Source organism: Actinomycetospora sp. TBRC 11914 (genome assembly GCF_012933465.1).
In the GTDB taxonomy this organism is placed as follows: Bacteria; Actinomycetota; Actinomycetes; order Mycobacteriales; family Pseudonocardiaceae; genus Actinomycetospora.
Window position 1 is genome coordinate 1 of record NZ_JABBND010000022.1, and the last position, 113,757, is coordinate 113,757.

Genomic DNA, 113,757 nt, shown 5'->3' on the forward strand with positions numbered 1-113,757 from the left:
AGCCCGTGGACCTGCCTGGCGTACCCCTGGCCACCGGAGCCCGCGACCACCGAGCGACCCGTCGGGTCGGGACCGGCGTGGGTGTCGGTGCGAGCGGGCAGACTGTCCGACGTGGAGCTCCTCGACGACTACACCGGACACGTCGACCCGGAGGGTCCCGCCGCGCGGCGGGACCTCGACGCCGTGACGATCACCAAGGTCTCGGTCGGGCCGATGGACAACAACGCGTACGTGCTGGTCGACAAGGCCACCGGCCGCACGCTGCTCATCGACGCCGCGAACGAGGCCGACCGCCTGCTGGACACCGTGGACACGGTGGGCTCGCGCGACCAGCTCAAGGACCTCGTCACCACCCACCAGCACTGGGACCACGTCCAGGCGCTGGACGAGGTCACGAAGGCGGTCTCCCCCACCACCTACGCCCACCCGCTCGACGGGCCCGAGCTCCCGGTGGCGCCCGACCGCACGGTCGGCGACGACGACCAGGTCCGCTTCGGGGACTCGTTCGTCGAGGTCATCCACCTCGACGGGCACACCCCGGGCTCGATCGCGCTGTACTACAAGGACCCGCGGGGCACGGGCCACATCTTCACCGGTGACAGCCTCTTCCCGGGCGGCCACGGCAAGACGGCCACCCGCGAGCACCACGACGCGCTGATGGACGACCTGGAGCGCAAGGTGTTCGGCCGCTTCGACGACGACACCTGGGTCTACCCGGGCCACGGCGACGACACCACGCTCGGCACCGAGCGCCCGAGCCTGCCGGAGTGGCGCGAGCGCGGCTGGTAGGACCCGGGAGCCCGCTCAGGTGCCCGGCATCTCCGCCCCGGGCGCCGGCACGGTCCGGCTCATCAGCGAGCGCGCGACCTCGAGCACCAGGTCGCGCTCGTGCACCACGGTGTACTCCATCTCGCCGGTGCCGCAGGGCCGAGCCACGAGCGCGGCCGCGACGTGCGGCCCCACGACGGCCACGTCCCACTCGCCGCGCAGCGGGTCGGCCTCGCCGAGGGTCGCCCCGCGCACGCCGGGCGGCAGCGCCGTGGTGGCGCCGAGCAGCGTCACGAGGGCCGAGTGCTCGGCGACCGCGGCGAAGCGCCGTGCGCGCTCCCCGCAGGGCGCACCGTCGGGACCCACCGTGGCCAGCAGTACCGTCGGGCCCTCGGCGCTCTGGGCCCGCTGCTCGAGCACGTCGGCCGCGACCCGCACCTCGTCCACGGGCCCGCGGCGCAGCGGACGGGCCCGGGCCACGGCGGCCAGCGGGCTCACGCGGGTCGGGCCCTCGGGCGCCCGGGCCCGCGGGGCGCCGGGCCCGGCGGGCGGCGGCGTCCCGGCGGCGGGCTCGAGCGCGGCCGGGCGGCCGAAGCGGTAGCCCTGGCCGAGCGTCGCCCCGAGGGCCCGGGCGGTGCGCTCGTGCTCGGCGGTCTCGATGCCCTCGGCGAGCACGACCGCGTCGTTCCGCTCGGCGTAGGCGCCCACCGCCGCCGCGACGCGGGCGGCGTCCTCGTCGAGGGGCCCCTGGACCAGGCGCTGGTCGAGCTTGACCACCTCGGGCCGCAGGAACGGCATGAGCGCGAGGGAGTCCGGGTGGCTCCCGACGTCGTCGAGCGCCACCGCGATGCCGACGTGGCGCAGGCGGGTCGCGAACCACTGCAGCCGGGCCGGGTCGCCGGTCAGGGCGCGCTCGGTGAACTCCAGGACGATCCGGCCGCCGCGCTCCAGGAACGTCACCGCCGCGGGAGGGGGCGGCCCGAGGGGGATGCCGTCCGGCTCGATGTTGAGGAAGAGGGCCGACGGTCCGGCGGCTCCGGCCTCCAGCGCCGTCGCGAGCGCGAGCTGGCGGCAGTGCTCGTCGAGCTCGGCGAGCCGGCCCTGGCCGCGGGCGTGACGGAACAACCTCTCCGGGCAGCGCCACGCGCCCGCCGGGCCCCGCGTGAGGCCCTCGTGGGCGACGACGGCACCCGACGTGAGGTCGACGATCGGCTGGAACACCGTCTGCAACCGAGACAGGTCGGGCTCGGTGTCGACCACGCGCAGCGCGTCGGCCACGTACCACCTCGATCCGCTCCGGGGCGCTCCCGCGGCGCCCCGCCGCACAACCTTCAGCACACGGAGCGTACCTGGGTGGACCGAACGAGCTAGGCGTCGGGCACCGACGCCACCCCCACGGACGACACCAGTGGCACCCCCACCTGCTCAGCGTCGTCGTGCGGGTCGGGGTGGTCGGCGTCGACGGGCACGGTCCGCGCGAGCAGCGAGCGCGCGACGTCCAGGACCAGCGCGCGGTCGTGGGTGAGCACGTAGTCGAAGGAGCGGTCGAGGTCGGAGGAGGCGCTCGGTGTGGCGGGGTCGAGGTCGCGGGAGACGAGGGCCGCGGCGAAGTGCGGGCCGACGACCGCCACGATCCACTCCTGGCGCACCGGGTCGTCGGGGGCGAGGTCGGCCCCGCGCACGCCGGGCTCGGGCTCGGCGGCCATCCCCGCCCCGAGGACACCGACGTAGGCGGCGCTGCGGGCGAGCTCGCGGTAGCGCGCGCGGGTGGCGCGGGTGAAGTGTGGAGCACGCTCGAAGGCCGCGACGACGACGGCGAGCTCCCCCATCTCGGCGGCCTGCCGTTCGAGGAAGCGGCTCATCGACAGCAGCAGCGGCGACGTCGCGCGGCGCGGGGTGCGGGCCCGGGCCACCGTCGCGAAGGGACTGGCCCGCGGGACCGGCGGGACGGGCCGCTGCCAGGCCGGCGCGCGCCGGGGCGACGGGAGACCGGGCAGGATCTCGGCGGCGCGCCCCCCGGCGCCGAACCACCAGCCCTGGCCGAGCGTCGCGCCCAGGCTGCGCGCGGTCGCGAAGTGGTCGGGGTTCTCGACGCCCTCGGCCAGGACCAGGGCGCCACTCTGCTCGGCGTAGGCCGCGACCGCCGACATGATCTCGGCGACCTCGGGTCCCGGCCGCGCCTGCACGAGGCGCAGGTCGAGCTTGACCACCTCGGGCCGCAGGAACGGCATGAGGGCGAGCGAGGCCGGGTGCGCCCCGACGTCGTCGAGGGCGATGTGGAAGCCGTGGGCGCGGACCTGGTCGGCGAAGGCGAACAGCCGGGCGGGGTCGGCCGTGAGGTCACGCTCGGTGAACTCGGCCACGACGTGCACGCCGCGCTCGGCGAGGTCCCCCGAGGCCGTGAACGGCACGAGACGGGTGGCGACGGTCAGCGGTTCGACGTTGACGAACAGGGCCAGCGGCCCGGCGAGGCCCGCGTCGTAGGCGTCCTGGACGGCGCGGCCCCGGCACAGCGAGTCGAGCTCCGCGAGCCGCCCGGCCGCCCGGGCCGCCGCGAAGAGCGCGTCCGGCCGCTCGAGCGGCCCGCCCAGCGGACCCCGGGCGAGCGCCTCGAGGCCGACCACGTCGCCCGTGTCGAGGTCGACGATCGGCTGGTAGACCGGGTCGACGGCGCGTTCGCGCAACAGCGCGTCGAGGCGGTCGCGCGCGATCTCGTCGGACACGGACGCTCCTTCCGACGGCGCGTCACCGGCAAAGGTACCCGACTCCCCCGCAAGGAGGGCATCGGCGCCGGATCGGACCCGCGACGCATACCGTGCGTGAGCGCCGATACCGGTGCTGCGTCCCCGGGAGAAGGGGCAGACTGGCCGCGATGGACTCCACCCGCGTCGACCGCTGGCTGTGGGCGGTGCGCCTGTCGAAGACCCGCGCGGACGCCGCGACCGCGTGCCGCGGCGGTCACGTGCGGGTCAACGACAAGCCCGCGAAACCGTCGACGGCGGTGCGTCCCGGCGACACCGTGCGCACGCGCCTCTACGACATCCCCCGGGTCGTCGAGGTCGGGCGCGTCATCGAGAAGCGCGTGGGCGCCCCCGAGGCCGTGACCTGCTACGTCGACCACACCCCTCCCCCGCCGCCGAAGGAGACCGTCGCCCCGGTGGCGACGCGCGAGCGCGGCGCCGGCCGCCCGACCAAGCGCGACCGGCGCCGGATGGAGGCCTTCGAGCGGGCCTCCCTCGTCCACGCCGTGGACCACGAGCTCGAGGACTGACGCGCTACTGGCCGTTCCGCGTCACCGAGAAGTTCGTCGTGGCCAGCCCGGTCCCGCCGATCCACGGCTCGAACCCGGCCTGCACGCTCGTCATGTACCAGCCCGGCTTCGCCACCCCCCGCTTCGTCGCGTCGGTGACGAAGGTCGGGATCGACAGGTTGGTGACGCTGTTCGTGGCCTGCTTGCGGACGTAGGAGATCGTCGTGACGTCGGCCTTGCCCTGCCACACCTCGTAGGGCACGCCGTCGAGCGTGGTCTCGCCGACCTTCTTGCCGATCGGGTTGACGCGGTCGGTGTGCTTGAGCCAGATCATCAGCTCGAGGCCGGTGGGGCGGCCGGTCTTGCGCGCGGTCGGGTCGAGCCAGATGTCGTAGGAGACGTTGTAGTCGCCCTTGGCCGGCGTCGTGGTCGCCCAGGTCGTCCGCAGGTCGCCGAGGTCGGAGATGGGCCGCGGGAACGGGGTGCCCTTGGTGCAGTTGCCGTAATTGCAGCCGAAGACGATCGAGGGGTACGACGCGGGCCCGCTGGACTTGTTGTGGTTGGCCTCCACGCGGAAGCCGGTGTCGAACGCGATGACGCACTGCGACGTGCTCGCGCCCCAGAGGTCGTTCTGCACCTCGTAGCGCCCGTTCGCCACCGGGGTCGACCCGAACTTGTCGCAGACCTTCTTCTCGTTCGGCTCCCGCGGGGTGGAGTGGGTGCTCGTCGTCGTGGCCACCGCCGCCGGTACGGGGGCGCCCGTGGCCCCCTGCGGCACGACAGTGGTGATCACGACGAGCGCGACGAGGCCGAGCCCGCCGACGAGGGCCCGCAGTGCCTCGGACCGCCGGCGCGGGACCACGTCACAGCGCCGGTGACGCCCGACCCGTCGTCGAGCACGCAGCCGTCCTGCGCCATCGTTCGTCGTCGACCACCGACCGTTCATCCCGCGCGTCCTCCCCGTTGGACCGTTCAGCGCGCCGGAACGTACGTTCGGCGCAGCTCGCCACGCCAGGTGAGGTCAGCCGTTCGAGCACACGGGGACGCGGATGCCACCCACACGGGTGGCGCGTCGGGGAGCTACACGCCGTTGCGCGTCGCGTTGAAGGCGTCGGTCGACAGGCCGCTGCCGCCGACCCAGGGCTCGAAGCCGGCCTGCAGGTTGGTGAGGTACCACTGCGGCTGCACGACGCCCTGCCGCGTGGCGTCGCGCACGAAGTCGGTGATCGGCAGGTCGAGGACCTGGCGCACCGACTGCTGGCGCACGTAGGAGATCACCGGGACGCCGTTGTTCTGGCCCTCGTAGACGTCCCAGGCGGTCCCGGCGAGGTTCGTCGTCCCGGCCTTCTGCCCGATGGGGTCGATCCCGCCGACCCGCGCCATCCAGATCATCAGCTCGGCGCCGGTGTTGTCGCCGTCGCGGCGGGGTGTCGGGTCGAGCCAGATGTCGTAGGAGGCGTTGTAGCGGCCGCTGTCGGGGCTGGAGATCGACCAGCTCGAGCGCACGTCACCGAGGTCGGAGAGCGGCCGCGGGAACGGGGTGCCCCTGGTGCAGGTGCCGTGGTTGCAGCCCCAGACGATCGACGGGTACGCGGCGGGCCCGTCGTTCTTGTCGTGGTTCGCCTGCACGCTGAAGCCGGTGTCGAACGCCGTCGTGCACTGCGGGGTGGAGGCGCCCCAGGCGTCGTTCTGGACCTCGAATCGCCCGCCGGCGACGGGGACGGACCCGAATTTCGCGCACACCTGCGGGCCGACCCGGCTGCCGATCGGCGAGAGCGGCGCGAGCAGCTGGGGCACGAGCGGCACCGCGGCGGGCGCCGACGCCGGCGCCGGCGCGGCCTGCGGCAGCGGCGCCGACCCGGCCACGTTCTGCTCGGTGGCCGCGTGGTTCACCGTGATCGGTGGGACGCCGGGTTCCTGGACGCCGCAGGCGGTGCCCAGCAGGGCCAGCACGGCGACGACGGCGGCGAGGAGGACGCGCGGTGCACGCGTGGGTTCGCCCACGCGGGTGAGGCTAGAGGATGCGCCGAACGCTGTAGTGGTCGGCCTCGACCCCGTGTCGCCGCAGGTCGGCGGGCACGTCCTCGCCGAGGACGACGGCCCGGGCGAGCGCGGCGGCGGCCGGCGCGGTCTCGATCCCCGACCCGCCCTGGCCCGCGAACACCGCCAGACCCGGCAGGCGCTCCCCGACCGCGAGGACGCGACTCGGCGCGAACGTCCGCTGGCCGGCCCAGCTGGTGACCACCGAGCGCAGGCCGAGCGTGGTCACCGCGTTGACCCGCTCGAGGGCGAGCGCGACGTCGAGCTCGTCTGGCCGCGCGTCGCCGGGCTCCTGGGGCGTCTCCTCCGACGGCGACACGAGCAGGTGCTGCCCCTCGGGCTTGGCGTACCAGTGGTCGGCGGCGGACACGGCGAAGGGGTCGTCGGGGTGCACCGGGGCACCGTCCGGGATCCGGACGATCGCGATCGTGCGCCGGTAGGCGGTGAGCCCGAGCGGGGTCGCTCCGGCGAGGGCGAGGACCCGGTCGGTCCAGGCACCGGCGGCGAGCACGACACGGTCGGTGTCGACCGACTCGCCGTCGTCGGTGGTGACCCGCCACCCGGGGCCGCGCGGCGCCAGCCCGACGACGCGCGCGCCGGACCGGATCTCGCCGCCCAGCGCCCGGAACCGCTGCCGGTAGTGCTGGTGCAGCCCGATCGGGTCGGCGTCGCAGGCGTCCTCGACGACCGCGGCGGCCCGCACCGCGTCCGGGCGCAGCGCGGGCCAGCGCCGCACGGCCTCGTCGGGGTCCACCGCGACGACCGGGGCGAGCGGGAGGATCTCGTCGCGCAGGACCCGCTCCTCCTCGGCGGTGCTCGCCACGTGCAGGACCGGGCGCGGGCGCAGGAACCCGTGCCCGGCCTCGTCGGCGAGCGCGTCGAACCGCTCCCACGACGCCGCCGTGAGCGCCCGCGTCGGGGCCGGGCCGTGGCCGGGGATGTAGCTCGCCGCCGACCGGCCGGTGGTGTGGCGCGCGAGCTCCCGCTCGGCCTCGATCAGGACCGGCCGCTCGACGCCGGCCGCGGCCAGCTCGGCCGCGACCGACATCCCCGCGATGCCGCCCCCGACGACGACCACGCCCCGGCCGCTCACGACGTCCGCAGGTCCAGGCCCAGGTCCAGCGCCGGCGCGGAGTGGGTCAGGCCCCCGACGGCGACGAAGTCCACGCCGGTCGCCCCGTAGGCGGCGGCGGTGTCCAGGGTGAGCCCGCCGGAGGCCTCGAGCCCGGTGGACGGAGCCACGGCGTCCCGCCGCCGGACCGCCTCGGCGCACTCGGCCACCGGGAAGTTGTCCAGCAGCACGAGCTCCAGGTCGAGGGCCAGCGCCTCGTCGAGCTGGTCGAGCGAGTCCACCTCGAGCTCGCACGACAGCTCCGGGGCCGCCGCGCGGGCGGCCCGCACCGCGGCCGTCACCGACCCGGCGGCGGCGACGTGGTTGTCCTTGATCAGCAGGGCGTCGCCCAGCGACATCCGGTGGTTCACCCCGCCGCCGCAGCGCACCGCGTACTTCTGCAGCGCCCGCAGGCCGGGGACGGTCTTGCGGGTGTCCCGGATGCGGGTCGGGGTGCCGGCGACGGCGTCGACCCACGCGGACGTCGCGGTCGCCACCCCGGAGAGCTGGCAGAGCAGGTTGAGCGCGGTCCGCTCGGCGGTGAGCAGGGTCGCCAGCGGGGCCCGGACGGCGAGCGCGACGTCGCCCGGGCGCAGTCGGTCGCCGTCGGCGCGGGCGTCGAGGACCTCGAGGTCGTCGCCGCACACCCGCTCGAGCACCCGGACCGCCACCCCGACCCCGGCGAGGGTGCCGGCGGGGCGGGTCCGGAACTCGCCGACCGCGACCGACCCGGCCGGGACACAGGCCGCCGTCGTGCGGTCCGGTCCGTCGCGGAGGTCCTCGTCGAGGGCTCGCGCGACGACCGCGTCGATCTCCGCGGGGTCGAGCCCCACCGGCAGCGCGACGGTGTTCACGCTGGTCATGCGGCACCTCCGAGCACGTGGTCCATGGGGGTCGGGGTCGGTCGCCCGTCGACGAGCGCGACGGCGGTCGACGTGCCCTGCCAGCGGTCGTCCCGGTGCGGGTGATCGCGGCGCACGTGGCACCCGCGGGACTCGGTGCGCGACCCGGCGGCGGCGAGCAGCGCTCCCGCCGCGAGGGTGAGCGCGGCGTCCTCGACCGCGGCCCGGTCGGTGAGCGGGCGCTCGACGGTCACCGACTCCAGCGAGTCGGAGACCGCGGCCAGGCCGGCGGCGTCCCGCCCGATGGCGGCGCCCCGGCTCATGGCCGCCTGGAGCACGGCGCGGTCGGCGGCCTCCGCGACGAGGCGCGTGGGGGCGTCCGGCCGGATGACGGGGCGGGGCCCGGCGAGCGCGGCGGCCACGTCGGCCCCGGCCCGGCGGCCCACCACGAGGCCCTCGAGCAGGCTGTTCGAGGCGAGCCGGTTGGCCCCGTGCAGCCCGGTGCGCGCCACCTCGCCGGCCGCCCACAGCCCGGGCACCCCGGTGCGGCCGCGGGTGTCGGTGACGACGCCGCCGCACGCGTAGTGCGCCGCGGGCCGGACGGGGATCGGGTCGCGGGCGACGTCGACCCCGATCGCGGCGCAGGAGGCGGTCACCGTCGGGAAGCGGCGCCGCACGTCGGCGACGCCGGTGGCGTCGAGCCACACGTGGTCGGCCCCGGTCGAGGCGAGCACGCCGGTGATCGCGCCGGCGACGACGTCGCGGGGGGCGAGGTCGCCGCGCGGGTCGACGCCGGCCATGACCGGCCGGCCGGCGAGATCGAGGAGGCGGGCGCCCTCCCCGCGGAGCGCCTCGGTGACCAGGGGGGCGCGCCCCCGCAGTCCGGGGACGCGCAGCGCCGTCGGGTGGAACTGCACGAACTCGACGTCGGCGAGCGCGGCGCCGGCGCGCAGCGCGAGCGCCCAGCCGTCGGCGGTGGCCACCGCGGGGTTGGTCGTCGTCTCGTACAGCCCGCCGACCCCGCCGGTGGCGAGCACGACGGCGGGTGCGACGACGACGCCCGCCCGGCCCGCGTCGTCCACGACGTCGAGCCCGCTGACCGGGCCGGTCGTCGGGCCGTACTGGCGGCGGACCGCGACCGCGGTGTGGCCGGCGAGCACCGCCACCTCGCCGGGCAGGGCGGCGAGCAGGGCGCGCTCGACCTCGGCGCCGGTCGCGTCGCCGCCCGCGTGGATGACGCGGGTGGTGCCGTGCCCGCCCTCGCGGGTGCGGGCGAGGCGGGGTCCAGGGGCGTCGGGACCCGGGAGGAGATCGGAACCCGGGAGGGAGTCGAACACAGCGCCGCGGGACCGCAGCGCGGCGACCGCGTCGGGCCCGCCGCCGAGGATCTCCCGCGTGGCGTCCTCGTCGACCAGCCCGCCGCCCGCACCCAGCGTGTCGGCGACGTGGGCCGCGACGCTGTCGCCGGCGACGTCACCGAGGACCACGGCGATGCCGCCCTGCGCCCAGCGCGTGGAGCCCTCGTCGGGGGCGTCCTTGGTCACGACGACGACCCGCAGCCCCCGCCGCGACGCCTCGGTCGCGGCCGAGAGCCCGGCGACCCCGGAGCCGACGACGACGAGGTCGGCCGCGGCGGCCCACGCCGACGCCCCGGCTCCCCGGTCGGTGTGCTCCCCCGACCGCTGCGCGTCCGTCGGAGTCACTCCCCACCCCCGGGCCGCCCGATCTCGATCATCCGCTCGACCGAGGCGCGGGCCCTGGCCGCGGTGGCGGCGTCCACGTGCACCTCGTCGCGACCCTCGCGCAGCGCGCGGGTCAGCGCCCCGGGGGTGATCGTCTTCATGTAGCCGCAGGCGGCGCGGTCGTTGACCGCGCGGAAGTCGACCGCCGGGTTGGCCCGGCGCAGCTGGTGGAGCATGCCCACCTCGGTGGCCACGAGGACCGACCGCTTGGTCGTGTTCTTGGCGGCGTCGAGCATGCCGCCGGTCGAGAGGATGTGGACCTGCTCGGCGGGCACCGCGCCCGCCCCGGCCAGGTAGAGCGCGCTGGTCGCGCAGCCGCACTCGGGGTGGACGAACAGGTCGGCCTCGGGGTCGGCCTGCGCGCGGGCGGTGAGCTCGGCGCCGTTGATCCCGGCGTGCACGTGGCACTCCCCCGCCCACACGTGCAGGTTCTCCCGCCCCGTCTCGCGCCGGACGTGGGCGCCGAGGAACTGGTCGGGCAGGAAGAGCACCTCCCGGTCCGCCGGGATGCTCGCCACCACCTCGACGGCGTTCGACGACGTGCAGCACACGTCGGTCTCGGCCTTCACGGCCGCCGTCGTGTTCACGTAGCTGACGACGACCGCCCCCGGGTGCTCGGCCTTCCACGCGCGGAGCTCATCGGCGGTGATCGAGTCGGCCAGGGAACAGCCGGCGCGGGCGTCCGGGATCAGGACCGTCTTGCCCGGCGCGAGGATCTTCGCGGTCTCGGCCATGAAGTGGACGCCGCAGAAGACGATCGTGCTCGCGTCGCTGGCGGCGGCCACGCGGGAGAGCGCGAGGGAGTCGCCGGTGTGGTCGGCGACGTCCTGGATCTCGGGGCGCTGGTAGTTGTGCGCGAGCACCACGGCGTCGCGCTCCCGCGCGAGGCGACGGACCTCGGCGGCCCACTGCTCGACGACCTCGTCCGGGGCCTCGCCCAGCGACCGCGGCTCGACGAGGTCGGTCGGGGGCTGGTGCGCGTCGACGGTGACGGTCATGCGGTGTCCTCCCCGGGGACGCCCCGCCCGTGGTGTGGACGCGGGTCCCGGTGCAGTCGTGCGAGGTTTTCGCCTTCTGGTCGAAAACGTGGGCGACAGTACGCCGCGACCACGGGCGGTGCCACCCTCCTTCTCGCCGGGTATGACCGAGGACACGCCCGGCCGCGCGGGCGCCGGCGCGTGGACACGCAGCGCTACCGTGGCCGTCGTGGGAGGTGGCAGGTGGAGGCCGAGGGCCTGATCGCGCACGACGTGCTGGCGGTCGTCCTGCGCATCGACGGGCGGGACACGCAGCGGAGCGGAGCTGGACCCATCGATACCGTGCCCTCGGTCCTGCTCTGGCAGCGGGCGCGCGAGCCGCACCTCGGGCGGTGGGCGCTGCCGGGCGGCCGGCTCGGCGCCACCGAGGACGTCGAGGCGTCTGTGCGGCGCCATCTCGCCGAGAAGGTCGACCTCGCCGAGGTCGCCCACGTCGAGCAGCTGTCGGTGTTCTCGGACCCGCACCGCGGGCCGGCGCCCCGCCGGGTCGCCACCGCGTTCCTCGGGCTGGTGCCCACCGACGCCGACCCGGCGATCCCCGGCGACACCGCGTGGCACCCGGTCGACGCGCTCCCCCGGACCGCGTTCGACCACGGCGAGATCACCCGCGTCGGCCTCGACCGGCTCCGGGCCAAGCTCTCCTACACCAACATCGGCTTCGCGCTCGCGCCCGACGTCTTCTCGATCTCCGAGCTGCGCCGCCTCTACGCGGCGGCCCTCGGGCACCACGTCTCGGCGACCAACCTGCAGCGGGTGCTCACCCGCCGCGGCGTCCTCGTCCCCACCGGCAGCACGGCCGCGCCCGGTCCCGCGGGCGGCCGGCCGGCGGCGCTGTTCCGGTTCTCGGAGCACGCCCTCCGCGTGACCGACCCCTTCGCCGCGCTGCGGCCGCCGTCGGGGGCCGGGGCGGTCTGACGCGGGGCACACCGTTCTCGTCCATCCGGCGATCGAGAGCCGCAGACCGTAGCGTGTGTCGCCGTGGACAGGGGCGAGCGAAGCGACGGGGGGCGTGTCGAGACGCTGCCCCTCTTCCCGCTGGGCACGGTGCTGATGCCCGGGGCGCCGCTCCCGCTGCACATCTTCGAGCCCCGCTACCGGCAGCTGACCATCGACCTCGTCACGGGCGCCGTGTCCGGCAAGCAGTTCGGGGTGGTCGCGGTCCGCGAGGGCTGGGGTCCCGACGACGGGCCGGAGGGGCTGCACGAGGTCGGCTGCACGGCCGAGCTGCGCGAGGTCCGGCGGCTGCCGGACGGTCGCTTCGACGTCCTCACCGTCGGGGACCGCCGGTTCCGGCTGCTCGACGTCGACGACACGACGGCCCCCTACCTCGTCGCCAACGTCGAGTGGGTGCCCGACATCGAGGGCGACGACCCCGCCGAGCTCGAGCCCCTCGAGCGCGCCGCCCGCGCCGCGCACCGCCGCTACTGCACGACGGCGCGCACCTACCGGCGCCGCGCGGACGCCGAGGCCGGCGGGGCCACCGACCTCGAGGCCGACGCGGAGGTCGCGGCCGTCGAGGAGCCCGAGGAGGAGGCGCCGCCGGCCGGCGGGGAGCACGAGCCCGCCGCGGCGGCCGTCCTGGCCCACCTGCTCGCGGCCGACTGCCTGCTGCCCCTGGGCGACCGTCAGGAGATCCTCGAGCAGACCTGCCCGAAGAAGCGCCTGGAGCTCGTCTCGCACGCGATGGCCCGCGAGGCCGAGCTGCTCGGGCGGCTGCACGCGGTGTGGGCGCCGACGGCGAAGTTCGCGGTGCCCTCCAGCGACAACTAGGGCTCGCGCCCCAGATCGTCGGCGCCGACCGTGATCGCGCACAGCAGGTAGGCGAGCACCGCGCCGATCCCGGCGCCCAGCACCGTCCACCAGGAGCCGATCTCGGCGGGCAGCGTCACCAGCGTGGCCGGGATCGGGGGGCCGCCGGTGCCGCTCGCGCTGACCTCGGCGCGGTCGAGCAGGACGCCGATCGCCTGCCGGTCGGTCAGCGGGCCGGCGAGCCAGGTCCCGACGCGCGCCGCCACCCAGGCGGCGGCCGTCGACGCCACCGCGACGCCGACCAGCACCACCGGCCCGCGCCGGGTCCGGATCCGCCACGCCAGGGCCCCGACGACGACGCCGTACGCGGTCACGAGCAGGAAGAAGACGGCGGTCGCGTCGAAGACGTGGTCGGACTCGGCCGCGAGCTGGGCGCTCGCACCGGTCGCCGTCGTCACCGTGGCCTGGCCCGGGGCGACGAGCGCCCACAGCAGGCCGAGCAGCAGGCCGCCGACGAGCACCGCGACCACGATCCGCAGCGCCGGACGCAGGTCGCCGACGAGCTCGCGGCGGGTCAGCACCCCGTCGGGGGTCTCGGCCACGAACTCGTCGGCGGGGAACTGCTCGGCGCCCACGGTCACCGCTGGGTCCTCACGGCTGGGTCCCTCACCGCTGGGCCCGGCTCGCGCTGGTCGTCTCGCCGTGGCGGCTGCACCGTGCGGTCCAGCCCATAGGGTCGACCTGCACGACCATCCGGCGGGCGCACTCCGGGCAGTAGCGCGGCGGGTCGATCAGGGACAGCCGCGCCCGGCACCGGTCGTGGTCGCCGGTGGCGGCCTCGCCGCCGCAGAAGGAGCAGTACGTGCTCACGGTCGCCGTCACAGGATCGTCGTCAGAGGGTGTCGTTGAGGGCCTTGATCGGCATCTTGAGCGAGTCCAGCATCTCCAGGTCCTGCTCGGCCGGCCGCCCCAGGTTCGTCAGGTAGTTCCCGACGATGATCGCGTTGACCCCGCCCAGCATCCCCTGCTCCGCGCCGAGGTCGCCGAGCGTCAGCTCCCGACCGCCCGCGAAGCGCAGCACCGTCCTCGGCATCGCCAGCCGGAACGCCGCGATCGTCATCAGCGCGTCCGGTCCCTGCGGCACGTCGAGGTGCGCGAACGGGGTTCCGGGGTTGGGGATCAGGAAGTTCATCGGCACCTCGTCGGGCTCGAGCTCGGCGAGCTGCACCGCGAACTCGGCGCGCTGCTCGAGGGTCTCCCCCATCCCGACGATGCCCCCGCAGCAGACCTCCATGCCCGCGGCCCGCACCATCTGCAGCGTCTCCCAGCGCTCCTCCCAGGTGTGGGTCGTGACCACCTCCGGGAAGTGGCTGCGCGCGGTCTCCAGGTTGTGGTTGTAGCGGTGCACGCCCATCGCGGCGAGCTCGTCGACCTGGGCCTGGGTCAACATCCCCAGCGAGCAGGCCACGTTGATGTCGACCTCGGCGCGGATCGCCGCGACCCCGGCCCGGATCTGCTCCATGAGCTTCTCGTCGGGGCCGCGGACGGCGGCGACGATGCAGAACTCGGTCGCGCCGGTCTTCGCCGTCTGCTTCGCCGCCTCGACCAGGCGGTCCTTGTCGAGCCACGCCGCGCGCACCGGGGAGTCGAACAGGCCCGACTGGCTGCAGAAGTGGCAGTCCTCCGGGCACCCGCCGGTCTTGAGGCTCACGATGCCCTCGACCTCGACGTCCGGACCGCACCAGCGCATCCGCACCTCGTGGGCCAGCGCCAGCGCCTCGGTCAGGCGCTCGCCGGGCAACCGCAGCACCTCGAGCACCTGCGCCTCGGACAGCCCCTCGCCGCGCTCCAGGACCTGCTCCCGGGCGACCGCGAGGATGTCCCCGCCGGTGCCCTGCCCGGTCTGCCTGGCGGTGCCGGTGCTCGCCGTCACGCGTCGCTCCTTGAACGTCGGGGACTGATCGCGCGCGAGTCTGCCCCACGGTTGTCGGTCACGGGAGGGGCGGGACCCACTGGCCGCCCAGGACGGGATGCAGGCCACACCTCGACGCCGTGAGGAACCGTTCGGGGTCGGCGCCGCCCAGCCCGGCCGGCAGGACGCCGAGCAGGGGTGCGCCGGTCACCGTCGGGAGATCGGCGAGGTTGGTGCGCTCGGCGAGGTCGGGGGCGTCGGGGTAGGCGCCGACGACGGTGCCGGCGCAGGTGAGGCCGCGCCGGGCCAGGGCCTCGGCCGTCAGGGCGGCGGTGTTCAGCACGCCGAGCCCGGCGCTGGCGACGACGAGGACCGGGGCACCGAGCGCGGCGGCGACGTCGGCGAGGGTCTCCCCGTCGTCGTTGATCCGGACGAGCAGCCCGCCGGCGCCCTCGACGAGGAGGAGGTCGGCCCCGTCGCGCGCGATGTCGGCGACCGCGTCGGTGACGGCGGCGACGCGGAGGGGCGGCAGCCCGCTGCGGCGGGCCGCGGTCGCGGGGGCCAGGGGCTCGGGGTAGCGGGCGAGCTCGCGGGTGACGACCGAGGGGCCGACGAGGCGGGTGACGTCGGCGAGGTCGCCGGGGGCGCCGGGCTCGATCCCGGTCTGGGCCGGCTTGAGGACGACGACGCGGTCCCCCGCCGCCGCGGCCACCGCGGCCAGGGCCGCCGTCACCACCGTCTTCCCGACCCCGGTCCCGGTGCCCGTGACGATCATGGTCCGCACGGGCCCGGAGCCTAGTGACCTCGTGGCGCGCGGTCGGCGGCCCGGACCGACGCGCCCCGCACACACTCCGCCCGGGGCAGCGGACGAATCCACGGACACCTGCGCGTCACGCACACATCCCGGGGTCCGGCCCACGGGGCTCGGTGTGCGGCGCGCGCAGGTCCCCCAGAACCGGTCACGCCGATCGTCGGAGTGTGTGCGGCGCGCGCAGGTCCCCGACGTCGGAGAGCGGGCCAGGGTGCCTGCCTCCCCGGACACCACCGGCGACCCGGGATGGGTCAGAGCCAATGGCGGACGCGCACCGCGCTCGGGTCCGGGGCCGGGCGCTCGGCGGCCTCGACGTCGGGTCGCGCGGTGCCGTCGACGTCGTGGACCGCGCCGCAGCACGGGCAGCGCAGGTAGTCCGCACCCTCGGTCAGCGGTCGGCGACAGCGTCCGCAGTGCCAGAGCCGGAAGGCCGACCGGCTGTCCGTCACGGTCACGCCGTCCTCCGTTCGGGATCGATTCCGTGAAGTCGCAACCAGTCTGCCACCGCCGGGATCACCGGCTGAGCACGGTCCCCCGCACCCCGGGGAGCACCTCGGCCAGGACGCGGTCGACCAGCGCGAGGTCGGCGGTGGAGAGGTCCGCGCGAGCCGTCAGCCGCAGCCGCGACGTCCCCTCGGGGACCGACGGCGGCCGGAAGCACCCGGCCCGCAGGCCCGCCGTCGCGCAGGCGTCCCGCGCTGCGGTCGCGAGTTCAGGCTCCCCGAGCACGACGGGCACCATCGCGGCCGTCGGCGCGGCGACCCCCGCCCACGGCGCGGCCGACCGGGCCGACGACGCCACCGCGACCGCGGCCGCGTGCAGCGCCGCCACGCGCTCGGGCTCCTCGCGCAGCACGTGCAGCGCCGCCAGCGCCGCACCGGCCGCGGCGGGCGCCAGCCCGGTGTCGAAGATGAACGAGCGCGCGGCGTCGACGAGGTGGGCGACCACGTCCGCGTCGCCCAGCACCACCCCGCCCTGCGAGCCCAGCGACTTCGACAGGGTCGCGGTGACGACGACACCCCGCTCCCCCGCCAGCCCGACCTCGGCCACGAGACCGGCGCCGGGCGCCGACGCCGGCCCCCGCACCCCGAGCCCGTGGGCGTCGTCGACCAGCAGCACCGCCCCGCGCGCCCGGCACACCGCGGCGAGCTCGCGCAGCGGCGCCAGGCCCCCGTCCACGGAGTCGACGCCGTCGGTCACCACCAGCCGCCGGGTCTCCGGGGCGGCCGCGAGCACCGCGTCGACGTCCGCCGGCACCGAGCACCGCGACACCACGACGCGGGCCCGGGAGAGCCGGGCCGCGTCCACCAGCGAGGCGTGCGCCGCGACGTCGGAGACGACGAGCGCGCCCCGTCCCGACAGCGCCGTGACCGCGCCGAGGTTGGCCGTGTAGCCGGAGGAGAACACCAGCCCCGCCTCGGCCCCGCCGAACGCCGCCAGCGCCTCCTCGAGCTCGGCGTGCAGGCGCGTCGACCCGGTGACCAGCCGCGATCCCGTCGACCCGGCGCCCCAGGTCCGGGTCGCCGCCACGGCCCCCTCGACGACGCGGGGGTCGCGGGCCAGGCCGAGGTAGTCGTTGGAGGCGAGGTCGACGAGCGGCTCGACGACCTCGCGCGGCGACAGCGTCCGGCGCAGGCCCGCCGCCCGGCGGGCCCGCGCCGTCTCGTCCAGCCACGCCAGCGGGTCGGTCACGCCGACACCCTAGGCAGGGCTCCTCCCAGCCGCTCCGTCGACGCGGGGACGAACCGGTCACCCTCGAGCACCGACATGCGCGCGGTCGGGATGTCGAAGAAGAGCCCGACGAGCCGCACCCGCCCCTCGGCGAGGGCCGCCGCGACGTCCGGGTGCCGGGCCAGCCGGTCGAGCTGGACGGCCACGTTGACCATGGCCAGCCCGTCGACCTCGTCCAGACCCTCCCGGCGCGCCTGCTCACCCACGGGATGGCCGGCCCGGAAGCGCGCCAGGCTCTCCGAGGCACCGCCGAGCCACCGCCCGAGGGCGCCCCCTGCCCCGTCGCCCGGGAACCCCGTTCCCGACGGCCCCGCTCCGCGCAGCACCGCCTGGACGGCGCCGCACCCGGAGTGGCCGCACACCACGAGGGTCGGCACGTGCAGCGCCTCGAGGGCGTACTCGACGGTCGCCCCCACCGAGTCGTCGCCCGTGCCGCCCAGGGGCGCGAGGTTGCCGACGTTGCGGACGGTGAACAGGTCGCCCGGTCCGGACGAGGTGATGACGTTCGGGACGACGCGGGAGTCGCTGCACGTCAGGAACCACGCGTGCGGCGCCTGACCGTCGGCCAGGTCGGAGAGGTACGGCGCGACGAGGCCCGCGGCGCGGCGGTGGTACTCGCGGAGCCCGGCGAGGATCGGGTCCGGGGTGCCGCACCCGTCGTCGCACGGGTCGGTCACCGCGTGGCCGTGGCCGCGGCCGTCGTCGTCGTCGTGGGAGGCCTGCCAGGTCGACCACGGCGCGAGGAAGCGCGGCACCGGCCCCGGACGCCGGGAGCCGGGGCCGCCCGCCGTGGCGTCCCGCCGCGCGACGAGGCCCATCGTCCCGACCTCGTCGACGCGCACCGAGCCGCCCGCGACCCAGCGGCGTGCCACCCACTCCGAGAGGTGGTCGTAGGCCGCGTGGTCGAGGTAGTCGGTGACGAGGTCGACGACGACGTCGGCGTCCGCGGGGACCTGCGCGAGCCGGCGCGCGAGCCGCGGGACCGACGGGAAGCACAGCGCGCCCTCGACGACGACGTGCCACGGCCCGCCGTCGACCGGCTCCGCCACCTCGATCGACGCCCACACCACGCGCCGCAGCACCAGCAGCAGGGCGAGCCCGAGCCCGAGCAGCACGCCGGTGAGCAGGTCGACAAGCACGACGCCGAGGATCGTCACCACGTAGACCGGCAGCTCGCCGTGGCGGTGCAGCTCGCGCATGTGCCCGACGTTCACCAGCTTCGCGCCGATGTGCACGAGCAGACCCGCGAGCACCGCCATCGGGATCTGCTCGACGAGGCCGAGCAGCGCCACCGAGAAGACGACGATCCACAGGCCGTGCAGCACCGCCGAGACCCGCGAGCGCGCGCCGGCGGCGGCGTTGGTCGAGCTCCGGACGATGACCCCGGTGATCGGCAGCCCGCCGAGCAGCCCGGAGACGGTGTTGCCCGCGCCCTGGCCGAGGAGCTCGCGATCGAGGTCGGAGGTGGTGCCGGGACGGAGCTTGTCGACGGCGACGGCCGAGAGCAGCGACTCGATCGAGGCGATGACCGCGACGGTGAGCACGCCGACGACCACCCCGCCGAGGTCGGAGTCGGGCAGCACCGGCAGCGCGATCGCGTCGAGGACCGACCCGCCGACCTCCACCCGCTCCACCGGCAGCGCCAGCACCCCGGCCGCCACGGTGAGCAGCGTGACCGCGAGCAGCGGCGCGGGGACGCTGCGGACCCAGGCGGGCACCGAGTGCGGCAGCCGCGGCCAGGCGAGCAGGATCGCGACGACGGCGAGGCCGAGCGCGGCCGCCGGACCGTGCACCGCGAGCAGCTGGCCGGGCAGGGCGAGCACGTTGGCGATCGCGTCGTCCTGCTGCTCGCCGCCGAGGACGACGTGCAACTGCCCGAGCACGATCGTCACGCCGATCCCGGCCAGCATCCCGTGCACGACGGCGGGCGAGATCGCCAGCGCGGCCCGTCCGGCCCGGGAGAGCCCGAAGAGGATCTGCAGGACGCCGGCGGCGACGGTGATCGCGCACGTCACGCCCCAGCCGAAGCGGGTGACGAGGTCGGCGACGATCACCGTGAGCCCGGCCGCCGGCCCGCTGACCTGCAGCGGCGATCCACCGAGGGCCCCGGCGACGAGGCCGCCGACCGCGGCCGCGATGAGCCCGGCGGTGAGCGGGGCGTTCGAGGCGACGGCGATGCCGAGCGAGAGCGGCACCGCGACGAGGAAGACGACGAGCGAGGCGGGCAGGTCGTAGCGGAGGTTCGCGCGGAGCGCTGAGGGGCGGAAGTCGGGCAGCCGGAAGTCGGGCAGGCGGAAGTCGGGCAGGCGGAGATCGGGCAGGCGGGGAGCGCTCATGGGCGTGGGGAGTCCTCGGGGTGGACGGCGGCGGAGACCTGGCCGGGAGCCAGGAACAGGACGAATCGGACTGCCGCGAGTGTGCCGGATCTCGATCGTGCACAACCCTGTTCACCTGCCGTTGACGTGACTCCCGGTACCGGATTCCGCGGCCGGGCACGGCGGGGCCCGCGACGGGTGAGCCGGCGCCCGCCCGGTGATCACGCTGGGCCGAACGCCGCGCCCCGGGTGTGGTGACCCGACCCGCACTCCTGGGGCGATCGGGTGATTCGTCCGGTTCGGGCGGCGTCAGCCCGCCGCGGCCGCCGCGACGACGCCGCCGGCGATGCGGACCACGTCGTCGGGAGTGCTGACGAACGGCGGCATCGTGTAGACGAGGTCCCGGAACGGGCGCAGCCACACCCCTTCGGCCTCGGCGGCGGCCTGGGCGGCGGGGACGTCGACGTCGTGGTCGAGCTGGACGACGCCGATCGCGCCGAGCACCCGGACGTCGCGCACCCCGGGGAGGTCCCGGGCGGGAGCGAGGCCGTCGCGCAGGAGACCGCCGATCCCGGCCACCTCGGCGCGCCAGTCCCGGCGCAGCAGCTCGTCGACGCTGGCGAGGGCGACCCGGGCCGCGAGGGGGTTGCCCATGAACGTCGGGCCGTGCATCAGCCCGCCGCCGCCGCGCTCGTCGCTGACCGCCGCCGCCACCGCGGGGGTGCACAGGGCCGCGGCCAGCGTGAGGTAGCCGCCGGTGAGCGCCTTCCCGACGCACAGCACGTCGGGCGCGATCCCCGCGTGGTCGGCGGCGAAGAGCTCACCGGTGCGCCCGAAGCCGGTGGCGATCTCGTCGAGCACGAGCACGAGGTCGTGGCGGTCGGCGATCTCCCGCAGGGCGCGCAGGTGACGGGGATCGTGGAAGCGCATGCCCCCGGCGCCCTGGACGACGGGCTCGACGATGATCCCGGCGAGCTCGTCGGCGTGGTCGGCCGCGACCGCGGCGAGGTGCTCGTCGTACGCGGCGGTGTACTCGGCCGGCGGGACGTCGGCGAACACCTGCTCGGGCAGGAAGCCCCGCCACAGGGCGTGCATCCCGCCGTCGGGGTCGCACACGCTCATCGCCGCGAACGTGTCCCCGTGGTAGCCGCCGCGCCAGGTCATCATCCGGGTCCGGCCCGGCCGGCCGTGGGCGCGCTGGTACTGCAGGCACATCTTCACTGCGACCTCGACCGAGACCGACCCGGAGTCGGCGAGGAAGACGTGGCGCAGCGGCTCGGGGGTGATCTCGACGAGTCGCGTCGCGAGGGCGACCGCCGGGTGGTGGGTGAGGCCGCCGAACATCACGTGGGCCATCTCGTCGGTCGCGGTCCGCAGCGCCGCGTCGAGCGCGGGGTGGCGGTAGCCGTGCACCGCGGCCCACCACGAGCTCATGCCGTCGACGAGCTCGCGGCCGTCGTCGAGGGTCAGCCGCACCCCCGACGCCGAGGCCACCACCAGCGGGTCGGTGCGGCCGGGCATCGGGCCGTAGGGGTGCCAGACGTGCTCGCGGTCCCGGACGCGCAGGTCGGCGGGTCGGGGCGGACCGGGACGTGTCGACACGCCTACGATCGTCGGCCATGGCGGCGGGGGGCGTGACCAACGGGTCGGGCTCGGCACCGACCGGATCGGCGGAGGACGCCTTCTCCCGCCGCCGCGAGGTCGCGGCGACGAGCGCCCGGTCGCTGCTGCTGACCGTGCTCGGCGAGTTCGTCCTGCCCGCGGGCGAACCGGTGTGGACGCAGAACCTGCTCGACGCGCTCGGCGCGGTCGGGGTCGAGGAGAAGTCGGCGCGCCAGGCGCTCGCGCGGACCGCGGCCGACGACGTCGTCGTCTCCGAGCGGGCCGGACGACGGGTGCGGTGGTCCCTGACGCCCTCCGGGCGCCGGCTGCTCTCCGAGGGCGCGGAGCGGATCTACGCCCACGGGACGCCGCGCCCGCCCTGGGACGGCCGCTGGCTGGTGCTCGTCGTCAGCGTCCCCGAGGCCCAGCGCGCCCTGCGCCACCAGCTGCGCACCCAGCTCGCGTGGGCCGGCCTCGGCTCCCCCGCCCCCGGGGTGTGGGTGTGCCCGGACGCGGCGCGGGTCGACGAGGCCCACCGGGCGCTGGCGGACGTCGGGCTCGACGAGGCGGCGCTCGTCGTCGTCGGCGGCACCCACGGCGGCCTGTCCGACGCCGAGCTGGTCGCGCAGGCCTGGGACCTGCGCGACCTCGAGGCCCGCTACGCCGAGTTCGTCGACCGTTTCGCGGCCCTCGAGCCGGACCCCGCCGACCCGGCCGCCGTCCTCGGGGCGCAGGTCCGGCTGGTCGACGCCTGGCGGCGCTTCCCGTTCCTCGACCCGCAGCTCCCGGCCGAGCTGCTGCCCCCGGGCTGGGCCGGGGCGCGGGCGGCCGAGGTCTTCCACCGGCGCCACGAGCAGTGGTCGGCCGCGGCGGGGCGCGCCTTCGGGTCCTGAGGCGGGCGTCCCGACTTGCCTTCGAGCGCGCTCGAAGCGACACGATGGCCGGTGACGTACCCGTCACCCGCGAGGAGACCTCATGGAGCTCGGCTTCCACGTCCCGATCTTCGACATCGACGGCGGCCCGGCCGCCATCGCGCCCGAGCTCGCCCGGGTGGGCACCGCCGTCGAGGCGTCCGGGGCGAGCTGGCTCTCGTTCATGGACCACTTCTTCCAGATCCAGCCCACCGGCCTGCCCGCCGAGTCGCACATGCTCGAGGGCTACACGACCCTGGGCTACCTGGCCGCCCACACCTCCACCGTCGACCTCGGGCTGCTCGTCACCGGCGTGACCTACCGGCACCCCGGCCTGCTCGCCAAGATCGTGAGCACCCTCGACGTGCTCTCCGGCGGCCGCGCCGTGCTCGGCATCGGCGCCGCGTGGTACGAGCGCGAGCACCTCGGCCTCGGCGTGCCGTTCCCCCCGCTGAAGGAGCGCTTCGAGCGGCTCGAGGAGGCGCTGCAGATCGCCGGCCAGATGTGGGACCCGGAGAACGACGGGCCCTACGAGGGCAAGCACTACCAGCTGGCGGAGACGCTGAACTCGCCGCAGCCACTGCACCGCCCGCGCGTGCTCATCGGCGGCGGCGGGGAGCGCAAGACGCTGCGGCTCGTCGCGCAGTACGGCGACGCCTGCAACCTCTTCGCCACCTCCCCCGACGACGTGGCCCACAAGATCGACGTGCTGCGCCGGCACTGCGACGACGTCGGGCGCGACATCGCCGACATCCGCGTGACGATCACGGCCAACAACCCGCGCCCGAACCCCGACGCGACGGACGAGTTCGTCCGCGCCATGGCCGACTACGCGAGGCACGGCGTTGCTCAGGTGATGGTCACCCCGACCACCGGCTCGCCCGCCGCGTGGATCGACGGGCTCGCGAAGGCGGTGCCGCAGCTCGCCGAGCTGGGCTAACCCCGGGGCAGCCAGACCTCCCAGGCGATGCCGTCCGGGTCGGCGAACGACACGAACTCGGCGTAGCCCGCGTCGCGGACCGGCGAGTGCTCGACCCCCTGCGCCTCGAGGTGCGCGATCCACTCCTCGAGCGCGGGGTGGTCGGCCACGGTCACCGCGAGGTGGTCGAGGCCGGTGCGCTGCGGGTCGAACCGGTCGTTCGAGCGCTCGTACGGCTCGTGGATGCCCAGGACCAGGCCGGAGGCGGGGTGGCGCAGCAGCTGCCGCGGGTGCCGGGCCTCGGGCGGGCCCTCGCGGCGCTCGGTCGCCCGCTCGAACCCCAGGACCCGCTCGTAGAACTCCACGCTGACCGCCATGTCGCGCACCACGAGCGCGACATGGGCGGTCTGCGTGAAGGTGGGTGGGGCCACTACTGCATCTCACCCATCACTGCATCCACCATCACTGCATCCACCATCACTGCATCCACACGGTCTTCGCGTTGACGAACGAGTGGGTGCCGAAGCTGGCGAGCTCGCGGCCGTAGCCGGAGTTCTTGGCCCCGCCGAAGGGGACCTCGGGCGTCGAGGCGGTGATCTTGTTGATGTAGATCATGCCGCTCTCGACCTCGTTCGCGAACCGCTCCGCCTCGCCCGCGTCCTGGGTCCAGGCGCTCCCGCCCAGGCCGAAGCTGGAGTCGTTGGCGATGGCGATGGCCTCGTCGATGTCCTTCGCCCGGAAGAACAGCGCCACCGGGCCGAACAGCTCCTCGTAGTACGCCGGGGCGCTCTTCGGGATGTCGGCGAGCACCGACGGCGGGTAGAAGTTGCCCTTGCCGCCCAGCGGCTTGCCGCCGGTGAGGAGCTTCGCGCCCGCGGCCACCGAGTCCTGGACCTGCTTGTCGAGCTCCTCGAGGCCCTGCGGTCCCGACATCGGCCCGAGGTCGGTGTCCTCGGCCATCGGGTCGCCGACCTTCAGCGCCTCCATCTTCTCGACCAGGAGGCGCTGGAACTCGTCGGCGACCTGCTCGTGGACGATGATCCGCTTCGCGTTGATGCACGACTGCCCGTTGTTCAGCGTGCGGGATGCGACGGCCGCATCGGCCGTGGCGTCCAGGTCGGCCGAGGGCATGACGATGAACGGGTCGCTGCCGCCGAGCTCGAGGACGCTGGTCTTGACGTTCTTCCCGGCGAGCCCGCCGACCTCACGCCCGGCCGGCTCGCTGCCGGTCAGCGTGACCGCACGCACGCGGTCGTCGTCGACCATGGACTCGATCATCGAGGAGCCGATGAGCAGCGTCTGGAACACGCCCTCGGGGAAGCCGGCGCGCACGAGCACGTCCTCGATCGCCAGCGCGACCTGCGGGACGTTCGAGGCGTGCTTGAGCAGCCCGGTGTTGCCGGCCATGAGCGCCGGGCACAGGAAGCGGAAGACCTGCCAGTAGGGGAAGTTCCACGGCATGATCGCGAGGACCGGCCCCAGCGGCTGCCAGCGGGTGAAGACCTTCGCGTTCTCCGGGGCGTCCGCCGGGTCCCACGGGGTGTCGGCGAGGTGCTCGGGCGCGTGGTCGGCGTACCAGCGGCAGCCGAGGGCGCACTTCGCGACCTCCGCCTTCGCGGCGGCGAAGGTCTTCCCCATCTCGAGGGTCGCGAGCTCGGCCAGCCGGTCGGTCTCGGCGTCGAGGATGTCGGCGGCGGCGCGCATCCAGCCGGAGCGCTGCTCGAACGTCGTGTCGCGGTAGCTCTGGAACGTGTCCCAGGAGCGCTGGATCCTGTCCTCGAGCTCCTGCTGCGTGAGGGAATCGAACTCCCGGACCGTCTCCCCGGTGGCGGGGTTCGTCGTCGCGATGGCCATGGCACCGGTCTACCCCTTCGGCGCGCTCCTGCACACGGCTTCAGAGCCGCGGGAAGACCCGCGCCGCGTTGCCGCCGAGCACGGCGTCGGTGAGCTCCTCGGAGAGGCCGAGGTCGCGGATCGCGGCGATGTTGCGGGCGGGGGTGGCCGACGGCGAGTCGGTGCCGAAGATCGCCCGCCGCGCGATCCGGTCGAGCCCGAAGCTCGCGTAGTACGTGGGCAGCCGCTTCGGGGGCAGCCCGGCGAGGTCGAGCCAGACGTTCTCGCGGGTCAGCGCCAGCGAGGCGGCGGCGTCGTAGCTCCAGCCGCGGCCGCCGTGGGCGAGGACGACGGTGAGGTCGGGGAAGTCGCGCAGCACGTCGTCGATGAGCACGGGGTCGCCGTGGCGCGACGTGGCCCCGGGGAAGAACGACGGCCCGGTGTGCACGATCAGCGGGACGCCGCGCTCCACGCAGCGGGCGTAGGCCGGGTAGAGCTCCCGGTCGTTGGGCGCGATCCCGGCGTGCACCGGGTGGACCTTGAGCGCGACCGCGCCGAGGTCGAGCTGGCGGTCGAGCTCCCGGGCCACCGGGTGGTGCACGTGCGGGTTGACGTTGGCGACGATCCGGAACCGCTGCGGGTCGTGCTCGACGATCGGCAGCACGTCCTCGACGGTCTGCCACCCGGTGGCCTTGGGGCTGTACTCGCAGAACATCAGGACCCGGTCGACGCCCTCCTCGGCGAAGTACCGGCTGACCGCCGCCGGGATCGGGGCGCCCTCGTCGTCGTAGAGCGCCGCCCAGCTCGCGGCGTCCCCGGCGGGCCCGATCCACGTCTCCCACGGCACCTTCAGACGGGCCAGGTGGGCGACGTGGACGTGGGCGTCGACGATCATCAGCAGGTGGCCTCCGGCCTCGTGAGCACTAATCGTCGTTATAGCAACACTTGGTGCTCACGGGCGCGGAGCGCACCTAGTCGAACAGGTCGGGGTCCGTGCGCACGATCTCGTCCCACAGCGGCTGGAAGGAGAACCAGCCGGCGTAGGCGTTGCCGGTCTGCTCCGCGGTGAACTTGGCGTTGGCGTGGTCGATCTGCGTCGGCGTCCCGGCGGCCTCCGCGAGCAGCTGCGCCTGGCAGTTGCGCTCGGTGTTGATGAACCACCACGCCGCCTCGGCCACCGTGTCGCCCACGGAGAAGATGCCGTGGTTCTGGTGGAAGACCATCTTGCGGCCGGTCAGCCCCGTGGCCAGCGCCCGCCCGACCTCGGGGTCGAGCACCACGGCACCGCGACCCTCGGTGACGACACCGTGGTTCTCGTAGAGCGCGCAGGCGTCCTGGGTGATGGGGTCGAGCGGGCGGGCGAGCGACGACCACGCCTTGCCGTAGACCGAGTGGGCGTGGGCGGCGGCGACCACGTCGGGGTGCGCGTGGTGCACCGCGGAGTGGATGACGAAGCCGGCCTGGTTGACCGGCCTGTTCCCGTGCACGACGTTGCCGTCGTGGTCGACCGCGATGAGGTCGGAGACCCGGATGTGCCGGAAGCTCATCCCGAACGGGTTGACCCAGAACATGTGCGGGTCCTCGGGGTCGCGCACCGTGATGTGGCCGGCGATGCCCTCCCCGAACCCGAACTTCCCGAAGATCCGGAACGCGCCGGCGAGCTGCTGCTTGCGGTGCAGGCGTTCCTCGGCGCTCGTCGCGAAGGTCGGCGGCTGCGGCATGACGATGCCCTCCTGGGAGGGACGGTAGCCGGACATCGCCTCGGACCGGGACTCCTGCGTGGGTGCGACCATGTCCTCGACGGTGCGCCGCACCACACGAGCAGGTCAAGGGGTCGGCACCGTCGCGGGCCCCGGAGGATGATCGAGGCCATGCCCGCACCCGGCGTCCCGCTCGAGAAGCTCGGCTTCCTCACCATCGGCACGTTCGACGGGGACGACCCGCGGCCCGGCCACGAGCACCTGCTCGCGGAGATCGAGCTGGCCGAAGGGCTCGGGTTCGACAGCGTGTGGCTGCGCCACCGCCACCTCCAGTACGGCGTCTCGTCGCCGGTGACGCTGCTCGCGGCGGCCTCGCAGCGCACCTCGCGGATCGAGTTCGGAACCGCCGTGACCCCGCTGGGCTGGGAGAACCCGCTGCGCTACGCCGAGGACCTCGGCACCCTCGACGTCCTGTCCGGCGGGCGGATGAACCCCGGCATCAGCGTCGGCCCGCCGATGCGGTGGGACGACGTCAAGGACGCGCTCTACCCCGACACCGCCGACGTCGAGGACTTCTCCTACGAGCGCGTCGCCCGGCTGCACCGCCTGCTGCGCGGCGAGCCCGCCAGCACGTTCTCGGGCAGGGCGGGGATCGAGGAGTTCTCCGACCACGTCCAGCCGCACTCCCCCGGGCTCGCCGACCGCCTCTGGTACGGCGCGGCGAGCGAGGACTCGGCCCGCCGGGCCGGCGAGCACGGGCTCAACCTCCTGACGTCGAGCGTGGTGCGGGTCGCGCCGGACGAGGACCCGGACTTCGCCGCCATCCAGGCCCGCTCGATCCGCGCGTTCCGCGGCGCGCACCCGGCCGGGGAGGCCGCGCGGGTCTCGCAGGGCCTGGTCGTCATCCCCACCGACACCGCGACCGCCGAGCAGCGCGCGAAGTACGAGGCCTACGTCGAGGCCCGGAACCCGCGGACCGCCGAGCCGCAGGGCCCGGGCCGGCTGCTGTTCGCCCGGGACGTCCTGGGGACCTCCGACGAGATCGCCGAGGCGCTGTACGCGCACGCCGGGTTCCGGGAGTCCCGCGAGTGCGTGTTCGCGCTGCCGTTCTCGTTCGCCCACGACGACTACGTCCAGATCCTCACCGACATGGCGACGAAGCTGGGTCCGGCGCTGGGATGGCGCGGGGCGAGCGGAGCGACGGGAGACGGAACCGCGCCGGCGGGGGCATGATCGGCGCATGCCACCTCCCGGTGTGCCCCTGGAACGGCAGGGGTTCCTGACCCTCGGCACCTACGACGGGGCCGACCCCGCACCCGGCCACGAGTACCTGCTCCGCGAGATCGTGCTGGGCGAGGAGCTCGGGTTCGACTCGGTGTGGCTGCGCCACCGCCACTTCCAGTCGGGCATCTCCTCGCCGGTGACGATGCTGGCGGCAGCCTCGCAGCGCACCTCCCGGATCGAGTTCGGCACCGCGGTGACCCCGCTGGGCTGGGAGAACCCGCTCCGGTACGCCGAGGACCTCGGCACCCTCGACATCCTCTCCGGCGGCCGCATGAACCCGGGGATCTCGGTCGGGCCGCCGATCCACTGGGAGGACGTCAAGGGCGGGCTCTACCCGGACACGGCCGACGTCGAGGACCTCTCCTACGCGCGGGTGGAGCGCCTCCTGCGCATCCTGCGCGGGGAGCCGGCGAGCACCTTCTCCGGCGTCGACGGCATCGAGAGCTTCTCCGACTGGGTCCAGCCGCACTCCCCCGGGCTCGCCGACCGTGTCTGGTACGGCGGCGGCAGCCGTCGCTCGGTGCGCTGGGCCGGCGAGCAGGGCCTCGCGATGCTCACCAGCAACGTCATCCAGTCCGAGGGCCACGACCTCGGCGACGACGCCGCCCCGGTCTTCCAGGAGATCCAGCGCGAGCAGATCGCGCTGTTCCGGTCGGTGCACCCGCTGGGCGACGCGGCCCGGGTGTCGCAGGGCCTCGTCGTGATCCCCACCGACTCCGCCACCGCCGACCAGAAGGCGCGCTACGCGGCCTACGTCGAGCACCGCACCCCGCGGACGGCCGTCGCCCACGGGCCGCGGCAGATGCTCTACGCCCGCGACCTCCTGGGGACCTCCGACCAGATCGCGGAGGCCCTGTACGCGAACGCGGCGTTCCGCGAGGTGCGCGAGGTGGTGTGGGCACTCCCGTTCACCTTCGAGCACGACGACTACGTGCAGATCCTCACCGACATGGCGACGAAGCTCGGGCCGGCGCTCGGGTGGAGTCCGCGGACGGCTCCGGTCGAGGCCGCCCGATGACCGTCCACGTGGCGCGCGACGGCGTCGTCACCACCGTCACCCTCGACCGCCCGGAGCGCCGCAACGCCGTCGACGGGCCGACCGCGCAGGCCCTCGCCGACGCCTTCCGCGCCTTCGACGCCGACGACGAGGCCGCGGTGGCGGTCCTGCACGGGGCCGGCGGGGTCTTCTGCGCGGGTGCCGACCTCACCGCGCTCGCCACGGAGCGCCGCAACCGCACCGAGCCCGACGGCGACGGCCCGATGGGCCCGACGCGGATGCGGCTGTCCAAGCCGGTGATCGCCGCGGTCGCCGGGCACGCGGTGGCCGGCGGGCTGGAGCTCGCGTGCTGGTGCGACCTGCGGGTGGCCGACGAGACCGCCGTGTTCGGCGTGTTCTGCCGCCGGTGGGGCGTGCCGCTGATCGACGGCGGGACGGTGCGGCTGCCGGCGCTGATCGGGCGGAGCCGCGCCATGGACCTCGTCCTCACCGGACGCCCGGTCGACGCGGCCGAGGCGCTCGGGATGGGTCTGGCCAACCGGGTGGTGCCGGCCGGGGAGGCGCTCGCCGCCGCGCAGGCCCTGGCCCGCGAGCTGGCGGCGTTCCCCCAGGTCTGCCTGCGGTCCGACCGGGCCTCGGTGCTCGACGCCGAGGGGCTCGACGAGCCCGCGGCCCTCGCCGCGGAGTTCGCGCACGGCCGGGCGGCGCTGGCCGCCGAGGCGCAGGCCGGCGCCGCCCGGTTCGCCGCCGGGGCGGGCCGGGGTGGTCGCTTCGAGGGGGCCTAACCCAGGCAGCGCGGGCCGAGGAGGGCCTTGAGGTCGCCCATCAGCGCACCCGAGTTGGTGACCTTGAGCCCGTCGTCGAGACGCAGCACGTGGCTCGCGCCGTTCGCCGCGAGCAGCGTCAGGTGCACCTCGCTCGGGCCCGGGTGGGCCACCAGGACCTCCTTGAACTTCCCGACCCGCTCCGGCGTGCACCGGGCGCTCTCGATCTGCACCCGGACCGGCGGGGCGGCCCCGGCCCCCGTCGTGAGGTCGGGGACGGCGAGGTCCTCGACGAAGAGGCTCACGCGGTCGTCCCGCTTGTTGACCTTGCCCTTGAGCAGCACGATCGCGTCCTCGGACACGTCGATCGACACCGCGGCGTAGGTGCGCGGGAAGAACAGCACCTCGATGCCGGCCGCGAGGTCCTCGATCTGCGCGGACGCCCAGGGCTCGCCCTTCTTGTTCACCCGGCGGGTGACGCTGGCGAGGATGCCGCCGACGGTGACCGTGGCGCCCTCGGCGACGTCGCCCTCGAGGATCTTCGTGATCGGGGTGTCGGCGCGGCTGGCGAGGACGTGCTCGATGCCGTTGAGCGGGTGACCGGAGACGTAGAGGCCGAGCATCTCCCGCTCGAGGGCGAGCCGGTGCTTGGGCTCCCACTCGCCCTCGGGCACCTTCACGTCGAACATGCCGGTGGTGTCGGCGGTGTCGGCGTCCGCCGCGTCGTCGTCGAAGGAACCGAAGAGGTCGAACTGGCCGTCGGCCTCGGCGCGCTTGGTGGTCATCACCGAGTCGATGGCCTCGGCGTGGACGAGCGCGAGCCCCTTGCGGGGGTGGCCCAGCGAGTCGAACGCGCCGGCCTTGATCAGCGACTCGACGACCTTCTTGTTGCAGACCTGCTGCTCGACCTTGCGCAGGAAGTCCGAGAAGTCGGTGTAGTTCCCCTTCTCGCGCCGGGTCGCCACGATCGAGTCGACGACGTTGGTGCCGACGTTGCGGATCGCGGAGAGCCCGAAGCGGATGTCGTCGCCGACCGGCGCGAAGTCACGCACCGAGTCGTTGACGTCGGGCGGCAGGACCGTGATGCCCATCTTGCGGCACTCGGCGAGGTAGATCGCCGCCTTGTCCTTGTCGTCGCGGACGCTGGTGAGCACGGCGGCCATGTACTCGGCGGGGTAGTTCGCCTTGAGGTAGGCCGTCCAGTAGGAGACGACGCCGTAGGCCGCGGAGTGCGCGCGGTTGAACGCGTAGTCCGAGAACGGGAGCAGGATGTCCCAGAGCGTCTTGATCGCGTCGTTGGAGTAGCCGTTGTCGCGCATGCCCTGCGCGAAGCCCGCGTACTCCTTGTCGAGGATCTCCTTCTTCTTCTTGCCCATGGCGCGGCGCAGCAGGTCGGCCTTGCCCAGCGAGTAGCCCGCGAGCGTCTGGGCGATCGCCATGACCTGTTCCTGGTAGACGATCAGGCCGTAGGTCTCGCCGAGGACGTCCTTGAGGGGCTCGGCCAGCTCCGGGTGGATGGCCTTGACCTCTTGGCGCTTGTTCTTGCGGTCCGCGTAGTCGTTGTGGGCGTTGGCGCCCATCGGGCCGGGCCGGTACAGCGCGCCGACGGCGGAGATGTCGTCGAACTCGGTGGGCGCCATGCGCCGCAGCAGGTCGCGCATCGGGCCGCCGTCGAGCTGGAAGACGCCCAGGGTGTCACCGCGGGAGAGCAGCTCGTAGGTGGCCTTGTCGTCGAGCCCGAGGTTGTCGAGGTCGAGCGGCTCCTTGCCGTTGAGCGTGATGTTGTTCAGCGCGTCGTCGATGATCGTGAGGTTGCGCAGGCCGAGGAAGTCCATCTTCAGCAGCCCGAGGGTCTCGCACACCCCCATGTCGAACTGCGTGATGATCGCGCCGTCGGCCTCGCGGCGCTGGATCGGGATCACGTCGATGAGGTTCTCCCTCGACATGATCACGCCGGCCGCGTGCACGCCCCACTGCCGCTTCAGGCCCTCGAGGTCCTTCGCGGTGTCGACGATCTCCTTGACCTGCGGGTCCGACTCGTAGAGGGCCCGCATCTCGGCGGCCTCGGAGTAGCGCTTGTGGCTGGGGTCGAACACGCCCGAGAGCGGGATGTCCTTGCCCATGACCGCGGGCGGCATCGACTTGGTGATGCGGTCGGCCACCGCGTAGCCGGGCTGCCCGTAGAGCACCCGCGCCGAGTCCTTGATCGCGGCCTTCGCCTTGATCGTGGAGTAGGTGATGATCTGGGCGATCTTCTCCTCGCCGTACTTCTCGGTGACGTAGCGGATCATCTCGCCGCGCCGGCGCTCGTCGAAGTCCATGTCGATGTCGGGCATGGAGACGCGCTCGGGGTTGAGGAACCGCTCGAAGATCAGCTTGTGGTGGATCGGGTCGAGCTCGGTGATGCCGAGGACGTAGGCGACGAGGCTGCCGGCCGCCGACCCGCGCCCCGGCCCCACCCGCAGGTTGACCTCGCGGGCGTGGTTGATGAGGTCGGCCGTCACCAGGAAGTAGCCCGGGTAGCCCATCTGCATGATGACCGAGACCTCGTACTCGGCCTGCTTGCGGTAGTTGTCCGGGATGCCGTTCGGGAACCGCCAGTGCAGCCCCCGCTCGACCTCCTTGACCAGCCAGCTGCCCTCGGTCTCGCCCTCGGGCACCGGCGCCACCGGCTGCAGGTCGCGGCCCTCGGTGAAGGAGACGTCGACCCGCTCGGCGATCGCGAGGGTGTTGTCGCACGCCTCGGGGAAGATCGGGTCCCACTGGTCGCGCATCTCGCGCGGGCTCTTGAGGTAGAAGTCCTGCGCGTCGAACCGGAAGCGGTTCGGGTCGTTCATCGTCTTGCCGGTCTGGACGCAGAGCAGCACCTCGTGCGGCTTGGCGTCCTTCGCGTAGGTGTAGTGCAGGTCGTTCGTGGCGAGACCCGGCAGGTCGAGCTTCTTCTTGAGGTCGTAGAGGTCGTCCCGGACCCGGCGCTCGATCTCGATGCCGTGGTCCATCAGCTCGCAGAAGAAGTTGTCCTTGCCGAAGATGTCGCGGTAGTCGCTCGCGGCCTGCATCGCGCCGTCGCGGTCGCCCTGCTGGAGCAGGCGGGCCACCTCGCCGGAGGGGCAGCCGGTGGTCGCGATGATCCCCTTGCCGTAGGTCTCGAGGAGCTCGCGGTCCATGCGGGGCTTGTAGTAGTACCCCTCGAGGCTCGCGAGGCTGGAGAGCCGGAAGAGGTTGTGCATCCCCTCCGTGTTCTCCGCCAGCAGCGTCATGTGGGTGTACATGAGGTCGGGGTTGTCGCTGCCGTTGACGTTCTGGCCGATGGAGGCCCGCTTGCGCTCGTGGCGCGAGCCCGGCGCGAGGTAGCCCTCCATGCCGATGATCGGCTTCACCCCGTGCGCCTTGGACTTCTTCCAGAACTCGTAGGCGCCGTAGGTGTTGCCGTGGTCGGTCATGGCCAGGGCCGGCATGCCCATGCGCGCGGACTCGGCGAACAGGTCGTCCAGGCGCGCGGCACCGTCGAGCATGGAGAACTCGGTGTGGGTGTGGAGGTGGACGAACGAGTCGTCGGACACGCCAGGGACCTCCCCGCAGGACGGCATCGGGACGCGGGCCACGCTACCTCTCGGGTCCGACAGCCTCGCCGCGCGCCGGGGCGGTGATCCGTCGGTGCTGCTCACCGCGCCGGGACGGCGTGTCGGTACCTCAACCGTGCTCGAGGCCGTCGCACCGGCCGCACGGACAGCACACCGAGCCGTCGCTCGATCCACCCCACCGTGTCCTCCCACCGTCGTCGGTGGGCGGAGGGTGACAGGGGGGTCCGAGGGTCCCGGCCGGGCTACAGGACGCCGGCGCCCTGCAGCGCGGCCCGCACGACCTCGCGCTCGGCGTCGTCGACCTCGACCAGCGGCAGGCGCAGCCCCCCCACGGGACGGCCGACGAGCGCGAGCGCCGCCTTGACCGGGATGGGGTTGGTGGTGACGCCCATCGCGTCGAACACCGGCTTGAGCGAGGCCTCGATCTCGGCCCGGTTCTCCGGCTCGTCGACCATCCGGCGCATCTGCGGACCCACGACGTGGCTCGCGACGAGGATCCCGCCGCACCCGCCCATGTCGAGGACGGCGGCGAAGAGGTCGTCGTTGCCGGCGTAGATCCCGAGACCGTCGACCGGGGCGAGGTTCGCGTTGTTGGCCTGCTTGACGTAGTCGACCCGCTCGATCTGCGCGAGCTCGGCCAGCTGGTCGTTGGGCAGGTCCAGCGACACCCGCGAAGGGATGTTGTAGAGCACGATCGGCTTGTCGGTGGCCCGGCTGATCTCGGTGTAGTGCGCGTGGACCCCGCGGCGGTTCGGCCGGTTGTAGTACGGGGTCACCGAGAGGATCGCGTCCGCGCCCGCCGCGGTGGCGCGCTCGGTCATCTCGACGGCGTGGCGGGTGTCGTTCGAGCCGGTGGAGGCGACGATCGTGGTGCCGGCCGGACGCTCCGCGCAGGCCAGCTCGACGAGGCGCAGGTGCTCCTCGGTGGACAGGGTCGGCGACTCCCCCGTCGTCCCGCACACGACGATCCCGTCGGACCCGTGGGTGCACAGGTACCCCATGAGGTCGACGAAGGCCTTCTCGTCGACGGCCCCGCGGTCGTCGAAGGGGGTGACGATGGCGGTGAGGACGGTTCCGAGCGACACCCGGACAGGTTGCCCTGTCGGGGCCCGGTGCGTCGAGACCACCCCCGGCCACGAGGCGCGCGTCGTCGGCCAGGGACCGGCCACGAGCGAACGGCGCCGTCCCCGCACCGGGTGCCAGGAATGCGCCATTGCCTGCCGGGCCGGGGGCGCCCCGCCACGAGCGAGCGGCGCCGTCCCCGCACCGGGTGCCAGGAATGCGCCATTGCCTGCCGGGCCGGGGGCGCCCCGCCACGAGCGAGCGGCGCCGTCCTCGCACCGGATGCCAGCAATGCGCCATTGCTTGCCGGCCGGCAGGGGCGCCGCCTCAGCGGGCCTCGGCGTCGGGGCCGTCGACGTTCACGGTGGGCGGGCCGTCGCCGGCGCGCGCGATCACGGCGGTGGACCGGTCCGCGCCCGGGTTGGACTCGCGGTGGACCGTTCGGGCCGGCACGTGGATGAACTCGCCCCGGCCCGCGTCGGCCACCTCCGCCCCGCCGGCGCCGAACTCCAGCCGCATCGTGCCCTCGACGACGTACAGGCTGGTCTCGTGGTCGCCGTGGTGGTGCCAGCCCGACGTCGCGCCGGGCTCGGTGTGCACCAGGCCCGCCCACAGGGACGGCGCCTCGAAGGCGACCTGCCGGTGCATGCCCGGGGTGGGGTCGCCGTCGACCAGGTCGTCCTCCCGGACGACGCGCACGGGTTCGCTCATGCGGACAAGTGTGCGTGCGTTCCCGTGTCATGGCACGGGAACGCACGCACGAGTCGTCAGACCAACCCGAGCTTCTGGACGGCCTCGCGCTCCTCGCCGAGCTCGGCGACGGAGGCGTCGATGCGCTCGCGGGAGAAGTCGCTGATCTCCAGGCCCTGGACGATCTCGAACTTCCCGTTCGCCGCGGTCACCGGGAACGACGACACGAGGCCCTCCGGCACGCCGTAGGAGCCGTCGGAGACGATCGCGGCGGAGGTCCAGTCGCCCTCGCGGGTGCCGTTGACCCAGGTGTAGACGTGGTCGATCGCCGCCGCGGCCGCCGACGCCGCCGACGACGCCCCGCGCACCTCGATGATCTCGGCGCCGCGCTTGGCGACCCGCGGGATGAACTCGTCGGTGAGCCAGGTCCGGTCGATCTGGTCGGCGACCGGCTTGCCGTCGATGAGCACGTTCGAGACGTCGGGGTACTGCGAGGCGGAGTGGTTGCCCCAGATGGTCAGCCGCGAGATCTGGCCGATGCCGACGCCGAACTTGTTGGCCAGCTGGGCCAGCCCGCGGTTGTGGTCGAGGCGCGTCATGGCGGTGAAGCGGTCCTTCGGGACGTCCGAGTTCGACGCCGCGATGAGCGCGTTCGTGTTCGCCGGGTTGCCGACGACGAGGACCTTCACGTCGTCGGCCGCACCGTTGAGCGCCTCGCCCTGGGGCTTGAAGATGCCGCCGTTGGCCTCGAGCAGGTCGGCGCGCTCCATGCCCTTGGTGCGGGGCCGGGCGCCGACCAGCAGGCCGACGTTGGCGCCGTCGAAGGCCTTGGTGGCGTCGTCGAACACGTCGACGCCGTCGAGGAGCTCGAACGCGCCGTCCTCGAGCTCGAGCGCGGTGCCCTCGGCGGCCTTGACGGCCTGCGGGATCTCGAGCAGGCGCAGCCGGACCGGGGTGCCCTCCCCCAGCAGCTGCCCGGACGCGATGCGGAACAGCAGCGCGTAGCCGATCTGTCCGGCGGCTCCGGTGACGACGACGTTGACGGGCGAGGCCATTGCTTCTCCAAGCTGCGAGCTGATCGATCTCCGGTCTGGTCTTCCCCGGGGGTGTGCAGCCTCCCACGGGCCGCCGGGGACGACGCGGCGAGGCGCGTCACGCCCCCGGGCGGTGGGTGATCAGTCGCCGACGACGAGCACGCTGCGCCGCTGCCCGATGTACCGGAACATCAGCGCGAGCGAGACCATGATCCGGTTCCGGTTGCCCAGGAGCGCCAGGATGTGGACGAACATCCACGTCAGCCAGGCCAGGGTGCCGGTCAGCTTCGGCCCGTGCGCGATCTCGGCGACCGCGGAGCGGCGGCCGATCGTCGCCATCGTGCCCTTGTCGAAGTACTTGAACGGCGTGGTCGGCCGGCCCTCGAGCAGCGCCAGGAGGTTCTTCGCAGCGTGCGCGCCGGTCTGGATCGCCGGCTGGGCGAGCTGCGGCAGCGGGTCGCCGTCGATGACCCCGATGTCGCCGGCGACGAAGACGTCCGGGTGCTCGGGCACCCGCAGGTCGTGGCCGGTGACGATGCGCCCGCCGCGGCCCTGCGTGAGCCCCCACTTCTTGACGACGTCGTGCGCCGCGACCCCGGTGGCCCAGATCGTCATCTGGGCGGGCAGCTCCGAGCCGTCCTTGAGGACCACCCGGTCCTCCTTGACCTCCGCCACGGCGGTGCCCAGGCGCAGCTCGACGCCGCGGGCCCGCAGCTGCTCGGCCGCGTAGGCGCGCAGCTTGGGGTCGAAGGGGGCGAGGACCTTGTCGGTCATCTCGAGCAGGATGACCTTGACGTGGTCGGGGTCGAGCTCCGGGTAGCGGCTCGGGAGCATGGCGTTGCGCAGCTCGGCCAGGGTGCCCGCCATCTCGACGCCGGTGGCGCCGGCCCCGACGACGACCACCGAGGCACCGTCGGTCTCGCCGGTGGCGGAGATGTGGTCGAGGTAGCCCATCATGCGGTCGCGCACCGAGAGGGCCTCGGCGCGGGTGTAGATGGGGTAGGCGTGCTCCTTGGCCCCGGGGACACCGAAGTAGTTCGTGGTGACGCCGTTGGCCAGGACCAGGTAGTCGTAGGTCATCGCCGGGCCGACGTCGAAGGTCAGCTCCTTCGCCTCGGGGTCGATCTCGGTGACCACGCCCTTGCGGAAGTTCGCCCAGGTCCGGCCCTTGTCCGACACCGAGGCCACGAAGGAGCGCGCGCCGTAGGTGATGTCGCCGGGGTTCAGCGCCCCCGTCGCGACCTGGTAGAGCAGCGGCTGGAACGTCGAGTAGCTGTGGCGGTCGACCAGGGTGACCCGGACGGGCGCCTTGCGCAGCGACCGCACCGCGGACAGACCCGCGAACCCCGCTCCCACGACGACGACGTGGGGACGGGTTTCCGTCTCCGCCCCCGCGGTTCCCGCGGCACTCATCCGCCTGCTCCTCCCGTGGATGCGCCGACCCGTACGCCCGGTCCGGCCTGGACGGAATCGATCGAGTACGGCCCTGCGTGATTGCCTTGTGCTTACCCTCGATGGTCCTCCGCCACGCGCTCCCGTGGGGTGTCCGGACGGTGCCGTCCATGTCACGTCGTGTGACTCGTCACCGACCGCGGCACGGTGTGGATCACCCGGGTACGCGCCCGTCGTCGGGGACCGGACCGACCACGGGCCCGTCCGGGCGCCCCGGGCCCTGCTCGGGTAGCAGCGGCGAGACGGCCAGCCGGGTCCGGCTCGTGCCGGGCGGCGCGACCTGCACCGCCCGCACCCCCGGCGCGGCCCGGAGCGCGGGGACGGCGGCGGGCGGGACCTGCACCACCGCCGCGACCAGGCACGCGCAGCCGGGCCGGCCGAGCGCGGCCGCCTCCGCCCGGGCGACGGCCACCCGGCGGGCGTCCGCGGGCGAGGACGCGCCGTCCGTGCGCGCGGCGTCCGCGGCGGCCTCCCCTCCGGCCGTCGTGAGGGTGGCGGCCAGCGCGGCCGCCGGAGGTGCCGGCGGGGCCTGGACCTGGCGCAGCGCGGTCTGGACCCGCGGGAACGGCACGCGCACCACGGCCTGTAGCAGGGTCGTGCGCCCCAGCGCCGCGGCCGCGGCGTCGGCGGTCGACGAGGCGTCGAACTGCACCAGGGCCAGACGTGGCGACGGGTCGCCCGGCGCCGGGATCCCGAGCGTGCCCGCGAGGTAGGCGTCGACGTCCTGGCCGGCCGTGGGCCCGAGCCGCACCGCGTCGGTGGACCCGGCGTCGGGCGCGGGCGGGGAGAGCTGGCGGCCCGCGGCCCAGGCGGTGAGGAGCACGACGACGAGCAGCACTGCCACCGCGATCGCGTAGCGCGGCCAGCGGGGCGGCTCCCGGTCCTCCTCCGGGTCGGGCGTGCTCAGGCCGCCGCCCGCAGGACGTCGAGGGCGTGCGCCAGGTCGGGTGGGGGCTCGCTGGTGAACTCCACCCAGCGGCCGTCGGCGGGGTGGTGCAGCCCGAGCTTGTGGGCGTGCAGCCACTGGCGGGTCAGGCCGAGCCGCTTCGAGAGCGTGGGGTCGGCGCCGTAGCCGGTGTCGCCGACGCACGGGTGGCGCAGGGCGGAGAAGTGCACCCGGATCTGGTGGGTGCGCCCCGTCTCGAGCTCCACCTCGAGCAGCGAGGCTGCCGGGAACGCCTCGAGCGTGCGGTAGTGGGTGACCGAGGGCTTGCCGTCGGTCATGACCGCGAAGCGCCACTCGTGGCGGGGGTGCCGGTCGATGGGGGCGTCGATCGTGCCCTCGCTGGGGTCCGGGTGGCCCTGCACGACGGCGAGGTAGGTCTTGGACACGGTGCGCTCGCGGAAGGCCTCCTTGAGCACCGAGTAGGCCCGCTCGGACTTGGCGACGACCATGACGCCCGTGGTCCCGGCGTCGAGCCGGTGGACGATGCCCTGCCGCTCGGCGGCGCCGCTGGTGGCGATCGAGACGCCGAGCGCGGCGAGCCCGGCCACGACGGTCGGCCCGCTCCAGCCGGGGCTGGGGTGCACGGCGACGCCCACCGGCTTGTCGACCACGACGATCTCGTCGTCCTCGTACAGCACGACGAGGCCCTCGACGGCCTCGGCGGTGACGATGTGCTCCGACGGCTCGCGCTCGGGCTCGGGGAGGTCGACCTCGAGCCAGCTGCCGGCGACGAGCCGGTCGGACTTGCCCGCCGGTGTCCCGTCGAGCCGGACGGCACCGTCCTCGGCGAGCGTGGCGACGACGGTGCGCGACAGCCCGAGCATGCGGGAGAGGCCGGCGTCGAGACGCATCCCGTCGAGGCCGTCGGGGACGGGCAGGGTCCGCAGGCTCACCGGGCGTCACCGGCCTGCGGGGTCTCGCCGGCGCGCGGCGAGAGCCGGCCGTCGATCTCGACGCCCCACAGCGCGAGGACCACCAGCAGCGCGCCGCCGCAGCAGATCGCCGAGTCGGCCGCGTTGAACACCGGCCACCAGCCGACGGAGACGAAGTCGACGACGTGGCCCTCCAGCGGGCCCGGCCCGCGGAAGAAGCGGTCGGCGAGGTTGCCCAGGGCGCCGCCGAGCACCAGGCCGAGCGCGATCGCCCAGCCCGGCGAGCGCAGCCGCCGCGCGAACCGCGCGATCCCGACGACGACGGCGAGCGCGACCAGGGTGAGCACCCAGGTCATGCCGGTGGCCAGCGAGAACGCGGCGCCGGAGTTGCGGATCAGGTAGAGCGACACGGTGTCGCCGATCAGCGGGATGCGCTGGCCGTCGGTCATCGTCGCGACGACCACCGCCTTCGTCGCGATGTCGAGCGCCAGCACCACGACCGCGGTGACGACGAGCAGCGCGAGGCGCCGCCGGGGCTGCGGGGCGGGCGGGGGCTGCGGGTCGGGCCCGGACGGGTCGGCGGGGGCGGCCGGCTCGCCCTCCGGGGTCAGGCTCTGCACCCCTCCATCCTCCTCCGCACGACCGGTGCCGCGCCGTGAGGGGATGTCCGGGTCAGGGCGCCCCCTCCGCGAGCCCGGCGTAGGTGTCCCGCAGCTCCCGCTTCAGGATCTTGCCGCTGGGGTTCTTCGGCAGCTCGTCGACGAGGACGACGTACTTGGGCGTCTTGAACCCGGCCAGCCGCTCCCGGGCGTGGGCGACGAGCTCGTCCGGTCCGGCCGACGCCCCGTCGCGCAGCACCACCGCCGCCGCGACCGCCTCGATCCACTCGGGGTGCTTCACCCCGAACACGGCGACCTCGCTGACCGCCGGGTGCGAGTACAGCGCGTCCTCGACCTCCCGCCCGGCCACGTTCTCGCCGCCGGTGATGATGATGTCCTTCGTGCGGTCGACGATCGTGAGGTAGCCCTCGGCGTCCATGACCCCGAGGTCGCCGCTGTGGAACCACCCGTGGCGGAAGACCTCCGCGGTCGCCTCCGGCTTGCCCCAGTAGCCGCGCATCGCGTGCGGCGTGCGGTGCACGATCTCGCCGACCTGCCCCACCGGGACCGGGCGGTCGTCGTCGTCGTGCAGGCGGGTCTCGACGTTCAGGCTCGCGCGCCCCGCGGTGCCGGCCTTCGCGATCTGCTCGGAGGGGAACAGGACGGTGGCGTTCGGGGCCAGCTCGGTCTGGCCGTAGTAGTTGAAGAGGCGGACGCCGGGCAGGCGGGTGCCCAGTTCCTCGAGGACCGCGACCGGCATGATCGCCGCGCCGTAGTAGCCCTTGCGCAACGACGACAGGTCGTACCGGTCGAAGTCCGGGGAGCGCAGCAGCCGGATCCAGACGGTCGGCGGGCAGAACATCTTGGTGATCCGCTCGGCCTCGACGGTGCGCAGGATCGTCTCCGGGTCGGCGGAGTCGACGACGACGCTGGTCGCCCCGAGGTAGACGTCGGGCGTGAGGAAGTCGTGCAGGGCCGCGCAGTGGTAGAGCGGCAGCGCGTGCAGCTCGACGTCGTCGCGGTGGTACTCGCCGTCGACGATGTCGCTGACGTACTGGGCGATGAGGTTGCGGCTGGTCATGATCGCGCCCTTGGGGGCGGACGTGGTGCCGCTGGTGTAGAGCAGCTGCACCGGGTCGTCGTCGTCGATCGCGACGTCCGGCTCGCGGGCGTCGTCGTGGGCGAGCAGCTGGTCGAACGAGGTCCAGCCCGGGCTGCGGCCGACGACCACCCCCAGCCCGACGGCCACCTCGGCGGCCCCGAACGTCTCGACCAGCGCGTCCTCGACGATCGCCGCGGTCGCGCCGCTGTCGCGCAGCACGTAGCGGACCTCGGCGGCGACGAAGTTGAAGTTCACCGGGACCGAGATCGCCCCGAGCCGTGCGAGGGCGAAGTAGGCGACGACGAACGCGTAGGAGTTGTGGGAGAACATCGCGACCCGTTGGCGGCGCACCACCCCGCGTGCCGCGAGGGCGTTCGCCACGCGGTTGGTGTCGGCGTCGAGCTCGGCGAAGGTCCGGCGGGTGTCCCGGTGGACCACGGCGGTCCGGTCGGGGTACCTGATCGCCGTCCGGGCCAGCAGCGCGCCGATGCTCTGCCGCCGGGCGCGCGCGACGTCGGCCGTCAGGGGCGGGAGGTACCGATCGAGGTCGTCGTCCATGCGCTGCTCCTCACCGGGGTCGGCCGGATCATCCTCGGGCCCGGTGACCGCGGCGGGCAACGGTCGTGCCTCAGGTGCCCGGGGGCTCGCGCGGCCGCACCGGGGGCGTCCCGCCCTCGTCGCCCCGCCAGCGGGCGAGGCGGCCGGAGCGGTCGACGGCGCGCAGCCGCCGTTCCGCGGCGTCGCGGGCGGTCCCGGTCGCGACGACGAGGAGCTGGTCGCCCTCCTGGATGCGGGTCTCGCCCTGCGGGGTGAAGCTCGCGCCGTCCCGGACGACGAGCGACAGCGTGGTGCCGCCGGGCAGGCGCAGCTCGCGCACGTAGACCCCGTGCATCTTCGAGCCCTGCGGCACCGTCATCTGCAGCAGGTCCGCCCGGACCGACTCCAGGGGCGCGGCGTCGACCTCGATCTCGCGGACCGGCGGGGCGGCGAGGCCGAGCGCCCGGGCGACGACGGGCAGCGTCGTGCCCTGCACCAGGGTGAGCACGACGACGAGCACGAACACCGCGTCGACGAGCTCGCGCGCGCCCTGCAGGCCGGTGGTGAGCGGGACGAGGGCGAGCACGATCGGGACCGCCCCGCGCAGCCCCGCCCAGGACAGGAACGCCTGCTCCCGCCACGGCACGCGGAACCAGCTCGCGGCGGCGACCACCGACAGCGGGCGCGCCACCACGAGCAGCACCGCGGCGGCGATGACGGCCGGGACGACGGCGGCGAGCAGGCGGTCCGGGGAGACGTAGAGCCCGAGCAGCACGAACAGCCCGATCTGCGCGAGCCAGCCCAGTCCCTCGGCGAAGGACCGGGTGCTCTCGCGGTGCGGGAGGGTCGCGTTGCCCAGGACGAGGGCGGCGACGTAGCAGGCGAGCAGGCCCGAGGCGTGCAGCCACTGGACGAGGGCATAGGCCCCGACGCACACCGCGAGCGTGGCCAGCGGGTACAGCCCGGTCGCCGGGAGGGCGGCGCGGGAGAGACCGGCGGCGCCGAGCCGGCCGAGGACCGCGCCCAGGACGGCCCCGACGACCAGCTCGTACACGACGAGCAGCGGGTCGGCCCACGTGAAGTCCGCGGTGGAGGCGAGCAGGACGACCGCGATGAAGACCGGGGCGTCGTTGAGACCCGACTCGAGCTCGAGCGCCCCGACGAGGCGCCCGCGCAGGCCCAGGCCGCGCAGCACGCTGAACACCGCGGCCGCGTCGGTGGAGGAGAGCACCGCGCCCCACAGGAAGCCGACCCGCAGGTCCAGCCCGAGCAGCCAGTGCAGGGCGAGGCCGGTGGTGACGATGCTGACGACGACCGAGACCGTGGAGAGCGCGACGCCCAGACCGAGCGCGGGCCGGACGGTCGACCAGCGGGTGGACAGGCCGCCGTCGGCGAGGATGAGCACGAGGGCGGCGAGCCCCAGCATCTGGGTGAGCTCGGCGTCGTCGAAGTGGATCCCCAGCCCGGCCTCGCCGAGGAGGACCCCGATGCCGAGGTAGAGCAGCAGCGACGGCAGCCCGACGCGGGTGGACAGCCGGACCGCGACCACCGAGAGCAGCACGACCCCGGATCCGATCCCCAGCAGCACCGGCAACCGGTCCACGCGCTCGCGACCCTCCTGTCCCCGCCACCGGAGGAGACGATCCTACCGGCGGGCGGTGGCCCGTCCCGGGTGGTGACGCCCGGTCAGGGGCGCCAGGTGACGGTGACCCGCTCGCGGGGCGAGCCGGCCAGGCCCGGATCGGCCGCCAGGGCGTCGGCGACCTCCGGCACCCGCTCGGGCGGCAGGCAGAGCCGGCGCGCGACGCGGACGGCCCGCGCCTGCGGGTCCTCGAGCGGGCGGGGTCCGGCGGTCCAGCGCTCGACCTGCGCCCCGACGCCGAGCTCGGTGAGGACGGCGAGCGCGTCGTCGGCCGTCGGTGGTGCCGGCCGCTCGAGGCCGTGGAAGCGCCGCCACAGCGGGTCGAGCCAGGCCTGCGGGTGCTCGGCGTGCAGCTCCAGCACCACCCCGGTGGTGGCGGCGGCCGTGAGCCCGGCGGCGAAGCCCGCCAGGTCGGTGGTGTCGTACCCGACGTGGTGGCAGAGCACGAGCGGGGCGTCCCCGGTGTCCCCGGCCGCCTCCGGCCAGGTGCCGAGCACCGCCTGGTAGGGCACGCCGCGGTCGAGGCAGGCCGCCGCGAAGGCGGCCAGCATGTCCGACGCCGGGTCCACCCCGACGACGTGGTCGACCTCCCCCGCCAGCGCCAGCGACGCGGCGCCCGCCCCGCAGCCCACGTCGAGCGCCCGGCGGTCGGCGGGGGTCTCGGCGAGGAAGGCCAGCGCGGCGGTGCGTGACGGCGTGTCCGGCGGCTCGGTCGCCGCGCGGAACCGCTCGGGGTCCTGGCGGTACGGGCTCGCCGGGGCGTGGGCGAGGATCTCCTCCGGCACCCGGCGCGCGTCCATCATGGCCGTCCAGCGCGCGGCGGCCGTGTCCGTCCCGGTCGTCTCCACCCCGATCGTCTCCATGGCCGCCATCTGATCACGCCCGGCGGGCGCGGGTCAGCGTCGGCTGTCGGCGTGCTGCTCGGCGAGTGACCGGACCGGCTGGCACCACGAGCACCCGGCGAAGCCGAGCTCCAGGGCCTCCGACACCGGCAGCGGGATCACCTCGCGCCCGAACAGGTAGCCGCAGCGGCCCAGGTGGAAGTGCGGCTCCTCGTCGATGACGAGCACCTCGTCCACGCGGGTGACGACGGCGTCGAGGGTCGCCTGGTCCGGGTTCTCGTCCTCGGGCTGCGGCGCCCGGGGCGGGGGTCCGCCCCGCGGCGGGCCCCCGTTGCCGACGGGGCCCCCGTTGCCGCCGGCCTGCTGAGGTCCGGCCTGCTGAGGTCCGGCCTGCTGGGGCCCGGCCTGGGTGGCGGGCTGCTCCGGGTGGCCGGTGCCGTCGGAGGTGTGGGGCGTCTCGGGCGGTCCGGACGGGGGCGTGCCCTGGCCGGAGTCGGACGGGGAGCTCCCCGTCCGGCCGTCGGCGCCGGCGTCGCCGCGCAGGCGGTCGAGGCTCTCGGCGGGCATCCGCGAGGTGGCGTCGTCCTCGTCGTCGTGGTCGCGGCGGCCCGCCGCCGCACCGGCGGCCGCGGCCGCGCCCGCGGCGAGACCCGCACCGGCTGCCGTTCCCCGCCCGTCGTGCTCCTGGGGCGGGCGGCCCGGCGGCTGCGCACCCGGGCCCTGGCTCGTGGGCCCGGCCTGGGTGGGCCCGGCCTGGGTGGGCCCGGCCTGCGTCGGGCCTGCCTGGGTGGGCCCGGCCTGCGTCGGGCCGGCCTGGGTGAGGCCGGCCTGCGTGGTCGCGCCCGTCTGCTGCGTCGGGCCACCGGGCGGCGGGCCCTGCTGACCCTGCGGCCCCTGCGGCTGTCCGCCCTGGCGCGGACCGCCCGGAGGCGGGCCGTAGGGCCGCCCGGGCGGGGCGAACGGACCGGCCGCGGGAGTGTTCGGGAGCGGGACCAGCCCGAGGAAGCGTGAGCCCTCCGGCGCGTTCGGCACGCGCGACGGGTCGTTCCCGATCCGGCCCGACGTCGTCGCGCGCAAGCCCGGCGGGATTCCGCGCGGGCGCATCGGGGGTGGCCCCATCGGGGGCCGGCCGGGCCCCTGCTGACCGGGCCCCTGCTGGCCGGGCCCCTGACCGGGACCGCCCGGACCGCCGAAGCCGCCGGCGCCCGCCGGGGCGCCGTTGCTCGACGGGCCGCCGTCCACCGGACCACCGGCGGACCCACCGGTGCCCGCCGGAGCGCCGTTGGCGGCCGGGCCGCCGTTCCCTGCCGGACCACCACCCGGCGCGCCTCCCGACGCGCCGGGGCCACCGGGCCCCGTGCCGCCGCCGGCGAAGGCCCGCGGGGCGCCCGGCTCGGGAGCACCGCTGCCCGGACCGACACCGCCCGGGCCGGGACCGGCCTGGACCGGCTGGGGCTGCGACGCCCCGGGGGCGTGCTGCCAGCTGTCCTCCCCCGCCGCGGGCGTGCCCGCCGGAGCCGCCGCGGCGGCCCGGCGGCGGCGCACGAAGTCCGCGGCCAGCAGGACCGCCGCGACCGCACTCGCGACCACGGAACCCCAGGCCCACGCCGCCGTCGTCGTGACGACGGCGACGACGAGCAGCCCGAAGGCGATGACGACGCAGAGCAGGACGAGCAGAAGCACGGTCGACCCCTCACGTACCGCGCCGGGTCACCGGACGGAAGCCTTCCCCTGCCCCGACCGGATCGCCCGACTCAGCTGCCGGCTTCGGCCCGGGAGCCGTAACCGCTGGTCGCGTATCCCCCGGAGCCGTTGCGGCTGCCGTCGGCCGGCGCGGCCGACCCACGGCCCTCCAGGTCCCGCAGCTGCGACTCCAGGTAGGTCTTGAGTCGCGTGCGGTACTCGCGCTCGAAGGTGCGCAGCTCGTCGATCTTCTTCTCGAGGCCGGTCTTCTGCTGCTCGATGAGGGTGATCGTCTCGTTGTGCTTGCGCTGCGCGTCCCGCTCGAGGGTCGACGCCTTGTCCCGCGCCTGCCGCTCGAGCGTCTCCGCGCGGGTCCGCGCGTCGTTCAGCATCGTCTCGGCCCGGCTGCGGGCCTCGTTGACCATGCTGTCGGCCTTCGTGCGGGCCTCCGAGAGGAGCTGCTCGGACTTCGTCCGCGCGTCGGACAGCATGCCGTCCGCCTCGGACTTCGCCTCGGCGGTGAGCCGGTCCGCCATCTCCTGTGCGAGTCCGAGGACCTTGGCGGCCTGGACGTGGTGGTCGCCGTTGCCGCCCATCGCCGCGGCGTCCCCGCCGTAGGGCGGCGGGACGATCCCCGAGGCCTGTTGGGTCTGCGGCGGCTGCTGCGGCACCGGCATGGGCTGCTGCACCGTGCGCGGGGCGTCCTCGACGGGACGCTGCTGCTGGTGCGGGGCGACCATCGTGGTCTGGGCGGCCGACGGCGGCGGGGCCTGTGAGGCCGAGGACTGGGCCTGGGCGGCCTTCGTCCGGGCGTCGTCGAGGTCGGAGTGCGCGCTCGACAGCTGCTGCTCGAGCTGCTCGACCTGCTCGCGCAGGTCGTTGTTCTCCTCGATCAGACGCCCCAGCTCGGCCTCCACGAGGTCGAGGAAGGCATCGACCTCGTCCTCGTTGTAGCCCCTTTTGCCGATCGGCGGCTTGCTGAACGCGACGTTGTGGACGTCGGCAGGGGTCAGCGGCATCGGATCTCCTCAAGCACTCCTCGGCTGCGGAACCCCAGGTACCTCGGGCTCTTCGAGCTCCGCGACACGCAGAGTATGACCTCTGCGAGCAGGTGAACCATAGTGGACGGGTCCAGTGGTGCGCTGCTCACGACGCCCGATCGGTGACTCAGCGCCACGAAGGACCGGTCGACCACCCACACGCGTACCTCGCGACACGCCGGAGAGCGATCGGCCGGACGGGGAGGAACCACTCACCGCCGCCCACGGGCGGTGACACCCGTACTTCTCCTTCTCCACGCCGCGTCCGCAGCTCGACCGGACGCTCACCGCGGCTGTTCGACCACCCACCGCAATCAGCCCCGAAGGTCTTGTCGGCTCTCAGATTCGGCTCAGGGAGCAGTGGAGAAGGACTTCTCGGCGAGCTTGCGGCGGTCGGACGCGGAGACCTCGACGTTGGGCGGTGAGAGAAGGAACACGCGGTTGGTGACCTTCTCGATCGACCCCCGCAGCGCGAAGGCGAGACCGGCCGCGAAGTCGACGAGCCGCTTCGCCGCGGCGTCGTCCATCTCGGTGAGGTTCATGATCACCGGAATGCCGTCCCGGTAGCGCTCGCCGATCACCCGCGCCTCGTTGTAGCTGGTGGGCTGCAGCGTCGTGATCTCCGGGACGGCGGGGGTGTCGGGCACCGCTGCCACGTCCGCGGCGGGGCGCCGCGCCGGCTCCTCGAGGGCGAGGGCCGCCGCGCCCGACGCGCCGAGCGCCCCGGACAGCGAGGACCCCGAGGAGCCGGACCCGACCGACGTCAGCGTCCCCGAGCGGCTGCGCGAGGTGTGGTTGGGACCGGTGTTGTGCTCCCACGCGCGGCCCCTCGAGCGGACGGACACGTCGGCCTCCTCGTCGCGGTCGCCGGACCCGGTCCGGTCGTGGTCCGCCCCGGAACGGACCTCGGGCTCGGGGTCGCGGGGCTTGGGGGTGTGCGGGGTGCGGGCGGGCTCGCGGCGCTCGTGGGGGTCGAGCTCGAAGCGCCCGGAGTCGGCGCGGTCCGACCGGTCCGACCGGTCCGACCGGTCCGCGTCGTGGCGGTCGGCGTCGAACCGGTCGTACCGGGAGGACGCGTAGCGGTCCTCGTGGTCGTCGTCCCGGTCCGAGCGGTCGGAGCGGTCGGCCCCGTACCGGTCCGACCCGTAGCGACCCACGCCGTAGCGGTCGGACCCGTACCGGTCCGAGCCGTGGCGCGCGTCGTCGTAGCGGGACGCGGAGTGCGCGTCGCCGCCGTAGGTGTCGTAGCGGTCGAGGCGCGACCGGCGGGCGTAGCGGTCGTCGCGGCGGTCCTCGTCGTACCGGTCGGCGTCGGGGTAGTCGCCGTACCCGTCGTAGGAGTCCAGCTCGTCCGCGGGCACCATGCCGAAGTAGGCCTTCACGCGGTGCAGTGCGGTCATGGCAGCCCTCTCCCCTTCACGTCGACCGTCCGTGCGATGTCCACGGCACCCCGACGTACCGGGGAATTGCATCCGTGTCATTCACTCACACGGAACGCTAGCTACCGGGCGCCGAGGAGAGCCGTACCGACACGCACACACGTGGAACCGTGCTCGATCGCGGCCTCGAGATCCCCCGACATGCCTGCTGAGAGCGTCGTGGCACCGGGGTGCGCTGCGACGACCCGCCCCGCGAGCTCGGCAAACGTGGCGAAGGCCTCCGCGGGATCGGCGTGCTGCGGGGCCACGGTCATCACGCCGTCGAGTGAGAGGTGCTCGCTCTGTGCGACACGGTCCGCGAGGGCCGGGACATCGGCGATCGAGGCGCCGCCGCGGCCGGGGGCGTCGTCGAGACTCACCTGGACCAGGACCGCGAGCGGCCCGGAGCGCTCCCCCGCGTCGCGGGCGTTCCCCGCCGCGCGGTCGAGGGCGTCGACGAGGCGCTCCGAGTCCACCGAGTCCACCGCGTGGGCCCAGCGCGCGAGGTGGCGGGCCTTGTTGCGCTGCAGCCGGCCGACGATCCGCCAGCGCACCGCGGCCCCGGGACGCAGCCGGGCGAGCTCGTCGGCCTTCGCCGCGCCCTCCTGCTCCTTGTTCTCCCCGAACTCGGCGAGCCCGAGGTCGACGAGGTGGGCGACGTCGGAGGCGGGCCAGGTCTTGGTGACCGCGAGCAGCGACACCTCGGCGGGATCGCGCCCGGCCGCGCGGGCGGCCGCGTCGATGCGGGCGCGGACCTCCTCGAGCGAGCGGGACAGGGCGGCCCGGCGATCCTCGGGGTCCCGGGGCACGTCGGCCGCGCTCACCGCCGCCCGGCCGTGTCGTACTCCCACCACGTGACCCCGGCGAAGCGTCCGGTCGGCCGGGTGCGGCGGTGGCTGAAGAGCTGGTCGTCCTCGAGGGTGCACCGGGCGTCGGCGTCGATCTTGGGGACGCCCAGGCCCTCGAGCTGGACGACGAGTCCGGCGTGCAGGTCGAGCGACGGCGTCCCGACGCGGGTGGTGCCCGCGCTGCCGGGCAGCACGGCGTCGACCTCGTCGCGCATCTGGGCGGGGACCTCGTAGCACCGGCCACAGACGCTCGGGCCGAGCAGCACCTCGATCCGGTCGCGCTCGGCGCCGAGCCCCTCCATGACGCCGAGCGTGCGCGGCAGGACCCCGGCGGCCGCCCCGGTCCGCCCGGCGTGGGCGGCGGCGACCACCCCGGCCTCGGGGTCGGCGAGCAGCACCGGGACGCAGTCCGCGACGACGACGGCGAGCGCCTGGCGCGGCCGGTCGGTCACCAGGGCGTCGGCCGTGGGGACCTCCTGCTGGGGGCCCTCGACGACGGCGACGTCGGTCCCGTGCACCTGGTTCATCCACGCCACCCGGGACGGGTCGAGCCCGATCCCGCGCGCGAGGCGGTCGCGGTTGGCGGCGACAGCCGCGGGCTCGTCGCCCACGTGGTCACCCAGGTTGAACGAGTCGTACGGGGGCCGCGACCGGCCGCCCGCACGAGTGGTCAGCACACGACGGACCCGCACGCCACCATCATCCAGGCCCGCTCAGCGCATGAAGGAGGGGACGTCGACGTCGTCCTCGTCGCCCCGGGTCCTGGCGGCCGGGGCCGTCGTCGTGCCCTCGGACCCGGCGTCGGGGGCCGAGGTGTCCGACGGACCCTCCGACGCGGGCGCCGACGCGGCCGCCTCCTCCCGCGAGACGGCGGGCGTGGTCGGCATCGTCGGGGCGGCGGCCACCGCCGGCGGGATCGCCGGCTCCGGCGCCCGCGGGGGCTGGCGGACCTGGCCCGCCTGCGCCGAGGCGGTGGCCGAGGACGGCCGGCCCGGACCGCCGGGGCCCGCGGAGCCCCCGCCGAGCATCTCGCCCGGGAGCTTCTTGTGCGTGGGCGAGCCCGAGTCGAAGCCCGCCGCGATGACGGTGACACGGACCTCGTCGCCGAGGGAGTCGTCGATGACCGTCCCGAAGATGATGTTCGCGTCGGGGTGGGCGGCCTCCTGGACCAGCGAGGCGGCCTCGTTGATCTCGAACAGCCCGAGGTCGGAGCCGCCGGCGATCGAGAGCAGCACGCCGTACGCGCCGTCCATCGACGCCTCGAGCAGCGGCGAGTTGATGGCCTTGCCCGCCGCCTCGACGCTGCGGCCGTCACCGCGCGCGGAGCCGATGCCCATCAGCGCGCTGCCCGCCCCGGACATGACGCTCTTGACGTCGGCGAAGTCCAGGTTGATCAGACCGGGCGTGGTGATCAGATCGGTGATGCCCTGGACACCGGAGAGGAGCACCTCGTCGGCCGACCGGAAGGCGTCCATCAGCGAGAGCGACACGTCGCCGAGCTGCAGCAGCCGGTCGTTCGGGATGACGATGAGCGTGTCGCACTCGTTGCGCAGCTCGGTGATGCCGTTCTCGGCCTGGGTGGCGCGTCGCTTGCCCTCGAAGGAGAAGGGCCGGGTGACGACGCCGATCGTCAGCGCGCCGAGCTTGCGGGCGATGCTCGCGACGACCGGCGCACCGCCGGTGCCGGTGCCGCCGCCCTCGCCCGCCGTCACGAAGACCATGTCGGCCCCCTTGAGGACCTCCTCGATCTCCTCGGCGTGGTCCTCGGCCGCACGGCGGCCCACGTCGGGGGCCGCGCCGGCGCCGAGCCCGCGGGTGAGCTCGCGGCCGACGTCGAGCTTGACGTCGGCGTCGGACATCAGCAGGGCCTGGGCGTCGGTGTTCACCGCGATGAACTCGACGCCCTTCAGACCGACCTCGATCATGCGGTTGACGGCGTTGACGCCGCCGCCACCGATGCCGACGACCTTGATCACGGCCAGGTAGTTGTGCGGGGGCGTCATGGAACCGCCTTTCACCACGGGAGCGCTCGGGAGCGACACCGGCCCGACACGCGCACGAACCCTCAACCTTCGACCTCGAGTGGAGGTCTATGCTTCGGGGCCGCCCCGCCGGCGTCGGGCGCGACCGTAGGCAGCCGACGCGCGCCTTTTCCAGCAGGCGCGCCGGGCGTGTCACGGTCGGCCTCACCCGTTCGCCGAACTCTCGATCCCAGGTCGAGAGTTCGGGGCCTTCGTCCTGGCGCGAGGGGAACCCTCGTGCGACTAGATCGACCGAATGCTCCCCTCGCGGGCGCGGCGGTCGTGCGGCAGAGGGATGCTCGGGTCTCGGAGACGCAGGGCGCCTCGCCGCGAGGGGCACAGGACGCAGGTCCAGCCGCCGCTCGGGCTGCCCCACGTACCCCTGATCACGGAGGCAGTCCGGCGCCTGCCCGCCGAAGGGCCCTCGCCCGGGTGTCCGGGCGATGGGCCCCTCGGTCGGGGACGGCCTCGGGTCAGCCGGCCACGGAGGCGTAGGAGTCGCCGAGGCGGGCGTCGGAGAGCTCGTAGGTCGCGGTCTGCCCGATGCTCGTGTCGCGGTAGAGCCCGAGCTTCCAATAGCTGTAGTCGCCGGAGTAGAGCGTGCCGGCCGGCGGGTGGAAGCCGGTGACCTTCTGCTGGCCGTCCACCCACGCGTCGACGAGCCCGACGGAGCTCTTGGACGAGAACTTCACGTGCAGCACGAGCGTCGTGACCTTCCCGACGACGGCGGGCGCGATCGTCTTGTCGAAGTTCTTCGACCCGCCCGGCGCGTCGGCGCCGCCGGAGAGGATGAAGTTCCCCTTCCCGATCCGCAGTTCCAGCGGCGGGCTCCCCTCGCCCTCGTTCTTGAACTGCGTGATGAGCTGCCAGGTGTTCGTGTCGATCGGGAAGTCGGGCGCGAGCCGCACGGTCATGCGGATGTAGCGGTCCTGGCCCTCGGTGAAGTTGTCGACGTTCGGCTCGATCTCGGCGCGCTTGGCCCCGCCCGGCATCGTGAACTTCAGGGCCTTCTGCCCCGGCAGGTCGGTGGCCGGGACGACCGTGGGCTGCTTGGCGCCCACGAAGTTCCACGGCGTGTCCTTGAACATGCCGAGGGCCTGCCCGGTGATGTCGGAGTCCCACAGGGCCTTGGGCGCGGCCGCGGCCGGCGCGGCGGGCTTCGTCGTGCTGGGCTTCGTCGCGCCGGGCTTCGTCGTGCCGGGCTTCGTCGTCGAGGGCTTCGTCGTGCCGGTGCCGGCGTCCGGCGACGTCGTCGGGACCGTGGTCACCGTCGTCGACGGGGAGCCCTCCTCGGGCGCGGACAGGATCGAGAGCCCCCCGACGCCGGGCACGGCCACCTGTGCGGCCGGGGTGTGCGACGGCGAGGGCGCCGCCGCGGTCGACTGGGGCGGCGTCGGGGCCGGCGGCGGCGCCGCGGTCGTGCTCGGTGCGACCGGCGCCGTGGCCGGGGACGGCGCGGTGGAGGTGCTCGAGGTCGTCAGCCACAGCCGCTGGACCGCCGGGCTCACCGCCCCCGACCCGCCGGTCAGCACGATCCGGGCCTGGACCTGGGTGGTCGTGGCCGGCAGGACGGTGCGGGCCCCGCCCTTCGTCGGGATCCAGCGGCTCCACGCGCCCGTCGGGAGGATGCCGCGGACGTCGACGCGGGCCGAGGTGCCGGGCGGGAGGTCGGCAGTGAGGTCGGCGGTGATCGCGTTCGCGGGGGCCGCGGGCCGCCGCGGGGCGAGGACCATGACGCCCTCGGAGCGCTTCCGCTCGGTGGACGGGGTCACGAGGCGGACCGCGCCGTCGGCGAGGCGCACGTTGACGTCGTCGCCGCCGGAGACCGACAGCTCGGCGCCCCAGCTCTCGCCGGTGGGCACGGCGGTGGCCGACGCGGCGAGCCCGACGATGCCCGCCAGGAGCACGCCGGCCCCCGCGAGCAGCGCGGCCCGCCGCCGGCGGCGGGCGCGGCGGGGGTCCGGCGGCGGCAGCGGGCGTGCCCCGGCGCCGGCGTGGGGCGAGAGCGGGCGCGGCGCGAGCGGCTCGTGGCGGGCCGGCCCCCGGCGGCCCGAATCCCGGCGGCTCGGAGTGGCCGTCACGGTGGCCCGCGCGGCGGCGGTCACCTCGACGGTGGGGGTCTCGGAGAACAGGTCGTCGACGAGGTCAGCAGGACGCGACACGGGGAGCCTCCACACCGGCGGCGGGGACGTACTGGGCCGGGCCGATCCGCAGCCAGCTGCTGCTCGTGCCCTGGGTGCCGGAGCGCAGCTGCCCGGCGGCGGTGCACTGGACGGCCACGCGCGCCCCGCCCGCGACGGCGCCCACGGCCGACGAGGCGTCGCTGGGGGCGGACCGGACGACGAGGGTGGGCGCGCCGGTGGGCTTCGCCAGGCCGGACGGGCCGGTGGCGGTCCAGAGGTAGGTGACGGTGACCCAGCTGTTGTCCTTCAGCGCGAGGTCGTCGTAGAAGGTGCCGTCGGCGAGGTCGATCCCGGCCGGGTTGGCCACGGTGCGGCCGAAGCCGTCCTTGCCGCCGTTGTAGCGCGACTGGAACGCGGCCTGGGCCTGGGGGGTGCCCTGCGGGAGGTCCTTCCAGGTCTGGCGGGTGGCGGCGGGGTTCCAGTAGTCGTCGGTGGTGTTCCACGGCCCGACGTCCCACACCGGCGACCAGGCGCAGCGGCCGTTCGGGGCGCAGACCTTGACGGTGTAGTCGCCGGTGTCCCGGGGCGAGAGGCCGCGGCGCGAGGGCAGCGCGACGAAGTGGTCCCGGTTGACGATCACGTGGCCGTTGGCGGTGGTGCCGCCCACCAGGCCCTCGCGCGTGGCGAACACGCGGCTGCTCACCGCGGGGGTCGCCAGCGGGGCCGGGGCGGCGGTCCCGGGCGCGGCGGGGATGGGCAGCGTCGTCGGCGCGGCGGGGACGGCCGCGCGGGTGCGGTCGGCGGAGAGCCACAGGCGCTGCAGCGCCGGGCCGGCGCCGTGGTCGCCCGCGACGAGGGTGGCGCGGACCTGGACCTGGGTGGTCGCCTCGGGCAGCACGGCCGGGCCGCCGGGGGCCGCGGTGACCCAGCCGCTCCACGTCCCGTCGGACCGCAGCCCGCGGACGTCGACGGTCACCTGGGCGCCGGGCGGGACGTCGGCGGTGACGTCGGCGCTGACCCGGTCCACCGGGCTCGGCATCCGCCGCGGGGCCAGGAGCAGCTCGCCCTCGGCCAGTGGCGAGCGGGCGCTCTGGGCGCGCACGGTGGCACCGGCGAGGCGGACGGCCCCGCCGGCGGCCACGACGTTCGCGTCGTCGCCCCCCTCGACGGCGAGCTCGGCGATCCACGTGTCCCCCGGCACCGCCGCGCGCGCCGGGGCGGCCGCGGCCGGGGACAGCAGCGCGAGCACCGCGAGTCCCGCGGCGAGCGCCGCCCCGAGAGCGGTCCGGGTCGTCCCCCCGCCACGCGGTGGCCGGCCCGCGAGCCCACGGTCGCGGCCCGCCCGCGCGGTCGTCTCGGTCATCGTCCTCTCCTCCGCCGTCCCCGGGTCCGGCGCGACCCCGAACGCCGCGCGCCCCGGACCTGGGACGCCGCAGAGTTGACGCTCCGTGACACAGCTGGGTCAAGAGCGACAGGAGGTGTGCGCGTGAGTGATAGCCAGCCGGGTGACACCCGTCGTCGCAGGTCGGAGCACCCTCGACGTCGCCCGTCCGGGTCGGGGGAAGATCCCGTCCGGGTGGCTCGGCGGGCGCGGAGCACGCTCCGCGACGGGCTCGGTCACGGAGAATGGTGACGATGCGTGACCAGAACGGGGAGGGCGGCCCCGGCCCCGTCGCGGCGTGCGCCCGCCACCCCCTCTCACGTGTCCTTCACCTCAGCACCGGCCGGCCGGACGGTACGGAGCGACCGGTGACGGGGTAGCCCGCGAGCCCCGACCCCGACGACGAGGAGGGCCGCATGACCCCGATCCCCGACTTCGACCACCTCCCGCTGCCCGCGGTGGCCCAGCGCATCCGGTCGCTGGACCTCGCCGGGCTCGACGAGCTGATCGAGCACGAGCAGGCCCACGGCGACCGCCTGCCGGTCCTCGAGGTGCTGCGCACCCGGCGTCAGGAGCTCGAGGACGGCGCCACGCCCTCCGGCGGCGACCAGGACGACGTGCACCCCGAGACCGGCGGGACGGCGCACGGCTCGCCCGTCGACCCGTCCGGGGCCGCCGAGTCCGGCCCGCCGGACCGCCACGGGCTGCGCCAGGTCACCTGGGGCGGCTGAGGCCCCGCCGGGACACACCGCCCAGGACACACGCCGCTCAGGACACACGCCGCTCAGGACACCACGGGCAGGTCCGGGGTCGAGACGTCGTAGGTCGACCCGGGCCGGCCCAGCAGCGGACCGAGGACGGCGGCCTTGCGCGCGTCGTCCGCGTCCGCGCCCCAGCGCACGGTCCGGCCGCCGTCGAGGGTGAAGGACACGTCGTAGGGGCTCGCGGCGCGCAGCTCGAGCACCTTGCTCCGCAGGTCGGCCGGCAGCGCGGCGAGCACGCGGACCGCGGCCACCGTCGTCGGGTCCGACGGTGACGGCGCGAGGCCCGGCCCCAGGACGAGCCGCGGGATCCCCGTCGGCGGGGCGGGCATCGTGCGGTAGGCGAACCCGGTGGCGTCCACGAGCGCCACCCCGGTCCCCATCGGCACCGCGGCCACGGGCTCCCGCTCGGTGACCGTCACCGTCACGGTGTGCGGCAGCGACCGGCGCACGTCCACCGTCGCGACCCGCGGGATCGTCTGGACCCGCGCGTCCAGCGCCGACGTGTCGAGCCAGAGCAGCGAGGTGTCCGGGGCCACCCGCGTGGCGTCGCGCACCGCCGGCAGCGTCTCGGGCGAGGTGCCGGCGATCTCGACGTCGGTCACGTCGAACACCGACGAGAAGCCGAGGAGCCAGACGAGCCCGGCCACCACGCCCGCCGTCACCACCCCGGCGATCCCGCGGCGCAGGACCGTCCGACGGCGGGCGGCGCGGGCCTCGAGGGCCGCGTGGTCGCGGGGACCGCGGTCGCGCGGCGGACGGTTCGACGGCCGCCGACGGGCCCGCTCCGCACCGCGTCGCTCGGTGGCGCCCCGGGAACCGCGCCCGGCCGTGCCGCGCGTGCTCCGCGACGCCCCGCCCTGACCGGAGCGCTCCGGCACCTCCCGACCGCCGCGTCGGGACCCGGACGCCGACCCCGTCGGGGAACGACGCGGAGTGGCGGGCAGGCCGCTCAGCTCCCCGAGCGGCCGGCGCCGACGGCGTCGGGCCGGGCGGGGGCCTCGCGGCGCTCGAGCTCGGCGAGCACCTCGGGGCCGAGCACCGTGACGTCCCCGGCACCCATGGTGATCACCAGGTCGCCGGGCCGGGCGAGGTCGGCGAGCAGGCTCGGCACCGAGGCCCAGGAGGGCTCGTAGTGCACGTGGTCGGGCGGCAGGTCGATCCGGTCCGCGATGAGCTTCCCGTTGACGCCGGGCTCGGGCTGCTCGCGGGCGCCGTAGACGTCGAGCACGACGACCTCGTCGGCCAGCGAGAGCGCCTCACCGAACTGCGCGGCGAAGTCGCGGGTGCGGGAGTAGAGGTGCGGCTGGAAGGCCACCAGCAGCCGGCCCCGCTCCCCCAGCACCGGCCGGGCCGCGCGCAGCTGCGCGGCGACCTTGGTGGGGGCGTGGGCGTAGTCGTCGTACACCCGCACCCCGGCGGCCTGGCCCCGCAGCTCGAACCGGCGGCGGACCCCGGTGAACGACGAGAGCCCGGCGAGCAGCCGCGACAGCGGCGCGCCGAGGTCGAGGCCGGCGAGCAGCGCGGCGCACGCGTTGAGCGCCTGGTGCTCCCCCGCGACCCCCAGCCGCACGTGGTGCTCGGAAGCCCCCACCCGCAGGTGCACCAGCCCGGTGGAGGCCTCGGCGCGGTAGTCGAGCACCTGGACGTCGTCGGGACCGGTCGCGGCCCGGCCGTAGCGGCGGACGCGGATCCCGGCGGCCTCGGCGCGGTCGCCCAGCGCCGCGGAGCCCGCGTCGTCCGCGCACACGACGAGGCACCCACCCGGCTCGATGCGCGCGGCGAACGCGTCGAACACCGCCACGTAGGCCTCGACGGTGCCGTGGTGGTCGAGGTGGTCCGGCTCGACGTTCGTGACGATCGCGACCGCCGGCGAGTAGGCGAGGAACGAGCCGTCGCTCTCGTCGGCCTCGGCGACGAAGACGTCCCCGTGGCCGTGGTGGGCGCTGGAGCCGGACGCGAGGAGGTCACCGCCGATCATGAACGACGGGTCGGCGCCGCACGCCTGCAGCGCGACGACCAGCATCGACGTCGTCGAGGTCTTCCCGGCGCTGCCCGAGACGCAGGCGGCGCGGTGGTCGGCCATCAGCTCGGCGAGCACGGCCGAGCGGTGCAGCACCGGGATGCCGCGGGCGGCCGCCTCGAGCAGCTCCGGGTTGTCCGGGTCGGCCTGGTGGACGGCCTTGGTGGTGACGAGCGCGGTGGGGCCGCCCGGGAGCAGGTCGAGGTTGGACGCGTCGTGCCCGACGGCGACCTCCGCGCCGAGCGTGCGCAGCGCGAGCACCGCGCGGGAGTCCTTGGCGTCGGAGCCGGACACCATCGCGCCCCGGGCGAGCAGGATGCGCGCGATCCCGCTCATCGCCGCGCCGCCGGCGCCGATGAAGTGCACCCGCGACAGCAGCCGCGGCAGCTCCGGGATCACCGCCTGCTCACCGGGCTCGATGGTCGAGCTCCGCTTCGCTGCGTCTCCGGGCTCGATGGTCGAGCTCCGCTTCGCTGCGTCTCCGGGCTGGCTCCCCGCCCGCTGCTCCTCCTGCTGTTCCTGCTCGCTCACCGCTCGTTCCCCTCGTGCCGCACCACGTCCCCCATGGTGCCCCCCGCCTCGCCGGCGCCGTCCACCACGTCCAGCACCATGCGCGCCAGTGTCTCGTCCGCGTCGGCGTGGCCGGTCCGGCGGGCCGCCGCGCTCATCGCCGAGAGCCGCTCGCCGCTGGTGAGCAGCGGCACGACGAGCTCGACGACCTTCCCGGGCGTGAGGTCGGCGTCGTCCACGAGCTCCCCGCCGCCGTGCTCGACCACCGGCAGCGCGTTGAGCCGCTGCTCGCCGTTGCCGTGCGGCAGCGGCACGTACACCGCGGGCAGCCCGACCGCGGACACCTCGGCGACCGTCATCGCCCCGGCCCGGCAGATCGCGACGTCGGCGGCGGCGTAGGCGAGGTCCATCCGCTCCAGGTAGGGCACCGTCACGTACGGCGGCGCGCCGGGCACCGATTCGACCTCGACGGTGTTCTTGGGCCCGTGCGCGTGCAGCACCCCGATCCCGGCCCGGCCGAGCTCGCCCGCCGCCCCGGCCACCGCCTCGTTCAGCGAGCGCGCGCCCTGGGAGCCGCCGAAGACCAGCACCGTCGGGGCGTGCGGGTCGAGGCCGAAGTGGGCGCGGGCCTTGGCCCGCAGCGCGCCCCGGTCCAGCGTCGTGATCGCGCGGCGCAGCGGCATCCCGATCACCGGGCCGTCCAGGCCGCTGCCCGGCACCGCGGCGGCGACCGCGGCCGCGTGGCGCGCGCCGACCTTGTTCGCGAGCCCGGCGCTGGCGTTGGCCTCGTGCACCACCACCGGTAGCCGGGTCCCCGGCAGCCACGTGGCGAGGTAGGCGGGCAGCGCGACGTAGCCGCCGAACCCGACGACGACGTCCGCGTCGACCCGGCGCAGCACCTGCCGGGTCCGCCGGACCGAGCGCAGCACCCGCCACGGGAGCGCCGCGAGGTCCTTCGACGGCTTGCGGGGCAGCGGCACCGGCGGCACGAGCTCGAGCGCGTAGCCCCGCTTCGGCACGAGCGTCGTCTCCAGCCCGCGCTCGGTGCCCAGGGCGGTCACCCGCGCGTCGGGCCGGAGCCGGCGGACCGCGTCGGCCAGCGCGAGCGCCGGCTCGATGTGGCCCGCCGTGCCGCCGCCGGCGACGACGACGGACAGCGGTTGGGTGGCGCGGGGCCGGTCGGGCACGCGGTGCCTCCTCGGTCGGGTCAGGCGGTGCGGGCGCGGGCCCGCACGGGTTCGGGTGGTGGCAGGCGCAGGGCCCGCGCGAGGCGGCCCTGGCCCTGGGTGCGCAGCACCGCCGCCGCGTCGGACTCGTGCCGGGCGAAGTTCGCCAGCAGGCCGCCGGAGAACAGCGCGAGCGCGAGCGAGGTGCCCCCGGAGGACACCAGGGGCAGCGGGATGCCCGTCACGGGGAGCAGGCCCACGACGTAGCCGATGTTGATCGCCGCCTGCACGACGAGCCACACCGTGAGGGTCCCCGCGACGACGCGGATCCACGGGTCGACCGAGCGCGCGGCGATGCGCAGCCCGGTGTAGGCCAGCGTCACGAACAGCGCGATCACCGCGGCCGCGCCGAGGAAGCCGAGCTCCTCGCCGATGATCGCGAAGATGAAGTCGTTGTCCGCGTTGGGCAGGTAGCTCCACTTCGAGCGGCCCTGCCCGAGACCCTGCCCGAACAGCCCGCCGTCGGCGAGGGAGTACAGCGCCTGGCGGGCCTGGTAGGCGGGCCCGAGCGGGTCGGCGCCCGACGGGTCGAGGAACGCCGCGATCCGGCTCTGCCGGTAGGAGGCGACCACGCCGAGCACCACGGCCCCGATGACGCCCGCCGTCGCCAGCAGCGCGAGCAGCCCGAGCGGGGCGCACGCGAACCACAGCAGGCCCGCGACGACGACGGCGAGCGAGATCGTCGTGCCCAGGTCGGGCTGCGCGACGACGAGGGTGAGGATCAGCAGCGCGACCGGGACCACCGGCAGCAGCGCCTGGCGCCAGCGCCGGGGCGCGGGCCGGTGGCGCACCAGCACGTGCGCACCCCACAGCGCGAGCGCGACCTTGGTGATCTCCGAGGGCTGCAGCGACACCCCGGCGACGCGGAACCAGGACCGCGAACCGTTGACCTCCGCGCCGAGCCCCGGCACGAGGACCAGGACGAGCAGCACGAGGCAGCCGGCGAGCAGCCACGGGCTGGCCGCCCGCCAGCGCCGCGGCGGCACCCGCAGACCGAGCCAGAACAGCACCGCGCCGAGCGCCGCGAACAGCAGCTGGCGGAAGAACACCCCGTACGACGAGCCACCGGCCGCGTAGGCGTTGACCGACGACGCCGAGAGCACCATCACCAGGCCCAGCGCGGTGAGCAGCCCGAACACCGCGAGCACCAGGTGCAGCGAGGTCAGCGGCCGGGACAGCCACTGCTGCAGCGTCGCGCCGACCGCCCGCACCCGTGGCGGGGCGGTCATGCCGGGGCGCCGGGGTCGGAGGCGGGCTCGGGGAGCCCCGCCACCCGCTGCGCGGCGGCCGCGAACGCGTCCCCCCGCGCGGCGTAGTCGCGGAACATGTCCATCGACGCCGCCGCCGGCGCCAGCAGCACCACGTCGCCGGGGCGGGCCATCGACGCGGCCGCGGCCGCCGCACGACCCATGGGATCCGGATCCATCGGGCCATCGTCACCCGCGCCGACGTCGACGACGGGCACCTCCGGGGCGTGTCGGGCCAGGGCGTCGAGGATCGCGCCCCGGTCGACCCCGAGCACCACCACCCCCGCCAGCCGGCCCCGGTGGGCGATCACCAGGTCGTCGACGTGGGCGCCCTTGAGGATGCCGCCCGCGAGCCACACCACGCGGTCGTGCGCGGCCAGCGACGCGGCGGCGGCGTGGGGGTTGGTCGCCTTGGAGTCGTCGAGCCAGCGCACGCCGTTCGCCTCGGCGACGACGGCGCCGCGGTGTGCGCCCGGCGCGTAGGCCCGCAGGCCCGCCGCGACGGCCGCGGCCGGCACGCCGTGCGCCCGGGCGAGGGCGGCCGCGGCGAGCGCGTTGGCCTCCCCCGGCGGCCCGGCCGGGGCCACGTCGCCGAGGGTGGCGAGCACGGTGCCGCGCCGGTCGCCCTCGTCGGGGAAGGCCCGGTCGAGCAGGAGCCCCTCGTCGCGGCGCAGCCCCACCTCCCCCGGGCTCGGCTCGCCGCGGGTGAACCCGACGCGGCGCGGGGCGGGCGCGTCGCGCAGCAGGCCGGCGGCGCGCTCGTCGTCGAGACCCGCGATCGCGATCTCGCCCCGCAGCACCCGCGCCTTCGCCGCGGCGTAGGCGGCCATCGACCCGTGCCAGTCGAGGTGGTCGTCCGCGACGTTGAGCACCGCGCCCGCGTGGGGCGCCACCGAGGGCGACCACTCCAGCTGGAAGCTGGAGAGCTCGACGGCGAGCACCCGGTGCCCGGCCCGCAGCGCGTCGACGATCGGGAGCCCGATGTTCCCGCAGGCCACCGCGTCCTCGCCGGCGGCGAGCAGGATCGCCTCGAGCATGCCCGTCGTCGTGGTCTTGCCGTTGGTGCCGGTGACGGCGAGCCAGCGCGGGGGCCCGTCGGGGCAGACCGCGGGGTCGTGCCCCAGCCGCCACGCCAGCTCGGGCTCGCCGATCATCTCGACGCCGGCCGCCAGCGCGGCCCGCGCGAGCGGCGAGTCGGGCCGGAAGCCGGGGCTGGTGACGACGAGGCCGGTGCCCTCGGGCAGCGAGGCGAGGTCGGTGGTCAGCGCGGTCTTGCGGTCGGCGAGCGACGCGAGCTGCTCCGGGTCGGCGTCGGCGATGGTCACCGTCGCGCCGAGCTCGAGCAGGACGTCGACCACCGAGGCGCCGGTGCGCCGCGCGCCGGCGACCAGCACGTGGGTGCCGGTCCAGGCCGTGGGGTGCGCTGTGCCGTCCATGCCTCAGCCGCCCGACGCGGCGAGCCACTCGCTGTAGAACAGGCCGAGGCCCAGCGCGCAGCAGATGGCCGCGAGCAGCCAGAAGCGGATGATGACGGTCGTCTCCGCCCAGCCGGCGAGCTCGAAGTGGTGGTGGAAGGGCGCCATCCGGAACAGCCGCCGTCGGGTGGTCCGGAACACCGCGACCTGCAGCACGACCGAGAGCGCCTCGACGACGAACACCCCGCCGAGCACGACGAGCAGCAGCTCGGTGCGGGTGACCATCGCGAGCCCGGCGAACAGGCCGCCGAGGGCGAGCGAGCCGGTGTCGCCCATGAAGATGCGGGCGGGCGCGGCGTTCCACCACAGGAACCCGATGCAGGCGCCCATGCCCGCGGCCGCGACGAGGGTGATGTCGAGGGGGTCGCGGACCTGGTAGCAGCCGGCCGCGATGCTGGTCGCGCAGGAGTTGCGGAACTGCCAGAACGAGACGATCAGGTAGGTCGCGAGCACCATCGCCGAGATGCCCGCGGCGAGCCCGTCGAGCCCGTCGGTGAGGTTCACCGCGTTCGAGGCCGCGGTGACGATGAGGTAGCAGAACAGGATGAACCCGATGCTGCCGAAGCCGACGACGGCGATGTCGCGGACGAACGAGAGGTTCGTCGACGCCGGCGTGAGGCCCTGCGAGTCGGCGAACTGCAGCGCGAGCGCCGCGAAGATCACCGCGGTGACCAGCTGGCCGATCAGCTTCGCGGTCTTGTTGAGCCCCAGGTTGCGCTGCCGCCGGATCTTGATGAAGTCGTCGAGGAACCCGACGATGCCCAGCGAGGTCATGAGCAGCAGCACCAGCAGCCCGGAGACCGAGATCGACACGTCGACCGCGAGGTGCGAGACGAGGTAGCCGATCCAGATCGCGGCGAGGATCGCGACCCCGCCCATCGTCGGGGTGCCGCGCTTGCCCTGGTGGCTCTGCGGGCCCTCCTCGCGGATCTCCTGGCCGAAGCCCTGCTTGATGAACAGCCGGATCACGTACGGCGTCAGCAGGATCGACACCGCGAGCGCGATCCCGGCCGCGACGAGGACGCCCTTCACGACGCGCCACCCCCCGCGAGGAGCGCCTCGGCCACCGTCTCCAGCCCGGCCGAGCGGCTGGCCTTGACCAGCACGACGTCGCCGGGGCCGGCGTGGACCGCCGCGACCGCGGCGGCGGCGTCGGGGACGAGGTCGGAGGCGAGCCCGGCGTCGCGGGCCGCCTCGTGCACCCCGCGCGCGCCCTCGCCGACGACGACGAGCCGGTGCAGGCCCGTGCTCGCCGCCAGGCGGCCGAGCTCGGCGTGCGCCGCCTCGGCGTCGGGGCCGAGCTCGGCCATCATCCCGAGGACGGCCGTGTGGCGTCCCTCCATGGCCGCGAGGGTGGCGAGGGCGGCGCGCATCGACTCCGGGTTCGCGTTGTAGGCGTCGTTGAGGACCGTGAGGCCGTCCGCGCGCTCGCCGACCTCCATGCGCCAGCGGCTGCGCGGCTCGGCCTGGCCGAGGGCCTCGGCGACCTGCGCGACCGACAGGCCGGTGGTCTCCAGGGCGATGGCCGCGGCCACCAGGGCGTTGTCGACCTGGTGGCTGCCGCGCAGGCGCAGGGCCACGTCGGCCTCGCCGCGCGCCGTGACGAGCCGGAACCGGGCGCGGCCGTCGCCGCCGAGGGACTCGTCGACGGCGCGGACGTGGGCCGCCGGCGCCCGGCCGGCGTGCACGACGCGGGCCGCGGTCCGGTCGGCCATGGCGGCGACCACCGGGTCGTCGGCGCCGAGCACGGCGACCCCGCCCCGGCCGGCCGGTGGGAGCGCCTCGACCAGCTCGCCCTTGGCGGCCGCGATCGCCTCCCGGGACCCGAACTCGCCCAGGTGCGCGGACCCGACGTTGAGCACAGCCCCGACCCGGGGCGGCGCCACGCGGCAGAGCGCGGCGATGTGGCCGGGCCCGCGCGCGGAGAGCTCGCAGACCAGGTGGCGGGTCGCGGCGTCGGCGCGCAGCGCCGTCCAGGGGTGGCCGAGCTCGTTGTTGAAGCTGCCGGGCGGGGCGACCGTGGGCCCGTCGCGCTCGAGCAGCGCGGCGACGAGGTCCTTGGTCGAGGTCTTGCCCGACGAGCCGGTGATGCCGACGACCGACAGCCCGGTCCGCGCGACCAGGGTGTCCACCACGTGGCGGGCGAGCGCCTGCAGCGCGGCCAGCACGGCGGCGCCGGAGCCGTCGTGGTCGGCCTCGAGCACGTAGGAGCCGCGGGCGCCCTCGGGGGTCGCGGCCGTCGGCACGAGCACCGCGGGGGCCTCGACCTCGCGGGCGGCCAGCACCCCGGCCGCGCCCTGGGCGGCCGCGGCGGCGGCGAAGCCGTGGCCGTCCGCCCGTTCGCCGGGCAGCGCGACGAAGAGCCCGCCGGGACCGACGGCACGGCTGTCGAACTCGACCGTGCCGGTGATGCGCTCGTCCCCGGTCGCCCGGTGCAGCCGCCCGCCGACGAGGCGGGCCAGCTCGGCGAGGGTCAGATCGATCACGCAGGGTCCTCTCGCGGGGCGCGGTCGTGCAGGGCGGCGGTGAGCTCCTCGACGTCGGAGAAGGGCAGCACCTCGGCGCCCACCTTCTGGCCGGGCTCGTGGCCCTTGCCGGCGACCACGACGACGTCGCCCGGCCGGGCGGCGGCGACGGCGGCCCGGATCGCGGCCCGGCGGTCGCCCTCCTCCGCCACGATCGCACGGGCCCGCTCGGAGGCCCGCGCCCCGTCCAGCATCGCGGCCCGGATCGCCGCCGGGTCCTCGGTGCGCGGGTTGTCGTCGGTGATCCAGACCAGGTCCGAGAGCTCGGCCGCCAGGGCGCCCATGACCGGGCGCTTCTCGCGGTCGCGGTCGCCGCCGCACCCCAGCACCGTCAGGACCCGCCCGGGCCCGTCGCTCCGGGCGCCCCGGGAGCCCTGCTCGCGCAGCGTCGTCAGCAGCGCCTCGACCGCGGCCGGCTTGTGGGCGTAGTCGACCACGGCCAGGAACGGCTGCCCGGCGTCCACCCGCTGCATCCGCCCCGGCACCGTGACCTGCGCGAACCCCGACGCGAGCCGGGCCGGGTCGAGTCCCGCGGCCTGCCCGCAGGCCAGCGCGACGAGGGCGTTGGCGACGTTGAACGACCCGGGCAGGCGCAGCGTCACCGGGAGCTCGGCGGCGCCGGGGCCGAGCGCGGTGAAGGTCTGGGTGCCGTCGGGGTGGGCCGTGACGGCGGTGGCGGTCCAGGCGGCGTCGCGGCCCGCGGCGCTCACCGTGGTGGGCGCGTCGAGGTCGTCGGCCAGGCGCCGGCCCCAGGCGTCGTCCACGCACACGACGTGGGCCGCGGCCCGGCCGTCGAAGAGGCGCCGTTTGGCGGCGAAGTAGTCCTCCATCGTCGGGTGGAAGTCCAGGTGCTCGGCCGAGAGGTTGGTGAAGGCGCCGACCGCGTAGGCGGTGCCGTCGACCCGGCCCTGCGCGAGCGCGTGGCTCGAGACCTCCATCGCGGCGTGGGTGACCCCCTCCTCGACCATCGCGGCCAGGAGGGCCTGCAGGTCGGGCGCCTCGGGGGTGGTGAAAGCGCTCGGGACGTGGCGGCCCCGCATGCGGGTCTCGACGGTGCCGATCAGGCCCGTCGTCGCGCCCGCCGCCGCCAGCGCCGCCTCGAGCAGGTACACCGTCGTGGTCTTGCCGCTGGTGCCGGTGACGCCGAGCAGGGCGAGCCGCCGCGACGGGTCGCCGAAGACGAGCGCGGACGCCGGACCGAGCGCCTCCCGCGGGTGCGGGTGGACCAGCACCGGGACGTCGGTGGCGGCGAGCGCGGGGCGGGCGGCGCCCTCGGGGTCGGTGAGCACCGCGGCGGCCCCGCGGGCGAGCGCCCGGTCGGCGAAGTCGGCGCCGTGGGCGCGGGCCCCGCCGAGGGCGGCGAAGAGCTCGCCGGGTGCGATCTCGTGGGCGCGCAGCCCGGCCCCGGTGACGGTGACCGCGGGGTCCCCGTGCAGGTCGGGGGCGGTGCCGGTGGCCTCGGCGATCCGGGCGGCGAGCGCCGCCACCGGGGTCGGCGCGACGTGGCGCGGGCGGATCACGTCAGGGCCCGGAGGGACGTCGTCCCCGGAGGGCTCCACGGCGGTCCGACTCGGCGCGGGCACGGGCGGAAGGCTACTCACCGTCCCGCGTGGTCCGGTCCGCGCCCTCCGCGCCGACGCCGGTCCTCCCGGCCCCGGACAGGGCGCGCGCGTGGGTGGCGACGGCGGCCCCGGTGCGCGCGGCATCGCCGGTCGCGAGCAGGTCGATGAGGGCACCGCGCAGCACCGCGAGCACCAGCGTCCGTTCGGCCGCCCCGGCGCGCGTGCCGACGACCGACGAGGGCTGGTGCGCGGCCAGCAGCAGGTCCCAGTCGGTGACGGTCTCCCGGGCGAACCCACCCCACGGGCCGGGCTCACCGGTCACCGACCGGCTGTAGGCCTCCAGCCAGAGGCGCAGCAGCGGGCGGTGCTCCTCGGCGGCGAGCCAGCGCCAGACGCGCTCGACGACCGTGCCGAGCCCGGCGTCGTCGGGAAGGTCCTCGAGCACCCGCAACTGGTCGGCCCGCGAGCGGCCCAGCAGCGCCCGCACCAGGCCGTCCTTGCTGCCGAAGAGGTAGAGCAGCACCCGCGGGCTGGAGCCGATCGCCTCGGCCAGCGGGCGCAGCGACATGTCCGAGAGGCCGTGGGCGAGCACCCACCCGTACGCGGCCTCGAGCAGTTCCCGCCGGCGGGCGGAGCCTTCGTCGATCCCCGTGGGTGTCGGGGATGTCGAGGATTCGGTCGCCGTCACGTCCGACAGTGTGCTTTACTGAAACAGTCGTTTCAGTGAAGGGGTGGTGTTCTCGTGGGTGACGTCGTGCTCCGGGACGCCGACCGGCCCGGTGACCTCGGGTGGGTGCTCATGGCCCACGGCGAGCGCTACGCGGCCGAGTACGGGTGGTCGGTCGAGGCGGTGACGGCGCGGATCGTGGCGGACTTCGCCGCGTCCGCGGTGCCCGGCCGTGACGCGGCCTGGGTGGCCGACCTCGACGGCCGCCGGGTCGGCTCGGTGCTGTGCGTGCGCGAGGAGGCGACGACGGCGCGGCTGCGGCTGCTGCTCGTGGAGCCCGACGCGCGCGGGCTCGGCGTCGGGCGGGCCCTGGTGGAGCGCTGCGTCGGGTTCGCCCGCGGGGCGGGGTACGCGCGGCTCGTGCTGTGGACCAACGAGCCGCTCGCCGCGGCACGCGGGATCTACCTCGCCGCCGGGTTCGTGCTCGACGGCGAGGAGACCCACACCGGGTTCGGGCGGGAGCTGCTGGGGCAGTCCTACGTGCTCGACCTCGCCGGCCCGGAGGGTGCGCCCTGACACCGCTCCGGACTACGGCAGCTGGAGCGGCACCATCCGCGGCGGCGCGGTGGAGACCGGGACGTTGCCGTGGGCGGCGAGGTACGTCGCGATGTCGTGGAAGAGCGGCGCCGCCGAGTCGCCGCCGGGCGGCGCGTCGAGCATCAGGGCCACCACGTACCGCGGGTCGTCGGCCGGGAACATGCCGGCGAACGTGATCCAGTACGTCGACTTCGCATAGCAGCCGCACGTCGGGTCCACCTGCTGGGCGGTGCCGGTCTTGCCCGCCACCGGGTAGCCGTCCATGGCGGCCTTCGCGCCGGTGCCCTCGTTGGGGCTCTTCCCGCCCTGGGTCACCGACTGCAGCATCTGCCGCAGCGTCTGCGCGGTCTGCGGGGACATCGCCCGCACCCCCGCCGGCTGCGGGGTGGGCGTGCGCACCCCGTCGGGCCCGACGGTCGCCGAGATCACCCGGGGCGGCACCCGCACCCCGTCGTTGGCGACCGCCTGGTAGATGCTCGCCATCTGCAGCGTCGTCATCGACAGCCCCTGGCCGATGGGCAGGTTGCCGAACGTCGAGCCCGACCAGTCCTTCCGCGGCGGCACCGACCCGGCGCTCTCGCCGGGCAGCTCGACGCCCGTCTTCGTCCCGACGCCGAGGTTCGACAGCATCTGCGCGAAGCGGTCCGGCCCGAGCTTCTGGGCCGTCATCAGCGTCCCGACATTGGACGACTTCCCGAGGATCCCGTTCATCGTCATCCGCACCGGGCCGTGGACCCAGGCGTCGTTGATCGTCCGGTCGGCGACCTTGATGCTGCCGGGGACGGTGAGCACGTCGTCGGGCTTGATGAGGCCGGCCTCCAGCGCCCCCGCGAAGGTGACGACCTTGTTGACCGACCCCGGCTCGAACGGCGTGGTCACCGCCGCGTCGCCCGGCGCGGGCGCCCCGCCGGCCGCGCTGTTGGCGAGGGAGAGGACCTGGCCGGTCCTGGCGTCGAGGACGACGGCGCTGCCGTCCTTCGCCCCGGTGCGCGCGACGTAGGCCGACAGGTCCTGCTGCACCGTGTACTGCAGGTCGGAGTCCAGGGTCAGCACGACGTCGCGGCCGGCCTGCGCGGGCTGCTCGGCGCGGGTGCTGCCGGGGATGACCGCGTCGCTGCCCTCGGCGGTGTCGACGATGCGGTACCCGTCCTGGCCCGCGAGGACCGGGTCCTGGGCGCTCTCGAGCCCGACGTTGCCGCTGACCCGTCCCTTGTCCAGGCTCCAGGACGCGCTGCCCACGACCGAGCCGCCGACGTCGCCCGCGGGGTACTGGCGCGACTCGCGGTCCTCGGCGGCGATCTCGGGGAACTGCTGCTGGATGGTGCGCGCCGCGGTCGGGTCGACGAGCGGGGCCAGCACGACGTAGCTCTTGTCGCTCTCCAGTTCGTTGAACAGCGCCAGCGGGTCGGCGTGCAGGATCGTCGCCATCCCCTGGGCGATCTGCGCCTTGCGCTGGTCCGGGGTGGGGGTCCCGGGGACGGCGCGGACCTCGGGCTTGGACCAGTCCGCGGTGATCCGCCGCGGGTTGGCCGTCAGCGCCTTGGCCTCGACCGAGAACGCCAGCGGCGTCCCGTTGCGGTCGAGGATCGCGCCGCGCTCGGCCGGGATCACCAGGCGGGTCATGCGCTGCTTGGCGGCGTCGGCGGCGAGCGAGCCCGCACTGATCGCCTGGACCTCGACGAGCTTGCCCCCGGCGACGAGCAGCAGCACGACGAGCAGGAGCCGCCCGATCCGCAGCCGGCGGCGCGGGTCGGCGGGTGACGCGAGACGCCGGGCCCGCGGCGGGGGTCCGGGCGGCGGGCCGGGGCGGCGCCCTCCCCCGCCGCCACGGGACGGGGGCGGCGGCCGGCGCGGCCCGGACGCGGGTGGTCCCCAGCGGTCGGTGCGGTCGGTGCGGTCGGTGCGGTCGGCGCGGGAGCCCTGGCGGGACGGCGGGCGGGTGAGGGTCGCGGGCAGGCGCGCCATCAGCGACCTCCGGCCGGGACCGGGTTGACCGGCGCGGCCGGGATGCTGGTGGTCGTGCCGGCCCCGGCGGGAGCGGGGTCGCCGGCCGGGGCGGGCGTCCCCTCGCCGGCGGGCGCGGGGGCGGGGGCGCCGCCGGTGGAGGCCTGCACGCCGGAGCGCGGGTCATTGGCGAGGGCCTCGGGGTCGGGGGCGGTGGCGGCGGCCGTCGGCGCCGCGGGGTTGACCGGGGTGGCGGGGGCGGCGGGCTTCGGGGCGGGCGGCGGCGCGGCGGCGCGCGCCTTCGACGGGGTGCCGACCACCTGGGACGAGCCGTCGGGGTGCACGAGGATCACCGCGGGCACGCCGGCCGGCACCATGCCGATCCGCTGCGCGGCCGCCGCGAGGGCGGGCGCGGACTGCATCGCGGCGACGTCGCGGTGCAGGCGCTCGACCTCCTCGGACCGGTCGCGGGTGGCCTGGCGGGCGGCGTCGAGCCGGTAGGAGTCGGCGGCGGCCGCGGTGGAGAGCCACAGGGTCGCGACGAGGCCCGAGGTGAGCAGCACCATGATCAGCAGCACGAACGGCGCGGTGCCGCCGGAGGCGTCGGCCGCTGCGTCCTGTCCTGCCGTGGTACGGGTCCGGGCCGACGCGGCCCGGGCGCCGGCCCGGGTGGTCGCGCCCCTCGTCGAGGCGGCCTTCGCCGGGGTGGCCTTCGCCGGGGTGGCTTTCGCCGGGGTGGCTTTCGCCGGGGTGGCCTTCGTCGGGGTGGTCGTGCCGCGGGCCGGGCGGGGCCGCGTCGTCGTCGCACCCGCCGTCGTCGTGCCCGCTGCCGCACCCGCCGTCGGGGACCCGGCGCGGTCCCCGCGCTGACTGCCCGTCCGGGCCGCCGTGCGCGTCGCGCGTTCGAGCGTGCTGGAGCTCATGCCGCCTCCCGGACACGTTGGGCGGCGCGCAGCCGCACCGAGGCCGCGCGCGGGTTCGCGGCGATCTCGGTCTCGTCGGCCTTCTCCGCGCCGCGGGTGAGCAGCGCGAGCTCGGGCTCGTCCTCGGGTCGCACCACCGGCATGTCCGGCGGCGCCGTGGTCCGCGAGCGCTCGCCGAGCACCCGCTTCACGATCCGGTCCTCGAGGGACTGGTAGCTCATGACGACGATGCGCCCGCCGACCGCGAGCGCGTCGACCGCGTCGGGCACGGCGGTGGCGATGGCGTCGAGCTCGCCGTTGACCTCGATGCGCAGCGCCTGGAACGTGCGCTTCGCGGGGTTGCCCCCGGTGCGCCGGCTCGCGGCGGGCAGGGCCTGCTCGAGGAGGGCGACGAGCTCCGCGCTGGTGCGCAGCGGAGCCCGTCGCCGGGCACGCACGACGGCCTCGACGATGCGCCGGGCCTGTCGCTCCTCCCCGTGGTCGCGGAGCACCCGGACGAGCTCGCCCGGGGCGTAGGTGTTGAGGACGTCGGCCGCGCTCGGGCCCGTCGTCGGGTCCATGCGCATGTCGAGGGGCGCGTCGCGGGCGTAGGAGAAGCCGCGGTCGGTCTCGTCGAGCTGCAGCGAGGACACCCCGAGGTCGAAGAGGACCCCCTGGACGGGTCCGAGGCCGAGGTCGTCGAGGACGTCGGCGATCTCGTCGAAGACCGCCCGGACGAGGTGGACGCGGTCGGCGTGGCGGGCGAGCCGCTCGGTGGCCAGACGCAGCGCCTCGGGGTCACGGTCGAGGCCGACCAGCGTGAGGTGCTCGTGGCGGTCGAGCAGCGCCTCGGCGTGCCCGGCGAGGCCGAGGGTGGCGTCGACCACGACGGCGTCGGGGGTGGTGAGGGCCGGGTCGAGCAGCTCGAGCACGCGGGCCAGGAGGACGGGGACGTGGCGCTGTGCGGTCGGACGATCCGCGGGAGCGTCCTCGGACACGTCGTTGGTGCGCATGTGGGTGAATTCGAGGGCGTCGTCGTCCTCGTCCCGTGAACCGGGCATCCTCGCCTCCACCGCTCTCCGCCGGGCCGCCGCGGCCGGGGCCGCCGCACCTGTTGTCCGAGGGCACCACCGTGCCTCGGGGCCCGCACGGGCGGGATGCCGTCACGTCCCGGCCCGCAGGGCGGGCGGACCTGGCACCGGGGAAGGTGTGCCAGGGCCGTCACCCTGCGGGCCGGGGCCTCACGGCACCCGTACCGTCGGTGGGCTCGTCGTCTGCTCGTGGGGCCTAGAAGACCCCGGGGAGCACCTCCTGCTGGGCCTGCGCGTAGCTGTCCTCGTGGGCGTCCTGGTACTGCTGCCACGCCGTGGAGTCCCAGATCTCGAGGCGGTTCACGGCCCCGATGACCGTGCAGTCCCGGTCCAGTCCGGCGTAGCGGCGCAGTTCCGCGGCGATGGGGATGCGCCCCTGGGAGTCCGGACGCTGCTCGTCGGTGCCGGCGAACAGGTAGCGCTGGTAGGCGCGGACCCGCTCGTCGGTGAACGGCGCCTCGGCGACCTTGCGGGCCATCTGCTCGAACTCGTCGCGGGGGAACACGTACAGGCAGTGGTCCTGCCCCTTCGTGATCATCAACCCCCCTGCGAGCTCGTCCCGGAACCTGGCGGGCAGCGTCAACCTGCCCTTGTCGTCCAGTCGCGGGGTGTGGGTGCCGAGGAACACGGCCCCACCTCCCCGGTGAGGCCCCCTGCGCCCCACTGCTCACCACAATACCCCACAACGCTCCACCCACAACCTCCGGGCTCCGGCGAGTGTGCCCCGATGGGAGGAGTTCGCGCAGGTCAACGGCGGTGGGGAGAGGTGGGGAACGGACGACGACGATCCCCGACCCGGCGCGTCCGCGGGGGTTCCGACACGCGCTGCGGGGGCTTCGGGGGCCCGGTTCTGCCTGCTCGGGGGCGGCGTGGGGGGTGGTGGGGCGGTCGGTGGGGAGCGGTGGGGAAGTCGGTGGGGAGCGGTGGGGCGATCGGTGGGGAGCGGTGGGGCGGTCCGGGGGTCGAGGTGGGGCGGTCGGTGGTCGCGACGGCGGCGAGGGGCACGCCGCTCCTCGCTCCGAGCCCGCGGAGCTGCCGGACGTGCTCCTGATCAGCCGACGGAGCCGCGCGGGGCCATCGAGGGAGTCACTGCACCCCGACGAGATCTCCGTCCGGCGTGCAGTGACTCCCTGATCTCGAGCGTCGCCGTGGGCCGACGACCCGGGTGGAGTGGAAGTGGGGCCAGCCCGCAGCGAGGGGCACACCCCGCCTCTCTGCGAGCCCACGGAGCCCCTCATGTGCTCCTGATCAACCCGCGGTGGCGATAGACCACAGCGAGGGGCACACCGCACATCTCATCGGGCCCGCCGAGCTGCCCCACGTGCTCCTGATCAGCCCGCGGGAGTTGGTGGCCCGCCGAAGGAGTCAGTGCACCCCGAGGGGATCTCCGTCCGCCGTGCAGTGACTCCCTGATCTCCAGCGCCGTCACCGGCCGGCATCCCCGGGTGGGGCGGAGTGGGGCCAGCCCGCAGCGAGGGGCACACCCCGCATCTCCCCGGGCACGCAGAGCTGCCCCACGTGCCCCTGAGCAACCCGCGGTGGCGGTAGACCACAGCGAGGTGCACACCGCACATCTCATCGGGCCCGCCGAGCTGCCCCACGTGCTCCTGACCAACCCACGGGGCCGGGCGGGGGGGGCGGACGATCCGCCGGACGGAGTCGCCGGCCTCCCCGGCCGACCCCAGACACGACGACGCGCCGCCGACCACGGGGGTCGACGGCGCGGCGGGAACGGCGGGCCGGGCTACTCCTGCTCGAAGCGCTTCCGGAAGCGCTCCTCCATCCGGCTGGTGAAGCGGCTCTTCTCCTTGTCGCCGGCCGGGGGCGTCTTGCCGTCGCCCTCCGCGGCGGCGGCCTCACCCTTCTTGCCGCCCGTCGCGGTGATCGCGAGGACCGCGCCGGCGAACATCAGGAGGAACCCGACGACGCTGACGATCGGGAACCCGGCGACGAACCACTGGAAGACCAGCCCGAGGACCAGGGCGACGACGCCCAGGACGAACAGCACCACACCCTGGATCCGTCGGCGCCGGGACGGGCGGCGCAGGCGTCCCCCGCGCACCGTCGACGCGAACTTCGGATCCTCGGCATAGAGCGCGCGCTCGATCTGGTCGAGCAGACGCTGCTCGTGCTCGGAGAGCGGCATGGTTCTCCTCCGGCACCGGAACGAGAGCGAGGATCGACCCGGGTGAGTGGGACGATCGGCACATCATCGGGATGGCTGACCTCATCGTACGAGCCCTCCGGCACTCCGACTACCCGGACCGGGTTGTTCCCGCGACGATCATTCTTTCGGCCGGTGAGAAGGGCCACGCCGCGACGCGCCGCGATCATGTCGGCGCGGAGCGTGCCGGTGCCCGACGATCACGGGAGCGGCGCCCCGCCGATCACCGCTCGCCGGACCGGCGGGCCAGGACGTGGATGCGGGAGGCGAGGTCGCGCAGCGGCGGCGTGTCGCCGGCCAGCTCCTCGAGCGCCGCGAGCTCGGCGCCCGCCGACGCGCCGTCCGGCAGCTCCGGGACGAGGTCGGCCAGCACCCGGTGACCGCGCACCTGCTCGACGACGAGGCCCGCGTCGCGCTCGAGCAGCGTGCGGACCTCGTCGGTGTCCATCCGCCGCAGCATCGGGTCACCCGCTCCCCAGCGGCCCGCCGGGTCGGTGAGCAGCCGCCGGGCCTCGGCCACCCGTCCGGCGACCACCCGGCCCAGCACGGCCGCCCAGCGCCCCGCCACGAGGACCGAGACCGCGCCGCCCGGCGTCGTCGCGACGGCGAGGGCGCGGACGGCGGCGACCGGGTCGTCCACGTACTCGAGCAGCCCGTGCCCCAGCACGAGGTCGGCCCCGCCGTCGCCGTCGGCGATGTCGGCGAGCGCGTCGACGTCGCCCTGGACCGCGCGCACCCGGTCGGCGACGCCGGCGTCGCGGGCCCGGCTGCGCAGCACGGCGAGGGCGTTGGCGCTGGAGTCGACGACGGTGACCTCGCAGCCCTCCCCCGCGAGCGGGACGGCCCAGGTCCCGCTGCCCCCGCCGACGTCGAGCACGCGCGGCGCGCGGCCACCGACGGCCCGGGCGCGGACCCCGGCGAGCTCGTCACGCAGCGCGCGGGCCACCACGTCGACGGCCGTGGGTGCGGACGGGCGTGCGGTCACGGCCACACCGTAGTGCGCACCCATCGGGGATCCGCGCGCCAGCCGGTACGTTGCCCCCGTGTACGTGACGGGTGTGCTGAGCCTCAAGGGCGGGGTCGGCAAGACCACCGTCACCCTCGGCCTCGCCGGGTCGGCCGCACGGCAGGGCCTGCGCACCCTCGTGGTCGACCTCGACCCGCAGGGCAACGCCACAACCGCGCTCGAGCCGGCCGAGAGCGAGACCACGATCGCCGACGCGCTGGAGAACCCCTCCCCCGCGATCCTCGCCACCTCCATCGCCCCGAGCGCCTGGGACGACGCCATCGACGTCCTCGTCGGCTCGGAGGACATCGAGCGCCACAACCACCCCGATCCCGGCTCCCAGCGGCTCGGGCGGCTCTCCCGTCTCCTCGCCGCCCTGCCCCGGGGCACCGCCGACGACGGCCCGTCGCGCGCCGGCTCCGGCCTGTCCCACTACGAGCTCGTCCTCATCGACTGCCCGCCGTCCCTGGGCCAGCTCACCCGGTCCGCGCTGGTCGCCGTCGACCGCGCCGTGCTCGTCACCGAGCCGACGATCTTCGCCGTCTCCGGCGTCCAGCGCGCCTTCGAGGCGGTCCAGGCCGAGCGCGCCCACAACTCGCGCCTGCAGCCGCTGGGCGTCCTCATCAACCGGTACCGCACCCGCTCGGCGGAGCACGAGTTCCGGGTGAACGAGCTCCGCGAGCTCTTCGGCCCGCTCGTCCTGCCCGGCGTCCTGCCCGACCGCACCGCCGTGCAGCAGGCCCAGGGAGCCGGCGTCCCCATCCAGCGCTGGGACACCCCGGGCGCCCGGGAGATCTCCCAGCACTTCGACAACCTGCTCGGGCGGATCGTGCGGGCCGGTCACCGGGCCCGCGAGCAGAAGAACCCGCGCCGCACCGGCTGAGCGCCCTCAGTCCTCCCGCCGCCCGGCGACCGTCCGCGTCACGAGGGCGAGGAACAGGTCGGCCTGCCGGACCATGTCGTCCGCGTCACGCTGCCCCACCCGGCTGCGGGCCCCCGCCTCGACCGCCGACCGGGTCGCCGAGTGGGCGGCGAAGAACGCGGCCCACTCCCCGTACTCCGGCGCGACCGAGGTGAGCAGCGTCCACGCGTCGGTGGGGCGGGCGGAGCGCCGCGTCCGGGCCCGCGCCGCGAGCACCGCCGCCGCCGAGCGCAGCGCGGACAGGTGCGCCAGCCGGAACCGCTCGGCCGGGGTGTCGGCCCGCTGCGCCTCGCGCAGCCCGTCCCGGGCGGCCTCGAGCAGCGTCACCACCGACCGCGACGGCGGCGGGCCGGGCGGACGGGGGGCGGACCGTCCGCCGCGGCGGTCGTGCGGAGCGCGTGACCGGTGTCCGCCCCGCGGCGTCGGCGCACCCCGCAGGCCGGTGTCGAACAGGTCGGCGCCCGCGGCGGCGTCGGACGCGGGCGTCGGGAAGGTCGTCGTCGAGATCGTCATGGTGTCCTCCGGACTCGGGGGTGGTCAGGTCAGCCAGCGCAGGTCCCAGACCCCGGGGCCGGACCGCATGCGGAGCACGAACTCCCCCGGGGGGAGGTGCGGCTCGTCGGAGCGGCGGGCGAGCACCCGCCAGCAGCGGCACCGGTCTCCCCCGATGGGCATCATCGAGCGGAACGGCCACCGCGACTGTTCGATCCAGCGCTCCCGGACCTCCATGACCAGGTAGTGGCTGTCACGCCGGTTCGGGCGGCGGTGGAACTCGACGGGGTCGCCGTCCACGCACCGCACTCCGACCGGCGAGGGGCTCCGAACCAAGGCGTCCTCCACGGCGGCGCGCTCCCCGTCCCGCCGGGTGCGGGACGGCTGTGCCTGCCACCGTGGGGAAGCCGGCGGCGCCGGGTGCGACGGGACGCTTCCCCACGGCCCGCCGCACCCGGTGTCGAACACGTGTTCGACTGCCACGAGTGAACCGCGCCGCCCCCCGCGCGTCAAGTCGGCCGACCGGGTCCCCCGCGAACCGCGCGACCGGCCCCGCTCGACGGGCGTGATGTGATGACGGCGTGGACTCCGTGGCCCGGGCAGCGGCGGACCCGGCCCAGCACGGCGCGGGCGGGTCGCGATGACGGCCGCCCCGGAGGAGGCGCGCCTGGTCGACCTCGACCCGGCCGAGCTCCCGTCGCGTCTCGACGAGGCGCTCGACCTCTACGTCGCGGCCATGGGCTACCCACCGGGCACGGCACGCCAGCGCGCCCCCATGTGGCTCGAGCACTCGCGCCGACCCGGGTGGCGCGCGGTGGCCGCCCTCGACGAGCACGACGTCCTGCGTGGGATCGCCTACGGCTACCCCGGGGCACCCGGGCAGTGGTGGTACGAGGAGGTCCGCCGCGGCCTGCGGCGGGCCGGGCGCCCGGCCCGCTCGCCGGCGGGCGGGCTGTTCGGTGCGGGCCTGGGTCGCCTGCTGGGGGACGGCCACGGCCACCAGGACGCGCCCGCGCACACCGGGACCACCGACCTCGACCCCTGGCCCCTCGACGGCGACCCCGAGAGCTACCTGGCCGACTACTTCGAGCTCACCGAGCTGCACGTCCGCACCGACGCGCAGGGCCACGGCCTGGGCCACGGTCTGCTCCGGCGGCTCCTCGAGCGGGCCGACGGCGCCCACGTGCTGCTCTCCACCCCGGAGGCGCCGGTCCCGACCCGCGCGTGGGTGCTCTACCGCCGCTGCGGGTTCCGGGATGTGCTGCGCCACCACCGCTTCTCCAGCGACCCCCGGCCGTTCGCGGTCCTCGGGCGGCCCCTGCCGCTCGACGACTCCACCCCGGGCTGACACGCCGGACGGGCCCACGTCGGCGTCGCCGGGCACCGTCGGACCCGCCTGGCACGATGTCGGCGTGCCGCTGCCCCCGCTCCTCCGGCCACGTCCCGCCCCCGGATCGCGCCGTCGCTCGCTCGTCCTGCTCGCCGCGGTCCTCGCGGTGGTGGCGCTGCTCGGCACCGGGTGCGTGCGGGTCCGGGCCGGGCTGGCGGTGTCTCCGCAGGACACCGTCTCCGGCACGATCGACGTCGGCACGCCCGACGGGGCACCGGGCGGCACCGGGCCGCCGCTGCAGATCCCGTCCGACCTGCAGGGCGACGTGACCGTCACCCGGTACGAGCAGGACGGCTACATCGGCTCCCACCTGGCCTTCGAGGACCTGAGCTTCGACGACGTGTCCCGGCTGCTCCCGCAGATCAGCCCGACGACGTCGTCGGCGATCCGGCTGCAGCTGCGCCGGGCGGGCGACCGCGTGATCCTCTCGGGGCAGGTCGACCTGACCCGCCTGAACCCCGAGAGCGCCGACGTGCAGCTCAAGATGGCGTTCCCGGGCACCATCACCCAGACCGACGGCACGGTCTCGCAGGGCGTCGTGTCGTGGACCTTCACGCCGGGGGAGGTCGGCGAGGTCAACGCCGTCGCCTCCTACCCCGACCCCAACGCGCCGTCCTGGGTCAGCTGGGCGCTGATCCTGGTCGCGGTGGTGCTCGTCGCCGCCGGGGTGGTGTTCGCGCTGGCCGCCGCGACGCGCCCCCGGGTCGACCGGCGGGCGCGCCGGTGACGCGGCGCACCGGGTCACCGACCCGGCGTAGCGGCGGGCCACCGACCCGGCGTAGCGGGCCGCTCAGTTCGACGCGGACGCTCCCGCGATGCCGAGCCGCTGCACCACGTCCACCACGGCGGGCGAGCGGTTCATGCTGATGTAGTGGATGTTGCCGACGCCCTCGTCGTACATCCGCTGCGAGAGCTCGACGCACAGGTCGATGCCGCACTGGCGGAAGCCGTCGGCGTCGTCGGCGTACGGCTCGAGCCGCTCGGACATCGCCGCGGGCAGCGGGGCACCGGAGAAGTCCGCGCCGCGCTCCGCCGACTTCGGCGTGGTGATCGGCATGAGCCCCGGCATGATCGGGATTTCGCAGCCGGCCGCGTGGATGCGGTCACGCATCCGCAGGAACTGGTCGGCGTCGTAGAACATCTGGGTGATCGCGAACTCGGCGCCCGCCTTCACCTTCGACACGAAGAACCGGGTGTCGGAATCCTCGTCGACCGAGCGCGGGTGCAGGTACGGGAACGCGGCGACGCCCACGCAGAACGACCCGAGCCGCCGGACCATGTGGACCAGTTCCTCGGTGTACTGCAGGCCCGCGGGGTGGGGCACCCACTCGGCGTCCTTGTCGTTCGGCGGGTCGCCCCGGATCGCGAGGACGTTGGAGATGCCGGCCTCGGCGTAGGAGCCGATGACGTGGCGCAGGTCCTCCATGGACGCGTCGACGGCCGTGAGGTGGGCCATCGCGGTCAGCGTGGTGTCGGTGGCGATCCGCCCGGTGGTGCGCACGGTCCGGTCGCGGCTGGAGCCGCCGGCGCCGTAGGTCACCGAGACGAACGCCGGGTCGAGGGGCTCGAGCGACCGGATGGTGTTCCACAGGGTCCGCTCGCCCTCGTCGTTCTTGGGAGGGAAGAACTCCACCGAGAACGTCGGCGTCCCACGTTGGATGCGTTCCGTGACAGTGGCCATTCGGTGACCATACGTGGTCATCACCCGGACCGGGACCACTCGTGTGACGGCCGCCGCCCGGTTCAGTGCTCGTCCGGCCGGGCAATCCGGACCTGCCTACCCTGTGGTCGGCGGCCCGGCGAGAGGAGCTCGGATGACCGGTGGCCGGACGCTCGTGACCCCGGGCGACCCCCTGATCTGGGACGATCCCGCGGACGCCCTCGCCACGGTCGACGCCGACCTGCCCGCCGCCGTCACCGACGCCCTGCGCGTCTTCCTCGACGCCCGGCGCGAGACGTGCGCCTCGCTGGCCCCCGAGTTCGTCGACGCGGTGGACGACCTCGCCGACCTCGCCCTCGGTGGCGGGAAGCGGTTGCGGCCCACCTTCGCGTGGTGGGGGTGGCGGGCCGCGCGCGGGTCGGACGCGCCCGACGGGCCCCCGCCCGGCGTCGTCCTCGACGCCGTCGCGGCCCTCGAGCTGATCCAGGCGTGCGCGCTCGTGCACGACGACCTCATCGACGACTCGCTGCTGCGCCGCGGCCGCCCGACGGTGCACGCCATCTGGTCCGCGCGGCACCGCGAGCGGGAGTGGATCGGCTCGTCGGAGCGTCTGGGAGCTGCGATCGCGGTGCTGGTCGGCGACGTCGCGCTGGCCTGGGCCGACGACATGCTCCGCGCCGCCGGCCTCGACGCGCCCACGCTCGCCCGCGTCGCGCCGGTGTGGGAGGCCATGCGCACCGAGCTGCTCACCGGGCAGTTCCTCGACGTCGTCGGGCACGCCACCGACACCGCGACGCCCGAGGGCGTGCTGCGGATCAGCCGGTACAAGACCGCCGCGTACACCATCGAGCGCCCGCTGCACCTCGGCGCCGCGCTCGCCGGCGCCGACGACGACGTCGTGTCCGCCTACCGGCGCTTCGGCACCGACCTGGGGATCGCGTTCCAGCTGCGCGACGACCTGCTCGGCGTGTTCGGGGACCCGGCGGTCACCGGCAAGCCCGCCGGCGACGACCTGCGCGAGGGCAAGCGGACCCTGCTGGTCGCGCTCGCCCGCCAGCACCCCGACGCCGCCGCGGCGGCCCCCGTCGAGCACGCCCTCGGCAAGCCCGACCTCACTCCCGACGAGGTCGCGGACGCGCGGGCCGCGCTCGAGGAGCTGGGGGTGGTCGCCGAGGTCGAGGAGCGCATCGACGCGCTCACCGCCTCCGGGCTCGACGCGCTCGCCGGCGCCGACCTCGACCCCGCCGGCCGCGAACGGCTCACCGCGCTCGCCGGTGTCGCCGCCCACCGCAGCCGCTGAACCTCCCCCACCGCGAAGAGGAGACCCCCACGTGCCCCGCAGGACCGTCCCGCCGTCGCGTCGCGTGGTCGTCGTCGGGGCGGGCCTCGCCGGGCTCACCGCCGCCCTGCACCTGCGGGGCGCGGGGTGCGACGTGACGGTCGTGGAGCGCGAGTCGTTCCCAGGCGGCCGCGCCGGACGGCTGGACCTCGACGGCTTCCGCCTGGACACCGGCCCGACGGTCCTGACGATGCCGGACCTGCTCGAGGCGCCCCTGGCCGCCGTCGGGGAGAAGCTGGGCGACCGGCTCGACCTCGTCCGCCTCGACCCCGCCTACCACGCGCGGTTCGCCGACGGCTCCGCGATCGACGTCCACACCGACGCCGAGGCCATGGAGCAGGAGATCCGCGAGAAGGTCTCCGGGCGCGACGCGGCCGGCTACCGCCGGCTCCGGGACTGGCTCGGCGAGCTGTACCGGGTGCAGATGGCGACGTTCATCGACGCCAACTTCGACTCCCCGCTCGACGTCCTCTCCCCCGACCTGGCCCGCCTCGGCGTCCTGGGCGGGTTCGGGCGGCTCGGCCCGCGGATCGCCCGGTTCCTCGACGACGAGCGGCTGCGGCGCATCTTCTCCTTCCAGGCCCTCTACGCCGGGGTGCCGCCGTCGCGCGCGCTCGCCGCCTACGCGGTGATCGCCTACATGGACACGATCGCCGGCGTGTACTTCCCCCGCGGCCGTGACGGTGAGCCCGGGGGCGTCCGGGCGCTGCCGCAGGCCTACGCCGACGCGGCCGCCGACGCCGGGGTCGAGCTGCGGCTCGGCACCGAGGTCACCGAGCTGGAACGACGGGGCGGCCGGGTCACCGCGGTGGTCACGGACGGTGAACGGATCCCGACCGACGCCGTCGTCCTCACCCCGGACCTGCCCGTCGTGCACCGCCTGCTCGGACGCTCGCCGCGCCGCGGGGTGCCGCTGCGGTGGTCGCCCTCGGCGTTCGTCGTGCACCTCGGCCTCGACCGTCCGCAGCCCGACCTCGGGCACCACACGATCTCCTTCGGCGGCGCCTGGGCCTCCACCTTCGACGAGATCATCACCGAGGGGCGGCTGATGAGCGACCCGTCGTTGCTGGTCACGCGCCCGACCGCGACCGACCCGACGCTGGCCCCGCTCGGCGGCGACTACGTCTCGGTGCTCGCCCCGTGCCCCAACACCGACCGCGCCCCCGGCCTCGACTGGGACCGCGTCGCCCCGCACTACCGCGACGAGCTCCTGACGGTGCTCGCGGCGCGCGGCATCGCGCTCGACCCGGCCGCCGTCGTCGCCGAGCACCGCATCTCCCCCGCCGACTGGGCGCGGCTCGGGATGGCCGCCGGCACGCCGTTCTCGGCGGCGCACACGTTCGCCCAGACCGGCCCCTTCCGGTCCGGCAACCGCCCGCGCGGCGTCGACAACGTCGTGCTCGCCGGGTGCGGCACGACGCCCGGCGTCGGGGTCCCGACGGTGGTCGTGTCGGGCAAGCTCGCCGCGCAGCGCATCGTCGGGGACGCCGCGTGACCGCCGAGGTCGCACCGCACCCGGAGCGCGGCGCCGCGGGCGAGCTCGACGCCGCCGGCATCACCGCCCCCGCGCTGCGCGGGGCCTACGCCCGCTGCCGGGCCCTCAACGCCGCGCACGGCCGGACGTACTTCCTCGCGACCCGGCTGCTCACCCCCGCCCAGCGCCCGGCGATCCACGCGCTCTACGGCTTCGCGCGGATGGCCGACGACGTCGTCGACGCGCCCGGGGCCGCCGGGCCGGAGGAGGTGGTGGCCCGCCTCGAGGAGGTCCGGGCGCGGATGCGGGTGGCGCTGGCCGGTCCCGCCGACGCGACGACCCTGCTCGCCGAGGAGCCCGTCGTGGCGGCCCTCGCGCACACCGTCGAGCGCTACGGGATCGACCACCGCCACCTCGAGGACTTCATGGACTCGATGGCGATGGACCTCGTCGTCGACGGCTACGAGACGTTCGACGACCTCGGGGTCTACGTCCACGGGTCCGCGGCGGTCATCGGGCTGCAGGTGCTGCCGGTGCTCGGGACCGTCGTGCCGCGCCCGGAGGCCGAGCCGGCGGCGGCCGCGCTCGGCGTGGCGTTCCAGCTGACGAACTTCCTCCGCGACGTCGGCGAGGACCTCGACCGGGGGCGGGTCTACCTGCCCCGGGAGGACCTGGCGGCGTTCGGGGTCGACCGGGACCTGCTCGCCTGGTGCCGGGAGCGCGGTCGCACCGACGCCCGCGTCCGGCGCGCGCTCGCCCACCTGGTGGCCCGGACCCGGGCGATCTACCGGCGGGCCGAGGCGGGGATCGCGCTGCTCCACCCCGTCTCCCGCCCGTGCGTGCGCACCGCCGCGGTGCTCTACGGCCGCATCCTCGACGAGATCGTCGCCGTCGACTACGACGTGCTCGCCCACCGGGTCGTCGTCTCCGAGGCCCGCCGGGCCGCCGTCGCGGGCCCCGGCCTGCTCCGCGCGGTCGCGGCCCGCCGAGGTGCGCTCCGCGCTCGTGAGCAGAAAAGGTCGGTATAGCGGCATGTAGTGCTCACGAGCGACGAAGTCGCACCTATTCTCCGACGGATGCCGCAGGCCCCCGACGAGCTCGTCCTCGCCTTCGACGCGGACTGCCGGCGCTGCCGGGCCGTCGCCGCCGCCGTCGCGCGGCGGGCGCCGGGGCTGGAGGTGCTGCCGCTGCGGGACTACCGGGTCGCGGCGTGGCGCCGCGAAGCGCTCGGCGACGACGCGCCGCACACCCCGACCCTCCTCGCCGTCACCGTCGCGCCGGACGGGTCGGACGCGGTGCGGGCCTGGACCGGGCCGGCGGTGGCCGCCGGGCTCGTCGCGACCCTGGGACCGACGCGGACCGCGCGGCTGGCCCCGGTCCTCGCGACGCTGCTCGCCCCGCGGGTCAGAACGCCATCGCCTGGGCGCGGCGCTTGACCTCGCCGCCGCGGTCGGAGCGCAGCGCCTCGATCGGGGCGCCGGGCAGCGTCGGGTCCTCCAGGAACAGCCAGCGGAGGATCTCGTCGTCGCCGTAGCCGCCGTCGCGCAGCAGGGTGATCAGGCCCGGCAGGCCCTTCACCACCCCGGACTCGACGAGGAACGCCGCGGGGACGATCCAGCGGTCGCCCTCGCGGACCCCGAGGAGCTGTCCCTGCTTGATCATCTGGCTGATGCGGGTGCGGGGCACCCCGAGGCGCTCGGCGGCCTCGGCGAGGGTCAGGGCCTCGATCTCCCGTCCCACGAGAGCGGTCAACGCGGCGGTCATCCCCGCACTGTGCCAGAGGACACCCGCGCACATCACCGGTCCGCGCGACGACGGGGCCGCCGGCGGCGGCTCCGCGCGTCGTCGCGGGGCATCGGGGTCGCCCGCTCGTAGCATCCGGTCATGGCCCGCGACGCCCCAGGTGCTCCCGCGTCGGGCCCGGCGGCGTCGGGGACGGTGCTCGACGGCCGGTACCGCGTCGGGGAGGTGCTCGCCCGCGGTGGCATGTCGACGGTGCACCGCGGCACCGACACCCGGCTCGACCGGCCGGTGGCGATCAAGATCATGGAGCCGTCGCTCGCCTCGGACCCCACCTTCGTGCGGCGCTTCGAGCGGGAGGCGCGGGCGGCGGCCCGCCTCTCCCACCCGGGGATCGTCGCGGTGCACGACCAGGGGCGCCACGAGGACGGCACCGTCTTCCTCGTCCTCGAGCTCGTGGAGGGCGGCACGCTGCGCGACGTGATCCGCGAGCAGGTGCGGCTGGCCCCGGCGACGGCGCTCACGGTGGTGGAGACGGTGCTCGCGGCGCTGCGGGTGGCGCACCGGCAGGGGCTGGTGCACCGCGACGTGAAGCCGGAGAACGTGCTGGTCTCGCGGTCGGGCCAGCTCAAGGTGGCCGACTTCGGGCTGGTGGCCGCCGCGTGGGACGGCGCCGCCGACGGGTCGCTGGACACCGGCGGGTCCACGTCCGACGACCTCATCCTCGGCACCGCCGCCTACCTCGCGCCCGAGCAGGTGCAGAGTGGGCGCACCGACGAGCGCAGCGACGTCTACGCGGCCGGGATCGTGCTGTACGAGCTGCTCACCGGCGTCCCGCCGCACGGCGGGGACACCGCGCTGGCGGTGGCGTACCGGCACGTGAACGTCGACGTGCCCGCCCCGTCGACCCGCGCCCCGGGCATCCCCCGGGCGCTTGACCGGCTGGTCCTCGCGGCCACCGCCCGCGACCCCGACGAGCGCCTCGCCTCGGCGGCGGCGTTCCTCGAAGAGGCCCGGCGGGCACGCCGGGAGGACTCTCTGCCCTTCTCACCGGTCACGCCGCCGCGACGGCCCCGTGTCGGTGCGGCCGCCCCGCCGCCGCGGACCGGGACGCGACGGTTCACCGGCCCGACCCCCCGCCGCGCCGCCGAGGAGGAGGCGCCACCCCCGCGCGAGGAGCCCGAGGAGCCGGAGGACCTCGACGAGGCCGGGCCGGAGCCCGACGACGAGCCCGACGACGACCGCCCCCGCGACGGGGCGGCCCGGGGCCACGTCGACGGGGTCGGGGACCGCGTGGAGCGCCACGCCCGGCGTCGGGACCGCATCCGTTCCCGCCGGATCTTCGCCGCGTGGGTGGTGCTGGTGGGCGCGGCGACGACCGCGGCCGGGTTCGCCGGGTGGTTCCTGGGTGCCGGAGGCCCGTGAGCACTAACTGTCGGTATAGCGACAGTGAGTGCTCACGAGGGCTCCGCCCACCTAGTGTCGCAGCATCTCCGCCGTGAGGAACGCCAGCTCCAGGGACTGCTGGGTGTTCAGCCGGGGGTCGCACGCGGTCTCGTAGCGCCCGGCCAGGTCGGAGTCGGAGATGTCCTGCGCGCCGCCGAGGCACTCGGTGACGTTCTCGCCGGTGAGCTCCACGTGGATGCCGCCGGGGTGGGTGCCCAGCCGGTGGTGGACCTCGAAGAAGCCCTGGACCTCGTCGACGACCTGGTCGAAGTGCCGGGTCTTGAACCCGGTGGTGGCCTCGTAGGTGTTGCCGTGCATCGGGTCGCACTGCCAGATCACCTGGTGCCCCGAGGCGGTCACCTTCTCCACGATCCCCGGCAGCACCTCCCGCACCTTCCCGGCGCCCATGCGGGAGATCAGCGTCAGCCGGCCCGGCTCCTGGCGCGGGTCGAGCCGCTGCACGTACTCCACCGCCTGCTCCGGGGTGGTCGACGGCCCGATCTTGACCCCGATCGGGTTAGCCAGCAGCTCCGCGAACGCCACGTGCGCCCCATCCAGGGCCCGGGTCCGCTCCCCGATCCACAGGAAGTGCGCGCCGAGGGAGAACAGCCGCGGGTCGGTCGAGTTCGCCGCGTCGAGCCGCAGGAGCGCCCGCTCGTAGTCCAGCACCAGCGCCTCGTGCGACGCGTAGATCTCGGTGGAGTGCAGCGAGTGGTCGGTCACCCCGCAGGCCGACATGAACCGGAGCGCCCGGTCGATCTCGGCCGCCACCGCCTCGTAGCGCTCGCCGGCCGCCGAGGTCCGGACGAACTCGCGGTTCCAGTCGTGGACCTCGTGCAGGTCGGCCATGCCGCCCGAGGTCAGCGCCCGGGTCAGGTTCATCGCGGCGGACGCGTTGGCGTAGGCGCGGATCATGCGGCCCGGGTCGGGGATGCGGAGCTCGGCGTTGGCCGCCAGCGAGTTGACCATGTCGCCGCGGTAGGACGGCAGGCCGAACGCGTCGATCGCCGACGACCGCGGCTTCGCGTACTGCCCCGCGATCCGCCCGATCTTGACGACCGGGGTCGACGCGCCGTAGGTCAGCACGACCGCCATCTGCAGCAGCGTGCGGATGTTGCCGCGCAGGTGCGGCTCGGTGTTGTCGGCGAAGGTCTCCGCGCAGTCGCCGCCCTGCAGCAGGAACGCCTCCCCGCGGGCGACCTGGGCGAGCTGGGTCCGCAGCCGGTCGATCTCCGCCGGGACGGTGATCGGCGGGACGTGCTCGAGCACCGTGCGGACGTCCGTCACCGCCGCGGCGTCGGGCCACTCCGGCTGCTGCGACGCCGGGCGCGACAACGCCGCGTCCAGGCGCTCGCGCATCTCGGCGGGCAGGGGCGGCAGACCGGGCAGGGCATCCACGGGCAGATCGACGGACCACACGGGACACGAGCTTACGGGCGCCGCCCGCGAACCCTCAGCAGACGCGGTGGTGGATCTCCTCGCCGCGCGTCCAGCGCCCCACGTTCGCCACGAACCCGCGCGCCATCCCGGCGTACGACTCCTCGGTGATGCCACCGACGTGCGGGGTCACGACGACATTCTCCGCGAGCAGCTCGTCGTGCGGGTCGATCGGCTCGGTCCAGGTGACGTCGAGGCCCGCCCCGGCGAGGTGGCCGGAGCGCAGCGCCGCGAGCAGGCCGCCGTGGTCCACGACCGGGCCCCGCCCGACGTTCACCAGGTGACCGCCGGGCCGCAGCGCGCCGAGGGCCGCGTCGTCGACGATCCCGCGGGTCGCCTCGGTCAGCGGGCAGGCGACCACGAGGTCGTCGCACCCGGCGAGCGCCGCCGCCAGGTCGTCCGCGCGGCGGAGGGTCCCGACGACGGCGGCCGCGTCCGGGTAGGCGGCCGCGTCCCGGCGACCGATGCCGACGACGTGGACCCCGAACGCCACGAGCCGGCGGGCCACCTCGACGCCGATGTCGCCGGTCCCGAGCACGGCCACCGTCCGGCCCCGCAGGAGCTGCCCCATCGGCGAGCCGACCGCCTTCTCGGCGACGGCGGCCCGTGCCTCCTCGAAGCGCCGCAGCAGCGCGAGGAGCAGGAGCACGGCGAGCTCGGCGACGGCGGTGGCGTTGCCCGAGGAGCCGCCCGGGACGTTGGCGACGGGGATGCCCCGGTCACGGGCGGCGTCGAGGTCCACCCCGGAGACCCCGACCCCGAACTGCTGCACGAAGCGGGCCCCGCACGCGTCCATGAGGGGCCCGTCGATGGTGCTGCCGAGCGGGGAGAGCACGTCGACCGGCTGCGGTGCCGCGTGGGGGATGTCCACCAGCTCGACCTCGTCGAGCCCGTCGACGCCCTCCGCCAGCGCCGCCTCCAGGCAGCGCCGCACCGCCGGGAACCCACCGCCGACCAGCCCGATACGCATGCCGATCACCCTGCCACGCGGCGGATCCCGGCCGGGGGGGTCAGCGCCGGGCGTCACGCCCCTCGACGTCGGCCATGCCCAGCTCCCGCCAGCGGGCGTCGATGACCTCCCACTTGCGCAGGTTGTGGCGGGCGTCGGCCAGGGCGTCGTGGGCGTCGTCGGGCGGGGTGGGCAGGGCGGGGCGCCCGACGTCGTCCCAGCGCTGCCGCAGGTCGCGGGTGAAGCGGGGCAGGGCGCGCGGCAGGTCGGGCATCGCACCCCAGAGCTGGGCGATGACGACGTGGTCGTACGGCGCGTTCCACGCCCACAGCTCGACGTCGCCGCCGCCCGCCGTCACGAACTCGTAGAAGCCCTCGCGGATCTGCAGGCGGCTGCGCCACACCGGGTCCGAGCTCGGCGGCAGCTTGTCGAGCACGTTCTTGCGCACCCACGGGCCGGCCCGCAGCGGGTCGAACTGGCGGGAGACCGCGTAGAACTCCCGGCCGGTCTCGTCGACGGCGCCGAGGGAGACGAGCTCGATGGTCGTCCCGTCCTCGATGAACTCGCAGTCGTAGAAGATCCGTGCCACGGGCACCGATTGTCCCCCACCCGGTACGCGCGGTGCCGCTCAGGCGGCCCGGTCCGACGAGCCCTCCTCCTTCGCCTTGGAGGCGTACACGTCGACGTACTCCTGCCCGGAGAGCTCCATCAGCGCGTACATGACCTCGTCGGTGATGGCGCGCTCCACCTGACGGTCGTCGGGGATGTCGAAGTAGCGGGAGAAGTCGATCGGCTCGCCGATCACGATCCGGATCTTCACCGGCCGCCAGAAGCGGGAGCCGACGGGGTTCGCGCGGTCGGTGCCGACCATGGCCACCGGCACGACCGGGACCCGTGCCTCGAGCGCCATGCGCGCCACCCCGGTGCGGCCCTTGTAGAGCCGGCCGTCGGGCGAGCGGGTGCCCTCGGGATAGATGCCGAAGAGCCGGCCCTCGCGCAGCACGCCGATGCCGGTGTCGAGCGCCGCGCGGGCGGCGCGGCCGTTGCCGCGCTCGATCGGCACCTGGCCCATGCCGGTGAAGAACCAGCGCTGCAGGGTGCCGATCGGACCCGGCGTCGTGAAGTACTCCGCCTTGGCCGGGAAGGCCATGCGCCGGGGCACCATGAGCGGCAGGACGAAGGAGTCGATCACGGCCAGGTGGTTCGACGCGACGAGCGCGCCGCCGGTGCGCGGCAGGTTGTCCGCGCCGCGCACCTCCGGGCGGAACGCCAGGCGCATCAGCGGCCCGAGGAACACCCACTTCATCAGCCAGTAGAGCACCGTTCTCCCTCCTCGCCTCCCGCGGAGACCCCGGATGTCGCAGCGTAGGCAGGCGGGTCGGGGCCGACAACGACGTGGAGTCGTACCCCTCACGCGACCGTGTGCCGACATCACCACCGGTTCGGGCACCTGGCCGTATCGCGCGCGTGTGGGACGTGCCACGATGTCGACGGGCGGCGGGAGTGCTCGGCGCCCGGACGACCCTGGTGCTGGAGGCGCTCGTGCCCGTGATGCTCGGGGCGGAGCCGTTCTCCGCCGACCCCCCGGGCGAGCCCGGGATCGGCGTGGTCCTCTCCCACGGCTTCACCGGCACCCCGCAGAGCATGCGGCCGTGGGGCGAGCACCTGGCCGCCCAGGGCTTCGCCGTCCGCGGCCCGCGCCTGCCCGGCCACGGCACGCACTGGCGCGACATGCAGGCCACCCGCTGGCCCGACTGGTACGGCGAGCTCTCCCGCGCGGTCGACGAGCTGGCGGCGCGGTGCCGCTCGGTGTTCGTCTTCGGGCTGTCGATGGGCGGCACGCTCACGCTGCGCCTGGCCGAGGAGTACGGCGACGCGATCGCCGGGATCTGCCTGGTCAACCCCTCGGTGACGACGCTGCGCCGCGACGCCGCGTTCGCCCGCCACCTCGCCCGGTTCTGGCCGTGGGCGAGCGCGGTCGCGAACGACGTCGCCAAGCCGGGGGTGACCGAGCTCGCGTACGACCGGGTGCCGCTGCGGGCCTTCGTCTCCCTCACCGAGCTGTGGGACGTCGTCCGCGCCGACCTCGGCCGGGTGCGCCAGCCGGTGCTGCTCTACCGCTCGACCGCCGACCACGTCGTCGAGCCCGTGAACGCCCGCCTGGTGCTCGACGGCGTCTCCTCGACCGACGTCACCGAGGTCGTCCTGCACGACAGCTACCACGTCGCGACCCTCGACCACGACGCCCCGACGATCTTCGAGGGCAGCACCGCGTTCGCCCGGCGCCTCGACGCCGCACGCGCCGGCACGACCAGCCCGACACCCACCGGCACGACCGCAGGGAACCCCGCATGAGCTCGCCCGACCCCGAGGACACCCCCCGGCCGGAGACTCCCCGCCGCCCCGACGGGTCCCCGGCCGACGCCCGGCGCTTCGAGCTGCCCGAGGACGTCGACGCGGAGTTCGCGGCGATCGTGGCCGAGTGGGCGGGCACCGACGCCCCGCGCTGGCCGGACGGCTCGACGGACTCCCCCGACGACGGCCCCTCCTCGGGCCTCGGCCTCGCGACGCCCCCGCAGGGCCAGCCGGAGGCCCACCCGGAGCGCCGCCCCGGCGACCTGTTCGAGGCGGGGCCCCCGGTGACGCCGCCCGAGGCGCCCCCGGTCGCGCGGCCCCGCGACCCGGGCACGCCGACCCCGCCGCCGCGCCGCGAGGTCACCCCGGAGCCGTCCGGCACCCCCGACCACGACCACTACGTGCCGCCCGAGCCGCCGCCGCTGCCGCGCATCGGGCTCTCCAGCCTGCTCGGCCTGCTGCTCCTCGTCGTCGGGGTGGTGCTGCTCGCGCTGCCCGCCCTGGTCGGCGGCGGGTTCGCCGGGCTCGGCATCGTGCCGGGGCTGCTGGCGATGGCGGCCGGCCTGGGCTGGCTGGTGGTCGGGATGCGGCGCCCGTCCGACGACGCTGGGTCGGGGCCCGACGAGGGCGTCCTCTAGGTGGCCTCCGGCCTCGTGAGCACTCACTGTCGGTATAGCGACACGTAGTGCTCACGGGCGCGGAGCGCACCTCTCGCGGGCGTCGAGCGCGGCGCCGATCATGCCGGCGTCCCCGCCCAGCACCGCGGGCCGCACCCGCGCGAGCTTCCGGTGCCCCCGGCCGGTGATCTCCTCGCCGTAGGTGCGCACGGCGTCGTCGAGGAAGAGGTCGGCCGAGGCGGAGACCTCGCCGCCGATGACGACGACGTCGGGGTCGAACACGTCGGCGACGAGCGCGAGCCCCCGCCCGAGCCAGCTGGCGAAGTCGGCGACCACGCGCCGGGCGAGCGCGTCGCCGGCCGCCGCGGCGTGGGCCACGTCGCGGCCGGTCAGCGGCAGCCCGCGCTCCCAGGAGGCCCGCAGCGTCGTGAAGTCCTCGCCGGCGGAGACGAGCTCGTCGGCGCCGGTCCCGAGGGCGGTCCCGCTGCAGTAGCGCTCGAAGCAGCCCCGCTTGCCGCACGGGCACGGGCGCCCGCCCGGCACGAGCACGAGGTGCCCCAGCTCGGGCGCGACGCCGAACCCGCCCCGGAAGACCGTGCCCCCGACGAGCAGCGCCGCGCCGATGCCGGTGCCGAGCGCGACGAGGACCGCGACCCGCGCGCCGGCGGCGGCCCCCACCCGGTGCTCGGCGAGCCCGGCGGCGTTGGCGTCGTGCTCGAGGGTCACCGGCAGCTCGAGGCGCTCGGACATGCGGGCGACGACGGGTTCGTCGCGCCAGGGCAGGTGGGCGCCGAAGGAGACCGAGCGGCGGTCCGGGTCGACGAAACCGGCCACCGCGAGCCCGACCGCGGCGACCTCGGCGCCGTCCGCGCGCGCCTCGCCGACGAGGTGCCCGACGAGGCCCGCGACGGTGTCGTCGAGCTCGCGCGGTGCGCGGGGGGTGGCGGCGACGCGGGTGGTGAGCAGGGTCCCGTCGGCGTCCACGAGGCCGGCCTTCGCCGTGGTGCCGCCGACGTCGACGCCGACGGTCAGCACGGCCGCGGCCGGCGTCGGACGGGGATCCGCTGGACGCCGCGCGTGGGACGGGTGGGCGCCGGGCTCGCCGAGGTGCGGGTCCCGGTGGCCACGGGCGCCGTCGTGGGCGCCGGGGCCGGAGTGGGGGCCGGCGGCGGGGGTTCCGCACCGGCCGGGGACGCGCCCGCGGACCCGTGGCGGGGGCTCGGGCGCGGACCGCGCTTGCCGGTGGGTCGTTCCGGGGCCGGCCGCGGGCCGTCGTCGGGACCCGGTGGCGCGGGCGCCGCCGGCTCGGGGTCGAAGTGCGCGTGCGGGGCGACGTCCCAGGGCACCTCGCGGTCGGGCTCCGGGGGGCGCGGCGCGTCGGACCCGGTGCTGCCGGCGTGCCCGTGCCCGGGCTGCTCGTGCCCGGGCTGCTCGTGCCCGGGCTGCTCGTGCCCCGGCTGCTCGTGGACGTGGGCCTGGACGAGCAGGCGCAGGACCACCAGGAGCGCGGAGGCCTGCTCCGCGAGGTGGGCGGTGAGCTCCGGCTGTTCCCCGCGCACCGCCGCGATCAGCGCGCACACCGGGCACCAGGTGCAGGGACCCGCGCTCTGCCGGGGCCGCGCGGCGGCGTCGGGACGCGCCGTGGCGACGCCGTCGACCCGGGTGCCGACCCAGTCCAGCAGCGCCGTCGCCGTCGCGCGCGCCTCGCGGGAGAGCCGCTCGCGCGCCTCCCGGTCGGCCTCGCCTCCCCCCGGCCCGGTCACGTCACTGCATCCAGACGGACGGGTCGGGCCGGAAGGCGACGGACAGCACGTCGTCGTCGAGGTCGGCGCCGATCACGTCGCACCGGCGCAGCACCGGCGGGAGCGCCACGGTGCGGCGGCGTCCGGCGACGGTCACCGCGAGCTCGTCCCCGATGCGCGCGAGGTCGACGTCGCCGTCGCCGATCCCGGGCACCTGCAGGTCGAGCACGTACTCGCTGTCGGCCGACGTCCCCTCCCCCGCGGTCCGGCGCAGCTCCAGCAGCGGGCGGGCGCACCCGCCCTCGAGGGGGTCGTCGTCGCCGTAGAGGTCGTCGGCCAGGGCGGCGAGCTCCTCCGGCCCCACCGGCTCCCCCGCCCGGTGACCCACGGTGCGCACCGGGATGCCCATCCCCGCCGTCAGCTCCTCGAGCTCGGCGAGCACCTCGTCCTGCTCGCGCCGCCGCTCGCGCATCCAGGTGGCGGCGGCGCCGCGGCCGGTGCCCGGGTCCGGGACGAGGCGGTTGGCGACGACGCCGTCGACGTGCAGTTCGTGCAGCGCGAGCGCGGTCAGGGTGCGGCGGGTCTCGGCGGCGACCACCCGCTCCGGGGTGAGCACGAGCCGGATGGTGGTGGTCGACCGGTCGGCGAGCAGGGCCCGCAGACCGGAGAGCTGCTCGGCCAGCCGCGAGAGCGCCGCCGCCGCGGCGTCCCACCGCGCGACCTGCGCGCCGCTGCCCGCCAGGCCGGCCAGCACCCCGCGCACCGCGCGGCGGTGGGCCGGGAACAGGCGCTCCAGGTAGCCGCCGACGGCCTCGGGCAGGCTGAGGAGCCGCAGCGTCTCGGCCGTCGGCCCGCAGTCGACGACGACGACCTCCCACGGCCCGTCCTCGGTCGCGCGCCGGACCTGCTCGAGCGCCAGCAGCTCCTCGACGCCCGGGAGGACGGTCAGCTCGTCGGCGACGAGCTCCTCGACGCCGGCGCCCGCCAGCAGCGTCCGCAGCTGCGCCCGCAACGGCTCCCACGCCTCGTCGACGAGCGCGCGGGTGTCGACGTGGGCGGCGGACAGCCCGGGCAGGGCCGTGCTGACCTCGGTCGGTTCCCCGCCGAGGTCGGCGGAGAACGCGTCGCCCAGCGAGTGGGCCGGGTCCGTCGAGAGCACCAGGACCTTGCGTCCCGAGCGTGCGAGCGCCACCGCCGTCGCGGCGGCGGTGGTCGTCTTGCCGACCCCGCCCTTGCCGGTGAAGAGCAGGACGCGCACTAGCTCTCCACGCGTCGCTTGAGGCCGGTGAGCGCCGTGTCCATGATCCTCTTCTCGGCGCGGCGCTTGATCAGCCCGGGCATGGGGACCGCCAGGTCCACCGACAGCGTGTAGGTCACGGTGGTCTCCTCCTCGGAGCCCTCGAGGCGGTAGCGCCCCCGCTGGCCGCGCTGCATCTGGCCCGAGACCAGGTCCCAGGTGACGCCGTCGTCGACCCAGTCGTAGGCCAGCACGTAGGTGTCCTTGATCGGACCGGCGTCGAGGGTGAACCGGACCTGCTCGGGTCGGCCCTCGTCATCGTTGGTGAGGACCTTCGCCGAGGTGATGGAGTCCGCCCACTCCGGGTAGGAGGGGAAGTCGGCGATCACGTCGAGCACCGCCGCCGGACCGGCCGCGATGGTGATGGACTGTGTCGACTCGTCCGCCATGGCGCGGAAGGTTACCGTCGCGTCCCGTCCCGCTCGTCCCCGCCGTCACCCAGGCCACGCCAGGGGTGGCGCGACGCATCTCACGCGTGATCACGGCGGCCGGCCGACCCGCGATCCCGGTCACCACCGGACCACGGCGGCGGTGCCGCGGCGCCGGAAATGTCCGACGTTGACGCATTCGGTGGTGCCGATGCGCATCCTCGTGGTGAGCGGGGCGTGCACGTGCCCGAAGAGCGCCAGCCGCGGCCGGTGAGCACGGACGTGCTCGAGCAGGGCCGGCGACGTCAGCTCGTGGGTGCGGGCGACGACGTCGTAGGCCAGCTCGGCGACGGCGGGCGGCGCGTGGCTGCAGAGCACGTCGACGGGGCCGAGCGCCTCGACGGCGGCCGTGTAGTCGGCGGCGCCGCGCATGTAGGAGCGGAAGATCCGGGCCCGCGGCTCCACCCCCGACGGGAGCGGCACCCCGCCGACGAAGCCGACGCGCCGGTCGCCGATCTCGACCACCTCGCCGTCGACCGCCTGCAGCTGCGGGTGCTTCGCGAGGAACTCCGGCCACAGCTCGGGGACGTCGACGTTGCCCGGGATCAGCCAGACGGGGACGTCGAAGGACCCGAGCACGGCGAACATCTGCTCGTAGCGCCGGCGCACGGCGGCCTCGACCTGGGCGGCCGGATCGTCGACGTCGGCCCACAGCGCCCGGGTGTACTCCCGCAGCGCGCCCGGGCCGCCCTCGGCGCGCAGCCGGGCGAACTCGACGGTGGCGTCCGACCCGAGGAGCTCGGCGAGGATCCCCTGGGTCGGCTCGTCGTAGTCGACGAAGTCGAGGAGGTCGCCGAGCACGAGCAGGCCCTCGGCGCCCTCGGCGGCGCGGGCGAGGTCGGTGGCGTTGCCGTGGATGTCGGAGACGACATGAACGAGCACGGTCGGGCACGTCCTCCGGGTCGTCAGGCGGGGGCCTCGTCAGGCGGGGGTCTCGTCAGGCGGGGGTCGCGGCGGGCACCGCGGGCTCACCGGGGCGTCGCCCGCGCTCGAGGGCGTCCTTGAGGCCGAAGGCGATCTCCTTGGCCGCGCGCTGGCGCCGCAGGGCCTCCCGGGCCGGACCGGAGCGCCCACGCAGCAGCCGTCGGGCCGGGTCCCCCTCCGGTCCGGGCGCGGGATCGACGCGCAGGAACCAGTGCAGCAGCGTGCCCTCCTCGCCGCCGCTCCCGGGACCGCCGTCGGGATCCGCCGACGCCGGTCCGAGCACCACCGGCTCGCACCAGACCTCGGCGCTGCCGACCCAGCGCCCGGTGACCGACCAGCGGATCCCCGCCTCGCCGCGGTCGGCGAAGACCGTCAGCCCGAGGTCCGGCCACAGCCGCGGCCAGGCCTCGGGGTCGGCGAACGCGGCGGCCACGTCTGCCCGCGCGGCGAGCACGAACGTCTCGTCGATCACGTCCAGGGCGGCCACGCCACCAGCGTGCCCCACGGTCACCCGGCCCGCACCAGGGCCTGCGAGCGCCGCGTCCCGTTCGGGCGTTTCGCCCGGTTACCACGGGGTAGTGACGGGCCGTCGCCGTCGCCCTAGGCTGCGCGCACCGGGGGTCGTCGAGGACGCCGGTGGAGCGAGAGGGTGTGTTCGGGGTGCAGGAGTACAGCGTGCCGGCCGCGGCGAAGGTCGCCGACGACGACCGACTCACCGACGCGGTGTGGGACAACGCCGCCGAGCACCCCGACGAGATCGCCTACCGCCGCGCCGTCGGCGGGGAGTGGACCCCGGTCACGTTCGGTGAGTTCCGCGACGAGGTCGTCGCCGTGGCCAAGGGGTTCGTCGCCGCCGGCCTGCAGCCGGGCGACCGGGTCGGCATCGTCGCCCGCACCCGCTACGAGTGGACGCTGATCGACTACGCGCTCTGGGCCGCGGGCTGCGCCGGCCTGCCGATCTACGAGACCTCCTCGGCCTCGCAGTACGAGTGGTGCCTGTCGAACTCCGGTGCCCGCGGCGTCGTCGTCGAGACCGCCGACCACCGCGCCACGCTCGACGAGGTCATCGGGTCGCTCCCCGACCTCGCCCACGTCTGGCAGATCGACGGGTCCTCCCCCGCCGTCGACGCGCTGAAGGAGGCCGGCGCGGGCGTGTCCGACGCCGACCTCGAGGCCCGCCGCACCGCGGTGCGCGCCGACGACCTCGCGACACTGATCTACACCTCCGGCACCACCGGACGCCCCAAGGGCTGCGAGATCACCCACCGCAACCTGCTGTTCGAGGTGCGGGCCGCCGGTGAGGTGTTCGGCTCGCTGATGCAGGCGGGGAACTCGACGCTGCTCTTCCTGCCGCTCGCCCACATCTTCGCGCGGGTGGTGCAGATCGCCGCCCAGGAGCACCGCTACGTCATCGGGCACTTCGCCGACACCTCGAAGCTCTCGAGCGAGCTGCCCCGGTTCAAGCCGGACTTCGTCCTCTCGGTGCCGCGGGTCTTCGAGAAGGTCTACAACTCGGCCAAGCAGAAGGCGTACCAGGGCGGCAAGGGACGGATCTTCGACCTGGCCGAGGCGACGGCGGTGGAGTACTCGACCGCGCTGGACGGCTCGGGGCCGGGCCTGCTGCTGCGCGCCAAGCACGCGGTGTTCGACGCGCTGGTCTACGGCAAGCTGCGCGACGCCCTCGGCGGGCAGTGCCGCGGCGCGGTCTCGGGCGGCTCCGCGCTCGGGCAGCGGATCGGGCACTTCTTCCGCGGCGTCGGCATCCCGATCTACGAGGGCTACGGCCTCACCGAGACCAGCGCCGCCATCACCGCCAACGGGGAGAACACGCTGCGGGTCGGCACCGTCGGGCGCCCGCTGCCCGGGGTCACCGTCGCGATCGCCGACGACGGCGAGGTCATCGCCAAGGGCGACGTGGTCTTCGGCGGCTACTGGAAGAACCAGGAGGCCACGCAGGAGACGCTGGTCGACGGCTGGTTCCACACCGGCGACATCGGCACCCTCGACGACGGCTACCTCTCGATCACCGGCCGCAAGAAGGAGCTGATCGTCACCGCGGGCGGCAAGAACGTCGCCCCGGCGGTGATCGAGGACCGCATCCGCGCGCACCGGCTGGTCAGCCAGGCGCTCGTGGTCGGCGACAACCGGCCCTACGTCGCGGCGCTGATCACCCTCGACCCCGAGGCGCTGCCGGACTGGGCCTCCGAGCACGGCAAGTCCGGCACCACCGCCGAGGAGCTGGCCGGCGACGAGGACCTGCGCGCCGAGATCCAGGCGGCGGTCGACGACGGCAACTCGGCGGTCTCGAAGGCCGAGTCGGTGCGGCAGTTCCGCATCCTGACCTCGGACTTCACCGAGGACTCGGGCGAGCTCACCCCGACGATGAAGCTCAAGCGGAACATCATCGCCGACCAGCGGGCCGACGACATCGAGCAGGTCTACGCGCAGCGCTGAGCGCCGCCGGGGTCGGGCTCGGCCTCGTCTCCGGGGCGCACGAACGGCCGGTTCGTGACCTTCTCGGGTCACGAACCGGCCGTTCGTGCTTTCGGGGGCTACTCCGGACGGGCCAGCGCGGCCAGCCGACGGGCCCGCGAGGCCCACGTCCACTCCGCCTGCATCCACCGCCGGCCGGCCGCGCCCGCCGTCGCCGCGGCGTCCGGGTCGGCGAGCAGGTCCGCGACGACCTCGGCGACGTCGGCCGGGTCGCGACCGTCGGTGAGCCGTCCGGTCCGGGTGCCGGGCGGGCCGCCGCGCACCGTCTCGGGGGCGCCGCCGGAGCGGCCGGCGACCACCGGGACACCGCAGGCCGACGCCTCGAGCAGCACGATCCCGAGCCCCTCGACGTCGAGCCCGCCCGCGAGCGTGCGGCAGGGCAGGGCGAAGACGTCGAGGGCGGCGTGGTGGGCGGGAATCTCCTCGTGCGCGACGGGGCCGGTGAACACGACGTGGTCGGCGACGTCGTGGTCGCGGGCCAGCCGGTGGAGACGGTCGCGGTCGGGCCCGTCCCCCGCGACGAGCAGGGCCGCCCCCGGCACGCGCCGGCGCACCGCGGGCAGCGCCCGGACGAGCACGTCCTGGCCCTTGCGACGCACCAGCCGGGACACACAGCCCACGACCGGGCGGTCGCCGAGCCCGTGGCGCGCCCGGATCGTCTCCCGCGCGCCGCGGTCCGGCGCGAACCGGCGGGTGTCGATCCCCGGCGGGAGCGGCTCGAGCGCCGCGTCGGGTCCGAGGGCCGGCGCGATCCGCCCGCGGGTGTAGCGGCTGACGGTGGTCACGACGTCGGCGACGCGGCCGATGCGGTGCAGCGCCTGCCGCGCGCCGGGGAGCATCGACCAGCCGACCTCGTGGCCGTGGGTGCTCGCGAGCACCCGGGACACGTCGGCGCGGCGCCGCAGGACCGGTGCCATGAGCCCGAGCGGGGCGGCGGCACCGAACCAGACGGTGTCGCAGCCTTCGGCGCGGGCGAGCTCGACCGCCCGCCGGGTGGCGGCCGGGCTCGGCACCATCACCGTGGTCGGGAAGCGGTGCACGGGGAACGGCTGGGCCGCGTCGAAGCGGGCGCAGCGGCCGTCGGCATCGTGCGCGTCGGGCCAGGTCGAGGCCAGCACGGTGAGCGCGCCCGGCGGGAGCCGCACCGCCAGCTCGTGCAGGTAGGACTGGATGCCGCCGGGCCGGGGCGGGAAGTCGTTCGTGACGAGCAGCGTCCTCGTGCCGACCTCGGTCACGCCCGGCAGCCTCCCAGAGATCCTTCTCAGGCGGGCGCGATGCGCCGGATCGACGAGATGTTGCCGCGCAGCGGGGCGACCTTGACGACGTCGCCGGACTGCGGCGCCTCGAGGAACTGGCCGCCACCCACGTAGATCCCCACGTGGTAGGCCGGGTCGCCGAAGAACACGAGGTCGCCGGGCTGGGCCTGGTCGGGGGTGATCGGCGTCCCGACCTGCTGCTGGGCGGCGGCCACCCGCGGCATCGCGATCCCGATCTGGCGGTAGGCCCACTGCACCAGCCCGGAGCAGTCGAAGGTGCGGGGCCCGGTCGCGCCCCACACGTAGGGGGCGCCCTGCCGGGTGAGGGCGGCCCGCAGGGCGTCGATCGCGAACGAGCTGCCCGCGATGTTCGTCGGGAAGTTCGTCACCCCGCCGCTGCGCAGCTGGGCCTTCTCGGCGGGTGAGAGGCGGGCCAGGGAGGCGTTCGCGGCCGCGACGTCGCGGTCGGCCTCCGCCTTGGTGCGGGCGGCGTCGGTGACCGCCCGGGCGGCGTCGTCGGCGGCGCGCCGGGCGTCGGTGGCGCGCGTGTCGGCGTCGCGCTGGGCGGCCTCGGCGGCGGAGGAGGCGTCGAGGTAGCCCTGCAGCACCGCCCGGTTGGCCTCGGAGACGGTGTCGAGGAGGGCGACCTTGTCGAGGTAGTCCGACGGCGAGGGGCTGGACAGCAGCGCGCCGAGCTGGTCGAGGCCGCCACCCTGGTAGGTGCTGCGCGTGAGCTGGTCGACCGCCGTGTAGGCCTTCTCGAGCCGGCCGTGCGCCGCGTCGACCGCGGTCCGGGCGGCCGCGGCGTCCTTCGCGCCGCGGTCGGCCGCGGCGCGCTTGGCCGGGAGCGCCTCCTTGGCGCCCATCGCCTGCTCGTTCGCGGCCTCGGCGCGGGAGTTGGCGTCGGCGAGGGCCCGGACGACGTCGTTGGCGTTGGGCGGGACGATCGGGTCGGCCGTGGCGGGTGCCGGGGCCAGCAGGCCCGGCCCGAGGACGGCGAGCAGGGCCATGAGTACGGCCACGAGCACGAGGACTGCGGGCGCGGTGGCCAGCCGCGCACGCCGGGGAGCCGGTCCGGGGATCACGGGCGGGGAACCCTTTCTCGAACAGTGACACCTGCTCGACGGACCGGGATGGGGAGCTCGTCCGCGAGGAGGTTCCGGGACGGTAACGAACCGGCCACCCCGACGATCCGCGCGGCCCCCTGCCCCTGACGGGGCGCGCGCCGGACGGCGCTCCTCCGGCGCCGGTCAGCCGGCGTCGCGGCGCCGGCCGGGCACCCGGCCGGTCGGCGCCCGCCCGCCGACCGGGGCGTCCGGCTCGGCGGCGGCCGTCACGAGCCGCAGGCGCGGGATGAGGCCGTGGTCGGCCAGCACCTCGAGCGCCCGGCGCTCCACGGGCCCGAACTCGACGGGCAGCGGGGCGCCCGGCTCGGCGGGCTCCCGCGGCGCGACGGCTCCCGTCGGCGTCCCGTCGACGCGGGACGGCACCTCGGGTGTGCCCAGGAGAACCCCGACGACGCAGTCGTCACAGGCCTGGTGGCGCACCACGCACGTGTCGCAGTCGATGAGCATCTCGGCCTCCGCCGGTCGGCCCCGGCGCTTCCCGGGGCGGTCGGGGCGGACGGTAGGAGGGGGGTCCGACAGCCTCGGGGCCGTCGTCGCCCGGATGTGACCCAGGTCTCAGATCCGGGCGAGCCGGTCGAGCAGGACGCTGGAGGGCACCGGGTGCGCCCCACGGCGGCGCACCGAGTCGACCACCGCCCGGTCGGAGGTGACCACCACGAGCGGTCGGCCCTCCGGCTCGGCGTCGACCAGCCGGCGGATCAGGTCGTCCGCGATCACGCCCGGGTCGGAGAAGAGCACCCGGACCCCGCGCACCGAGGCCGTGGGCACCCCGGTGATGCCGGCCCCGTCGAACACCAGCGTCGTCTCGGCCTGGGTCCGGGCCGCGAGGGGCGCGACCGCGGCGACCAGGCGCTCGCGCTGCGCGGCCAGGGAGAGGCTCGGCCAGCCGGTCTTCGTGACGTTGTAGCCGTCGACCAGCAGGTGGACCTCGGGCAGGGCGAGCAGCCGGTCGAGCGTCGCGGGGTCCGTCACGCGGGCCATCGGGGTGCGGTCGGCGGAGCCGACGAGCTCGGCGGGCCGCGGCCCGACGCGGTGGTCGTCGACGCGCAGGCCGAGCTCGTGGCGAAGCCCGGCGGCGGCGCCGGCCACGGTGTCGACGAGCAGGGCGAGCCGGGCGTCGTCGGCGCGGCGGGCCTCGTGCGCGGCGCGCCGGGCCGTCTCCAGCTCGGCGGTCGCCCGCCGCGCCCGTGCCTCCGCGGCGGCCAGCGCCTCGCGGTCCCGGCTGCGCTCGCGGCGCAGGTCCGCGAGCTCGCGGTGCTCCTCGCCGCGGTCGTCGGCCAGCCGCGCGGCGGCCTCGGCCGCGGCGTCCTCGGCGCGCCGGACCCGCACGCCCTGCTCGCGCAGCCGGGCCCGCAGCTTGGCGACCTCGTCGGACAGGTCCGGGGTCGCCTCGGCGGCCCGCGCCGCCGCCTCGTCGCGCTCGGCCGTGACCCGCTCGAGGTCCGCGGCCAGGCGCTCCGCGCGGGTGATCGCGGCGTCGCGCTCGGCCCGCAGCCGGCCGACGTCGGCGCGCTCCCCCGCGTCGCGCAGCAGCTCCCGCGCCGCCCCCTCGTCGCCGGTGAGCACCGCGACGGCCGCCGCGTGCACGGGCTCGGGGACCGGCGGTGCCCACTCCTCGGGCCGGTGCTCGAGCCACCAGGCGACCACCTCGTCGGCGAACCCCTCGGCGCTGCCGAGCGCCGCGAGCATCGGGGCGGCCCCGACCTTGGCGCGCTTGGCCGGGGCGAAGCGCGCGACGGGGCGCACCGTCGCGGGGAGGTCGGCGGCGGGGATCTGGCCGACGGCCTGCGAGACGAGGTCGGCGACGCGCCCCCGCACGGTCTCCGGCGCCGCGTCCAGCAAGGCGGCGCGGACGGCGGGGGCGACCGGTGGGGCGGGGTCCGAATCCGGGGCGGAGCCGTCGGAGGCGTCGGTGGCGGCGCCGGGACCGGGGTCGGCACGGTCCCGCGTCTCCACCTCCCCGTCCGCCATCCGCCCAGGTTAGCGGCGAGGCGACGCGTTCGCGGGCGTGGCTGTCGGGGGGTCGTCCTAGCGTCCGCGGCGATGGACGCACCACGCCCGGTGACGGGACCCGACCCGCAGCTCACGTTCGAGGAGCTGGGCACGCCGCTGCACGCGGCCACCTTCGTGGTGCTCGACCTGGAGACCACCGGGGGGCCGCCCGCGGGACCCGACCCGGCGGGGGCCGACCCGCTGGCCGCGCCGCGCCCGGACGCCATCACCGAGATCGGGGCGGTGAAGGTGTGCGGCGGGGAGGTCGTCGGGGAGTACGCCACGCTGGTCGACCCCGGGGTGGCCGTCCCGCCGCAGATCGTGGCGCTGACCGGGATCACCACGGCGATGGTGCGCGACGCGCCGCGGCTCGGGACGGTGCTGCCGGGTTTCCTGGAGTTCTGCGCGGGTGCGGTGGTGGTGGCCCACAACGCCCCGTTCGACGTCGGGCACCTGCGGGCCGCGTGCCGCCGGCACGGCTCGGTGTGGCCCCGCCCGCCGGTGGTGTGCACCGCCCGGCTCGCCCGCAAGGTGCTCACGCGCGACGAGGCGCCCTCGTGCCGGTTGTCCGCCCTGGCGGGGCTCTTCCACGCCACCACCCGCCCCGTGCACCGGGCGCTGGCCGACGCGCGGGCCACCGTCGACGTGCTGCACGGGCTCCTCGAGCGGGTCGGCGGCCAGGGGGTGCGCTCGCTCGAGGACCTGCTCGCCCTGCAGGTCGAGACGACGCCGGCCCAGCGCGGCAAGCGCCACCTCGCCGACGCCGTGCCGCACGCCGCGGGGGTGTACCTCTTCCGCGGCCCGGCCGACGAGGTGCTCTACGTCGGCACGTCGAACGACCTGCGGCGCCGCGTGCGCTCCTACTTCACCGGCTCGGAGAAGCGGGCGCGGGTCAAGGAGATGGTCGCGCTGGCCGAGCGGGTCGACTGGGTGGAGTGCGCCCACGCGCTCGAGGCCGAGGTGCGTGAGCTGCGGCTGCTCGCCGGGCACACGCCGCGCTACAACCGGCGCTCCCGCTACCCGCACAAGGGCTGGTGGGTGGCGCTGACCGACGAGCCCTTCCCCCGCTGGTCGGTCGTCCGCACCCCGCGCGACGACGCCGTGGGCCCCTTCGGCCGGCGCCCGGACGCGGTCCGCGCGGTCGAGGCGCTCGCCGACGCCTCCCGGCTGCGGCCGTGCACGCAGCGCATCCCGGCTCGCGGCGGGCGCGGGAGCCCCTGCGCCCTGCACGATCTCGGGCGCTGCGGGGCGCCCTGCGCCGGGTTCCAGACCACGGAGGAGTACTCCCCCGCCGTCGCCGGCGCGCTGGCCCTGCTCCACGGCGGGTCCGACGACGGCCTGGCGGCGCTGCGGGAGAAGGTCGCGTCGCTGGCCGCGGGCGAGCGGTTCGCCGACGCCGCCACCCACCGCGACCGGCTCGCGGAGCTGGCCGGGGCCCTCGCCCGGGTCCAGCGGCTCTCGGCGGTCGCCCGGGCCGAGGAGCTGGTGGCGGCACGCCCGGACGGGGGCGGCGGCTGGGACCTCGCCGTCGTGCGCCACGGGCGCCTGGCCGCGGCCGGGACGGCCCGCCGCGGGGTGCCACCGATGCCGGTCGTCGACGTGCTGGTCGCCTCGGCGGAGACCGTGCGCCCCGGGGCGGGCCCGCTGCGCGGCGCGCCGCCGGAGGAGGTCGCCGTCGTCACCCGCTGGCTGGAGCGGCCGGGCGCCCGCATGGTGCGCACGACGACGCCCTGGGCGGTCCCGGCCCGCGGGGCGGGCGCGTGGTCGGGCTGGGTGGCGCAGGCGCGCGACGCCGGGCGGGCGACGTCCGGTCCGGCACCCGACCCGGAGGCGGGGGCTAGGGTTCCGGCCGGACCCGCCGACCGCCGACCGCGCCGCCGACCCAGGGAGCCCCCGTGATCACGGCCATCGTCATGATCCACGCGAACGCCGACCGGATCCCGGAGACGGCGCAGGCCATCGCGGACCTCGACGGGGTCGCGGAGGTCTACTCCTGCGCCGGCGACGTCGACCTCATCGCCGTCGTGCGGGTGCGCGAGCACGAGGAGCTCGCCGACGTCATCGCGGGGAACCTGAGCCGGGTGCCCGGGGTCCGGACCACCTCGACCCACATCGCGTTCCGCTCGTACTCGGCGAGCGACACCGACGCGGCCTTCGCCGTCGGCCTCGACTGACGGGCGCCCCCGGGCCGACCGCTCAGTCGCGCAGCCGCTTCGCGACGGCGGCCCACCGCTCCAGCAGGGCCGCCGCGGCCCCGTCGTCGACGGCGGCGGCCGCCCGCTCCCGGCCCCGCGCGACCGCGGCGTGGAGCTCGTCGACCGTCCCGGTCTCGGCCTCCTCGTAGGCCGCCAGCGCCGCCCCGGCGTTGAGCAGGACGGCCTCGCGCACCGGCCCGGGGTCGCCGGCGAAGACGGCGTGGGCGACGCGGGCGTTGACGGTCGCGTCGCCGCCGCGCAGGTCGCCCGGCGCCGAGACCGGGATCCCGATCCGCGTCGGGTCGAGGGTCTCCACGACGACGCCGGACGGGCTCGCGCGCCAGACCGTGGTGGTGGTCGTCGTCGTGATCTCGTCGAGGCCGTCGTCGCCGCGCACCACCAGGGCGGTGTCGCCGCGCCCGGCCAGCACCGCCGCGAGGACGGGGGCGAAGCGCGCGTCGGCGCAGCCGATGAGGGCCGCGGCCGGGCGCGCCGGGTTGGTGAGGGGCCCGAGCAGGTTGAACGCGGTCGGCACGCCGATCTCGCGGCGCACCCCGCCCACGTGGCGCATGGCCGGGTGGAAGGTCTGGGCGAAGCAGAAGCCGATGCCGACCTCGTCGACGCTCGCGGCCACGCCGTCGGGACCGAGGTCGATCGGCACCCCGAGCGCCTCGAGGAGGTCGACCGACCCGCACGCCGACGACGCCGCGCGCCCGCCGTGCTTGACCACCCGGGCACCAGCCGCGGCCATGACGACCGCGGCCATCGTCGAGATGTTGACGGTGTGGGCCTGGTCGCCGCCGGTCCCCACGATGTCGACGACGACGCCGGGCACCGTCACCTCGCGCGCGTGCGCGCGCATCACCTCGGCCAGCCCGCCGATCTCCTCGGCGGTCTCGCCCTTGCTCCGCAGCGCCACCGCGAAGGCGGCCACCTGGGCCGGGGAGGCCTCGCCGGACATCATGCGGTCCATCGCCCAGGCCGCCTCGGGGGCCGACAGGTCCTCCCCGCGCAGCAGCCGGCCGAGCAGCGACGGCCAGGTGGGGGCGACCGGCGGCGCCCCGGCCTGCGTGGTCACCCCCGGGTGGCCGGGACCGGGTGCCCGGCGCGCAGGACGTCGGCGACCGTGCGCGCGGCGGTCACCGGGTCGAGGGGCTGCACGAGGACCGCGTCGGCCTGCGACCACGTCGCGAGCCAGCGGTCGTCCTCGCGCCGGACGACGACGATCACCGGGGCCGGGTCGTCGCGCTCGTTCTTGAGCTGGCGGCACACCCCCATGCCGCCGGTGGGCTGGGCCTCGCCGTCGAGCACCGCGAGGTCGAGGCGGCCCGCGTCGGCCGCGCCGAGGACGTCGCCGATGCCGTCCGCCTCGGTCCACCGCAGCCGGGGCACGTCCCGCGCGGGCCGGCGGCCGACCGCCGACATCACGGCCTCCCGCACCTCGGGCCGGTGGCTCATCACCACGACGTCCAGCGTCTCTCCGGCACCACTGTCGGCGGTCATCTCGCGGGCCCTCCCCGGCGCGTCGTCCACGGTGCGCCGCAGCCTAGTCGGGCGGCCCGCCCAGGGGTGCGCCGCGACGCCGCGAGGTCTCGACTACGACACGACGTACGACACCTGGTAGGAGAATCCGCAGGTGAGAGGAGTGCAGGTCGGCGGCCTCCCGGAGGGGTCTCGCCCCGCCAGGCTGATGTCGGGACGAGGTGACATGATGTCGCCCGTGACGACCGCCTCGAGTGCGCCGGCGCCCTCCTTCAGCGCGAGGATCCACTCCCTCAACCGACCCAACGTGGTCAGCGTGGGGACGATCATCTGGCTGTCCAGCGAGCTGATGTTCTTCGCCGGGCTCTTCGCCATGTACTTCGTGGCGCGCGCCCAGAACGTGGGCGAGTGGCCGCCCCCGCCCACCGAGCTCGACGTGCCGTACGCGCTCGTGAACACGATCATCCTCGTGGCGTCGTCGTTCACCTGCCAGTACGGCGTGTTCGCCGCCGAGCGCGGGGACGTGTTCGGGCTGCGCCGCTGGTACGCGGTGACGTTCGTGATGGGCCTGATCTTCGTGCTGGGCCAGGTGAACGAGTACCACACGCTCGTCACCGAGCACGCCACGACGATGGCCTCGGGGCCGTACGGCTCGGTCTTCTACATCACGACCGGGTTCCACGCGCTGCACGTCACCGGCGGTCTCGTCGCGTTCGTCCTGCTGATCAGCCGGACCTTCCTGAGTCGGTTCACACCCGCGCAGGCGACCGCGGCCATCGTCGTCTCGTACTACTGGCACTTCGTGGACGTGGTCTGGATCGGCCTGTTCGCGGTCATCTACTTCATCCGGTAAGGACACGGCCGCGATGACGACAGGACGAGAGTCAGGGGCAGGGGAGGACATGAGCGACCGGACGCCACGCCCGCGCCGCAGGCCGTGGGCGCGTGCGGGCACCAGGACGCGCCGGAGGATCGCGGGCTTCGTCGCGATCGGCGTGGCGCTGCTCGCCGTCGGCGGGATCTACGCGGCGGTGCAGCCCGCCCCGCAGACCGCCACCGGGCAGGACGCCGCGCTCGTGCGCGAGGGCCAGGCGCTCTTCGACAACTCCTGCATCACCTGCCACGGGTCGAACCTGCAGGGCGTCGTCGGCCGCGGCCCGAGCCTCATCGGGGTGGGCCAGGCGTCGGTGTACTTCCAGGTCTCCACCGGCCGCATGCCCCTGAAGGTCCAGGGCGCGCAGGCCGACCGGAAGAAGCCGGAGTTCGACCCGGCGCAGATCGACGCCCTCGGCGCCTACATCGAGGCGAACGGCGGCGGCCCGAGCGTCCCCGCCGGTCCCGACGAGGCCCTGGTCGGCTCCGACCTCGGGCGCGGCGGCGAGCTGTTCCGCCTCAACTGCGCCCAGTGCCACAACTTCACCGGCCGCGGCGGCGCGCTGTCGTCGGGCAAGTTCGCCCCGGTCCTCGACCCGGCGACCCCGCACCAGATCTACGCCGCCATGCTCTCCGGGCCGGGCAACATGCCGACGTTCGCCGACTCCCAGCTCTCCCCCGAGGAGAAGCGGGACATCATCGGCTACATCAAGTCGGTCAGCTCGGACAGCACCGGCGCCAACCCCGGCGGCAACGGCCTCGGCGGGTTCGGCCCCGTGCCCGAGGGCCTCGTGGCCTTCTTCGTCGGGCTCGCCGCCCTGATCGGAATCTCCCTCTGGATCGGATCCCGCCAGTGAGTGCACCTCCCGAATCTGAGTCCCACCGCGCCGGAAGCCCCTCGGGTCCGCAGGGCCACGGGTCGGACGAGCTGCGCATCCCCACCGACGCCGAGCTCGCCGAGATGAGCACCGACGACCTGGTGCGTCTCGGCAACCGCATCGACGACATCGAGGTCGTCGCCGACCGCGCCCGCTTCCCCGTGCCCGGCACCCGCGCCGAGAAGCGCGCCGAGCGCCAGGTCGCGGGCTGGTTCATCCTCGCCGCGATCGCGGGCCTGGCCTTCATCGTCGCGTTCATCGCCTGGCCGCACGAGTGGGTCCCGCCGGGCGACCCGGGCTCGACCTGGTACGCCCTCTACACGCCGGCCATCGGTGTGACCCTGGGCGTGTCGATCCTCGCGGTCGGCATGGGCGTCATCGCCTACTCGAAGAAGCTGCTGCCCGAGGACCTGACGATCCAGCAGCGCCACGACGGCCGCTCGGGCGAGGTGGAGCGCCGCACCGCCGCCGCCCGCCTCGTGCAGGCCGGCCAGCAGAGCGGCATCGGGCGGCGCAAGCTGATCGTCCGCTCGATCGGCGCCGCCGGCGGCGTCCTGGGCGCCGGCATCCTGGTCGCGGCGTTCGGCGGCCTGGTGAAGAACCCGTGGAAGGAGGGCGACCAGTCGCCGCTCCTCGTCACGGACTGGCGCTCGGAGAACGGCGAGCGGGTCTACCTGCGCAAGTTCGACGGCGACCCGACCGACGTCGTCCTCGTCCGCGCGGGCGACCTGGAACCCGGCTCCATGGAGACGGTCTTCCCGTTCAAGGAGAGCCAGCGCAACGACCCGGAGGCCCTCACCGAGGAGGTCCGCTCCTCCGACTCCCCCGTCATGCTCATCCGGCTGCGCCCCAACGTGCCGGTGATCAAGCGGGCGGGCCAGGAGGACTTCAACTACGGCTCGCTCTTCGCCTACTCGAAGATCTGCAGCCACATGGGGTGCCCGACGTCCCTCTACGAGGACCAGACGATGCGCATCCTGTGCCCCTGCCACCAGTCGCAGTTCCAGGCCAACGAGTACGCGCGCCCGGTCTTCGGACCGGCCGCCCGTCCGCTGGCGCAACTGCCCATCACGGTGGACGATCAGGGTTATCTGTACGCCCGCAGTGACTTCATCGAGCCGGTGGGGCCCGGCTTCTGGGAGCGCAGACCATGAGTGCCATCACCACACCGAGGCGCAGCGGCAGCACCGCGATGAAGCTCGTCGGGACCGCTGCTGACGAGATCGACAGCCGGATCCACCCGGCCGGCGGGATCCGCCGGCAGATCAACAAGGTCTTCCCCACGCACTGGTCGTTCATGCTGGGCGAGATCGCGATGTACAGCTTCATCGTGCTGCTCATCTCGGGCACGTGGCTGGCCGTCTTCTACGACCCCTCGATGGCCGAGACGACCTACGAGGGCACCTACGCGGGCCTGCGCGGCGTCGTGATGTCGAAGGCCTACGAGTCGACGGTCAACATCTCCATCGACGTCCGCGGTGGCCTGTTCATCCGCCAGATCCACCACTGGGCGGCGCTGCTGTTCGTGGCGGCGATGATCGCGCACATGATGCGGACGTTCTTCACCGGAGCGTTCCGCCGCCCGCGCGAGACCAACTGGGTGCTCGGCGTCGTGCTGCTGCTCACCGGCATGATCGAGGGCTTCATCGGCTACTCGCTGCCGGACGACCTGCTCTCGGGCACCGGCATCCGCACCGGCCTCTCGGCGATCATCCTGTCGATCCCGGTGATCGGCACATGGCTGCACTGGGCGATCGTCGGCGGGGAGTTCCCGGGCGACATCATCATCCCGCGCTTCTACATCGTCCACGTCTTCCTGCTGCCGGGGATCATCCTCGCGGTCATCGGCGTGCACGTGGCGCTGGTGTGGTTCCAGAAGCACACCCAGTTCCCCGGGCCGGGACGCACCGAGCGCAACGTCGTCGGTGTCCGCATCCTCCCGACGTTCGCGACGAAGGCCGGCGGCTTCATGGTCGTCGCGGTCGGCGTCATGGCGATCATGGCCGGGGTGTTCCAGATCAACCCGATCTGGAAGCTCGGCCCGTACGACCCGACGCAGGTCTCGGCCGGGTCCCAGCCCGACTTCTACATGGCCGTGTTCGACGGCGCGGTCCGGCTGTGGCCCTCGTGGGAGATGTACCTGTTCGGCCGGTACACGATCCCGTCGATCTTCTTCCCCGCCGTCATCGGCATGGGGATCCTGACGACGCTGCTCGCGCTCTACCCGTTGATCGAGCGCAAGCTGACCGGCGACGGCGCGCACCACAACCTGCTCCAGCGTCCGCGTGACGTCCCGGTCCGCACCGCCACCGGCATGATGGCGATGGCGTTCTACTTCTGGCTCGTCGTGGCCTGCGGGAACGACATCATCGGCTACACGTTCGACATCTCGCTGAACGTCATGACCTGGATCGGCCGCATCGGCCTCCTGGTGATCCCGCCGGTCGTCTACTTCGCGACCTACCGGATCTGCCTGGGTCTCCAGCGCTCCGACCGCGAGGTGCTCGAGCACGGCATCGAGACCGGCCACATCAAGCGGCTGCCGCACGGTGAGTTCATCGAGGTGCACCAGCCCCTCGGCGGCGTCGACGACCACGGCCACGCCATCCCGCTCGCCTACCAGGGCAGCAAGGTGCCGAAGCGCATGAACGACCTCGGCTACTCGGGCCACCCGGTGAAGGGCGGCTGGTTCCGCCCCGACCCGGCCGAGGAGCAGGGCGACATCCACGCCGGCTCCGGCACCGACCCGCTGCAGGTCGAGCCGGGCAGCGACCGCGAGCTCGCGGGTCGCCCCGACGCCGGCCGGCCCCGCGACGTGCGGGACTGACGCCGGAGCACCACACCGCACGACCGCCGACGGGGCGGGGAGCCACCGGCTCCCCGCCCCGTCGTCGTCGTGGGGGCGCGGGAGCCGGTGCTCGCGGGTGCGGGTCTCCCCGGGGCGAGGGGCACGTGGCACCGCCCGTCCGCCGTCCTGAGCTGCCCGCTGTGCCCCTCGTCGAGGCCGGCGCGGGCTGGACTCGGGTGCGTGGACCCTCGGAGCGTCGCGAGGGAGTCACTGCGCGGCGTGCGGATCTCCCCCACCCGTGCAGCGGCTCCCTGATCATCGGCGGCAGCCACCGTCGCCGAGGGGCACAGGACGCCGCCCGTCCGGCCCCCTGAGCTGCCCGCTGTGCCCCTCGCGGCGGCCCGCGCGGGAACGCCCGCGCCGTGCGGGCTCCCCCACCCGTGCCCAGGCTCTCTGGTCGCCGGCATGGCCCGCTGGGGGCGAGGGGTACTTGGTCCCGGCTGTCCGGTTTCCTGAGCTGCCTGCTGTCCCCTCGTGGGAGCCTGCGAGGGAGTCACTGCGTGCCGTGCGGATCTCCCCCGCCCGTGCAGAGGCTCCCTGATCACCAGCGGCTACCGTGGACGAAGGGCACACGACGCCGCCCGAACTGCCTGCTGTGCCCCTCGTGGAAGCCATCGGGCACCGGGGGCGCCGTACGACAAGGCCTCCCCGACCACCGACGGCAGCCACCGTCGGCGAGGGGCACATGACGCCGCCCGTCCGGCCTCCTGAGCTGCCTGCAGTGCTCCTGGCAGTTCACTCCCACCAACCACGGCGCTCCAGGAGCCCAAGAGGACCCGGAACGACGACGGCGGGCGCCGCCGGCCCCCTCAGGAGCCGGCGATGCCCGCCGTCGGGACGTCGGAGAAGGAGCTAGTGCGCCTCGGGTCCCGCGTGGTACTCGAACACCAGCCCGCACACGGCGATGATCAGGAAGATGCCCGCCAGCACGATCAGCCACCACTGGAAGAGCGCGAGCCCGAGCCCCGTCAGGGCGACGGCACCCGCCACGGTGATGGGCCAGTAGCTGCCCGGGCTGAAGAAGCCGACGTCGCCGGCGCCGTCGGAGACCTCGGCCTCCGGGTTGTCCTCCGGGCGCTCCTCGAGGCGCCGGGCGACGAACCGGAAGTAGGTCCCGATGATCAGGCAGAGGCCGCCCGTGAGGGTCAGCCCGACGATGCCGACCGCTTCCTTCGAGAGGAAGCCGTAGACGATCGCGCAGACGAAGCAGAACACGGTCAGGAGCTCGAAGATGCGGGACTCGACCTTCATCGCCGCGGGCTCCTCTCAGCGGTCGTGGGGACGGTCATGTCAGAACGCCAGCCGGACGGTCGGGTCCGGGTTGAACGGGTGCGTCGTGGTGGCCGTCGGCGAGCACAACGGGCCGCAGTTCATCTGGGCGAGCGCCTCGGCGGCCGAGTACGGCTGGCGCGTCGTCGGGTCGATGGACTGCCGCAGCTGCATGTACTGGTCGAACTGGGCCTCCGGCAGCGCCCGGACCTCGAAGTTCATCATCGAGTGGTACGCGCCGCAGTACTCCGCGCAGCGGCCCACGAACGCCCCGGGCTGGTCGATCTTGTCGATGACCCAGACGTTCTTCTGGTCGTTCTTCTCCGGGTCCGGGAACACGTCGCGCTTGAAGAGGAACTCCGGGATCCAGAACGAGTGGATGACGTCCTCGGAGTGCTGCGTGAACGAGATCGGCCGGTTGGTCGGCAGCACCAGCAGCGGGACCTCGGCGGTGGTGCCGATGGTCGCGACCGGCTGGCCGACCGGGTTGCGCGTGCCCGGGTACTGGAACTCCCAGTTCCACTGGAACGCGGTGACGTCGATCTTGAGCTCGTTGCCGCTCGGCTCGCGGTCGACGACGTTCTGCACGACGACCGTGAAGTAGAAGAGGACCGCCACGATGACCAGCGGGAGCACCGTGAGCACCAGCTCGAGCGGCAGGTTGTACTGGAACTGCCGGGGCAGATCCGAGTCGGTCGCCTTGCGGCGGTGGAACGCGACGGCCCAGGCGGTGGCACCCCAGACGAGGACGCCGACGGCGAGCGCGGCGATCGCGGACCAGGTCCAGAGTTCCCGCATCATGGTGGCCTCGGGCGTGACGCCCACGGGCCAGCCGAAGCGGATGACGTCCTGGATCGAGCACCCGGTCGAGACGAGGGCGACCACGCACGCCAGGACGGCGAGCTGGAGCGCGCGCGTCACCCGACGGGTCCGTCGGCGCGGCGTCCGGCCACCCTCGTCCTGCGGGGCCGACACCTCCCCGGCCTGCGCAAGGCTCGCTGCTCGGCGCACTGCTGGCTGCCCTCCTCGAGGCCGTGCGACCTCGGGCGGCGGAGAAGAAACGCCACCCTCGGTCCGGACACGGGGAGACTAGCCGAGGTCTCCACTACGCGCTGTCGGAGGGGCGTGGGTGTCCGGGGTGCCGAAACCCCCGCGCAACGGGTGGGACGACGAGGCCGTCGGCCCCCCTCGCCATACTGGGCCCCGTGTGCGGGCTGATGGGTTGGATCACGGCGGACGGCACGGCGGCACGGCACGCGGCGGACGTCGAGGCCGCCCTGCCGTGCATGCGCCACCGCGGGCCGGACGAGTCGGGCGTGTGGCAGGACGACGAGGTCGTCCTGGGCTTCAACCGGCTCTCGATCATCGACGTCGAGGGCTCGCACCAGCCCCTGGAGTTCCCCCCGGACGGTGACGCGGCGGGCCGCTACCGCATCGTCTTCAACGGCGAGATCTACAACTACCTGGAACTGCGGGCGGAGCTCGCCCGCGAGCACGGTGTCCACTTCGCCACCGAGGGCGACACCGAGGCCATCGTCGCGGCGTACTCGGTGTGGGGCGCGGACGCCGTCCCGCGGCTGCGCGGCATGTTCACGTTCCTCATCTGGGACACCGTGGACCGGGTGCTCTTCGGCGCCCGGGACCCGTTCGGCATCAAGCCGCTGTTCTTCGCCGCCGGCGCCCACGGCGTCGCGTTCGCCAGCGAGAAGAAGAGCCTCCTGCAGATCCTGGGCCCGCTGGGGGCATCGTCCGCGGCGCCCGACCCGACGGCGCTGCAGAACTACCTGACGCTGCAGTACGTGCCGGAGCCGGCGACGCTGCACCGGGCGATCCGGCGCCTGGAGTCCGGGTGCTCGTTCACGATCAGCCCCGGCGAGCCGGTCAGCGTGCAGCGCTACTTCACGCCGCGCTTCGACGAGCGCCCCATCCCCCGCGGCGACACCGCGGAGGAGACGCGGCGGCACGAGGAGATCACCGAGGTCCTGCGCGACTCGGTGGCGAAGCACATGCGCGCCGACGTCACCGTGGGTGCCTTCCTCTCCGGGGGCATCGACTCGACGGCGATCGCGGCGCTCGCCCGCGAGCACAACCCGGACCTCATCACCTTCACGACGGGGTTCGAGCGCGCCGGGTACTCCGAGGTGGACGTCGCGGCCGAGTCCGCGGAGGCGATCGGCGTCCGCCACGTGGTCCGCACGGTGACCGCGCAGGACATGATGGAGGCGCTGCCGCTCATCGTCTGGTACCTGGACGACCCGGTCGCCGACCCGGCGCTGGTGCCGCTGTACTTCGTGGCGAACGAGGCGCGCAAGCACGTCAAGGTCGTCCTCTCCGGCGAGGGGGCCGACGAGCTCTTCGGCGGCTACACCATCTACAAGGAGCCGCTCTCCCTCGCGCCGTTCGACCGGCTGCCGGGCGCGGTCCGCAAGCTAGCCGGCGCGCTGTCCGAGCGCCTGCCGACCGGGGTGCGCGGCAAGGACCTGCTGCGCCGGGGCGCGCTCCCCCTCGAGCAGCGCTACTACGGCAACGCCCGCAACTTCTTCCCGGCGCAGCTCTCGGCGGTGCTGCGGGGGTACGACGACGAGCTCTCCCACGTCGACGTGACGGCGCCGGTCTACGAGGGGTCCCGGGGCTGGGACCCGGTGGCGCGCATGCAGCACGTCGACCTCTTCACGTGGCTGCGCGGCGACATCCTGGTCAAGGCCGACAAGATGACGATGGCGAACTCGCTGGAGCTGCGGGTCCCGTTCCTCGACCCCGAGGTGTTCCGGGTGGCCTCGGCGCTGCCGACCGACCAGAAGGTCGCCCACGGCACCACCAAGTACGCCCTGCGCCGCGCGATCGAGGGCATCGTGCCGCCGCACGTGCTGCACCGTCGCAAGCTCGGCTTCCCTGTCCCGATCCGGCACTGGCTGGCCACCGACATGCTCGACTGGGCCCGCGGCATCGTCCGGGAGTCGCAGACCGACGCGATCCTCGACAAGGCCGCGGTGCTGCGCATGATCGACGAGCACCGCGCCGGCTCGATCGACCACTCGCGGCGCATCTGGACGCTGCTGGTGTTCATGCTCTGGCACGGCATCTTCGTCGAGCAGCGCATCGTCCCGGCGGTCCCGGAGCCGCAGTACCCGGTCTACGCCTGAGCGGGGGCGATAGTGCCCGACGCAACGATCGGGCTGTCGGTGCCCACCCCATCACCTACGGTGGTCCGTTGATCCGAAGCGAGTAGCCGCTATGG

General features: G+C 75.1%; 105 protein-coding genes and 1 pseudogene. 30 read left to right on the top strand and 76 right to left on the bottom strand.

Annotated features, from left to right (window positions below; genetic code table 11):
• Window positions 1-111: 111 nt before the first annotated feature.
• Window positions 112-789 carry an MBL fold metallo-hydrolase gene (locus tag HH311_RS26170; RefSeq protein WP_169186658.1) on the top strand — a complete coding sequence of 226 codons (678 nt, stop codon included), beginning with the start codon at window positions 112-114 and terminating at the stop codon, window positions 787-789.
• Between the two features lie 15 nt (window positions 790-804).
• Here the strand turns inward: HH311_RS26170 and HH311_RS26175 are convergent, their stop codons facing one another.
• Complete coding sequence (locus HH311_RS26175; protein ID WP_169186659.1) at window positions 805-2,046, bottom strand: EAL domain-containing protein; 1,242 nt, start codon at window positions 2,044-2,046, stop codon at window positions 805-807.
• An 89-nt stretch (window positions 2,047-2,135) separates the two neighbouring features.
• The gene (locus HH311_RS26180; RefSeq protein WP_169186660.1) at window positions 2,136-3,491 is read right to left on the bottom strand and encodes an EAL domain-containing protein; all 1,356 of its coding nucleotides are present in this window, start codon (window positions 3,489-3,491) and stop codon (window positions 2,136-2,138) included.
• Window positions 3,492-3,640: 149 nt separating this feature from the next.
• Between HH311_RS26180 and HH311_RS26185 the strand changes: the two genes are divergently transcribed.
• Entirely contained in the window at window positions 3,641-4,039 is a 399-nt protein-coding gene (locus HH311_RS26185) for an RNA-binding S4 domain-containing protein (RefSeq protein ID WP_169186661.1), read from the top strand.
• Window positions 4,040-4,043: 4 nt separating this feature from the next.
• Here HH311_RS26185 and HH311_RS26190 read toward each other — a convergent pair whose 3' ends face one another.
• From HH311_RS26190 to nadA, 6 genes are all read right to left on the bottom strand, one after another.
• On the bottom strand, window positions 4,044-4,880 hold the full coding sequence (locus HH311_RS26190) for a GH12 family glycosyl hydrolase domain-containing protein (protein ID WP_312030416.1): 837 nt from the start codon (window positions 4,878-4,880) through the stop codon (window positions 4,044-4,046).
• Between the two features lie 218 nt (window positions 4,881-5,098).
• Window positions 5,099-6,022: a GH12 family glycosyl hydrolase domain-containing protein gene (locus tag HH311_RS26195; RefSeq protein WP_169186663.1), complete on the bottom strand. Its 924-nt coding sequence runs from the start codon at window positions 6,020-6,022 to the stop codon at window positions 5,099-5,101.
• 10 nt (window positions 6,023-6,032) lie between these two features.
• Window positions 6,033-7,151, bottom strand: coding sequence for an FAD-binding oxidoreductase (locus HH311_RS26200; protein ID WP_169186664.1), 1,119 nt, complete (start codon window positions 7,149-7,151; stop codon window positions 6,033-6,035).
• On the bottom strand, window positions 7,148-8,032 hold the full coding sequence (gene nadC / locus HH311_RS26205) for a carboxylating nicotinate-nucleotide diphosphorylase (RefSeq protein WP_169186665.1): 885 nt from the start codon (window positions 8,030-8,032) through the stop codon (window positions 7,148-7,150). Before nadC ends, HH311_RS26200 begins: the two co-directional genes overlap by 4 nt.
• Window positions 8,029-9,714: an L-aspartate oxidase gene (nadB, locus tag HH311_RS26210; RefSeq protein WP_169186666.1), complete on the bottom strand. Its 1,686-nt coding sequence runs from the start codon at window positions 9,712-9,714 to the stop codon at window positions 8,029-8,031. The genes nadC and nadB overlap by 4 nt, the downstream gene beginning before the upstream one ends.
• Entirely contained in the window at window positions 9,711-10,751 is a 1,041-nt protein-coding gene (nadA, locus tag HH311_RS26215) for a quinolinate synthase NadA (RefSeq protein WP_248304237.1), read from the bottom strand. Before nadA ends, nadB begins: the two co-directional genes overlap by 4 nt.
• A gap of 222 nt (window positions 10,752-10,973) precedes the next feature.
• On the opposite strand from nadA, the gene HH311_RS26220 reads away from it, so the two are divergent.
• Together HH311_RS26220 and HH311_RS26225 are read left to right on the top strand one after the other, a co-directional pair.
• Entirely contained in the window at window positions 10,974-11,705 is a 732-nt protein-coding gene (locus HH311_RS26220) for an NUDIX domain-containing protein (RefSeq protein ID WP_169186667.1), read from the top strand.
• A gap of 135 nt (window positions 11,706-11,840) precedes the next feature.
• Window positions 11,841-12,560: an LON peptidase substrate-binding domain-containing protein gene (locus tag HH311_RS26225; protein ID WP_169186750.1), complete on the top strand. Its 720-nt coding sequence runs from the start codon at window positions 11,841-11,843 to the stop codon at window positions 12,558-12,560.
• Here HH311_RS26225 and HH311_RS26230 read toward each other — a convergent pair.
• From HH311_RS26230 to HH311_RS26265, 8 genes are all read right to left on the bottom strand, one after another.
• Complete coding sequence (locus HH311_RS26230) at window positions 12,557-13,180, bottom strand: DUF2567 domain-containing protein (RefSeq protein ID WP_169186668.1); 624 nt, start codon at window positions 13,178-13,180, stop codon at window positions 12,557-12,559. The two genes, HH311_RS26225 and HH311_RS26230, sit on opposite strands and share 4 nt — an antisense overlap.
• Window positions 13,181-13,205: 25 nt before the next feature.
• Window positions 13,206-13,421: a hypothetical protein gene (locus HH311_RS26235; RefSeq protein ID WP_211190871.1), complete on the bottom strand. Its 216-nt coding sequence runs from the start codon at window positions 13,419-13,421 to the stop codon at window positions 13,206-13,208.
• Window positions 13,422-13,431: 10 nt separating this feature from the next.
• Window positions 13,432-14,472, bottom strand: coding sequence for a biotin synthase BioB (gene bioB / locus HH311_RS26240; RefSeq protein WP_169186669.1), 1,041 nt, complete (start codon window positions 14,470-14,472; stop codon window positions 13,432-13,434).
• 58 nt (window positions 14,473-14,530) lie between these two features.
• Window positions 14,531-15,226 carry a dethiobiotin synthase gene (gene bioD, locus HH311_RS26245; protein ID WP_211190842.1) on the bottom strand — a complete coding sequence of 232 codons (696 nt, stop codon included), beginning with the start codon at window positions 15,224-15,226 and terminating at the stop codon, window positions 14,531-14,533.
• A gap of 287 nt (window positions 15,227-15,513) precedes the next feature.
• Complete coding sequence (locus HH311_RS32870) at window positions 15,514-15,717, bottom strand: zinc finger domain-containing protein (protein WP_169186671.1); 204 nt, start codon at window positions 15,715-15,717, stop codon at window positions 15,514-15,516.
• A 58-nt stretch (window positions 15,718-15,775) separates the two neighbouring features.
• Entirely contained in the window at window positions 15,776-16,954 is a 1,179-nt protein-coding gene (locus HH311_RS26255; protein WP_169186672.1) for an 8-amino-7-oxononanoate synthase, read from the bottom strand.
• Complete coding sequence (locus tag HH311_RS26260; RefSeq protein ID WP_169186673.1) at window positions 16,951-19,329, bottom strand: SulP family inorganic anion transporter; 2,379 nt, start codon at window positions 19,327-19,329, stop codon at window positions 16,951-16,953. Before HH311_RS26260 ends, HH311_RS26255 begins: the two co-directional genes overlap by 4 nt.
• Before the next feature lie 288 nt (window positions 19,330-19,617).
• On the bottom strand, window positions 19,618-20,910 hold the full coding sequence (locus HH311_RS26265; RefSeq protein WP_312030418.1) for an adenosylmethionine--8-amino-7-oxononanoate transaminase: 1,293 nt from the start codon (window positions 20,908-20,910) through the stop codon (window positions 19,618-19,620).
• A 17-nt stretch (window positions 20,911-20,927) separates the two neighbouring features.
• On the opposite strand from HH311_RS26265, the gene HH311_RS26270 reads away from it, so the two are divergent.
• Both HH311_RS26270 and HH311_RS26275 read left to right on the top strand, forming a co-directional pair.
• Entirely contained in the window at window positions 20,928-21,803 is an 876-nt protein-coding gene (locus HH311_RS26270) for a PaaX family transcriptional regulator C-terminal domain-containing protein (protein WP_169186674.1), read from the top strand.
• An 82-nt stretch (window positions 21,804-21,885) separates the two neighbouring features.
• A complete protein-coding gene (locus HH311_RS26275; protein WP_169186675.1) occupies window positions 21,886-22,761 on the top strand; it encodes an LLM class F420-dependent oxidoreductase in 876 nt (291 codons plus the stop codon).
• Here the strand turns inward: HH311_RS26275 and HH311_RS26280 are convergent.
• From HH311_RS26280 to HH311_RS26295, 4 genes are all read right to left on the bottom strand, one after another.
• A complete protein-coding gene (locus tag HH311_RS26280) occupies window positions 22,758-23,171 on the bottom strand; it encodes a VOC family protein (RefSeq protein ID WP_169186676.1) in 414 nt (137 codons plus the stop codon). The genes HH311_RS26275 and HH311_RS26280 overlap by 4 nt on opposite strands.
• A 46-nt stretch (window positions 23,172-23,217) precedes the next feature.
• Complete coding sequence (locus HH311_RS26285; protein WP_169186677.1) at window positions 23,218-24,594, bottom strand: NAD-dependent succinate-semialdehyde dehydrogenase; 1,377 nt, start codon at window positions 24,592-24,594, stop codon at window positions 23,218-23,220.
• A gap of 40 nt (window positions 24,595-24,634) precedes the next feature.
• Complete coding sequence (locus HH311_RS26290; RefSeq protein ID WP_169186678.1) at window positions 24,635-25,468, bottom strand: amidohydrolase family protein; 834 nt, start codon at window positions 25,466-25,468, stop codon at window positions 24,635-24,637.
• Between the two features lie 76 nt (window positions 25,469-25,544).
• Entirely contained in the window at window positions 25,545-26,366 is an 822-nt protein-coding gene (locus HH311_RS26295; RefSeq protein WP_169186679.1) for a class II aldolase/adducin family protein, read from the bottom strand.
• Window positions 26,367-26,444: 78 nt separating this feature from the next.
• Here HH311_RS26295 and HH311_RS26300 point away from each other — a divergent pair, with 78 nt between their 5' ends.
• Genes HH311_RS26300 through HH311_RS26310 form a run of 3 tightly spaced genes read left to right on the top strand, consistent with a single transcriptional unit; the run spans window position 26,445 to window position 29,339 of the window.
• A complete protein-coding gene (locus tag HH311_RS26300) occupies window positions 26,445-27,506 on the top strand; it encodes an LLM class flavin-dependent oxidoreductase (RefSeq protein WP_169186680.1) in 1,062 nt (353 codons plus the stop codon).
• A gap of 7 nt (window positions 27,507-27,513) precedes the next feature.
• Window positions 27,514-28,575, top strand: a complete 1,062-nt coding sequence (locus HH311_RS26305; RefSeq protein WP_169186681.1) for an LLM class flavin-dependent oxidoreductase — start codon at window positions 27,514-27,516, stop codon at window positions 28,573-28,575.
• Complete coding sequence (locus tag HH311_RS26310) at window positions 28,572-29,339, top strand: crotonase/enoyl-CoA hydratase family protein (protein ID WP_169186682.1); 768 nt, start codon at window positions 28,572-28,574, stop codon at window positions 29,337-29,339. Before HH311_RS26305 ends, HH311_RS26310 begins: the two co-directional genes overlap by 4 nt.
• Here HH311_RS26310 and dnaE read toward each other — a convergent pair.
• The 19 genes and pseudogenes from dnaE to HH311_RS26410 form a co-directional block, all read right to left on the bottom strand.
• Window positions 29,336-32,881 (bottom strand): DNA polymerase III subunit alpha, encoded by a 3,546-nt coding sequence (gene dnaE, locus HH311_RS26315; RefSeq protein WP_312030419.1) that lies wholly within the window; start codon window positions 32,879-32,881, stop codon window positions 29,336-29,338. The two genes, HH311_RS26310 and dnaE, sit on opposite strands and share 4 nt — an antisense overlap.
• A gap of 263 nt (window positions 32,882-33,144) precedes the next feature.
• Window positions 33,145-33,987: a 4-hydroxy-tetrahydrodipicolinate synthase gene (dapA, locus tag HH311_RS26320; RefSeq protein WP_312030420.1), complete on the bottom strand. Its 843-nt coding sequence runs from the start codon at window positions 33,985-33,987 to the stop codon at window positions 33,145-33,147.
• Between the two features lie 304 nt (window positions 33,988-34,291).
• Entirely contained in the window at window positions 34,292-34,675 is a 384-nt protein-coding gene (locus tag HH311_RS26325; protein ID WP_169186684.1) for a cupin domain-containing protein, read from the bottom strand.
• Between the two features lie 56 nt (window positions 34,676-34,731).
• The gene (locus HH311_RS26330) at window positions 34,732-35,709 is read right to left on the bottom strand and encodes a malate dehydrogenase (protein ID WP_169186685.1); all 978 of its coding nucleotides are present in this window, start codon (window positions 35,707-35,709) and stop codon (window positions 34,732-34,734) included.
• Window positions 35,710-35,829: 120 nt separating this feature from the next.
• Window positions 35,830-37,101 (bottom strand): NAD(P)/FAD-dependent oxidoreductase, encoded by a 1,272-nt coding sequence (locus tag HH311_RS26335; RefSeq protein WP_169186686.1) that lies wholly within the window; start codon window positions 37,099-37,101, stop codon window positions 35,830-35,832.
• A gap of 193 nt (window positions 37,102-37,294) precedes the next feature.
• On the bottom strand, window positions 37,295-37,984 hold the full coding sequence (locus HH311_RS26340; RefSeq protein ID WP_169186687.1) for a hypothetical protein: 690 nt from the start codon (window positions 37,982-37,984) through the stop codon (window positions 37,295-37,297).
• 59 nt (window positions 37,985-38,043) lie between these two features.
• Complete coding sequence (locus HH311_RS26345; RefSeq protein ID WP_312030421.1) at window positions 38,044-38,979, bottom strand: RluA family pseudouridine synthase; 936 nt, start codon at window positions 38,977-38,979, stop codon at window positions 38,044-38,046.
• Complete coding sequence (lspA, locus tag HH311_RS26350; RefSeq protein WP_169186688.1) at window positions 38,976-39,578, bottom strand: signal peptidase II; 603 nt, start codon at window positions 39,576-39,578, stop codon at window positions 38,976-38,978. Before lspA ends, HH311_RS26345 begins: the two co-directional genes overlap by 4 nt.
• 52 nt (window positions 39,579-39,630) lie before the next feature.
• Window positions 39,631-41,217, bottom strand: a complete 1,587-nt coding sequence (locus HH311_RS26355; RefSeq protein WP_169186689.1) for a fatty acyl-CoA synthetase — start codon at window positions 41,215-41,217, stop codon at window positions 39,631-39,633.
• 70 nt (window positions 41,218-41,287) lie between these two features.
• Window positions 41,288-42,799, bottom strand: a complete 1,512-nt coding sequence (locus tag HH311_RS26360; RefSeq protein ID WP_169186690.1) for a potassium/proton antiporter — start codon at window positions 42,797-42,799, stop codon at window positions 41,288-41,290.
• A gap of 83 nt (window positions 42,800-42,882) precedes the next feature.
• On the bottom strand, window positions 42,883-43,710 hold the full coding sequence (locus tag HH311_RS26365; protein ID WP_169186691.1) for a methyltransferase domain-containing protein: 828 nt from the start codon (window positions 43,708-43,710) through the stop codon (window positions 42,883-42,885).
• 24 nt (window positions 43,711-43,734) lie between these two features.
• On the bottom strand, window positions 43,735-45,363 hold the full coding sequence (locus tag HH311_RS26370) for a hypothetical protein (RefSeq protein WP_169186692.1): 1,629 nt from the start codon (window positions 45,361-45,363) through the stop codon (window positions 43,735-43,737).
• Between the two features lie 71 nt (window positions 45,364-45,434).
• Window positions 45,435-46,382: a DivIVA domain-containing protein gene (locus tag HH311_RS26375; RefSeq protein WP_169186693.1), complete on the bottom strand. Its 948-nt coding sequence runs from the start codon at window positions 46,380-46,382 to the stop codon at window positions 45,435-45,437.
• A gap of 371 nt (window positions 46,383-46,753) precedes the next feature.
• Window positions 46,754-47,026, bottom strand: a pseudogene (locus HH311_RS26380) (cell division protein SepF); the annotation flags it as partial.
• Window positions 47,027-47,904: 878 nt separating this feature from the next.
• Window positions 47,905-48,630, bottom strand: coding sequence for a YggS family pyridoxal phosphate-dependent enzyme (locus HH311_RS26390; protein ID WP_169186755.1), 726 nt, complete (start codon window positions 48,628-48,630; stop codon window positions 47,905-47,907).
• Between the two features lie 11 nt (window positions 48,631-48,641).
• Entirely contained in the window at window positions 48,642-49,361 is a 720-nt protein-coding gene (gene pgeF / locus HH311_RS26395; protein ID WP_169186694.1) for a peptidoglycan editing factor PgeF, read from the bottom strand.
• A gap of 21 nt (window positions 49,362-49,382) precedes the next feature.
• Window positions 49,383-50,672 carry a cell division protein FtsZ gene (gene ftsZ, locus HH311_RS26400; RefSeq protein ID WP_169186695.1) on the bottom strand — a complete coding sequence of 430 codons (1,290 nt, stop codon included), beginning with the start codon at window positions 50,670-50,672 and terminating at the stop codon, window positions 49,383-49,385.
• A 491-nt stretch (window positions 50,673-51,163) separates the two neighbouring features.
• Window positions 51,164-52,852: a polysaccharide lyase gene (locus HH311_RS33600; protein WP_169186696.1), complete on the bottom strand. Its 1,689-nt coding sequence runs from the start codon at window positions 52,850-52,852 to the stop codon at window positions 51,164-51,166.
• Window positions 52,836-54,176 carry a hypothetical protein gene (locus tag HH311_RS26410; RefSeq protein ID WP_248304238.1) on the bottom strand — a complete coding sequence of 447 codons (1,341 nt, stop codon included), beginning with the start codon at window positions 54,174-54,176 and terminating at the stop codon, window positions 52,836-52,838. Before HH311_RS26410 ends, HH311_RS33600 begins: the two co-directional genes overlap by 17 nt.
• A gap of 434 nt (window positions 54,177-54,610) precedes the next feature.
• Here HH311_RS26410 and HH311_RS26415 point away from each other — a divergent pair, with 434 nt between their 5' ends.
• Window positions 54,611-54,925 (top strand): hypothetical protein, encoded by a 315-nt coding sequence (locus tag HH311_RS26415; protein WP_169186697.1) that lies wholly within the window; start codon window positions 54,611-54,613, stop codon window positions 54,923-54,925.
• A gap of 53 nt (window positions 54,926-54,978) precedes the next feature.
• On the opposite strand, the gene HH311_RS32260 is transcribed toward HH311_RS26415, so the two are convergent.
• The 9 genes from HH311_RS32260 to HH311_RS26460 all read right to left on the bottom strand — a co-directional run bounded on the left by HH311_RS32260 (window position 54,979) and on the right by HH311_RS26460 (window position 66,211).
• A complete protein-coding gene (locus tag HH311_RS32260) occupies window positions 54,979-55,836 on the bottom strand; it encodes an FtsQ-type POTRA domain-containing protein (protein WP_169186698.1) in 858 nt (285 codons plus the stop codon).
• A 71-nt stretch (window positions 55,837-55,907) separates the two neighbouring features.
• Window positions 55,908-57,314 carry a UDP-N-acetylmuramate--L-alanine ligase gene (gene murC / locus HH311_RS26425; protein ID WP_248304249.1) on the bottom strand — a complete coding sequence of 469 codons (1,407 nt, stop codon included), beginning with the start codon at window positions 57,312-57,314 and terminating at the stop codon, window positions 55,908-55,910.
• Window positions 57,315-57,505: 191 nt separating this feature from the next.
• Window positions 57,506-58,675 (bottom strand): undecaprenyldiphospho-muramoylpentapeptide beta-N-acetylglucosaminyltransferase, encoded by a 1,170-nt coding sequence (murG, locus tag HH311_RS26430; protein ID WP_312030422.1) that lies wholly within the window; start codon window positions 58,673-58,675, stop codon window positions 57,506-57,508.
• A 20-nt stretch (window positions 58,676-58,695) separates the two neighbouring features.
• Entirely contained in the window at window positions 58,696-59,943 is a 1,248-nt protein-coding gene (gene ftsW / locus HH311_RS26435) for a putative lipid II flippase FtsW (protein ID WP_169186699.1), read from the bottom strand.
• The gene (gene murD / locus HH311_RS26440) at window positions 59,940-61,397 is read right to left on the bottom strand and encodes a UDP-N-acetylmuramoyl-L-alanine--D-glutamate ligase (protein ID WP_169186700.1); all 1,458 of its coding nucleotides are present in this window, start codon (window positions 61,395-61,397) and stop codon (window positions 59,940-59,942) included. Before murD ends, ftsW begins: the two co-directional genes overlap by 4 nt.
• A 3-nt stretch (window positions 61,398-61,400) precedes the next feature.
• Window positions 61,401-62,468 carry a phospho-N-acetylmuramoyl-pentapeptide-transferase gene (gene mraY, locus HH311_RS26445; RefSeq protein WP_169186701.1) on the bottom strand — a complete coding sequence of 356 codons (1,068 nt, stop codon included), beginning with the start codon at window positions 62,466-62,468 and terminating at the stop codon, window positions 61,401-61,403.
• Window positions 62,465-63,922 carry a UDP-N-acetylmuramoyl-tripeptide--D-alanyl-D-alanine ligase gene (gene murF / locus HH311_RS26450; protein ID WP_169186702.1) on the bottom strand — a complete coding sequence of 486 codons (1,458 nt, stop codon included), beginning with the start codon at window positions 63,920-63,922 and terminating at the stop codon, window positions 62,465-62,467. The genes mraY and murF overlap by 4 nt, the downstream gene beginning before the upstream one ends.
• A complete protein-coding gene (locus HH311_RS26455) occupies window positions 63,919-65,520 on the bottom strand; it encodes a UDP-N-acetylmuramoyl-L-alanyl-D-glutamate--2,6-diaminopimelate ligase (RefSeq protein ID WP_312030430.1) in 1,602 nt (533 codons plus the stop codon). Before HH311_RS26455 ends, murF begins: the two co-directional genes overlap by 4 nt.
• A gap of 34 nt (window positions 65,521-65,554) precedes the next feature.
• The gene (locus HH311_RS26460) at window positions 65,555-66,211 is read right to left on the bottom strand and encodes a TetR family transcriptional regulator (RefSeq protein ID WP_312030423.1); all 657 of its coding nucleotides are present in this window, start codon (window positions 66,209-66,211) and stop codon (window positions 65,555-65,557) included.
• Between the two features lie 54 nt (window positions 66,212-66,265).
• Here HH311_RS26460 and HH311_RS26465 point away from each other — a divergent pair, with 54 nt between their 5' ends.
• Window positions 66,266-66,766 carry a GNAT family N-acetyltransferase gene (locus HH311_RS26465; RefSeq protein ID WP_169186704.1) on the top strand — a complete coding sequence of 167 codons (501 nt, stop codon included), beginning with the start codon at window positions 66,266-66,268 and terminating at the stop codon, window positions 66,764-66,766.
• A 12-nt stretch (window positions 66,767-66,778) separates the two neighbouring features.
• Here the strand turns inward: HH311_RS26465 and HH311_RS26470 are convergent, their stop codons facing one another.
• Window positions 66,779-68,752 carry a penicillin-binding protein 2 gene (locus HH311_RS26470; RefSeq protein ID WP_169186705.1) on the bottom strand — a complete coding sequence of 658 codons (1,974 nt, stop codon included), beginning with the start codon at window positions 68,750-68,752 and terminating at the stop codon, window positions 66,779-66,781.
• Window positions 68,752-69,309: a hypothetical protein gene (locus HH311_RS26475; protein WP_169186706.1), complete on the bottom strand. Its 558-nt coding sequence runs from the start codon at window positions 69,307-69,309 to the stop codon at window positions 68,752-68,754. Before HH311_RS26475 ends, HH311_RS26470 begins: the two co-directional genes overlap by 1 nt.
• Between HH311_RS26475 and HH311_RS26480 the strand changes: the two genes are divergently transcribed.
• Window positions 69,296-69,601 carry a hypothetical protein gene (locus tag HH311_RS26480; RefSeq protein WP_169186707.1) on the top strand — a complete coding sequence of 102 codons (306 nt, stop codon included), beginning with the start codon at window positions 69,296-69,298 and terminating at the stop codon, window positions 69,599-69,601. The genes HH311_RS26475 and HH311_RS26480 overlap by 14 nt on opposite strands.
• Before the next feature lie 49 nt (window positions 69,602-69,650).
• Here the strand turns inward: HH311_RS26480 and rsmH are convergent, their stop codons facing one another.
• From rsmH to HH311_RS26500, 4 genes are all read right to left on the bottom strand, one after another.
• A complete protein-coding gene (gene rsmH / locus HH311_RS26485; protein ID WP_169186760.1) occupies window positions 69,651-70,646 on the bottom strand; it encodes a 16S rRNA (cytosine(1402)-N(4))-methyltransferase RsmH in 996 nt (331 codons plus the stop codon).
• A 274-nt stretch (window positions 70,647-70,920) separates the two neighbouring features.
• Entirely contained in the window at window positions 70,921-71,352 is a 432-nt protein-coding gene (mraZ, locus tag HH311_RS26490; protein WP_169186708.1) for a division/cell wall cluster transcriptional repressor MraZ, read from the bottom strand.
• A 1,116-nt stretch (window positions 71,353-72,468) separates the two neighbouring features.
• Complete coding sequence (locus HH311_RS26495) at window positions 72,469-72,870, bottom strand: DUF3040 domain-containing protein (protein WP_169186709.1); 402 nt, start codon at window positions 72,868-72,870, stop codon at window positions 72,469-72,471.
• 241 nt (window positions 72,871-73,111) lie between these two features.
• Window positions 73,112-73,897, bottom strand: a complete 786-nt coding sequence (locus tag HH311_RS26500) for a methyltransferase domain-containing protein (RefSeq protein WP_169186710.1) — start codon at window positions 73,895-73,897, stop codon at window positions 73,112-73,114.
• A 34-nt stretch (window positions 73,898-73,931) separates the two neighbouring features.
• On the opposite strand from HH311_RS26500, the gene HH311_RS26505 reads away from it, so the two are divergent.
• Window positions 73,932-74,777, top strand: a complete 846-nt coding sequence (locus HH311_RS26505) for a ParA family protein (protein WP_312030425.1) — start codon at window positions 73,932-73,934, stop codon at window positions 74,775-74,777.
• Window positions 74,778-74,783: 6 nt separating this feature from the next.
• Here the strand turns inward: HH311_RS26505 and HH311_RS32875 are convergent, their stop codons facing one another.
• Window positions 74,784-75,329, bottom strand: coding sequence for an SAV_6107 family HEPN domain-containing protein (locus tag HH311_RS32875; RefSeq protein WP_169186711.1), 546 nt, complete (start codon window positions 75,327-75,329; stop codon window positions 74,784-74,786).
• Window positions 75,330-75,353: 24 nt separating this feature from the next.
• The gene (locus tag HH311_RS26515; RefSeq protein ID WP_312030426.1) at window positions 75,354-75,608 is read right to left on the bottom strand and encodes a hypothetical protein; all 255 of its coding nucleotides are present in this window, start codon (window positions 75,606-75,608) and stop codon (window positions 75,354-75,356) included.
• 340 nt (window positions 75,609-75,948) lie between these two features.
• On the opposite strand from HH311_RS26515, the gene HH311_RS26520 reads away from it, so the two are divergent.
• Complete coding sequence (locus tag HH311_RS26520; protein ID WP_169186713.1) at window positions 75,949-76,656, top strand: GNAT family N-acetyltransferase; 708 nt, start codon at window positions 75,949-75,951, stop codon at window positions 76,654-76,656.
• A gap of 64 nt (window positions 76,657-76,720) precedes the next feature.
• Complete coding sequence (locus HH311_RS26525; protein WP_169186714.1) at window positions 76,721-77,425, top strand: LppM family (lipo)protein; 705 nt, start codon at window positions 76,721-76,723, stop codon at window positions 77,423-77,425.
• A gap of 63 nt (window positions 77,426-77,488) precedes the next feature.
• Here the strand turns inward: HH311_RS26525 and metF are convergent, their stop codons facing one another.
• Entirely contained in the window at window positions 77,489-78,379 is an 891-nt protein-coding gene (gene metF, locus HH311_RS26530) for a methylenetetrahydrofolate reductase [NAD(P)H] (RefSeq protein ID WP_169186715.1), read from the bottom strand.
• Between the two features lie 133 nt (window positions 78,380-78,512).
• Between metF and HH311_RS26535 the strand changes: the two genes are divergently transcribed.
• Genes HH311_RS26535 through HH311_RS26550 form a run of 4 tightly spaced genes read left to right on the top strand, consistent with a single transcriptional unit; the run spans window position 78,513 to window position 82,607 of the window.
• Window positions 78,513-79,658 carry a polyprenyl synthetase family protein gene (locus HH311_RS26535; RefSeq protein ID WP_169186716.1) on the top strand — a complete coding sequence of 382 codons (1,146 nt, stop codon included), beginning with the start codon at window positions 78,513-78,515 and terminating at the stop codon, window positions 79,656-79,658.
• A 31-nt stretch (window positions 79,659-79,689) separates the two neighbouring features.
• A complete protein-coding gene (gene crtI, locus HH311_RS26540) occupies window positions 79,690-81,192 on the top strand; it encodes a phytoene desaturase family protein (protein ID WP_169186717.1) in 1,503 nt (500 codons plus the stop codon).
• Window positions 81,189-82,199, top strand: coding sequence for a phytoene/squalene synthase family protein (locus HH311_RS26545; protein WP_169186718.1), 1,011 nt, complete (start codon window positions 81,189-81,191; stop codon window positions 82,197-82,199). Before crtI ends, HH311_RS26545 begins: the two co-directional genes overlap by 4 nt.
• A 48-nt stretch (window positions 82,200-82,247) precedes the next feature.
• Window positions 82,248-82,607: a hypothetical protein gene (locus tag HH311_RS26550; protein WP_169186719.1), complete on the top strand. Its 360-nt coding sequence runs from the start codon at window positions 82,248-82,250 to the stop codon at window positions 82,605-82,607.
• Here HH311_RS26550 and HH311_RS26555 read toward each other — a convergent pair.
• Window positions 82,576-82,935, bottom strand: a complete 360-nt coding sequence (locus HH311_RS26555; RefSeq protein WP_211190836.1) for an Rv2175c family DNA-binding protein — start codon at window positions 82,933-82,935, stop codon at window positions 82,576-82,578. The two genes, HH311_RS26550 and HH311_RS26555, sit on opposite strands and share 32 nt — an antisense overlap.
• A 120-nt stretch (window positions 82,936-83,055) precedes the next feature.
• Between HH311_RS26555 and HH311_RS26560 the strand changes: the two genes are divergently transcribed.
• Window positions 83,056-84,336, top strand: coding sequence for a protein kinase domain-containing protein (locus HH311_RS26560; RefSeq protein WP_169186720.1), 1,281 nt, complete (start codon window positions 83,056-83,058; stop codon window positions 84,334-84,336).
• A gap of 51 nt (window positions 84,337-84,387) precedes the next feature.
• Here the strand turns inward: HH311_RS26560 and HH311_RS26565 are convergent, their stop codons facing one another.
• The 4 genes from HH311_RS26565 to HH311_RS26580 form a co-directional block, all read right to left on the bottom strand.
• A complete protein-coding gene (locus HH311_RS26565; protein ID WP_248304254.1) occupies window positions 84,388-85,716 on the bottom strand; it encodes a class II 3-deoxy-7-phosphoheptulonate synthase in 1,329 nt (442 codons plus the stop codon).
• Window positions 85,717-85,810: 94 nt separating this feature from the next.
• Window positions 85,811-86,764 (bottom strand): NAD(P)-dependent oxidoreductase, encoded by a 954-nt coding sequence (locus HH311_RS26570; RefSeq protein WP_169186722.1) that lies wholly within the window; start codon window positions 86,762-86,764, stop codon window positions 85,811-85,813.
• 40 nt (window positions 86,765-86,804) lie between these two features.
• A complete protein-coding gene (locus HH311_RS26575; protein WP_169186723.1) occupies window positions 86,805-87,332 on the bottom strand; it encodes a polyadenylate-specific 3'-exoribonuclease AS in 528 nt (175 codons plus the stop codon).
• Between the two features lie 39 nt (window positions 87,333-87,371).
• On the bottom strand, window positions 87,372-88,064 hold the full coding sequence (locus tag HH311_RS26580) for a 1-acyl-sn-glycerol-3-phosphate acyltransferase (RefSeq protein ID WP_169186724.1): 693 nt from the start codon (window positions 88,062-88,064) through the stop codon (window positions 87,372-87,374).
• Window positions 88,065-88,285: 221 nt separating this feature from the next.
• Between HH311_RS26580 and HH311_RS26585 the strand changes: the two genes are divergently transcribed.
• Window positions 88,286-89,098, top strand: a complete 813-nt coding sequence (locus tag HH311_RS26585) for a carboxylesterase (RefSeq protein ID WP_169186763.1) — start codon at window positions 88,286-88,288, stop codon at window positions 89,096-89,098.
• Window positions 89,095-89,736, top strand: coding sequence for a hypothetical protein (locus HH311_RS26590; protein ID WP_169186725.1), 642 nt, complete (start codon window positions 89,095-89,097; stop codon window positions 89,734-89,736). Before HH311_RS26585 ends, HH311_RS26590 begins: the two co-directional genes overlap by 4 nt.
• Before the next feature lie 51 nt (window positions 89,737-89,787).
• Here HH311_RS26590 and HH311_RS26595 read toward each other — a convergent pair whose 3' ends face one another.
• The 6 genes from HH311_RS26595 to HH311_RS26620 form a co-directional block, all read right to left on the bottom strand.
• Window positions 89,788-90,750 carry an ROK family protein gene (locus HH311_RS26595; protein ID WP_169186726.1) on the bottom strand — a complete coding sequence of 321 codons (963 nt, stop codon included), beginning with the start codon at window positions 90,748-90,750 and terminating at the stop codon, window positions 89,788-89,790.
• Window positions 90,744-91,478, bottom strand: coding sequence for a hypothetical protein (locus HH311_RS26600; protein ID WP_169186727.1), 735 nt, complete (start codon window positions 91,476-91,478; stop codon window positions 90,744-90,746). Before HH311_RS26600 ends, HH311_RS26595 begins: the two co-directional genes overlap by 7 nt.
• A gap of 1 nt (window position 91,479) precedes the next feature.
• Window positions 91,480-92,715, bottom strand: a complete 1,236-nt coding sequence (locus HH311_RS26605) for an ArsA family ATPase (protein WP_169186728.1) — start codon at window positions 92,713-92,715, stop codon at window positions 91,480-91,482.
• Window positions 92,715-93,143, bottom strand: a complete 429-nt coding sequence (locus tag HH311_RS26610) for an SRPBCC family protein (protein ID WP_169186729.1) — start codon at window positions 93,141-93,143, stop codon at window positions 92,715-92,717. Before HH311_RS26610 ends, HH311_RS26605 begins: the two co-directional genes overlap by 1 nt.
• Window positions 93,144-93,263: 120 nt before the next feature.
• Complete coding sequence (locus HH311_RS26615; RefSeq protein WP_169186730.1) at window positions 93,264-94,064, bottom strand: metallophosphoesterase; 801 nt, start codon at window positions 94,062-94,064, stop codon at window positions 93,264-93,266.
• Between the two features lie 55 nt (window positions 94,065-94,119).
• Window positions 94,120-94,593, bottom strand: coding sequence for a polyketide cyclase / dehydrase and lipid transport (locus HH311_RS26620; RefSeq protein WP_169186731.1), 474 nt, complete (start codon window positions 94,591-94,593; stop codon window positions 94,120-94,122).
• Between the two features lie 173 nt (window positions 94,594-94,766).
• On the opposite strand from HH311_RS26620, the gene HH311_RS26625 reads away from it, so the two are divergent.
• Complete coding sequence (locus tag HH311_RS26625; protein ID WP_169186764.1) at window positions 94,767-96,560, top strand: long-chain fatty acid--CoA ligase; 1,794 nt, start codon at window positions 94,767-94,769, stop codon at window positions 96,558-96,560.
• Between the two features lie 98 nt (window positions 96,561-96,658).
• On the opposite strand, the gene HH311_RS26630 is transcribed toward HH311_RS26625, so the two are convergent.
• The 4 genes from HH311_RS26630 to HH311_RS26645 form a co-directional block, all read right to left on the bottom strand.
• Entirely contained in the window at window positions 96,659-97,834 is a 1,176-nt protein-coding gene (locus HH311_RS26630; protein ID WP_169186732.1) for a glycosyltransferase family 4 protein, read from the bottom strand.
• Window positions 97,835-97,860: 26 nt separating this feature from the next.
• Window positions 97,861-98,940 carry a C40 family peptidase gene (locus HH311_RS26635; protein ID WP_169186733.1) on the bottom strand — a complete coding sequence of 360 codons (1,080 nt, stop codon included), beginning with the start codon at window positions 98,938-98,940 and terminating at the stop codon, window positions 97,861-97,863.
• 165 nt (window positions 98,941-99,105) lie between these two features.
• A complete protein-coding gene (locus HH311_RS26640) occupies window positions 99,106-99,429 on the bottom strand; it encodes a hypothetical protein (RefSeq protein ID WP_169186734.1) in 324 nt (107 codons plus the stop codon).
• Window positions 99,430-99,537: 108 nt separating this feature from the next.
• Window positions 99,538-100,953, bottom strand: coding sequence for an NYN domain-containing protein (locus HH311_RS26645; RefSeq protein WP_169186735.1), 1,416 nt, complete (start codon window positions 100,951-100,953; stop codon window positions 99,538-99,540).
• Between the two features lie 72 nt (window positions 100,954-101,025).
• On the opposite strand from HH311_RS26645, the gene HH311_RS26650 reads away from it, so the two are divergent.
• Window positions 101,026-102,873, top strand: a complete 1,848-nt coding sequence (locus HH311_RS26650; RefSeq protein WP_169186736.1) for a DEDD exonuclease domain-containing protein — start codon at window positions 101,026-101,028, stop codon at window positions 102,871-102,873.
• Window positions 102,870-103,148, top strand: coding sequence for an Lrp/AsnC family transcriptional regulator (locus HH311_RS26655; RefSeq protein WP_169186737.1), 279 nt, complete (start codon window positions 102,870-102,872; stop codon window positions 103,146-103,148). Before HH311_RS26650 ends, HH311_RS26655 begins: the two co-directional genes overlap by 4 nt.
• Before the next feature lie 22 nt (window positions 103,149-103,170).
• Here the strand turns inward: HH311_RS26655 and trpD are convergent, their stop codons facing one another.
• Both trpD and HH311_RS26665 read right to left on the bottom strand, forming a co-directional pair.
• Window positions 103,171-104,247 (bottom strand): anthranilate phosphoribosyltransferase, encoded by a 1,077-nt coding sequence (gene trpD / locus HH311_RS26660; RefSeq protein ID WP_169186738.1) that lies wholly within the window; start codon window positions 104,245-104,247, stop codon window positions 103,171-103,173.
• Complete coding sequence (locus tag HH311_RS26665; RefSeq protein WP_169186739.1) at window positions 104,244-104,672, bottom strand: hypothetical protein; 429 nt, start codon at window positions 104,670-104,672, stop codon at window positions 104,244-104,246. Before HH311_RS26665 ends, trpD begins: the two co-directional genes overlap by 4 nt.
• Window positions 104,673-104,880: 208 nt before the next feature.
• On the opposite strand from HH311_RS26665, the gene HH311_RS26670 reads away from it, so the two are divergent.
• From HH311_RS26670 to HH311_RS26685, 4 genes are read left to right on the top strand one after another with little or no spacing between them, the layout of a single operon-like run.
• Window positions 104,881-105,504, top strand: coding sequence for a heme-copper oxidase subunit III (locus HH311_RS26670; protein ID WP_211190837.1), 624 nt, complete (start codon window positions 104,881-104,883; stop codon window positions 105,502-105,504).
• 49 nt (window positions 105,505-105,553) lie between these two features.
• Window positions 105,554-106,381: a c-type cytochrome gene (locus HH311_RS26675; protein ID WP_169186740.1), complete on the top strand. Its 828-nt coding sequence runs from the start codon at window positions 105,554-105,556 to the stop codon at window positions 106,379-106,381.
• Window positions 106,378-107,556, top strand: a complete 1,179-nt coding sequence (locus HH311_RS26680; protein ID WP_396027463.1) for a ubiquinol-cytochrome c reductase iron-sulfur subunit — start codon at window positions 106,378-106,380, stop codon at window positions 107,554-107,556. Before HH311_RS26675 ends, HH311_RS26680 begins: the two co-directional genes overlap by 4 nt.
• Window positions 107,553-109,229: a cytochrome bc complex cytochrome b subunit gene (locus tag HH311_RS26685; protein ID WP_282439731.1), complete on the top strand. Its 1,677-nt coding sequence runs from the start codon at window positions 107,553-107,555 to the stop codon at window positions 109,227-109,229. Before HH311_RS26680 ends, HH311_RS26685 begins: the two co-directional genes overlap by 4 nt.
• A gap of 873 nt (window positions 109,230-110,102) precedes the next feature.
• Here HH311_RS26685 and HH311_RS26690 read toward each other — a convergent pair.
• Window positions 110,103-110,501 carry a cytochrome c oxidase subunit 4 gene (locus tag HH311_RS26690; protein ID WP_169186742.1) on the bottom strand — a complete coding sequence of 133 codons (399 nt, stop codon included), beginning with the start codon at window positions 110,499-110,501 and terminating at the stop codon, window positions 110,103-110,105.
• 39 nt (window positions 110,502-110,540) lie between these two features.
• The gene (coxB, locus tag HH311_RS26695; protein WP_312030427.1) at window positions 110,541-111,440 is read right to left on the bottom strand and encodes a cytochrome c oxidase subunit II; all 900 of its coding nucleotides are present in this window, start codon (window positions 111,438-111,440) and stop codon (window positions 110,541-110,543) included.
• 284 nt (window positions 111,441-111,724) lie between these two features.
• Here coxB and asnB point away from each other — a divergent pair, with 284 nt between their 5' ends.
• Complete coding sequence (gene asnB, locus HH311_RS26700; RefSeq protein WP_169186743.1) at window positions 111,725-113,662, top strand: asparagine synthase (glutamine-hydrolyzing); 1,938 nt, start codon at window positions 111,725-111,727, stop codon at window positions 113,660-113,662.
• Window positions 113,663-113,757 lie beyond the last annotated feature (95 nt).

What these genes read in the sequence shown, in the direction of transcription:
- HH311_RS26185 (WP_169186661.1), top strand. Translation starts at nt 3,641, where the DNA reads ATGGACTCCACCCGCGTCGACCGCTGGCTGTGGGCGGTGCGCCTGTCG.
- nadC (WP_169186665.1), bottom strand. Translation starts at nt 8,032, where the DNA reads ATGACCAGCGTGAACACCGTCGCGCTGCCGGTGGGGCTCGACCCCGCG.
- nadA (WP_248304237.1), bottom strand. Translation starts at nt 10,751, where the DNA reads ATGACCGTCACCGTCGACGCGCACCAGCCCCCGACCGACCTCGTCGAG.
- HH311_RS26225 (WP_169186750.1), top strand. Translation starts at nt 11,841, where the DNA reads ATGCCCGGGGCGCCGCTCCCGCTGCACATCTTCGAGCCCCGCTACCGG.
- bioD (WP_211190842.1), bottom strand. Translation starts at nt 15,226, where the DNA reads ATGATCGTCACGGGCACCGGGACCGGGGTCGGGAAGACGGTGGTGACG.
- HH311_RS26260 (WP_169186673.1), bottom strand. Translation starts at nt 19,329, where the DNA reads ATGAGCGCTCCCCGCCTGCCCGATCTCCGCCTGCCCGACTTCCGCCTG.
- HH311_RS26270 (WP_169186674.1), top strand. Translation starts at nt 20,928, where the DNA reads ATGGCGGCGGGGGGCGTGACCAACGGGTCGGGCTCGGCACCGACCGGA.
- HH311_RS26275 (WP_169186675.1), top strand. Translation starts at nt 21,886, where the DNA reads ATGGAGCTCGGCTTCCACGTCCCGATCTTCGACATCGACGGCGGCCCG.
- HH311_RS26285 (WP_169186677.1), bottom strand. Translation starts at nt 24,594, where the DNA reads ATGGCCATCGCGACGACGAACCCCGCCACCGGGGAGACGGTCCGGGAG.
- HH311_RS26290 (WP_169186678.1), bottom strand. Translation starts at nt 25,468, where the DNA reads ATGATCGTCGACGCCCACGTCCACGTCGCCCACCTGGCCCGTCTGAAG.
- HH311_RS26295 (WP_169186679.1), bottom strand. Translation starts at nt 26,366, where the DNA reads ATGGTCGCACCCACGCAGGAGTCCCGGTCCGAGGCGATGTCCGGCTAC.
- HH311_RS26300 (WP_169186680.1), top strand. Translation starts at nt 26,445, where the DNA reads ATGCCCGCACCCGGCGTCCCGCTCGAGAAGCTCGGCTTCCTCACCATC.
- HH311_RS26305 (WP_169186681.1), top strand. Translation starts at nt 27,514, where the DNA reads ATGCCACCTCCCGGTGTGCCCCTGGAACGGCAGGGGTTCCTGACCCTC.
- HH311_RS26310 (WP_169186682.1), top strand. Translation starts at nt 28,572, where the DNA reads ATGACCGTCCACGTGGCGCGCGACGGCGTCGTCACCACCGTCACCCTC.
- HH311_RS26325 (WP_169186684.1), bottom strand. Translation starts at nt 34,675, where the DNA reads ATGAGCGAACCCGTGCGCGTCGTCCGGGAGGACGACCTGGTCGACGGC.
- HH311_RS26330 (WP_169186685.1), bottom strand. Translation starts at nt 35,709, where the DNA reads ATGGCCTCGCCCGTCAACGTCGTCGTCACCGGAGCCGCCGGACAGATC.
- HH311_RS26335 (WP_169186686.1), bottom strand. Translation starts at nt 37,101, where the DNA reads ATGAGTGCCGCGGGAACCGCGGGGGCGGAGACGGAAACCCGTCCCCAC.
- HH311_RS26355 (WP_169186689.1), bottom strand. Translation starts at nt 41,217, where the DNA reads ATGGACGACGACCTCGATCGGTACCTCCCGCCCCTGACGGCCGACGTC.
- HH311_RS26365 (WP_169186691.1), bottom strand. Translation starts at nt 43,710, where the DNA reads ATGGCGGCCATGGAGACGATCGGGGTGGAGACGACCGGGACGGACACG.
- HH311_RS26375 (WP_169186693.1), bottom strand. Translation starts at nt 46,382, where the DNA reads ATGCCGCTGACCCCTGCCGACGTCCACAACGTCGCGTTCAGCAAGCCG.
- ftsZ (WP_169186695.1), bottom strand. Translation starts at nt 50,672, where the DNA reads ATGACGCCCCCGCACAACTACCTGGCCGTGATCAAGGTCGTCGGCATC.
- HH311_RS26410 (WP_248304238.1), bottom strand. Translation starts at nt 54,176, where the DNA reads ATGACCGAGACGACCGCGCGGGCGGGCCGCGACCGTGGGCTCGCGGGC.
- HH311_RS26415 (WP_169186697.1), top strand. Translation starts at nt 54,611, where the DNA reads ATGACCCCGATCCCCGACTTCGACCACCTCCCGCTGCCCGCGGTGGCC.
- murC (WP_248304249.1), bottom strand. Translation starts at nt 57,314, where the DNA reads ATGAGCGGGATCGCGCGCATCCTGCTCGCCCGGGGCGCGATGGTGTCC.
- ftsW (WP_169186699.1), bottom strand. Translation starts at nt 59,943, where the DNA reads ATGACCGCCCCGCCACGGGTGCGGGCGGTCGGCGCGACGCTGCAGCAG.
- murD (WP_169186700.1), bottom strand. Translation starts at nt 61,397, where the DNA reads ATGGACGGCACAGCGCACCCCACGGCCTGGACCGGCACCCACGTGCTG.
- HH311_RS26470 (WP_169186705.1), bottom strand. Translation starts at nt 68,752, where the DNA reads ATGGCGCGCCTGCCCGCGACCCTCACCCGCCCGCCGTCCCGCCAGGGC.
- HH311_RS26480 (WP_169186707.1), top strand. Translation starts at nt 69,296, where the DNA reads ATGATCAGCAGCACGAACGGCGCGGTGCCGCCGGAGGCGTCGGCCGCT.
- rsmH (WP_169186760.1), bottom strand. Translation starts at nt 70,646, where the DNA reads ATGCGCACCAACGACGTGTCCGAGGACGCTCCCGCGGATCGTCCGACC.
- HH311_RS26495 (WP_169186709.1), bottom strand. Translation starts at nt 72,870, where the DNA reads ATGCCGCTCTCCGAGCACGAGCAGCGTCTGCTCGACCAGATCGAGCGC.
- HH311_RS26500 (WP_169186710.1), bottom strand. Translation starts at nt 73,897, where the DNA reads ATGGGTGCGCACTACGGTGTGGCCGTGACCGCACGCCCGTCCGCACCC.
- HH311_RS32875 (WP_169186711.1), bottom strand. Translation starts at nt 75,329, where the DNA reads ATGACGATCTCGACGACGACCTTCCCGACGCCCGCGTCCGACGCCGCC.
- HH311_RS26520 (WP_169186713.1), top strand. Translation starts at nt 75,949, where the DNA reads ATGACGGCCGCCCCGGAGGAGGCGCGCCTGGTCGACCTCGACCCGGCC.
- metF (WP_169186715.1), bottom strand. Translation starts at nt 78,379, where the DNA reads ATGGCCACTGTCACGGAACGCATCCAACGTGGGACGCCGACGTTCTCG.
- HH311_RS26535 (WP_169186716.1), top strand. Translation starts at nt 78,513, where the DNA reads ATGACCGGTGGCCGGACGCTCGTGACCCCGGGCGACCCCCTGATCTGG.
- HH311_RS26550 (WP_169186719.1), top strand. Translation starts at nt 82,248, where the DNA reads ATGCCGCAGGCCCCCGACGAGCTCGTCCTCGCCTTCGACGCGGACTGC.
- HH311_RS26555 (WP_211190836.1), bottom strand. Translation starts at nt 82,935, where the DNA reads ATGACCGCCGCGTTGACCGCTCTCGTGGGACGGGAGATCGAGGCCCTG.
- HH311_RS26560 (WP_169186720.1), top strand. Translation starts at nt 83,056, where the DNA reads ATGGCCCGCGACGCCCCAGGTGCTCCCGCGTCGGGCCCGGCGGCGTCG.
- HH311_RS26565 (WP_248304254.1), bottom strand. Translation starts at nt 85,716, where the DNA reads ATGCGCGAGCGCCTGGACGCGGCGTTGTCGCGCCCGGCGTCGCAGCAG.
- HH311_RS26570 (WP_169186722.1), bottom strand. Translation starts at nt 86,764, where the DNA reads ATGCGTATCGGGCTGGTCGGCGGTGGGTTCCCGGCGGTGCGGCGCTGC.
- HH311_RS26590 (WP_169186725.1), top strand. Translation starts at nt 89,095, where the DNA reads ATGAGCTCGCCCGACCCCGAGGACACCCCCCGGCCGGAGACTCCCCGC.
- HH311_RS26610 (WP_169186729.1), bottom strand. Translation starts at nt 93,143, where the DNA reads ATGGCGGACGAGTCGACACAGTCCATCACCATCGCGGCCGGTCCGGCG.
- HH311_RS26640 (WP_169186734.1), bottom strand. Translation starts at nt 99,429, where the DNA reads ATGCTCATCGACTGCGACACGTGCGTGGTGCGCCACCAGGCCTGTGAC.
- HH311_RS26645 (WP_169186735.1), bottom strand. Translation starts at nt 100,953, where the DNA reads ATGGCGGACGGGGAGGTGGAGACGCGGGACCGTGCCGACCCCGGTCCC.
- HH311_RS26650 (WP_169186736.1), top strand. Translation starts at nt 101,026, where the DNA reads ATGGACGCACCACGCCCGGTGACGGGACCCGACCCGCAGCTCACGTTC.
- HH311_RS26665 (WP_169186739.1), bottom strand. Translation starts at nt 104,672, where the DNA reads ATGACCGCCGACAGTGGTGCCGGAGAGACGCTGGACGTCGTGGTGATG.
- HH311_RS26670 (WP_211190837.1), top strand. Translation starts at nt 104,881, where the DNA reads ATGTCGCCCGTGACGACCGCCTCGAGTGCGCCGGCGCCCTCCTTCAGC.
- HH311_RS26675 (WP_169186740.1), top strand. Translation starts at nt 105,554, where the DNA reads ATGAGCGACCGGACGCCACGCCCGCGCCGCAGGCCGTGGGCGCGTGCG.
- HH311_RS26685 (WP_282439731.1), top strand. Translation starts at nt 107,553, where the DNA reads ATGAGTGCCATCACCACACCGAGGCGCAGCGGCAGCACCGCGATGAAG.
- HH311_RS26690 (WP_169186742.1), bottom strand. Translation starts at nt 110,501, where the DNA reads ATGAAGGTCGAGTCCCGCATCTTCGAGCTCCTGACCGTGTTCTGCTTC.